The sequence below is a fragment of the Streptomyces sp. NPDC001222 genome, assembly GCF_042896945.1.
GTDB classification, from domain to species: Bacteria; Actinomycetota; Actinomycetes; order Streptomycetales; family Streptomycetaceae; genus Streptomyces; species Streptomyces gibsoniae.
Map to the genome: position 1 here is coordinate 1 of NZ_JBIAXT010000036.1, position 98182 is coordinate 98182.

Consider the following 98182-nt stretch of genomic DNA (forward strand, 5'->3'; position numbering starts at 1 on the left):
CCGGTGGCCGTTCTCATATCCGGACCCTCACTCCGACGCCGGGACAAACACCCGGATCAGGTGGGAACCGGTACACCACTTCCAGGGACGCAACCCATCGCCATGCATCTCAGACCGGAGGCGGGAACCCGTATTTCCGGGCAGCTCGCTTGGCCCGAACGCGCTGCCCCCTCATCTGCATCTGCGCGAACTGCTCGCTCACGCCGTAAGCGGCCGCGACGCGCGTGTTGTCCCAGCCGCCGTAGGCCATTCGCGTGGCTGCCGAGAGCGGCACCAGCAGTTCGCCGGCCATGAAAGTCGCCTGCTTCTCCTGCTCCGCGCTGAATTGGCGTTTATGGTCCTCGCCGAGGATCACATTGCTGAAGGAGTGCTCCAGCAGGTGGTGGCCAAGTTCGTGAGCGATGTTGGAGCGGCGGCGAGCAAGTGAATGGGACTCGTTCTCGACGATCACCCGCGCAGTCCCGAGGGGCACCAGCGCGGCCGACCAGGCCGATGATCTTCGCACCGTGAAGTGACCGAGGACCTCGGCGCCCATGCCGAACTCACGCAGACTGCCAAGGGCGTACACGCTGATGCCGTGCTCCTCGGCGAGCGCGTACGGATCGAGCGGATCCTCCGGCCCCAGACCGAGCCCAGCCCGCTCCTCCTGCGCGACCTCGCGCATCAGCGTCTGCGTCCAGCGCACTCAGCTGCTCCGGGACTCACGTTCGGCGCGGAACCGCCGGGCGGCAGCGCCGATGACCTCCTCGAGGTAGGCGACATCCCCCTCACTGAGGTCGCTGCGCGCCCGCAGCAGCGGCACCAGTGACGCCACGAGCTCCGGCTCCTCATGAGCGGGCTCCCCACCCGGGGTCACGTAGAAGGTCTCCGCCGGCATGCGCAGCCATGTCGTCATGGCTGCGAACGCGGTGACATCGGGCTTCAGTCCGTTGGCCATGCGGGAGACGGTGGACGCGCTCACTCCAAGTTCCTTGGCCAGCTGCCGCCAGGACAGCTCCTTCTCCGTGCGCGCAGCATCCAGAGCCGCGTGCAGGGCCTGCACATTCACGCTCGGGCTCTCGCTCATTGATATCCCTGGCTTCTCGCACTGCTCGACTTGTCGATCACTTCTGCTACAGTGTATCTGCTCGAAACTTCGAGCACTGACCGACATCAGCATGATGTTGGTCGGTACGGACACGCACGCCTGGAGGACTCCGATGTCGACGGACAGCCACGGACCTGGCCTCACGATCATCGTCAACACCCGCCCGCACACGTGGGAGGCGAAGGACATCACCTTCGAGCAGGTCGTCGAGCTCGCCTACCCCGGCCAGCCGCCGAACGAGCAGGACACCTACACGGTCCGCTTCAGCCGCGGCCACGAGGGACACGGCTCGGGCAGCCTGACGGCCGGCCACAGCACGAAGGTGAAGAAGGGAATGGTCTTCGATGTCTACCGCACTTCTCGCTCGTGACCCGGACCTGTCGCGCCTACTCGACGACGGATATGACGTGGTCTTGCAGGCGGGACACCTGATCGTCCGGCACATTCCCTACGTGACCGAGGCACGAGCCGTCGACTACGGATTTCTCGCCTACCCCGTGACCCTGAGCGGTGACCGCCTCGTCTCTGGCACGGACCACCGCATCTGGTTCGCCGGATCGCCACCGTGCAACGAGCACGGCCAAAGACTCCCCATGGCCAACCCGGAAACCCGTGCGATCACCGACGGACTGCGGGCCGACTTCATGCTCTCCAGCAAGCCGGGACCAGCCGGTTACCCCGACGAGTACACGAAAGTCACGGCCTACGCGCGGATCATCGCCGACCAGGCACAAGCGATCGACCCGTCCGTCACGCCCACCCCCGGCGCGGCGTGGCAAGAGATCGACGAAGACTCTCCCTTCGTCTACCGGGACACCGCCACCTCACGGGCCGGCCTCGCGGCCGTCAACCGCCGATACCGTGGCCACCGCATCGTGATCGTCGGTCTCGGAGGCAGCGGAAGTTACATACTCGACCAGGTCGCCAAGACAGAGGTCGACGCGATCATGCTCGTCGACGGCGACACCTTTGACAACCACAACGCATTTCGGGCACCGGGGGCACCGTCCATCGACACCCTGCGCAGCCGCCCGAACAAGGCCGCGTACTTCGCAGCGCTCTACTCCCACATGCACCGCGGCATCACCGCCTGCGAGGAATACCTGGACGAGGACAACCTCGTACTCCTCGACGGTGCGACGTTCGTGTTCATCGCCTCCGACGACGCAGCTAGCAAACCGGCCATCATGGACTGGCTGGAAGCCCGCGACGTGCCCTTCATCGATGTCGGCATGGGAATCGAGGAGATCGACGGTCGGCTCAGCGGACTGCTGCGGGTGACGACAAGCCTGCCTGGGCGTCGGCAGGAGGCCCGTCACCGGGTACCGTCACCAGCACCCGAACGCGATGCCTACGGACGCAACATCCAGACCGCCGACCTCAACGCGCTCAACGGGGTCCTGGCCGTCACCCGGTGGAAGCGCGCCATGGGCATCTACGCAGATGTAACCGATGAGGGCCATTCCACTTACTCGCTGGTCACCAACGAGATCGCCAACGAGGACCTGCCGTGACCGCCTCTGACACCCTTCGGCCAGTATTCGTCGAAGCCTTCCCGGCAGCGATGGACCAGGGAGTGCTGTACATCTCGATCCCGTACCGCACCTGCGGCCACCTGTGCTGCTGCGGCTGCGGGCAGGAGGTCGTCACACCGCTGTCGCCAGCGCAGTGGTCGCTCACCTACGACGGCGACAGCGTGTCCCTCGCCCCCTCAGTCGGCAATTGGGCACTCCCATGCCAGTCGCACTACTGGATCCACAAGAACCAGATCCGCTGGAGCCGACGCTTCTCGGCCACGGAAATCAGCGAAAACCGTGCACGCGACCGCCGTCGGCTCGCCACAGCCGCGAGCGAAGTCGCGCCAGGACCGCTGGCCAGGCTGCGCCACCGACTCAGCCCACGGCGTCGATAGGCCAGCCCCCCCAGGCGTCACCGCCCTACCGTCGGCGTACGGCGACGCGACGGAACCAGGGAAGAGCATTCGCGGACATGCCCGGACACAGAGTCGCTCCGGTACCCGGGCCCTGGAACCTCTCGCGCCCTGTGGATCTCGATGGGCGGTCACCGTCGACAAACATCGAGTGCATAACACGGCAGGCTGGTGAAAAGCCCTGAAAAACGAGTCACCGCTGGCCATCTACAGGGATCGTGACATCACCGCAGGTCAGCTCCTCTCGGTCGACAACTTCTGGTCGGAGTCACCGTGTTCACTCCAGAGGTCCCCTCCTGGCCGCCAAGCTGCCAGGAGGGGACCTGGCAGTCAGGCGATCCGAATCTCGGTGCCAAGCGCCACCGAGATGGCGCGTTGGTGAACGAGGCCCGTGCGCACGAGCCTGGCCTCCGGCGTGAAGCAGTCGACGATGGTCATGTGGTTGGCCGCCGGGCATACTCCGCCGTCGACGATGACGCCGGCCTCCAGGCCAGAGGCGGCCAGGAAGGCATGGACCTGCTCAACGGTGATGGCGGGGCCGGGGTCGTTCGGGCCTGCGTCTCCGGAGATGTTCGCTGTGGTCGCCGCGAGGGGGACTTTCACCGCCGCGGCGAGGTCCCCGAGGATGCCGGGAGCGACCGTGACCAGGGCCGGTGATCCGACTGCCGCGTGCCGGGCTGCGGCATCCGGGTTCTTCCACGGCAGCAGCAGTGCGAGATCGCCGGGCCAGAAGGCCGTCGCGAGGCGCGTTGCCTCCGGACTGAAAGTGAAGACGTCCTCGCACGAGGAGGCAGAAGGGGCAACGTAGGCGAGCGGCTTGCCACTCGGACGGCGCTTGCCGGTGATGATGCTGTCGCACGCCTGCGCGTTGCCGGCGTCGGCGCAGACCATGTACCAGCGCTGGGTCGGGACGACGACGAGTTCTCCGTCCTCGATCGCGCGCGCGGCGGCGGCGAGGTCTTCGGGTCCGATGACGCGCATGGGCTACTCCTTGTCGACTGCGGGCTGCGGAATGGAGGTGAGTGGTGAGTAGTCGAGCCACGGATCGCGGAGGAAAGCTGCGCTCCAACTTCACGCCGGGCGGCAACGGAGAGAACCCTGAGCCTTCCACGGTTCGGAAACATCGGGGCCGCGGGGGGTCACTCTGGGGCTTCTGGGTTTCTCGATTGCGGCCCCTGTCGCGGCACCTGCTACATCTTGCTGTCCTTCCCAGCACGGGCATGCGCGCGATGAGTGACCTCCAAGGCATTTCAAGTCACTTAGCGGAAAGCAACTCCCGGACTTCCTCGGCGCACCCCCACGACAACGTGACGCCGGCACCTCCATGTCCGTAGTTGTGGACGACTACGGCCCCGCCTTCCCCTCGCTCCGCGTCTACCCGGACCATGACCCGGGTCGGCCGGACCCCGATCCGGTGTTCCAGGACGCGTGCCTGAGCGAGGCGGGGTTCGACCTCGGTGCAGCAGGCGAGGATGCCGCCCGCTGCCTGTCGTTGGGCGCGACGTCGCCTTCGCCGTCGATGGCGGTGCCGCCCAGGACGACGGTGTCGCCGTGGGGGTAGAAGCACAGCAGGTCTGGCGACGGGCCGGTGTCGTCGGAGAAGAACTCGGTCAACCCCGGGTTGGTGACGACAACGTGCTGGCCACGAATGGGCCGCAGGTCTCCGGCCAGCCGTCGAACGAAAGGATCGGGCCCCCGTCCAGGTACCGCTTAACGGCGACCAGGGTGGTGTGCGTGAAGGGTTGCGGAAGGTCATCCGGAGGCACCCAGGCGATGGTGTCGTGCTTGTGCGGTTCCGCATTATGAGGAGTACCGCTCCACCGGTCAGTGTGGAAGACCAGGGCCATGAACATCCCTGAGGCCTCCGTTCCCCAGGCCCCATGGACTACGTGGACGAGGCGCAGGTCCGCCTCGGCAGCCACGACGGCCGTCTCCTCCTTCAGCTCCCGTACCGCGGTCGCGGTGATCGGTTCCTGGGGTTCGCCCTTTCCGCTGGGGACGTCCCACTCGCCAGGTGCGAAATCCAAGTGGCTGCTCCGCCGCAGGATGAGGAGTCTGCCGCTGGCAGGATCCGTGACGAGTACAGCAGCGATAAGCCGCGTCGTCATCGGTTCGCTCTTCCATCGGGCCGTCGGCTGATCGGACTCAGTCAATCGCCTTCCTCCAAACGATCTCGCGGCGTGGAAACCCCGCACCTCGACGAGGACCTGATCATGAATGCGTCTGCGCACTGCGGCCGACCTACGGGCCTTCAAGCACTCGACCGACGGTCGCCGGTCCCCCGTTGCCTCCCGCCCCGCTCTGCCGGTGATCCTACTGACTGAGAAGGAGCCCGGAAGGGCGTTCGGCACGGGCGGTCCTGTGGCCCCGTGGCGTGCAGCAGTTTCACTGCGAAGCGGCGCAACATAGCGCGGGATTGCCGGTTAGCCAAACCGGCAATCCTCGGGATCATTAATGGCCCACCGCCAACAACTGCTCGCACGTGGAAAGGCATCACGAAGACGACCACCAGATCGACTGGATAGCCCCTCCCAGCCTCTCGGGTAGCCACACAACTCACGCCCAAGATCCTGGGACCCCTTCAGCTCTCTGCAGCACGCAACCGCCCTATCGCCGTTCCGGGGTAGTGGCACATTCTGGTGGAGGCGAATATCGACATCCATCGACGGCCCGTAGCGTCATTGATCTCAGCTCGTATGGGTGTAACCGCTACCGACCCTTGCCGCTGTGTCATTTTCGCCAGCTGACTCCGCAGTACGGGGACCCAACCGCCGGCTACGCGCAGCCGCTGCTCTCCACAGTTCAAGATCTACCGGCAATGCGTAAGCGAAGCCGCCTGAGCAAGGACGAAAGACTTCGAAATGCATCGAGAAAACATCGAGCTGCCAGGCCCCCGCTACAGCCCTACCCACATACGTGCTACCTGGGAGGGAACGGGGAGCGTGGAGGATGCCTCCAGGGCATTGGGATTCTCGCGAGCGAAGGGCTACGACCTCGTGCGCCGCGGAGAATTCCCCTGCCGCGTGCTACACATCGGCCGTACGACACGTGTCGTCACCGCATCCTTGCTCCGGGTGCTCGAGAGCGGGGAGCCCGAGTGCAACGGTGCCCGAGCCAGCCGCAACACTTCGTCGTAGCTCGCCCGTGCAGAAGCCCCGTCGGGATGCTTCCCGACGGGGCTTGCTCTCAGACGCCCCTATAACGCGGGGGCGCGGGAAACCGGTCTGACCAGGTTGAAGACCTCGCGGGCGACATACCGCTTGAGGCATCGGATGATCTCGCGCCGGGTCTTGCCTTCCTGGGTGCGGCGTTCGTAGTACGCCTGGGTTCGGGGGTCGTGGCGCAGGCGGGTGAACACGATGCGGTGCAGGGCGGCGTTGGCCTGCCGGTCGCCGCCGTGGTTGAGCCGTCGCGTGATGCGCCGCCCGGAGGAGTACTCGATGGGGCTGACTCCGCAAAGGGCAGCAAAGGACGCCTCGGTGTTCAGCCGCTCGGGATTGTCCCCCATGGTGATCAGGAGAGTGACGGCGCTGTCCGGGCCGATGCCCATCGGTACGAGCAGTTGCGGCGCGTGGCGTTCGACGAGCCGGGTCAGGCGTTGGTTCAGCTCGTTGATCTGCCCGGTGAGCTGTTCGATGCGTTCGGCGAGCATGCGTAATGTCATGTGGGTGGCCTGGACCACCGCGTCCTCGTCTCCCCCACCCTCGGGAGAGCCGAGGCGCGCGCAGGTGCGGAACAGCTCGGCATTGCCCAAGCTCGACAACCGTTCCCGCAGGGCGGGGTCGGCGATCACTAGGACGGCCTTGAGCTGGTTGATCGCCTGTGTGCGGGCCTTGACCGCGGAGTCCTTGGCGAGTTTGTAGATCCGGGCGCCTTGCACGGGTCCGTCGCCGGACTTGGCCTGGGCCCGGGTGCGACCGCTGAGCACGGCTCGCGCTGCGGCCTGCGCATCGAGCGGGTCCGACTTGCCGAGCAGACGGCGGGCTGTGCGGTCGGGCCGGTTCACTTCGAACACCTGGATCTGCTGGGTCAGCAGGTAGCGGGACAGGCCCGCGCCGAAGGTACCGGTGCCCTCCACACCGGCCCGGCGCACCGTCCCCCGCCTGCGGGCCCACACGAGCAGCCGCCGGTAGCCGGCCACCGTCGCCGGAAAGGACTCGGTGCCCAGGATCTTGCCCAGCGGGGACACCACGGCGGCGACGTGAACCTCACCGTGCGTGTCCACGCCGAGCACGACTTCTCTCCGCACGGGAGGATCCGTACTGGAGGAGGTGCTGCGCTGTCTGGTCGTCATGGTGGTTCGCCTCCCGCAGGGTGACACGCTGAGTGGATGGCACCGGCCCGCTCGGGCGGTCTGAACCGTGATGGCGCCTGGAACTCGGCAAGGCCCCTATTGGGACACGCCCTGTGGCTCGGTGACAGCAGAAGCCAGCCCGCAACGACGGTCGACAAGCCTGTGACTGGACACTTCGGTCAAAGATCTCAAGAGTCAGACCCCCGTCCGGGACGGCATCGCGCAACCGTCGCATCGATCCCGGCGTATCGGCATCTACCGACCACAGCCGGATGGCTTCGCCCGAACCAATGCCCAACCTGGCCGGAGCAGGCTGAGAATGAGTTGACTCCCCGCCCACTCGCGACCGGCAATGACAGACAGCCGTCTGGGCCGCCTTACGGTCGCCCTCCATCGGCCATCGCACGAACGGCTTCGAGCCCTCATTCTGGTGCACGGTTGTCCGCAAGTCATGGCGCGGGCTGCCAAAGAGGCTGCCTAGCAACTCGGCAAAGGCACCGGCGAGTGCTTGGGAACTCGGTCTACTCGAGTAACGGGGAACAGCAGCACCGCACGAAGGGGCGCCCGCGTGGAAGGCATGGCGCATGTGGGCGCTGCCGGACCCGATGCTCGCGGCCCCCGTCACCGACCCGGCGCCGCCCGATGGGTGGGCCGCCGAGGAGAAGTGGGACGGTTCTCCAGACACCTCGTGATGTCTCATTCGCGTTGGCACCGTTCACCCAGGTCACGACTGGTCCTTCGTGCGTGCGGCTGAGGCTTGCCGGGTGTCTGCGCCGCTGCTGACGTGCCGCTGGGTCTCCTGGGGGCCGTGCCAGTCCAGGCAGACGGCGGTGGCATCGTCTTCGAGCCGGCCGTCGGCGGCGTCCCGGACCGCGGACGTCAGCGCCAGCGCGGTCTCCCTCGGGTGCAGATTCCGGGTGCACCCCAGCAGGGCGGGCAGATCGACCTTCTCTCCGTGACGTTCGAGCATGCCGTCGGTGAACATGAGCAGACGGTCACCGGGCCGCAGGTCGAGGTCCTGCACACGGTACGGGTGGGGAGTCAGCTCAGACAGCCCGAAGGGATGGTCCACCTCGCAGGCAATCGTCTCCACAGCCCCGTCGCGCATGCGCAGCGGCCAGGGATGACCGGCGTTGACGAACCGGGCCCGCCCGGTATGGAGATTGATGCGCAGGAGCTGCCCGGTGGCATGACCGTGGCCGTGTTCGATCAGTGCCTGGTCTGCCCGGTGGGCCTGTTCGCCCAGGCCGGTGCCCGCCCGGCGGGCACCGCGCAGGGCGCCCACCAGGACCGTGGCGGCCAGGGCGGAATCCATGTCGTGGCCCATGGGATCGGTCACCGACACGTGCAAGGTGTCGCGGTCCACGGTGTAGTCGAAGGTGTCGCCGCTGAGGTCCTCGGAGGGCTCCAGGTTCCCGCACAGGGTGAACTGTGCGGCCTCGCACGACAGCGACAGGGGCAGCAGCTGGTACTGGATTTCAGCTGCCAGGGTGGCCGGCTTGGAGCGTTTGCCCCAGGTGTAGAGATCGGTGAAGCGGCCGTTGGCGATCACGATGTAGGCCAGGATGTGGGCGGCTTCCCCGACTGCGTCGAGCACGTCCTCGCCAGGGCCGGTCGGCAGGAGCAGTTCCAGCAGCCCGATCGCATCCCCGCGGTTGGTGACGGGCACGATCACCCGCTGCCCCTCGCCGGTCGCGTCCTGATACAGGCGCTGGGTACGGATCACCTCCTCGTAGACACTGCCGAACAGGGGAACCCGCTCGGCCTGCCGCCCACCCTGAGTGGGAGCGGTGGACAGCCGAGCCACCGCCTTCCCCGTCAGGTCCACGATGAGGAAAGAGACCTTAGTGGCCTCGAAACGCCGCCGCAGGTCCTCCGCGATCACGTCGACGGCGTCCGCCGGCGCCGCTGTCTCCGCTGCTGTCAGCAATCGAGTGAGCCCACTTTGTCCACCGCTCACGACCGCAGTCCCTTCCGCAACCCCCCACCAGCTTGGTAATCACCGCAGTGAGCGTCAATCCGTGAACAGTCACGCTCCGGCGTTCGCCCGCGGACGGGGCCGCCACGGCTGCTCTGTACAAAAGCGGCTCGACAGGCCGATGTCTTATGCGACACGCCAGAGTCTGGAGCTCCATGGTGGGCGGGCTTCGACACGTCCGGAGGAGTAACTCACAGCCGGTCACCCCGTACGGGAGCCGGATCGTCGGCGGCACCGAGGCTTGAGCCGCGACCACCCATGTAGGACTTCCGGACGGGGAGCAGCGCGCTCCCACGGTCGGCGACCTGCCGCTTGCCGAACGACGGTTCGTGGGGCCTGTGCCCGCGCCGCCGCTCATGCCGCGTCGCGCCAGGCGGCGATACCGGTCACCGTGACCGCGACGGTGACCGGCTCCGCGGCACCGTGGGTGGCGAGGTGGGTGACGAGGGCGGCTGTCACCCGGTCGTGGACGTTTCGGGCGATGTCCAGCGCCCGCCGACCCTCCGTCAGGACGCAGCGCACCTCGATGTGCCATCCCGAACCGTCCGGCGCCCGGTCGGCGCGTACGCCGGCCTCAGGTGGCGTGGTGTCCGCCCGGGTGGGCGCGGCGGCTGCCGCGAGGCGCCGGGCGAGGCGGGGCTGCAGGGCGGCCACGCCAGGAACCGCGAGGGCTGCCTCGGCCGCGACGCCGGGGAGCGCGGTGGTGCCGGTGGCGGTCATCATGCGCCACCGCCCGTCGGGAGGCGGGGACCGAGGGTCGGTCCCGGTTCCAGTACGTCGGCCACGGTGATGTCGACGGCTGTCACCGTGAGCCCCAGGTCCTGTCCGGCCGAGTGGAGGACCGATCGGCGTACCTGGTGGACCCGGTCGGGCAGCGGGCGGTCGAGGGCGGCGGCCAGGGTCATGGTCACCCGCACGTCGGTGCCGTTGCCCTCGTGTACGAGCCGGCAGGTCGCGGCCCTGGCACCGGGGACCGTGTCCGCGGCCCGCCTCAGCACCTTGGCCGCGGCGCTCTCGGCGATCCGCAGGTCCCGGTCGGGGTCGGCCAGGGGCAGCAGCCGCCCGAACCGGACCTCTGCCCTGACGACGTCCATGACCCGGTCGGCGAGTGCGTGCAGGCCCGGAGGGTCCTCGTCGCGCAGCGTCCGGGCGGCCGCGTTCACCGTGGCCAGTCCCTCGACCGCCTCTCGGCAGTATGGACAGGACACCGGGTGCGGGTCCGCGGCCGGTGGTGCGTCCCGCGCCTGTTCCCAGACCCGGCTGAGCAGGCGGCCGCAGGGCAGTACCTCATCGCCTGCGATCGGGGGCACGTCGGCGGCGGCCCAGCCGTTGCGGGGCCCGCCGGCTCCGGGCGGTTCGGGAGGCCGCGTGTGCGGGTCGTCTAGCGCCATGAGCCCATCGCCTCCTGCAGGGATCGGCGTGCCCTGAACAGTCTGCCGCGTGCCGTCTGCTCGTCGGTACGCGTCACGTGCGCTATCTCCTTGTAGGGCAGGCCCTGCACCTCCCTCAGGATCCAGCAGACCCGCTGTCCGGCGTCCAGCTCGGCGAGCGCGCGGAACAGGGCGGCCATGGCCGCGTCCTCCTCGGCGGTCCGGGCGGGCTGGCTCCACGCGTCGCCCGCCGCGGGTTCGGCGACGGTGTCCAGGGAAAGAGGCGGCGGCCGTCGGTGGCACATGGTCTGGCAGCGGTTGACGGTGATCCGGTACATCCAGGTGTGGAACTCCGCCCTGTGGCGGTATTCCGGCAGGTGGCGCCAGGCGCTGACGAAGGCGTCCTGAACGGCCTCTTCTGCGTCCTGGGGGTTGCCCAGCATGCAACGGGCCAGGGTCAGGAGGGACCGGCTGTGCCGCTGGACGAGAACGGCGAAGGAGTCCTCGTCCCCCTCGGCCGCCCGTACCGCCAGCAGGCGGTCGGGCAGGTCGCACCCCAGTCGTGGGGAAGCAGTGCGTTCGATCATGACGCTCCCACGCAGGCTCGGAACGATCGTGTACCCCTGATACGAGTTGTGACGCACATCACATGCCAGACGCGTGAGGATTGTGCCGCCCGGTATGTCCAACGTTAGACGGGCACCATTCCGGTGTCCGGCCGACCGATCGAGGCGACCGCCATGACGGACAACATCACCAGCGTCGGCGGGGGCAGCCGGCCCGAAGCGGGCGTGAGCGCGCTCAAGGGCCGCACCGGGGCCGGGGCTCCGGCCGAGACACGGGGCAGGACCACCATCGCGGACGGTGTGGTGGCCAAGATCGCGGGCATGGCCGCCCGCGAGGTACCGGGCATCCACAGCCTGGGCGCGGGGATGGCCCGCGCCTTCGGCACCATGCGCGAACGCGTCCCCGGCGCAGGCGGAGGCGGAGCGGTCACCCGCGGCGTCAAGGTCGAGGTCGGGGAACGGCAGGCCGCGGTGGACCTGGACGTCGTCGTCGAGTACGGCGTCTCCATCGTCGACGTCGCGGGCGGCGTACGCACCAATGTCATCAGCGCCGTGGAGCGGATGACGGGCCTGGAGGTCGTCGAGGTGAACATCGCCGTCGACGACGTCCACCTGCCCGACGACGAGGAGGAACAGACCGGACCGGACGAGGGCCGCGTGAGGTGACCGCTGCCGGGAGCACCGCCGTGTCCTCGGGCACGAGCGGATGATCACGGCGGGAGGGACGCTCGCGAGACGGGTGAGTGCGAGATGAACACAGCAACGACGGGACTCGCGGCCGGTATGGCCCTCGGCTTCGCTGGCTACTTCGGCGGCTTCTGGGCGTTTCTGCTGGTGCTGGTCCTGGGCGCGGCGGGGCTGATCGTCGGCCTCGTCGTACAGGGCGACCTGGACCTCCGGACACGGAGGCAGCGGTGAAGACCCGGCCCGGTTCCCCCGGTGAGGGGTCGGGCCCGCCGGCGCCGGCCGCCGGGCTGCCGCTCCCGGCCGAGCGGGGCGCAACCGTCATCCCGGACAGGGTGGTCGCCCGCATCGCCGCGCAGGCCGCGCGCGCGGCGCAGTCGCGGCGCGCCGCGGTACCGCCCGATCGGGGCGGACCCGCGGCACCCCACGCCTCCGCCGCCGTCCGTACCGGATCGGTGCGCCTGCATCTGACCATGGACCTGCCCTACCCCACCGACATCCCCCGTGTCTGCGAGCGGATCCAGCGGGACGTCGCCGAACGGGTCGCCCAGCTGACCGGGCTGCGAGTGGGAGAGGTCCTCCTCACCGTCCGGCGGCTGGTGACCGCCACCGACCCGAGCCGGGGGCGGGTCCGGTGAGCGGCCGGGCGGCCCGGGTCACCGGGCACGCCGTGCAGGAAGGGCGATCGTGATGACATCCGGTCCACATCCCCCGGGCCGCGGCTCCGCGTCGTCCGGGCACCGTGCCGCAGTGCCGCTGACGAAGGAGCCCGATCCTCCCGAACGCGACGTGTCCCCCTCGGACCTCACAGCCGGTGAGCGCAGAGGAGGGCACCGAACCCGTCGCAAGTGGTCGGCGCGCAGCGTCACGGCGGCGCTCGTCGCCGCGGTAATCCTCGTGGTCGCGGTCGCGACGCTCGTCGACGTCGTCGCCGTACGGGCGGGACGTCCGGCCGCGGCCTGGCGACGGCACCTGGCCTACGAACTGGCGACCCGCCCGGTGGACGACGTGTGGATGCTGACGGGGGCCGCCGTGGCCGCCGCCGTCGGCGTCTGGCTGATCGTCCTGGCCCTCACCCCCGGTCAGCGACGCTGGCTGCCCCTGCGCTCACCCGCCGGCTGCCCGCGATTGCGGGCCTTCGTGGACCGCAACAGCGCCGCCGTCCTGCTGCGCGACGCCGCCATGCGGGTCCCCGGAGTCGGCGCGGCACACGTCCTGGTGGGCCGCCACCGCATCAAAGCCCGCGCGGACGTCCGCTTCCGAGACCCCCGACAGGTGAAGGACGACCTCACCGCCGTCCTCGACGAGGAGCGCGACCGGCTCGCCCTCGCCCGTCCTCCCCGCATCGCCGTACGGGCGCGGCGACGCACCCGCTGACACAAGACCCGCAGCACCGGAGCCCGCCATGACGCCGCGATCCGCCCTCAACCGCACTCTGCTGGCCCTCGCCGGACTGGTCCTCCTCGGCGGCGGACTGCTCATCCTCTTCGCCGGGCTCGACCTCTACCGGCGGCACGATCTGGCCCCACCCGCCGGCTGGCCCCTGACCACCCCGGCCGACGTCCTGCTCGGCTCCGCCGACCGGGCACGCTGGAGCAGCCAGGGCTGGTGGTGGTGGCCCGCGGTCATCGCCGCCCTCGTCCTCACCGCCCTGCTCGCCCTGTGGTGGCTGCTCGCCCAGCGGAGCCGACACCGCCCCGGCTCACTACCCGTCGGCGGCACACCCCCGCAGGAGGGCGTCGAACTGCGCGACCGCGCACTCAGCGAAGCGATCGCGAACGAAGCCGGTGCCCTGCCAGGGGTAGGCCATGCGGGCGTACTCATCACCGGCCGACCGGGCCGCCATCACACCCGCATCAAGCTCACCCTCACCCCCGAGGGCACGCCCGGCGCCACTCTCGGTGCCCTGTGCGAAGGCCCGATCGGCACCGCGCGTCGGTCCACCGGCCTCATCGACATGCCCGCCGAGGTCCGCCTACAGGTCAGCCGCCACGGACCACACCGCGTGGAGTAAGGAGGAGATCGGCCGTTCCCGCCGACGCCCTTGCGGCCCACCGCGGTTCGCGGGCGCGCCGACACCACTCCCCGAAGGAGAGATCATGATCATCCTGGGCGTCATACTGCTCGTCGTCGGCTTCCTCACCGGCCTGTCCATCCTGTGGACCATCGGGATCATCCTGCTGGTCGTCGGAGCCATCCTGTGGATCCTCGGCGCGATGGGACACGCCGTCGCCGGTCGACGCCACTACTGGTAGGCGGGGTCGGTTGCCCTGCAGGGTAGTGATCCATGCTGCGGGCAGGCCGGCAGACGGCGCGGACCCCACCAAGATGTTCGCGGCGGCGGACGACGACGGCGGAGAGGTCGATCCGCCTGAGGCCGCCGCCGGTGCCGGCCAGCCGCCGCGGCTCGGACGCGGGGTGCCCGGTGGCCGTAGTGCCGGTCCTCGCCGCACGAGCACACGGCCGACTCGTTGGGGAGTCGGTGGATCGGCCCCCACGGTCCGGGCGGAAGTTCCCCACCGCGTCGGCCGGTGAGTCTCCGTCGGGAGTTCGTATGCACAGCACCTTCGTGAGGATCCGCCCGAACGTCCCCCGGGACCACGGCGATGACGGGCGGTGAGCGGCAAGGACCCGCGGAAGGCTCCACCCGGTCGGAGCGCTTCGGGGAGGAGTTTCTGGGAGTCCTGCTGGACCAGGGGCACGAGTTGCCGCCGCACGAGCTCGGTCCGCTCGTCGCACGGCAGATCGGCATGCTCGACGGCCGCGAGACCTCGCTCTTCCTGCAGGACTACGGCCAGGTGTGGCTCGTCCCCCTGCCGGGCGACGGGCTGGCGGCCGGGGAACCGCAGCCGATCGACGGCTCCGACGCCGGACGCGCCTTCCGGGAAGCGCGTCCCGTCGAGGTTTCGCAGGCCGACGGTGTGCGGGTCTATATGCCCCTGCTGGACGGTGGCGACCAGGTGGGCGTCCTGGCCGTCACCCTGGACCGTCTCCACGACGACGAGCGACGGCTGTTGCGCAGGCTCGCCTCGCTCGTGGCCGACATGCTGGTGACCAAGCACGGTTACACCGATCTGTTCTTCCGGCTGCGCCGCAGGGAACCGATGAGTGTGGCGGCGGAGATCCAGTGGTCGCTGCTGCCACCGCTGGCGATGTCCACGCCCCGGGTCGAGCTGGCCGGGATGCTGGAACCCGCCTACGACGTGGCCGGCGACAGCTTCGACTACGCCCTCAACGGCGATGTCCTGCATGTGGCCATGGTCGACGCGATGGGCCACGGACTGGACGCCGCCACGATGGCCACGGTGGTCATCGGAGCCTACCGGCATGCCCGGCGCATCAGCGTCGGCCTGTCGGAGATCTATACGTTCATGGACCGGGCCGTCGCCGAGCAGTTCGGCCCCGACCACTTCGTGACCGCTCAGATGATGCGGCTCAACACGGCCACGGGCAGGCTTCAGTGGGTCAACGCCGGACATCCCGCTCCTCTGTTGATCCGTGGACACCGTGTCGTACGACGGCTGCAGGGCCCGACGACGCTGCCCGTCGGTTTCGGCGGTCACGAGCCCCGGATCAGTGAAGTGGCTCTCATCCCCGGCGACCGGATCCTGTGCTTCACCGACGGACTGATAGAGGAGCGCGATGTCGGCGGTGAGGAATTCGGTGAGGAGCAGCTCATCGGGTGGGTGAACCGCCTTGAGCCCACGGCGCAGCAGATCCGGACGGTGGCGCGCTCCCTCTCCCACACGCTGCAACGGGCGCGGGGCGGGATCACGACGGACGATGCGACGCTCCTGCTGATCGAATGGCGCGGGAGCGCCACCGACGACCTCGCCCTCCTGGAGTGAGCCGGCAGCGCACCACCATGGACATGGCCGACGGCACACTACGTTCCTCTCCCGCCGCTCTTTGCGAAAGTCCTACCGGCGGGGGCGGCTCCGCGATGCTCCTTGGAGCGGGTTCACTTCCCCGTGCGGTGCCATGGCGAGAACCGCCACCGCCGGGTACGGCCGGAAGGTCAGGGTCTCCATGCGATCATCGTGGCTCGCGGTGAACAGCTGAATCACGATCACACCGAAGACGATCATCGCGAGCAGCACGCTCACCGTCACGAAGGTGCCCATATCTCCCATGCTCCTGCTGCCGTGGTGGGGGGCCCGTGACCGGTGACCGGTCCGTCAGGAGTGCGTGAGGCGGGGTGGGGGGCGTCGTGTCCGCCTTCGGAGTCCCAGACCGCCTCCCCGAGTGAGTCCGAGTCGGCCGCTGCCTCTGCCGCGGCCCGGAAACGTTCGGCCTCATGGATCAGGCCGGTCGCCGTGAGGCTCCGTGACGGGTCGGTGGCCGCGGCCATGAGCCGGGCCGCGGTGGCCGGGGCTGTCTCCGGTGGGATCACCAGCAGGTCCCAGCGGCCGAAGGTGTAGGACAGCAGCAACAGCTTGTGCGGGTCCTGCCCGGCGTTGGACCAGCCGACGCGCACCATGTGGCCGTGCGCGGGCACTTCACCCGGGATGACCGGCCACAACGTGCGGCTCACCGCTATCCGGGTGATCCGCCCCCACAGCGGGTCGAGACATTCGACGAGCGCCGGGAGCTCCTCCGTCAGGTTGCGCGAACGGGGCCACCAGGCACCGTCGATCAGGGCCGGAGGGGCGCCGGCCCGCGCCAGCGTGAGTCGGAGCGGTGACGAAGAAGGGGCCCGGTCTCCGACTGCGGGTGTGAACGGAATGGTCGCGGTCATGACGCGGACCCAACCCCGGGCCGGTCACGGCCGGCCCGGTTGCCATGAATCGCCGAGAACGACCCGGCGTGGAAGCCGGTGTACGAGATGCTCTCGGTAATCACCAGGATACTCCTCGCCGAGGCCCGGCGGACTGGCGGGGAGTGACGGGCTGAACGGAACAACACACGTCACAGAGCCAGGGGAGTGCTGGGCCGGGGCATGCGGGCCGTCGGGCGTGAGACCGGTCCGGGAGCCGGCATACGAAGGGCCCCGGCGCCCTCGGCCCACTGCCGCCGGTATCGACAGCCGCTTCACCGAATGCGGCGGCGTCTCCACAACCGCCCCGGCGTGTGCGGAGTACCGTGGACAGCACCGAGGGCATTTCGCACACCGGCTTCCACGCCGGGTCGTTCTCGGCGAGAGACGAAACCCGGGTCGCCGCCAAGGCGGCCCGGAGACGGGTCCGCATCATGTCGGCGACCTTGCACCAAGCCCTGCCACACCACGAGCCCGTCGCAGCCCCGGCCGCGCGTCTCGCGCTGAAGACCGACGGCCCGTCGCGCGGCCTCCTGGACGGTGCCTGGTGGCCCCGCTCCCGGGACCTGCTGAGCGAGCTGCCCGCGCTGACCGATGTGCTGGACCCTCTGTGGGGCCGCATCACCCGCATCGCCGTCAACCCGACGTACTGGCCGGTCATCCCGCACGAGATCCCCGTGGGCGGTCATGTCGTCAAGGCCGGATGGTTCACCCCGGAGATCGACCCGCACAAGCTGCTGCTGCTCTCCTACGGCACCGGCCGCTGGGACCTGCTGGTCATCCCGCCCGAGACCGAGACGGAGTCGGCGGCCCGCCTGATGGCGGCCGCGTCCGACTACGACGGCCCACCGCTGACCGCAAGCGCTCTCATCGCCGCGGACGAGACCCGGCACGCCGTCTCCGCCGCCGACCGGCCACTCGAACCGGACGAGGCAGGGAAGCACGAGGAGGACGGCCCCGCCTCAGCGGCCGTTCCGGCACGGACGGATCGCGCCAGTTGCCTGGTCATCGGCATGTGAGACGGCCGCCACGACCGGTGCCTTCACGGGTTTCGGACCTGCCTCACGAGCCGGCGCAGGCACATGCAGGGGTCTCGACCGGCGAGTCTCCGCCCCACGTGGTCCTCGTCCCGAGGAGCAGTACATGCAAGCCCTGATCGTTCTCATCGTCGTGATCGGTCTTCTGGCCGTCCTGGCCCTCGCCCTGTCCGTGAAGGTTGTCAAGCAGTACGAGAAGGGAGTGCTGTTCCGCTTCGGCCGACTCGCCGGAACACGCTCCCCGGGACTGCGGTTCATCATCCCGTTCGTCGACGCCCTGCACCGGGTGTCGCTGCGGGTCGTCACCATGCCGATCCAGTCCCAGGGCATCATCACCCGGGACAACGTGAGCGTGGACGTGTCGGCGGTCGCCTACTTCCGGGTCGTCGACGCCGTGAAGTCGGTCGTCGCCGTGGAGAACGTCAACGCGGCGATCAACCAGATCGCCCAGACCACCCTGCGGAAGGTCGTCGGCCGGCACACGCTCGACGAGACACTGTCGGAGACGGACCGCATCAACCTGGACATCCGCCAGATCCTGGACGTCACCACCGTCGACTGGGGTGTGCAGGTCACGCTGGTCGAGCTCAAGGACATCCAGCTGCCCGACACCATGAAGCGCGCCATGGCCCGCCAGGCCGAGGCCGAGCGGGAGAAGCGAGCGAAGATCATCAACGCGGAGGGCGAGTCCCTGGCCGCAGCCGCGCTCGGCGACGCCTCGGACACCATGATGGCCCACCCCCTGGCGCTTCAACTGCGCAATCTCCAGAGCCTGGTGGAGATCGGTGTCGACCAGAACACCACCGTCGTCTTCCCGGCCCCCCTCATGAGCACGATCGGCGAGCTCGGCTCCTTCCTCGCCCGGGAAACTGCTGCCGCCGCACCCGCCGCGGCAGCGCCACCGGCCGGCACCGGCCGCACCCACACGTCCCTCAGCCCGGCAGGCAGCGCGCCCGGCACCGCGGCGTGAAGCCGACTACGGCCCGAGCGATCCGTGGCACCAGGGAGGATTCGTGACCGTCGCCTGTCGCGCGCATCCTCCGGGCACCGGCTGATGATGGGGGTACGGCCGAACACGCGGAGCTGATCATGACGGGTTGGCGGGTCAGGGACTACACCCAGGACGATCTCGAAGCGGTGATCCGTGTCGACATGCAGAGCGGCACGACCGAGGAGCCGCCGCTCTTCCCGCTCTCGGACGCCGTGACGGCCCTCCAGACCCGCCACCCGGCCGTGGTGGCCACGGCCGACGACGTGCTGATCGGCGCCGCGGTGAGCAGGGTGGAGGGCGAACGGGCATGGATCCTGCGCATCTGCATGGCGCCCGGCTGGCGGCAGCGAGGGCTGGGGAGTGCTCTGATCACCGCCCTTGAGCAACGGCTCTTCGCCGTCGGCGTCCGCGCGGTGCAGGCCGCCCTGCCCGAGGGCGAGACCGGTGCCACCGCCCTGCGCAACTGTGACTTCGGCGCCCGCCCCGGGCTGGTCTTCTTCGAGAAACGCGGACCGGTGACCCCGCAGTCGGCCGGCACGCTGTCCTCGCTCGGAGCGGAGCTGCCCCCAGGGGGGCTGTGGCAGAAGGTCGCGGGCATGCAACGGGAGAAGCAGCTCATCGAGCGGCGCCTGGTCCTGCCGCTGGCCCATCCCGAACTGGCCGCCCAGCACGGAGTGGAACCGCCACGGGCGGTGATGCTGTTCGGCCCGCCCGGGACCGGCAAGAGCACGTTCGCGCACGCGATCGCCAGCCGCCTGGGATGGCCCTTCCTCGAACTGTTCCCCGCCCGTCTGGCCGCCGAGTACGGCCTGGCGACCGGGCTGAACCGGCGCTTCGACGAGATCGCCCGGCTCGACCACGTCCTCGTCTTCATCGACGAGGTCGAGGAGGTCGCCGGCGAACGCGGCGGCGCGGACGCGACCGCTGTCGGCGTCGTCAACGAACTGCTCAAGGCGATCGTCCGGTTCCGAAGCCAGGACGGACGGCTGCTCGTCTGCGCCACGAACAACGTGACCACGCTCGACTCCGCGTTCCTGCGGCACGGCCGCTTCGACTACGTGCTGCCGATCGGCCCTCCCGACCACACCGCCAGGACCGCGCTGTGGGAGAGCTACCTGGCCCGAGCAGGCGCACGGGCCGACAGCGCGGTACTCGCGTCCGCCAGCGAGGGGTTCACCCCCGCCGACATCGCCCACGCGGCGCGCACCGTCTCCCAGGCCCAGTTCGAGCGCACCTTCGACACCGGAACCCGGACCACCCCCACCACCGACGACTACCTGGACACGATCCGCGACACCAAGCCCACGGTCAGCGCTGCCATGGCCCGGGAATTCGCCCAGCAGACGGAGGAGTTCGCCCGCATCTAGCGTCCAGGCCGGGTGGGGAGTCGATCTGCGACGGACGTGTCAGGCCGGCGTAGGTGGCGTGTCGCTGCCCGTTTCGATGAGGATCTGCCTGGCCTCGGTGACGTTTTCGGCCCGTACGGCCCTGGCCATCGCGGCGCGTGCCGCGTCGGGCGACGTGTCCGGAGGGACCAGCAACAGAGAGAAAAGGTCCCCTTCGCCTCGGGTGATGAGGACGGTGTCGTCACCGACCGGGAAGGAGTCGATGTGCACGACCCGGTCGTCGACCATCACCCGGGTCGGCAGTTCGTCCCAGGCGCTGCCGTCCAGACCGACCCGGGTGACAGGCCCGAGATGCTCGGTCAACGCGGAGATCAGCGAGGGAAGCTCGGCACCGATGTCCCGGGACCGCGGCCACCATGCGCCGTCCAGGATTCCCTCGCGTGCGTGGGTGGTCTCCAGTCGCAGCAGGGCCGTTCCGGGTTTCACCGACCGGTGCACGGCGTCCGGCAGGAGCCTGGGGAAGTCGGGGGTGTCTGAGCCTGCCATGGTGTCCGCCCGTCCGCAGAGAGCAGTGCGACCGCACGGCGTGCGACCACGATACGACCCTGCTACCTCACGGTACTCCGCACGACGCTCCCGCGAGCGCTTCGCCGCAGGCGCGGTTGCGGAAACAGGCAACGGCTCCGGCGTATACCCGCCGGAGCCGCCCTTCCGGGTCATTGCACGTGAGCGTGCGCCGACCCGCTTTCCAGGTTACGTCAAAGGGACTAATCCGCCATAAGCAATCCTTGCGAGAGTTCACTTCGGTCCGAGAAGCCGACGCGGCGGTTCAGCCACGCCCTTCCTCTTCCGTCTCCATCTGCCGGATCCCCTGGTGCGTCAGCGTGATCATCGCGGGCGTGTTGCCCCTCTCCCAGTCCACGACGACCCAGCCTTCACCAGCCAGGTACATACAGGCAGCGGCCATGTCCTGCTCAGGGATACCCAGGTCGGTGCGGAGCTTCGCCCCATCGACGCCCAGGAGGCGATTGCCCTCGGCGGCTTGGTACAGAGCCTGCATGATCCTCTCGCGGTACGTCTTCCGGTCTCGCAACATCGCCATGACGCGCCTTCCTCTACCGCCCACGGTCGGGCCGAAGTCGATGTCATCCGCGGTCACCGTCGCGGTGGGGCGCGTCGGAACGGTCGCATCCACCGCCGACCGACGGTGTCTCCGGGTCCGACGCCCGATCCCCGGCAGAACATCGCTGTAGTGGAAGGCAGCGATCCGTTCGGCGTGCTGACCATTGAGCTGGTGGATCAGAACGACTCCGACGGCGATCAGGACGAGCAGCACGCCCGCGGCGATGACGAGCATGGGATCTCACCTCCGCCGACCGGCGGGCGAAGGCCCTGCTGAGCCGATGGGCCGGGGCCGGGACGACGGTCGACCTGCTCCGCCGTCGGCCTCCCAGGCTTCTTCCCTGTTTCGTGCATCGATCCTGTCTGCTGCTTGCTCCCGGGCCGAGGCATCGACGCCGTCGCCGACCATCAACTGCGCGGCGGCATCCGCACCGGTTTCCGGCGGAATCACCAGCACGTCCCGGCGGCCGTCAGCGGAGAAAAGAGTGAGTCTGTGGGGATCCTGCTCCTCGGTGGACCAGCCCACCTGCACGGTGCGCCCGGCGTAGGACACCCAGTGCGGCAGGACGGGCCAGTAGGCCGGGTGCACGGTGACACCCGTGATAAGACCCCAGAGATCGCCCAGTGCGGCCGTCAGGGTGGGCAGCTCACGGGTGAGGGCACGGGAGCGAGGCCACCACATGCCGTCCAGCCCGCCCGGCGCGGGTCTCAGGGACAGCCGGGCCGCCGGCGACGGCGTGCGCCTGCTCGATGTCGTACGGTCAATGGTCACGGCCATGGCGCGGACCTGTCCCCGGGCTCGTGGGTGCGGCCCGGTGCTGTCGATCACCGGAAACGGCACCCGCAGCGGAGCCGGTGCGCGAAAAACTCCCGGTGTCTTCACACTACTCCGCTCACCGGCCCGAAAAGCCCGCCATGACCAGGTAGTTTCCTGCCTTCGGGACCTGGTCGCCGGTGCCGATGCCGGTCAGAGCCAGTCCTTGCGCTTGAACGTCAGATACAGCAATGCGGACAGGAGCACGATGACGGCGGCGGAGGTGATGAAGCCCGACTCGTGGCCGAAACCGGGATAGGGGAGGTTCTGGCCGTAGTAGCCGGTGATCGCGGTGGGAACGGCGATGATCGCGGCCCAGCTCGTCACCTTCTTCATGATCAGATTCATGCTGTTGGCCTGGACCGAGAGGTTCGTCTCCATGACCGAGGCCACCAGGTCCCGCAGTGATTCCGTCCACTCGGTCGCACGCAGCACGTGGTCGTAGACGTCCTGGTAGTACGGGACGAGAGGGTCGGTGATCAGGTGCAGGCCGGGGCGCATGAGCCCGTTGACCACCTCGCGCATCGGAAGCACGACGCGGCGCAGCCGGACGAGCGATTTGCGCAGTGCGAAGACCCGGCGCTGCACGGCTTCGATCTCACGGCGCCCGGCCGCGAAGAGCAGGCCCTCCAGCTCCTCGATGCTGTCGTCCAGTTGCTGGACGGCGGCGAAGTGTCCGTCCACGAGATGGTCGAGCAGGCCGTGCAGCAGGAATCCGACGCCGTGGCCGGCCAGATCCGGGCTCTCGTCCCAGCGGGCGACGACGTCCTCGATGTCGAGGCCGTCGTCCTTGCGGACGGTGATCATGGCCTGGCCGGTGAGGAATACGGCGATCTCGCTGTACGTCAGCTGCGCACCGTCCGGGCTGACGGCCACGGCATAGGCGCTGAGGAACTCGTGGGTGCGATAGCGGTCGAGTTTCGGCCGCTGTCCATGGTGAGCGGCATCCTCCAGAGCCAGTTCGTGGATGCCGAACTCCTGACCGAGCATGGCGAGTTCAGCGTCTCCGGGCCGGTGCAGGTCCAGCCACAGGACTGACGCCGGATCAGCGAGATGCGCAGAGACGTCACTGGCGGGAAAGCCCTCCAGGACCAGAGTGCCGTCGTGATACAGCCGGGTGCGCGTCACCATGGCCCGAGGCTAGTGCCTTACATCCAAATCGTGCCGTTTTGCCCCAACTGCCAGTGCGGCAGGTTTGCCGCCGCGGACCGCCTGATCGAGGCTCCAGGCAGCGACCTGGACAACGGGCTCGGACGACTGAGCCGTTTCATCCCCTCCCCTCGCGGACGAACCGCTGCACACCCTGTGCGACCGACTGTCCGCCTGATGCCACCCGGCAGCACCGACGGCGCTGCTCACGCCACCACAGACAGCACCAGCACGTGGAACAAGCAGGGTGGTCCGGCCGTGTGGGTGTCGCCCTCGGCGCTCCGCCACCCCCACGACCTCAACGTCTCGGCCACCCCGGCGTCCCGGGCTTCCACCCATCTGACTCCGAGCGCGGCGACGTGGTCGGCGAGCAGTCACCGCTGGAGGCGCCGGGCGAGGTTCCGGGCACGGCCTTGGTTCTCCCGACGCACGCGGGAGGGGACGACGATCCCGGAGACGACGAAGAGCCGCCCGGGGCGACGCGGCGGAGCAGGCTTTCCCGAACGTGTCCGTCGAAGCCCGCCCGCCAAGGACCGGCGCCGCCCACGGGAAAGCCGTAGGCGTATCCGGTCAGGACCGTGACCTCCGCGATCAGCAGCGAGAACCCGGGGCGTGGTGCGTCGGCCTCGAGGTGTCGCAGGAAGGCGGCACGCGCCTCGTTCCACGCCCAGGGGCCGCGCCGAAGACCTCCGCGTACAGGTCACCCAGCTCCTGCAGGTGGTCCTCGACCTGGCCTCGCGTCAGCGGGCGGAGGCGTTCTCCCTCGTGGGGCGAGGATCCCCGCTCCCGCACCGGTCCGCCCGGCCTGCGCGTGCGCGACCTGCCCGGTGCCGACCGGGGCACGGGGAGGTCCGAGGTCGTCGGGAGGAGCATGTGCGCGCTCATGGATCGAACCCTGCCCCGGGCGCGGACACCCGGCGTCGCCGATCACCGAGAGCGGCACCGGTGTCGGAGCCGGTGCGCGGCATGCCCTCGGTGTCTCCACCCGTACTCCCGGCCGGTCCCGCCACGGTGGCACGGTGGCGGCCGACGACGGCGACAACCCACTCCGGGCGAGCGCCGGTCTTCCGCGAGGGGTCGGCCGTGGCACGCTCGCTCCCTTGCCCGGCATACCCTTGAAAAGGGGGCTACCGCGGCGACGCGCCGCAGCCCCGGGCCGTCGACGGGCGTCGGGCAGTGGCCTCAGCGGTGGTCGCACCCCCACTTGCCAGGAGGTCCGTATGACACACGAGCCCTTTCCGTCCGAAGGCCACGCCGAGGTCCGCATCGTGGCCGCGACGCCAGAGGTCGCCCGGCGCGTCGCCGAAGTGCTCCGGCGCTGCTTCGCCTCGACCGAGCAGCGCAGCTATCCCGTGGGCCCCGCAGGAGGGACCCGCCTCCACATCACCCTCGACACCGCTCAAGCGGCGGAGCCCGCACTGTCCTGGCTCACGACCAGCGCCTCGACAGAGCAGACACAGCCGCACGCCGACGAGGTGTGACCCGGATCCGAGCGGCCCGGGGATCCGCCGTCGCCTCCGTCCTCGCGCGGCCGTCGAACCGGAGAACGACAGCCATGACGAAACTCCGCGAACGCAAGAACAACCGGAAGGCGGTCCTGCGATCCCTGTACGGGGCCGTCGAGCACAACCGCCCCGAGGTCAACGGTTCGGCGCTGCGCGCCGAGCTGGGCCTGCTCGACGAGGATCTCTCCGCCGCCTGCGCCTATCTGGCCGACGAGGGCCTGATCAGTGTGGACTGGACATCACACCACACCCCCGCCACCGTCGCGCTGACACATGAGGGCATCCGTCTGATGGAGGAGCAGGAGGAGGAACAAAGAGGAGCATGAGGATCGGGCGAAGCCGGAGGAGGCACCGCCGGACGACTGACCCGTCCCCTTCTCGCCCGTCCTCTTCTCCTCATCCAGAGGTAAGCTGACCGCACCGAGAGCTTTTCGCGCAGCGCGACCGGCGGTGCCGTTCCCGGCGAGTGACGAAACGGGCAGTCGTCCGACGACTCCAGAACACCGGCCGAAGGTGCTTCCTCGGCCCATGCGCACACGTATCGCATGCCCACGCCTCGCCTGGCCCTCACCCCGGACGTCAGCCACGGCCCGCTGGACGGGACCTGGTGGCCGCGTTGGGCTGCACTGGAGCTCGAACTTCCCTCGCACGCCGGCTCCTTGGAACCGGACCCGGACACGACGGTACGGGTCACCGTGGACCCCGCCGAATGGCCCGACACCCCGCGCAGCGTCATGGCGCCCGGACGGGTGATCGCCGTGGAGCCGGCCGGCCCCGGAGGCGAGACGCACGTCATCTCCCTGGACTGCGGCTCCGTGGGACGCTGGGTCCTCCTGGTCGTCCCGCCGGATGAGCCGGCCGGAACAGCCGCCCGGCTGCTGGCCGCCGCGGCCGACCCCGAGGACCCGCTCACCGCGGCCCGCATGCTGGCCCTCTCCGAGACCGATCGCCTCGGGGACACGACAGGGGAGGCGGAATGAGGCACGCCGGCCCTGGGGCGCCCACGGCCAGCACCCCCATCCCGCCGTGCCGCCCATTGCCGCCCATCCCTACGCGAGCCGTTGACCGCGCGATGTGGAGCGCCCCCACTCTTCGAGGAATACCCATCGTCCGCGCACACGGCGAGCTGGACAGGCAGACGGTAGCGCCCCTGGCCCGCTCCGGCCGAAGCCCGACCAGCCATGCCCGGCACTTCGCATCCGCGTCGGCGAGAAGCTGGTACCCCCTAGGCCAGGCGGTGGCAGGCATCCCCTCAAAGACCTCCCGGAGGCATTCAACTTTGCAGAAGCGAATGACATGGCCTACTGGTCGCCGAGGTACCCGGGACGCATCTACCGCAGGCGTGTGTCATCACTACGCCCTCGCGTCAAGTGCTCGGTGGAGGAGAGCCCGGGGGGGGGTACCGTGCCACCGCCGGAGCTGCAGCACACCCGCCCGGAAGCCCCCGCCGGCCGCGCCTGTAGGGGCTTGCCTTCGAACGCACCTCTCACCGACGCCCCTATAACGTGGGGGTGCGGGCAATCGGCCTGACCAGGTTGAAGACCTCGCGGGCGGCATACCGCTTGAGGCATCGGATGATCTCACGTCGGGTCTTGCCCTCCTGGGTGCGGCGCTCGTAGTACGCCTGGGTGCGCGGGTCGTGACGTAGTCGGGTGAAGACGATGCGATGCAGGGCAGCGTTGGCCTGCCGGTCGCCGCCGTGGTTGAGCCGGCGCGTGCTCCGCCGGCCGGAGGAGTACTCGATGGGACTGACTCCGCAAAGGGCAGCAAAGGACGCCTCGGTGCTCAGTCGCTCGGGGTTGTCTCCCATGGTGATCAGGAGAGTGACGGCGCTGTCCGGACCGATGCCCACCGGTACGAGTAGCTGTGGGGCGTGGGCTTCGACGAGCCGGGTGAGGCGCTGGTTCAGCTCATCGATCTGCCCGGTGAGCTGCTCGATGCGCTCCGCGAGCATTCTCAGGGTCATGTGGGTGGCCTGGGCCTCTGCGACCAGCTCGGGGTCACCCGGTCGATGGGCGCGGTCGGCACCAGCGCGGACAACGCGGCCTGCGAAAGCTTCCATGCATCCCTGAAACGCGAGACCCTCCAGGGCGCCCACGACTACGGCGACGCCGGCGCCTGCCGCAGGACCGTCTTCTCCTGGCTGACCCGCTACAACACCCGCCGTCGGCACTCGGCCAACGGCCAACGCAGCCCTAACGAATACGAACACCGACACCACACCACTAAACTCACGCTCGCCGCGTGATCAATGGAGCATGTCCACCATCGCGGGGGAAGGCCCGTCAGGCGCGCTCCGCCGCGCGCTCGATCCGGTCGAGCAGTCGGTGGTGTCGGGCTGCGTGGGCAAAGTCGGGGATCTCGGAGGTGCCATCTGTCAGGTCACGCCGGATCTGCGCGTAGGCGGCGCCGATGTTGTATGCGGGGGTGCCGCGCAGCTCCTGGAGTGCGGGGTGGAAGTACCGCTCGGGTACGGTGAGCCGGCTGAGCTTGGCGTCGGATCCGTGCGCCCCTTCGATGGTGAACTCGCCCAACTGAAGGTGTCCGGTGTCGCCGGTGACGACCAGGTCGCCGTCCGTTCCGTTGATCTCCCAGTGGAAGTTGGTGCCGCGCGAGATGCCGCCGCGGTAGTGGACAGAGGCCACGGCGCCGGAGGAGAGCACGCCTCCGAACACCACCTGGTCGGCGACGTCGGGCCGGTAGACCCGGCCGGACTGCGGGTCCTTGACTTCTCGGTGGCGGGTGGCGGTGACAGCGGTGATCTTCTCGACATCGCCGAGCACCATGGTCAGGCCGCTCATGGTGTGCCCGAACGGGATGGTCAGCATGGTTGCGCCGTTGGCGCGATCCAGCAGGTAGGCGCCGTTTTCAGGGAAGACCGCTCCCCAGCCTCCTCCCGAGGCCACCAGGCTCGTCGAGAGCACCTCGCCCACGTAACCGTCGGCGACCAGATCGCGCAGGTAGCGCACTGCTGAGGTTCCCCCGCAGCGCGGGAGTGGCTGACTAGCTGGTCAGGGCAGGTTGACGTGGTTTCAGGTTCACTTGTTCGGTCGCTGCCTGGTCGGCGTAGTGCTTCTCCTCGAACTCGATCGGGCTGAGCCAGCCGAGTCGTTTCTGGATGCGGCGGGTGTTGTAGAAGCCGTCGATGTATTCGAAGAGCGCGAGGTTCGCTTCGGCCCGGGTCGCGAAGACGCGGCCGCGGATGCATTCGGTCTTGATGACCATCCACAGGTTCTCCGCCAGGGCATTGTCGAACGAGTCGCCAACCGAGCCCATGGACGCCTGGATACCGGCCCTGACCAGGCGTGTTGTGAGCTTCACGGACGTGTATTGACAGCCGTGGTCGGCGTGGTGAACGAGCTCGCCGGGGGCGACTTCGCGGCTGGCCAGGGCATACTCCAGCGAGGTGAGGACCAGGTCCGCGTCCGCGCGGGCGGAGGTCTCCCAGGCCACGACCCGGCGGGAGAACGCGTCGCGGATCGCGGACAGCCACAGCGGCCCCTCCCCGGTGGGGATCATGGTCAGGTCGGTGACCCACAGCCGGTTCGGCCCGTTCGCGGTGAAGTCGCGTTGCACCAGGTCAGGGGCCAGATCGGCGTCCGGGTCACGTCGGGTGAAGCCCTTGCCCCGGCGGGGGCTGATCCCGGCCAGGCCAGCCTGCCGCATGAGCCGCTCGACCCGTTTGCGGCCGACATGGACGCCCTCACGCCTGAGGACGGCATGCACACGGGGAGAGCCGTAGATCCCGCCGGAATCCTCGTAGACCTGCCGGATCCTGCCGGTCAGCTCGGCATCCCGGCGGTGCCGTTCGCACGGCTCGGTCTCGGCCTGGCGCCACCGGTAGTAGGTGGAGGAGGGGATGTTCAATTCCCGGAGTACGGGCTCGACCCCCAGATGCGGGTGCTCGTCAACGAGCGCCGTCACCTGGGCCGGGTCGGGTCGAGCTGGGCCGCGAAAAAAGCCGAGGCCGTCCGCAGGACCTCATTCGCCCGCTTGAGCTGGGCATTCTCCTTGCGCAGAGCGGCAAGCTCCTCCCGCTCGGCGGTGGTGAGCATGTCGTCTCTCTCGCCGGCATCGGCCTCGGCCTGCCGGATCCAGTTGCGCAGGGCCTCGTGGTGCACGCCGAGCTCCTCGGCCATGCGGCGGATCACAGGCTTCGGCTCGGCACTCCGGTACATCCGGACCGCACGCTCACGCAACTCCAGCGGGTACTTCCTCGGCGCAGGCATCGTCTGGGCTCCTCTCATGAAACCCATCTGACCCTCTGTCACCTCTTCCCGCATCTCGGGGGAACCTCATGCCGGCGCGGACCGGGCCTGCAGTCCGGTGAACGTGTGCAGCCCGCGCTCGGCAGCGGTGGCCGCCAGTTCCTCGGCCTCGGCCAGTCCGTTGCCCAACGGCCACTCGGAGAACACCATCTTCCCTGCAGCCAGGGCGGATTGGATGATCTCCCGATGGTCCGGCACCTTCACGGTGACCACCACCAGGTCGACCTCGTCGGCCGCCGCCAGTTCGCCAGCCGTCCCGAAGGACCGCGCGACTCCGTACTGCTCCGCGGCCTGCCGCGCGGACTCGGCGCTGCTCGCAGAAAGTGCGCGCAGCTCAAAGCCGTCCAGCTGTTGCAGCGCGGGCAGGTGGGCCTGCGAAGCCCAACCGCGCCTGGCGGAAAGACCGACGATGCCCACGCCTATGGGGGCCTGTTGGGGGGATGACACGGTGGGACTCCTCGGCAGCACGCGAGAGACTGAATTGATGAGTGGTACAGGGTCGGCCACTTACTTGAATTTTCATGTCACATCCTATGCCAGCGACACATGAAGGTTCAAGCGTGGGCGTTCAAAGCGAGCCGATGCGCCCACCCCTGGTCCCCCTGGCAGAACCGCGGCCCGGCGGCTGTCGTCTCTACGGCGGGGGCGCCGAAAGCCGTCAGTGTTGGGGCCGTTGGAGGAGCGGGAGCGTGCCGCGCGGCAGCAGGTAGAGGTCCTTCAGGCGGGCCCTGATCCGGCTGGCTCAGGGTGCCCGCCGATCCGTTCCCGTCGTCGACGGCGACGCGGCCCGGGCCATTTCTTCCGCAGGACGGTCACCCCGACATCACTCACCGCAGGGCCCCGAGTGGTCGCAGTACGGCTGATGGCCGCTCTGCCCGCAGGCGCACAGGATCGTCCTGGTCTCGGCGCGCGTGCCTTCCGCGGTTTCCACGCTCAGCTCACCGCGCACGGTCAGCTGCCCGTGGAGCCGCGGACGATCCGCGCAGACCGGTCCGGGGTTTCCGTCCCGCCGTCCGCGAGTTCGTACTGCAGCGCGCCCGAGGGGCAGCGCCGCACCACCTCGGTCAGGCGGTCGGCCGCGGCACCGTCCGGCTGGATCCACGGGCGCTTCGCCGTGTCGAAGACCTCGGGCAGGCCACGGACGCATTCGGCGGCGTGCAGGCAGCGCCTGGCCTCGAACGTGACCGTGATCGATTGCCCCTCGTACGTCTTCTTCTCGGATCTGCCGCTCATTCGGGCCTCCTTGACCATTGTGTTCGGCTGCTCGGTCGTTCGTTCAGTCACTGACCTTGCTGCGTGACTGGTACAGCAGGTCCTGGTACTCGGGGTGGCGGGCGATCCAGCCCGCGAAGAACGGGCATGTGGCCAGCACGAGGAGCCTCGAGGCGCGTGTGTTATCGAGGGCGGAGCGGACCAGGGCGGACCCGACTCCCCCGCCCGCATACTCCGGCGCCACCTCGGTGTGCAGGAACGCAACGAGTGTCGTCGTACGGATGTACTCCGCGACGCCCGCGACCCTGGCCGCTCCATCGACGCGAGCCTCATAGCGGTTCGCTCCTGGCACGTTGTTCACTTGGACCGTCACATGTCCTCCTCTTGGACTGGCTCCCATTCAGCTCCGCGACAGTCCGGCAACGTGCGCGAAAACTTTCCGGCATTGCCCGCTCTACGCGGCGGACGGCACCGTGCGACTTCATGAGCAACGCAGGCCGGACCCTCGAGCCGGGCCCGGACCGATCAAGCGGACGTCCCGCTCTGGCCGACGACGCCGACCGTGCGCTGACGGCGGTTCCACGTGACGACTGCCGCCAGGACGAGCAGCACCGCTGCCGGTACCGGACTCTCGTCGATCACGAACAAGCAGGTCAGGAATGCGCCCGTCATGACCCCGGTGAGTATCAGACCACCCAGGGCACTCAGTCGGGGAACGAGCAACAGGACGGCCCCGGCCAGCTCCAAGGAGCCGGTGACGTACCGAAGCCATTGCCCGGCACCGACGTCCTGGAAGATTTTGACCATGTCCTGCGCGCCGGCCAACTTCGAAGCCCCCACCATGACGAACACGCCGGCCAGCACGACCCGAAGGACCCACAGGACGATGTTCCGGGCCTTCCCGCCCACCCGAGGCACACTCTGTACAGAACGAGACATGTCTTCTCCCTAACGCGCGAAGTGGTCGGCGCTCACCGTCCGGCGCGAAGCCGACCACACACTTGAACTTTCATGTCACAGCCTAGGGTGCGACTCATGAATATTCAAGCGAGAGTCGATTCGTGCTGCGGGGCCGAGGCGACCCCGGGTGCACCATCTGCGGACCGCGGCCGACGTTCCGGTCGATGGACGGCAACACTGCCGCGCCGATCAGCGTCAACGCGGGCATTCTGGCGTGAGGTTGGCCGCGAAGCTCCACGGAGTCGAGACACCGCCTCCCACCTGAGCGGATGGAGTCCTCGGCAAGGGCAGGGTCAGACGGTGATGTCGGCGGTGATGCCGGCGAACAGGTCGTCCTCAGGGAGCGAGGTGTCGACCAGCGAGCGGGCCAGCTCGTACTCCTCGGTCGGCCAGATCTCGCGCTGGACGTCGAGCGGCACCAGGAACCACGGGCCGTCCGGGTCGATCTGGGTGGCGTGGGCGATCAGCACCCGGTCGCGCACATCGAACCAGTCGGCGCACTGCACCCGGGTGGTGAACTCGCGTTCCCTGCGGCCCTCCTTGTCCCAGTCGGCGATCCACTCGCCGAAGGGGGACTCGCGGCCGTGCTCCATCAGATAGGCGTGGAAGGCGCGGATCCGGGCCATCGACATGCCGTGGTTGTAGTACACCTTCAGCGGCTGCCAGGGCTCACCGGACTCCGGGTAGGCGTCGGGGTCCCCGGCCGCCTCGAACGCGGCCATCGTGATCATGTGGGTCATGATGTGGTCGGGGTGCGGGTAACCGCCGGTCTCGTCGTACGTGGTGATCACGTGCGGGCGGAACTCCCGGATCAGCCGGATCAGCGGCTCGGCCGCCTCCTCCACCGGCACCAGCGCGAAACAGCCCTCGGGCAGCGGAGGCAGCGGATCGCCCTCCGGCAGACCGGAGTCGACGAACCCCAGCCAGACCTGTTTGACGCCCAGAATCTCGCGGGCGGCGTCCATCTCCTTGCGCCGCACCTGCTGGAGGTTGGCCTCGACCTCCGGGTCACCCTGAAGCTTCGGGTTGAGAACGGAGCCGCGCTCTCCCCCGGTACATGTGGCCACCAAGACATCCACGCCCTCGGCGACATACTTCGCCATGCTGGCAGCACCCTTGCTGGACTCGTCATCCGGGTGCGCGTGGACCGCCATCAGCCGCAACTGCTCTGTCAACGCATGTTCCTTCCGCATCGCCCCGCCGCGAGGACCGGAGACCTTCCCGGGGCCCTCCGCACCGAACGGAGGCCCACTGAGCGGCCCGCCCTGCCTTTTTGCGGCGGTGATGTCGTGCGCGTTTCGCTCGACCGTCGCCGTGGCAATCGACTTGAGCCCTCCGCCCGGCATTTGAGCTCACGTCACGTGACCGCGAGCGGCGCCCGGAGCCGGCCGGAGCCCGCTGCCCGTCCAGAAACGGCAGCAGATGACGGCACACGAAGCGGTCGACGCTCGCCGACTGACGCGGGGTCGAACCTTCACTTGAATTTTCATCTCACACCCTAGGCGGCAACTCATGAAGATTCAAGCGTGATGCCGTATCATGAATTTTCATGAGTGATCTTTCTGAGGTGATCGCCCGGCTGGAACGGGTCGAGACCGAGCTTGCCCTGCGCCGCGCGGCGCACCAGTACTGCGTCGCGGGCGACCTGCGCGACCGCGAGCTTTGGCGTGGCGTGTGGACGCCGGACGCTGTCTGGGAGCTAAGCCCCGACATGGTGTTCACCGGTATCGAGGCGATCTGCGAAACCGTCGAACGGCAGTGGCAGATGTTCCCGGCCATGTCGCACGGAACGGTCAATCTCGACGTCGACGTGGAGGCCGCTACCGGCCGCAGCGACGTCATCGTCCACATCCAGCTCCAGGACACCACCTGGGTCACCGGCGGAGCCACCTATCTCGACGAGTACCGCCGCCACGACGGCGCCTGGCGCATTGCGCGGCGGACGGTGACCCGGACGTTCAACGTCGGGCCGATCCCGAACTGGGGGCCGCCAGGGGAGCGGTAGCCAGCCACGGGCCTGTGCGACGGTCACGGCGGCTGTTCGGTCGTTGACGTCGAGCTTGGTAAACACGTGCAGCAGGTGGCTTTTCACGTGGCCTCGCTTACGTTCAGCTCCTGGCTGATGGCGTTGTTGGACAGCCCACGGGCGACGAGCGCGAGCACCTCGGCCTCGCGCTCAGGCCCGGCCGTTGCATGGCGGGGCGGTCACGAATGTCGTACTCGGTCGGGATGATCATCACCGAACGGATTCACCAGGCTGTGCTCAAGGTCCCCGCCCCCGCCTGGGCGCCGGCGATCGAACCGGACGGTGGGATCCGGGACGGAGCCCGGGTCGCCGAACTCACCGGTGACTGCCTGAAAAGCCGGCCCAAGGGGATGCGGCTGATCGTCCCAAGGAACGTCGCCATCCGGGAGCCCAGTTGCGCATCACCGACGCCGACGGCCTGCGGCTCACCGCGTTCGCGACCAACACCGCCGACGGGCCGATCGCCGTACTGGAGCTGCGACACCGCCAGCGCGCTCAGGCCGAGAACCGTTCGGTTACGGGCCCTGCGACGGCCGGTCAGCCGATCAGGAAGGGGTAGTCGGTGTATCCGGTGGCGTCGCCGCCGGAGATGACCTCGGGCCGGAGTTCGTTGAACGGGGAGCCGACGGCGAGGCGGCGCGGCAGGTCCGGGTTGGCGATGAAGAGACGTCCGAATGCGATGGCGTCGGCCCAGCCCGCGCGCAGGATGCGGGCGCTCTTGTCGGGGGTGTAGTTGCCGGCGGCGATGATGACACCGTCGTACGCCTCGCGGAGCTTGATGCGGAAGTCGTCGTCGAGTGCCGGGCCGCCGTCCCAGTCGGGCTCGGCCAGGTGGAGGTAGCCCAGTTCGCGCCGGTTGAGTTCACCGGCGATGTGCAGGCCCATCTCCAGGCCGTCGCTGTCGTCCAGGCCGCGAGCCTTGATCATGGGGGAGATACGCATGCCGACGTGGGCCGGATCCCATGCGTCCACGACGGCGTCGACGACCTCCAGGGGAAAACGGGCGCGATTGCCGAGGCTGCCGCCGTACTGGTCCTCGCGGTGGTTGCTGCTGGTGGACATGAACTGCTGGAGGAGGTAGCCGTTGGCACCGTGGATCTCGACCATGTCGAAGCCGGCGGCGCGGGCGTTGAGGGTCGCACGGTGGTAGTCGTCCGCGACGCGGGGCAGTTCGGCGGTGGCCAGGGCGCGCGGGGTGGGCGCGTCGACGGAGATGAGGTTGCCGTCGGGGCCCTGGATCCTTGTGGTGCCCTCGAACGGCAGGGCACTGGCGGAGACGCCCGCCTCCCCGCCGTGGACGGCGGGGTGGGTGATGCGGCCGACGTGCCACAGCTGGAGGGCGATCCTGCCGCCCGCTTCGTGGACGGCGTCGGTGATGCGGCGCCACCCGGCGACCTGCTCCTCGGAGTAGATGCCCGGGGTGGCGTGATAGCCCTTGCCTTCGGGGCTGATCTGGGTGCCTTCGGTGACGATCAGGCCCGCGCCGGCGCGCTGGGTGTAGTACTCGCGCATGAGGTCGGTGGGGACGTCACCGGGCTGGGCGGCGCGCATGCGGGTCAGGGGCGCCATGAACACGCGGTTGCGGGTGGTGAATGCGGGCAGGGCAAGCCGATGGGTCAAATGGGGCATGGGTATTCCTCCAACCGGCTCGGCCGGCTGTGATCGGTGTTCTCGGGAATGAGTACCGCCGCCCGATGCCGGACGGGCGGGTCTGCCTAGTCGATGCCGTGCGCGGTCAGTAGCACTTCGACCGCCGCGCGCACGGAATCCGGGTAGTGGCCGGTGAGCAGGGTGTAGTCGGCCGCCCCCGTGTGCAGCACGACCAGCTGCTCCGCGAGAACCTCCGGCTCGGACGCACCGGCGCGCTCGGCCTGGCGGCGCACGTAGCTGCGCAGTTGGTCCTTGTGTGAGCGCGCCTGCCGCACCGCGGGGTGCGACGGGTCGCGGAACTCGGTGCCGATGTTCACGAAGAAGCAGCCGGAGAACCCGGGAGCCTCGCCGTGGACGCGTTGCGCCTCGAAGATTCCCAGCAGCCGCTCACGTGGTGTGGCGTCATCGGTCTCGTCGGGGAAGTCCCGCACGGCCATGTCGTGGCACCGGTCAAGGACCTCCGTCAGAAGGTCGCCCTTGGACCGGAACTGCTTGTAGAGCGTCTTCTTCGAGATTCCGAGATCGGCAGCAACGCGGTCCACGCCCACGCCGTGGAACCCCTCACGGTGGAACAGGCCGGTGGCGTGCTCCACCAGGCGGTCCCTGGTGTTTTCACTAGCCATGATGTGAATGTAACATACATGGAAACAGATCTGTTTCCTGAGGGCCGAGCGGGTGGACGACACGATGCCCCCTGCGGGCGCAACCGGCCGATGCCGCCGCGTTCGCGTAACCGAGGCCGTCATGTCGTAGTCGTAGCCCTTGCCGGGCCTTGTACGCGCGGTCCGCGGCGGGAGGCCGATGGGCGGAATGCCACGGGCGATGGACGTGGGGTCCTGCCCATCGAGGGGTGGCGCAGAGGATGCCAATGGTGAGGTGCAGACCGGGCGGTTCGGTGACCCAGCGGCACTCAGCCTCTGTGTTGGATCAACCCCGTAACGGGGCCCTGGGTCACCAGGGCCCCGTTACGGGGTTCAGCCGCGGAGCCGACCGAACAGGCCGCTGGCCGCGTTCGCACTCGGCTACGGCGATGGCAGTCCTCTCACCCGCCTTCCGGCGGGCCAGGGTGTCAGCCCCGGACCGTCTTGAGGGCGCGGGCCCAGGATTCCAGCTGGTCGAACAGGGTGGTCGCGGCGGCGTCGTGCTGCTCCGCCGGCTTGAAGACGGAGAAGTTCTCGAAGTCGGTGAACAGCGAGAAGGACAGCTGCTGACGCACGTGGGCCAGCTGCAGTTCGCTGGCCACGCCCCGCAGGTGCTCGATGGCCCGGGCGCCGCCGAGAGAACCGTAGGAGACAAAAGCGGCGGCCTTGTTGTTCCACTCGCCGTACAGGTAGTCGATCGCGTTCTTGAGTACGCCGGAGGTGGAGTGGTTGTACTCGGGGGTCACGAAGATGTACCCGTCGAACTCGGCGATCTTGGCCGCCCATGCCTGGGTGTGCTCACCCTGGTACTGACCCATGGCCGGCGGGATGGCCTCGTCCAGGTGGGGCAGCGGGTAGTCGGCCAGGTCGACCAGCTCGTACTCGACACCGGCGCGGGCGCCGGAGCGGTCGACCACCCAGTCCGCGACGGCCTTGCCGTTGCGGCCGGGCCGGGTGCTGCCGAGGATGACGGCGATCTTCAGGTCACTCATGTGGTCTTCTCCTTGATGGGCAGCCGAATGCGAGGGCCTACCCCTTCACTTGAACTTTCATGACTCACCTTAGACAGAGACTCATGAATATTCAAATGTGCGACGACTCGTGAAGGTTCATGCCAGATAGACTCCGGGCATGCCTGAACAGCCTTTGCACTCGAACCATCAGCCCCGCTGGCTGACCCCGGCGGAGCGGGAGACGTGGCAGCAATTGGGCATGATGCTGCACAGACTGCCCGCCGCCCTGGGAGCACAGCTGCAGCAGGACGCAGACCTCAGTTACATCGAGTACTACGTCCTTGCCGGATTGTCCGACCAGCCGGAACACCGCATGCGCATGAGCGACCTGGCCGTCCTCGCCAACTCTGAGCAGTCACGCCTCTCCCACATGATCAGCAGGCTGGAACGCCGGGGGTTCGTCCGCCGCGAACCCGACCCCACCAACGGCCGCTACACCCAAGCGATCCTCACCGACGCCGGCCACGCCCATCTCGTCGAGGCCGCCCCGGGACACGTGGCCCGGGTACGCGACCTCGTCTTCGACGTACTCGACTCTGCCGAGCTGGACAACCTGCGCACCGCCGCCAAGAAGATCAGCGAGCGCATCGACCACTGGGAGCAGCGGAAGTAACCCCGCAAGGACACCACCCCGCCTCTCGGCTGCCGCAGCGGGACGCCACGCGTGAGGGACGTCCGGCCAGTCGAGGACTGCGCCTCCGACAAGCGCGACCGGTGCGCGGTGCTCACCGACCAGGGCGTCGAGGATCCTGCGGCGCACCGCGCCGGGCCATGCCCTCCTCGCGCCCTTCCTCAGGGGGTGACCGGTGTCTCAATGGGCAACCACCGGGACCGCCACCTCGACCTCGGCGTCCTCGCCGGCCGGGCGGCGGTTGACCAGAGTCAGGGCAACGATCGTGGCGATCAACAGCACGCCGACGCCGAACCAGAGGGCGTTGGCGTAGCCGTGCACCACACCCTGCAGCTGGACCAGCTGCTGCTGCGGCTTCGTCGCAGCATCGGCGATGTGGTCCTTGACGTACGAGGTCGTCGCGGAGGCGGCGATCGTGTTCAGCAGGGCGGTGCCGATCGCGCCGCCCACCTGCTGGGAGGTGTTGATCATCGCGGAGGCGACACCGGCGTCCCCGGGTTCGATGCCCAGGGTGGGCAGGGACATGGCGGGCGGCAACGCCGTACCCATGCCGAGACCGAGCAGCACCAGCGCCGGCAGGACGGTCGAGGCGTATGACGAGCCGACCTCCAGCCGGGCCAGCAGCAACATGCCGACCGCAGACACCAGAAAGCCTGGCCCCATCAGGAACCGGGCCGGGACGCGGGTCCCCAGACGCGTGCCGATCTGAGTCGAGCCGACCATCATGCCCGCGACCATCGGCAGGAAGGAGAATCCGCTCTCGACCGGCGAGTAGCCCTTCACGACCTGCAGGAAATAGGTCAGGAACAGGAAGCTGCCGAACGTCGCGATGACCGCGATGCCGAGGGAGAGGTAGACGCCGCCGCGGTTGCGGTCCATGACCACGCGCAGCGGCAGCAGCGGGGCCTTGAGCTTGGCTTCGGTGATCACGAAGGCGAGGAGCAGGACCGCCGACGCGACGAACAAAGAGATGGTCGTGGTGTCGCTCCAGCCGTCGGACTCGGCCCGGGTGAAGCCGTAGACCAGCGAGACCAGGCCCAGGGTGGACAGGACGACGCCGGGGATGTCGAGCGGGGAGCGGTTACGGCTGCCCTCGGGCTCACGGACCACGAAGTAGGCACCTGTCGCCGCGGCGATCGCGAACGGGATGTTGACGAAGAACGTCCAGCGCCAGTCCATGTACTCGGTGAGCACGCCGCCGAGAATGAAGCCGACGGCGCTGCCGCCACCGGCGATCGCACCGAAGATGCCGAACGCCTTGGCGCGCTCCTTGCCGTCCGTGAACATCACGGCAAGGAGGGAGAGCGCGGCGGGGGCGAGCACGGCACCGAAGGCGCCCTGGAGAGCGCGGGCGCCGAACATCGCCGCGCCGGTGGTTGCCGCGCCGCCGAGCGCGGAGGCGGCGGCGAAGCCGACCAGGCCCATGACGAACGCTTTCTTACGGCCCCACAAGTCGGATACCCGGCCGCCGAACAGGAGCAGACCGCCGAAGGCCAGAGCGTAGGCCGTGACGACCCACTGCCGGTCGCCGTCGGAGATGCCCAGGTCCTGCTGGGCGGAAGGCAGGGCGATGTTCACGATGGTGGTGTCGAGGACGACCATCAGCTGGGCGAGCGCGATGAAGACGAGCGCTTTCCAGCGGTTGGCGTGCGCGTCACCGGGAGCCTGGAAGGCTGTTCGGGACATGAAGGTTACCCACTTCGGGAAAAGAAGGAGCCGGCTGAAGGTGACTGAGAGCGTGCGGGAGACACGGCTCGCCCACGTCGGCGGCCGACGGTCTCGTCGCGTGTGACGTGCACGAAGCGGTCGACGCCCAGCGGCCGGCGATGGGCCGGCCCCTCACTTGAATTTTCACGTCACACCCTAGACGGCGATTCATGAAGGTTCAACCGCGCACGGGCGGCCTCTTCCGACACCGGCACTCGGGTCCCAGGCCGACCGGCCCCACACCAGCGCCGACGGCTTCCCGTCCGCAGGCCGGTGCGGCGGGAGTCGGCCCGTCGAGTGGGGTTCAGGCGTGGGCGTCCTCGTGGGCGACTCGTCGCACTGTGCGCAGCGTCAACTGGAGACTGTCCATATCGGTCGAGCCGAGAGCGAGGCGGAGCGCCTGCGGCGTGTGCTTCGTGGTGGTGAAGGGCTCCGCCGTGCTGACCGAGATGTGCTGACGCGCGAGGGTGGCGGTCAGGCGATCGGCGCGTGCGTCGTCGGGCAGGGTCAGCCATGTGAAGTAGGACGAGGGGTGGCCGGTGAGGGGGAGGCCGGCCAGTTCTCGTCTGGCGAGTGCTTGGCGGGCCTTGGCGTCCTCTCGTTTCTGCGCTTCCAACTGGTCCACCGTGCCGTCCTCGATCCAGCGGCAGGCGATCGCGGTGGTGAGGGCCGGGGTGTTCCATGTGGTCGCCCTGATCGCGCGTTCGAGCGACGGCACCCTGGACGGCGGGGCGACGACGAAGCCGACGCGGAGGCCGGTGGCGACGCTCTTGGACAGTGTCGAGACGTAGACGGTGATGTCCGGTGCGCTTGCGGCCAGAGGCGGTGGAGGATCCTCGACCAGGTAGGCGTATGCGGCGTCTTCGATGATGAGCGGACCGTGCCGCCGGGCGATCTCGATCAGACGGGTGCGGTCGGTTGCCGGCATGACCCACCCCAGAGGGTTGTGCAGGGTTGGCATGGTGTAGATCGCGCGCACTGGGCGGGTCGCGCACAGCTTCTCGAGGGCATCGAGATCCGGCCCGTCGGCGGTTGTGGGTATGGGCTCCAGGTCAAGATGGAAGGCATTCGCGAGCACCTTGAAACCCGGGTAGGTGAGGGCGTCGACCGCGACGACGTCGCCGGCGCTGAGCGCGGCCATGACGGTGATGGCCAGGCCGTGCTGCGCACCGTTGACGATGAGGATCCGGTCCGCGTCAGGAGTGATCCCTCGACGCCTCAGGTGATGAGCGATCGAGGCTCTGTCCTGGGGACGTCCTCGATGGGGTTGGTAGCGCAGCAGCGAGTCGAGTTCGCCGGACGTGGCCACCTCTCGCAGAGTCTGCCGTAGGAGATCGGCTTGGCCGGGCAGCGACGGATAGTTGAAGTTGAGATCGACCACGTCCGTGGCGACGACGTGCAGATCGATGCCGTGGCCGGCGGGAACCGCGATGTCACGCACGAACGTGCCGCGGCCCGGTTCCCGGCTGACCAAGCCCATCGCTTCCAGCTCGGCGTAGACCCGAGTCGCGGTCACCAGGGCGATGCTTTCGCGAGCGGCGAGCCCTCGGTGTGTCGGCAGCCGCACGCCTGCGGCGAGCCGCCCGGTCCGGATGTCGGATGCGAGCGCGTCGACCAGCTTTTTGTACCGCGAGGCTGCCATGCATCGAATTGTATCCATGACAATTCTTTGACTGTCCTGTTCGCGGGTCCTTACGGTCGAGACCCACTCACCCGGAAGGACGGCCGCCGTGCACATCGCCATCCTCACCTTCGAGGGCTACAACGAGCTCGACTCCCTGATCGCGCTCAACGTCCTCAACCGAGTCGAGAACGACGGCTGGCGCGTCACCATCGCCACCCCCAGCCCCAAGGTGACGTCGAGGAACGGGGTGGTCATCGAGCGGATGTCCACTCTTGAGGAGGCGTGCGCCGCTGACGCGGTCATCGTCGGCAGTGGCATCGCCACCCGCGAGGTCGTCGAAGACCCGGCGATCATGAACGTGCTGCGCGGCCTGGACCCCTCGCGCCAGCTCATCGCCGCGCAGTGCTCGGGCGCGCTCGTGCTGGCCAGGCTCGGCCTGCTCGACGACATCCCCGCCTGCACCGACCTGACCACCAGGCCCTGGGTCGTCGCCGCCGGCGTCGAGGTGCTCAACCAGCCCTTCTACGCCAAGGACAACATCGCCACCGCCGGCGGCTGCCTCGCCTCGCACTACCTCGCCACCTGGATCATCGCCCGCCTGGAGGGCAACGACGCCGCCGAAAGCGCACTGCACTACGTCGCCCCGGTCGGCGAGAAGGAGGAATACATCGAGCGCGCGTGGCGCAACATCACCCCCTACCTGCCCGCTCCCACACCGGCGCTCTTCTGAAACGACCAGACGCAAGCAGTGACCGAGTGGGGGGTCATGCCCCGGCAGCCTGGCTGGTCGTTCGCGGATCACCGTTGTGGTGTAGCCGTGGGCTCCCGACCCAAATCCCGAGACCGCCGCGACCTGGGCGAGGGTGTCGTGCTTGCACAGGTACACCAGGGCGACCAGGGCACGCTGGTGCGGTGGATGCTTGCAGCGGCGCTCGCCCTCGCGGGTGACGATGAGCATGGTGACCCCTCAAGAATCCTGGTGGTCATTCGAGCGCACTCGGCGAACTGGTCGGCCGGCACCACCGCTCCCAGCCGTTCCGACATGACGGGCAGCAAGTCCAGTCCGGGTCGTTGATCGGGAGCCGGGTCAGCGCGAAGGCGAGTCTGCCCTCGCGCACGTCGGCGATCAGAGCCTGGGAGGTGCCGGGCCAGCGCAGCAGTTCGCACCTCTCGCTGACGCGCCCGGCGAGCGTGCGTCGCACTCAGGGCGGCGGCCTTGCCGGGCCGGCTCAGCGAAACTCCGCCACGGCCTTGCCGAGGTCGCGTTCGAGCTCACCGGGCGTGTGGAGGCCCCTGCTCGCCAGGTAGTCCAGTCGCTCACGGGTTTCGGGCAGGCCGACCAGGCCGAGGAACATGGCCGAGTCCGAGCGGACGTTCGCCTGGTCCGGCAACGTGAGGTTGTTGATGGCGCGCTTGGCGGCCTTGACCCCCTCGGGCGGAAAGCCGGCGATGCGCTTGGCCAGGCGCTCGACGAAGCCGTCCAGTTCGGCGTCGGGCATGGCTCGGTTGATCCAGCCGTAGCGTTCGGCGAGTTCGGCGTCGAAGTCGTCGGCGCCGGTGATGACTTCGATGGCGCGTGTCCTGCCGAGCCGCCGGGCCAGATGCTGGACGCCGCCGGCGCCGGGCAGGGCGCCGGTACCGGACTCGAACTGTCCGAAGATCGCGTTCTCGCGCGCGGCGAAGATCATGTCGCACGCCAGGGCGAGTTCGTTTCCGCCGCCGCGGGCCCTGCCGCGCACCTTGGCGATGGTGATCACCGGGACGTGCGCCAGCTTATGGAGGAACATGCCGAGCGAGGCATCTCCAGGGCCGCCGGCCTTCGCGGCCTCTGCGGTGTACTGCGGTACCGCCGTGAGATCCACATGCGCCGAGAAGAACTCGGGCGACGCGCTCTCGACGACGACGACTCGCACATCACCGGGGTCGGTGTACAGCACGTCGACGAGCGATACCAGGTCGCGGACAAGTTCGACACCGAGAAGATTGAGAGGGCCGGCGTCGAGGGTGGCAAACAGGACACCGGCCTCTTGTCGGGTCTGGATCGAGGAGTTGGTGAATCGCATGATCACTCCATTGAGTGCGAAGGGAGGCGGGAAAGGGGCTGCAAGTTCTGCCGGAAACTGACTCCTGGACAGAGAGGGACGCCGTCTCAGATTTCGCAGTCCCTGTTCGCGCGGGCAGAGCCGTCCTCGTCCCGCCGGCGTCGCCCCTCGCCGGCCTCCTGCACTCTGGAAAGTCCCACTTCGAGCCGGTGCTGGACAGCTCCCCGGGCTCATGGATGTCGCGCCGAGGCCGAAGCTGCTCATGCGAGCCTCCCTCACGGTCGGGAGATTTCTCGTCACCGGCCAGCAGGCGGACCGTGACCTCCTGGAGCACCCAGCCGTTGCCGTCCGGGTCGCTGAACGAGGCGTAGGAGCCATAGCTGGTGCGGTCCGGACACCCGGCCCTCGGTCCCGGCGCGGTGGAACACCCCGCCCTCGTCGTGGAACACCTCACTGATCTCCACGCCGCGGCCGGCGAGCTCGTCCCGGGCCGCCTCAATGTCGGAGACGATGAGGTGAAGTCCCTCGGCGGAGCCCGGTGCGGCGGAGGTGAGCCCCGTACCGAAGATAACCGAGCACGGCGAGCCGGGCGGGGTCACCTGGATGACCCGGAAGTCCTCACCACGCGCGACGTTGGCGTCGAGCCGCCACCCCAGGCCCTCATAGAAACTCTTGGCCCGGTCGACATCGGCGACCGGCACCACCACGACCTCGAGCTTCATGTCCATGTTCGACGGCTCCCGCTGTTCGGCGTCCTCGCGGTCTCCGGCCTCGGCACCGGTGTGTGCCTGGTGGTACGTCGGGACGGTCGGTCAGGCGGGCGACGCCCGAGTCGGCCGCGAGGCGATCGTAAGCAGACGCCGGGCCCTGCCGCGTCCGGTGACGCCGGCGTTCCGTCCATCCGACTGGTGCCGTGCCCGCCCTCCCGCCGCTGTCTCCGCCGTCGGCGCGTGCCTGCCGACCTCGCCGTCGGAGAGCGTTCCGCACCATACTGCGTATCACCCTGTCTCGGCTCCCCCAACAACTTGCCCTGCTATAGGAGTCCGTCGGCTCGTAGGACGTACCATCAGCGACGTCGCGATCTCGCGCGGGTTCCCGATGCCGCGTTCGTAGTAGTTACAGGAGTGCGGATCGACGCCCACATGGACATCGCCCCTGACAGTAATGCAGCCATGGCTCCACCACAGACCGCCAGTCATCTGCCGGTGACCAGCTGGTCGATCCGCCGCTCCCGCACTCACATGCCCCGGTCGCGCTGGGAAGGACACGCACCCCTAGTACGGACGCATGAGCGGGTGCGATCGCAAATCAGGCACCCGAGAGAGTCACAGACACAGGGACCGCACGAGTCACCGACCGCATCGTTCGCGCCAGCGCGGTGCAACCCGCTGCCCACGAGCCAGCCGGCGGGCGCGGGAGCCGAACCTTCCGGTAAGTTGAGGACGGAGCCGCTGGCAGGGAATGCGTTGTGACACCGGAGATCGACTACCCGGGGGTATTCGCCGCCCTTCCGAGCCCGTGCCTGGTGCTCGGCACGGACCTGGTGATCGCCGCTGCCAACCGGGCCTTTTGCGAGGTGACCGGACGCAGCCGGGTCGAGTTGCTCGGGCAGTACCTTTTCGATGTCTTCCCGGACAACCCCGCCGACCCGGAGGCCGACGGGGTGGACACGCTGAAAGCCTCACTGCACCGTGTCCTGTTCTCCGGCCAGACCGATCACATGGCGTTGCAGAAGTACGACATCCCGGTCCCCGGCAATCCCGAGGTGTTCAAGGAGCGGTGGTGGACCGCAATCAACGTGCCGGTCCTGGGCCGGGACGGCAAGGTGGCCTGGATCATCCACCGGTCGGAGGACATGACCGACGTCATCCGTGCCCACCGCACGGCGCACCCGCCGTCGGTCAGTCCCGGCCGGGAGGCGGCCATGGAGGCCGAGCTGTACGCGCGGGCGCGGCAGCTGCAGCAGCTGAATGAGGAACTGCGGCAGGCCCACGCCAGTGAACGGCGCGTCGCCGTTGCCCTGCAGGCTGCGCAGTGCGCTGAGCGCCGCCACCCGCAGTGTCCACGGCCCCGCCCGGGCACTGGAGGTCCTGTGCCTGTACGCCCGCTCGGTGGAGGGAGCACTGGCCGCCACCGTCGTCCAGGTCCTCGTCGACTGCCACAGCAATCTGCTCATCTACAGCAGCGCCGGCCACCCCCCGCCCGTCCTGCTGCACGCGGACGGCTCCTGCGAGCTGCTCGACCAGGCCACCGACCCACCCCTGGGCGCCCGCTCCGAACACGTCCCCCGCCCGCAGGCCAATGCCACTTACACCCCCGGCGACATCCTCATCCTCTACACCGACGGCCTGATCGAACGCCGCGACGAGGACATCGAAACCGGCCTGACCCGCCTGACCTCGACACTCGCCACCTGCACCGACTTCGGTGTGGAACACCTCGCCGACGCCCTCCTCGCCGGCCTCGGCCTCACCAGCGGCGCAGGCGACGACATCGCCATCGTCGTCGTCCGACTGTAGCGGACGACCCGACCGTGTTGATGAGGCCACTGCCGTCATCGGTGTGGTTGCGGCCCCGGCGTAGGCCATCGGGTTGGTGCGGTCGCGTGGCGGCCCAAGCGCGGAATGTCGCACCAGGCCCGCTGGCAAAGCGTCGGCGGATCACTCCCTGGGAGTCGGACGAGGGTGAGGGAACGGAGGCCGCTAACGTGACCCGTATCAGCGGCCGTGCCAGACGGGGGCCCGCCTCTCCGTGAACGCCCGCGCGCCTTCCCGCGCGTCCTCGCTGTCGAACACTCCACTCGTGATCTCGTCCTGGCGTCTGAAGGCGTCGCTCTCGTTCAGGCCCTGCGTTTCGCGCAGGACCTCCTTGACGGCCGCCAGCGCCAGCGGTGCGTTCCGCGCGACGCGCCCCGCCAGTTCCAGGGCCCCGTCCAGCGCGCCGCCCGGTGGGGTCAGCACATTGACGAGGCCGTAGTCCTTGCCTTCGGCGGCGGTCAGCGGCTCGCCCGTGAGCAGTACGCGCGAGGCGACGTGGTACGGGAGGCGGCGCGGCAGCCTGACCAGTCCGCCTGCCGCCGCCACGAGACCGCGCGTGACCTCGGGAAGCCCGAACCGGGCGTCGTCGGCGGCGACGATCAGGTCGCAGGCGAGCACCATCTCGAAGCCGCCGCCGAGCGCCCAGCCCTCAACTGCGGCGATCAGCGGTTTGCGTACCGCCATGCCCGTGAGCCCGCCGAATCCCCGGCCGGGAAGCACCGGCAGCTCGCCCTTGGCGAATGCCTTCAGGTCCATGCCCGCGCTGAACACCCCGCCCGCGCCGGTGAGCACGCCGACCGACAGTTCCGGGTCGGCGTCGAGCAGATCGACAGCCGCCGCGAGCTGCACCGCGGCCTCGTGGTCCATGGCGTTCTTCTGCGCGGGGCGGTTGATGGTGATGGTCAGTACGCCGTCGTGGCGTTCGTGGAGCACCAGGTCGGCCGCATCGGATGCCGCGCTCATTGCGGGCCCTCCGTTCCCGTCGTGCCGGGGACAGCTCCCCGGGCGCGCAGCTCGGCGATCTCGGCGGGGCCGAATCCCAGCTCGGCGAGGATCTCGTCGTTGTGCTCGCCCAGGTCCGGCGCACGCTTCGCCGGCACCTTCGGCACCCCTCGCAGGTTGACCGGGCTGCTGATGGTTTCCGTGAGCCCGCTGACTCCCTCCAGCGGCACCACGATGTCGTTCGCGCGCAGCTGCGGGTCCTGCGCGGCCTCCTCCGGGGTCTGAATGAGGCTGTAGGTGACGCGTTCTCGTCCCAGGGCGTCCTTCCAGTGGGCGAAGGGCCGCGCGCGGAACTCGGCGTCGAGCAGCTCGCTCAGCGCGGCGGCGTTCTCGATGACGCCCTCGATGCCGGCGAAACGCGGGTCCTCGAGCAGCTCGGGGCGCCCGAGGGCCCGCGTCAGTCCTGGCCAGTGCGGAGGTGATGCGACCAGCATGAACCACTCGTCGTCCGCGGTCCGGTAGGGGTTGATCAGCGGATTCGCCGGCGCCTTCCGGTCGTGCAGCTCGAAGGGAGTGCCGTCGGCGAGGGCGCCGGCCACCAGGGTTCCGGTGGCCCAGACGCCCGTGGCCAGCAGTGACGTCCCGACGTCGGCCCCCTGTCCAGTTCGCTCGCGGTGGTAGAGGGCCGTGGTGATCGCCGCGTAGATGGCGATCGCCGTCGTGTAGTCGCCGCTGCCCCAGACCGGGACGGTCGGCGGGGCGCCCGCGTCGCGGGTGGAGGCCAGCAGGCCGCTGCGTGACCAGAAGGCGGTCAGGTCGAAGCCCGGCTGCCGGGCGTCGGGACCCGTGTCCCCGAAGCCGGTGAGGTCGGCGTAGACGACCCTCGGGTTCCAGCCCGAGACCTCCTCGTAGCCGAGGTGCAGCTTCTCGCGCGTGCCGTGCGGGAAGTTGGTGATCACTACGTCGGCCCACTCGACGAGCCGCTTGAGGACCTCGACGGCCGCCGGTGTCTTCAGGTCCAGCACCATGCCCCGCTTGTTGCGGTTGGCGAGGTGCCAGCTGTAGTTGGCCGCGGCCTGCGGACTGGGCGGCACGGAACTCAGCCGCCGCTGGGGGTCGCCCGCGCCTGGCGGCTCGATCTTGATGACGTCCGCCCCGAAGTCGGACAGCACGGTGGCCGCGGCCGGTCCCGCGATGAACGAGGACGCGTCGAGCACCTTCAGGCCGGTGAAGACGGATTCGGTGGTCATCGTCATCACTTCACGAAGGCGCTCAGGCCGTCGGTGACGGCGCGTCCGACGATGAGGGTCTGGATCTCGCGCGTGCCCTCGTACGAGTAGATGGCCTCGGCGTCGGCGACGAATCGGCCGATGTTGTAGTCGAGGATGATGCCGTTGCCGGCCAGCAGCTCCCGGGCCCATCCCACGGTCTCCCGCATCCGTACGGTGCAGTAGGCCTTCGCCAGCGACGACTGCTCGTCCCGGTACACCCCGGCATCCTGCAGCTGGGCCAGCCGCGTCACCATCCCGCACGACGCCGTGGCATTGCCGAGCATCTTCACCAGCAGGTCCTGTACCAGCTGGAAGCCTCCGATGGGCCGCCCGAACTGCTCCCGCTGCTTGGCGTACTCCAGGGCGATCTCGTAGGCGCCGAACATGATGCCCACCGCCTGCCACGCCACGCCGCTGCGCGTCCGGCGCAGGATCTCCGCGGTGTCCTTGAACGAATTGGCGTTCTGCAACCGATTGGCCTCCGGAACACGGCAGCCGTCGAGCACGATGTCGGCGTTCTGCACGATCCGCAGCGCCATCTTGTTCTCGATCTTCGTCGCGGTGAACCCCGGGGTGTCCTTCTCCACGACGAAGCCCAGCACGTGACGGGTCTCGACATCGCGGGCCCAGATGACGACCAGGTCGGCGAATGTCGCGTTGCCGATCCACCGCTTCGCGCCGTCGAGGATCCATCCGTCGCCGTCGCGGCGCGCGGTCGTCTGCAGACCGCCGGCCACGTCGGAGCCGCCGTGCGGCTCGGTCAACCCGAAGGCGCCGATCTTCTCGAAACGGCTCATCGCCGGCAGCCACCGGCGCTGCTGTTCCTCGGAGCCGCAGGCAAGGATGGTGCCCATGGCCAGACCCGTGTGCACGCCGAAGAACGTCGCCACCGACGCGTCGGCATGTGCGAGCTCCAATGCCATGAGACCCGCGAAGAGGTTGCTCGGCCTGGATTCCTTCGAGTCCGGGTCGGCCCAGTCCACAAGACCGAGCCGCGCGAAGCCCTCGATCAACTGGAAGGGGAAATCGGCCCGGGCCCAGTAGTCGTCGACGATCGGGTCGACCTGGGTGCGGAGGAACTCACGGACGGACTCGATCTTCTCCCGTTCCGGGCCCGACAGCAGCTCCTCGTAGGCGTAGAAGTCGGCGGGCAGCAGCCCTTTGCCCAGGTACGGACCGGACGGTGTCGGCAAGGTCCGTGGTGCCGCTCATGGCAGTCTCCCTCAAGCGCTGTGGGCCGTGGCCCGGAGATCCACGCCCGTCAGCGCTCTCGGCGCCCGGCGTCTCGGTTCTGAGCCCGATTAAACGTGGATCCGGGGCGGGCCCCCCGGATCCACGCCGCCTGGGGCCGTGGTGTCGCCGCGGACCACCCGCAGGGGTCACGGCCGCGAAGCGCGCGATCAACGACCTCACGCTGCCGCAGCCGGCGAACGTCCGATCTGACTCGGCCACCTTCCTCGGGCTGGTTGCACTGCCCGAAAGCCGTGAGCGCCTGGACTACCGCACGAACCGGGGGCCTCCAGACACCCGGTCAGCTGGAGCGCGACCTCGGCAAGGCCGTGGCGGAGTTTCCCGGTTGATGGCGCCGGCCCGGTGTCGCTACGGCCGCTGCGCGGGGCGGAGCAAGGGTGCGGGCGGGAGAGTCTGCTCGGTCCAGACGGTCTTGCCGTCGAGGGGGGAGTAACGGACGCCCCAGTTCTGTGTGAGCTTGGCGATGATGGACAAGCTGCGGCCTCCCTCATCGACGGTCTTCGCGTGGCGCACTCGTGGCGCGAGGGAATTGCCGTCGCGGACTTCGCTCGTCAGCGTGCGGTCCTTGACGAGCCGCAAGTGCACAGGCGGGGCGCCGTAGCGGATGGCGTGGTGACCAGTTCGCTGACGATCAGTTCGGTGGTGTAGGTGGTTTCCTCATCCACTCCCCAACCGATGAGCTGGTGGTGGGTGTGGGGCGCGCCGTGGCGACGGCTTCGGGGTGGTGGTCGAGAGGCCACGCGGCGACCTGGTCCGCGGGGAGGGGCTGGGTGCGGGCGAGGAGGAGGATCACGTCGCTGTGGCGGGTGTCGTTCCCCAGCCGGTAGAGCACGTCGTCGCACAGTCCTGCAGTGGCCGGTCAGTGTGGGCCAGTACCCGTTGCAGGACATCTGCGGACCGGGACAGCAGGGATGGGGTGCAGAAGGCCAGGACACTGCTGTCGGTGACGGGGACCGTGGCGGCCGCGAGGGGGTCCTTCGGTACTGCCCAGGGGAGGCCCGCTCGGCAGGTGAGGGATTTCGGTGCTCCCGTCGGGACGGGCGATCACCGGTGGGGGGTGACCGGCCAGGGCGATGGTGCAGGGCGAGGGCCGCCGCCGCTGCGCACACTGCGTTCGGACTGGAGCTGGAGAGGTTCGTCAGCCGTCTTCGAACCCCGCACAGCGGTCGGCCGGTGGCGAGGTCTGGGACGTCCTCAAAGAGATCAACGACCATTATTCCGGTGAGCCGCAGCCCAGCAGCGGCTTGGACCTCTCCATCGAGGTGGTCGTCAGCCGTGCTGAAGCCGCCGACGGCGCAATGCTGCGCGTTGTAATCGACCATGGTCGGGATACCGGGGATACGCGGCGATCGTCACCGGCAAAGGATTCGGCACCGCGGTGTCCGGGCGCAGGGTGAGGCCGACCCGCTGTGCAGGAACGGCTGGATGGCGGCCGGCCCGAGTCCGAGGCCGCAGGCGGCAGCCGTTCCTTCGTCGTCCTGGGTGAAGGCGAGCAAGACCTTGCGGCTGGCAGGCTCCGCTTCTACTGTCTCCGACTCTCATTCCCTGACCCGGACGACTGCGGACGGCCACCTGGCGTGCACGAGAGTCAACAGCGGGCGGAAAGCGTGCGCTGCGGCCGGACCGCGCCTAGTCGCCGGATCGCAGCGAGATGTACGGATCGAAATATCCACCTATGGTGGATACAGGGTAAATGGGTGCGGAAGGGTGAACGATGCGCGCCGAGGACGTCGTTCGTGCAACGAGCACGCCGCTGGATGCCCCAGCCTTCCCGAGAGGTCCGTACTGGTTCACGGACCGCGAGTACCTGAGGATCACCTACCGAACGGATCGGGACGCCCTCGAAAGGGTGGTACCTGAGCCGCTGCGGGTGACGGAGCCGCTGGTGTGCTACGAGGTCATGCGAATGCCCAACACGACTGGTCTCGGCGACTACACCGAGTCGGGGCAGCTCGCCGTCGTCGAGTTCGACGGTGTGGCTGGGGAGTACAACCTCTCGATGTACGTCGACAACTTCCCGGCCATCGCCAGTGGACGTGAGATCAGCGCCTACCCGAAGAAGGTCGGCAAGCCTCGGCTGTTCGTGGACAGCGACACCCTCGTCGGCAGCCTTGACTTCGGCTCCCTTCCGGTCGCGCGGGCGACGATGGGCTACAAGCACGCACCGCTCGACGCTGACGAGGCCCGGCAGGGAGTCACGCAGCCGACGTTCATGCTCAAGAAACTGCCGAACTACGACGGTACGCCGCGCATCTGTGAACTCATCCGCTCGCAGATCACCGACATCACCGTCAAGGGCTCCTGGAGCGGCCCGGCTCGGCTGCAGCTCTTCGCCCATGCGCTGGCCCCGCTGGCAGACCTGCCGGTCCTGGAGATCGTCTCCGCCTCTCATGTCCTCACCGACCTCAGGCTCGGCCCGGGCGAGCTCATTCACGACTACCTGGCCTGACCTCGCAACGTCGGCCACCGAAGGGATCGCCATGCCCGAGAACCCCGGTGTTGCCGGAATCCGGAGCGCCGCCGTGGTCGGGGGAGGTGTCATCGGCGCGTCATGGGCGGCACTGTTCCTGGCCCGCGGCCTGTCCGTCACGGTCAGCGACCCGCAGCCCGGCGTCGACGAGGCCGTACGGAGGACCATCGCGGAGGCATCACCGGCGCTGCAGGCGCTAGGGCTGGACACCTCCAAGCTCACCGCGGACCTGTCCTTCGAACCGGATCTCGCCGCCGCCGTCCGTACGGCCGGCGTGGTGCAGGAGAACGGCCCGGAGCGGCTGGAGGTCAAACACGAGATGTGGCGCGTCATCGAGGCCAACGCGCCTGCCGACGCCCTGTTCACCAGTTCCACCTCCGGCATCCCCGCCACCGAGATCGCCACGGTCCTCAAAGCCCCGGAACGACTCGTCATCGGACACCCCTTCAACCCGCCGCATCTGGTCCCGCTGGTCGAAGTGGTACCGGGCGACCGGACGTCGTCGGAGACGATCGAGAGGGCCCGAGCCTTCTACCTCGGCCTGGGCAAGCGTCCCCAGGTGCTACGCAAAGAGGTACCCGGTTTCGTGGCGAACCGGTTGCAGGCGGCGATGTTCCGCGAGTGCGTGCACCTGGTGCGCGAAGGCGTGGTCACCATGCAGGAACTCGACGACATCGTCACGTCGTCCATCGGCCAGCGCTGGGCCGGCACCGGCCCCTTCCGCAGCTTCCACCTCGGCGGTGGCGAGGGCGGCCTCGCCCACTTCATGGACCACCTCGGGGTCGGCATGGAGCGCCGTTGGGCCGCGATGGTCAAGGAGGACGTCGCATTCGACGAATCCACCAAGCAGCTGCTGAACGAGCAGGCCAAGGAATTCGGCGGCACGATCGATGAACTCGCCACCGAACGCGACCGCGCGCAGATTGCCGTCATGCGTGCCCTCGGCGACGGCTGAGCCGACCGGGAAACCGAGACGCCGGCTCGCCCCGGCCACCGGCGAACACCTGAGAATCCGTAAAGCTGGCCCCCCATGAGCGTTGAAGAACTCACCGACCGCATTCAGCACAACATCGACAACCCGCTCACCGACGACGACGGCTTCGACATCCACGAAGCCCTGCGCGCAGTACTCGCCTCAGTGGGCCTGCGCCCCGACGACACCGGCGGAAAGATCACCTTCCTTGGCCGCGACCCGGTCGTCCCGAGCATCATGCGCCTCGGCGCAGTGCCCTCACTGGGCATGACGGCGAAGTCGGTTGCCCTGGCTGCCCTCTGGCGACACCGTGGCGGAGAAGGCCAGGACATCACGATGGACCTGCGCAAGGCCCCGCATCGGCTGTGCCCCTTCTACGACAAGAAGTGGGAGCTGCTCAACGGCTACCCCGGTGGCACCCCGTCAGATCCGACGAACCCCCTGGGCTTCAACTTCTACCAAGCGCGCGACGGCCACTGGGTGATGCCGTTGAACCCCTACCCAAAGATCAAGAACAGCGTCTACAAGCTGCTCCGCGCGTGGCCCGAGCAGCAAGCCGTCGCCGATGCCGTTGCCAAATGGAACGCCGAGGAGCTGGAGCGGGCCGGTGATGAGATCGGTGTGGTGATGCCCATGCTCCGCACCACGGCGGAGTTCCTCCGCGAGCCGGAATGCGAGTACATCGCCCGAGAGCCCCTGGTGAAGATCGAGAGGATCGGCGACAGCGAGCCTGAACCTCTGACCTCTTCGGTGGACCAGCCGCTGTCAGGAGTACGCGCTCTGGGCATGAGCCACATCATCGCCGGCGCAGGCGTCGGCCGGGACCTCGCCCAACACGGCGCGGATGTGCTGAACATCTGGCGGCCCAACGAACTGGAACACGACATCACGTACAACAGCGCGAACGTCGGCGTCCGCTCCGTCACCATCGACCCCTATGGTCCGGAAGGGCGGGCGCAGATCCGCAGGCTGCTGCGCGATGCCGACGTTTTCTACGCCAACCGCCGCCCCGGCTATCTGGAAAAAGTCGGCATGAGCGCCGAGGAGGCGGTGGAGATCCGTCCCGGCATCATCCACCTCAACTTCGCCCTGGTCGGCGGGGCGGGCCCCTGGGCCACACGCGTCGGCTTCGACCAGACGGCCGGCGCGCTCACCGGAATCATGCTCATGGAGGGCGAGGACGGCATCGCCGCCAAGGCGACCAGCACGCCGGCACTGCCATACATCAGCGTCGTCAACGACTACGTCCTGGCCTGGCTGGGCAGCACCGGGGTCATCGCCGCGCTCATGCGCCGCGCCACCGAGGGCGGCAGCTACCGCGTCACCCTCAACCTCACCCGCATCGCCACGTGGATCCTCAGCCTCGGAGTCTTCGACCGCGACTACGCCCACGAGGTCGCGCTCAACCCCGACCCGGAGTCCCCCCACGCCTACCTGGACCCGGAGACCTTCAGCGCCGACACCCCCTGCGGCCACTACCAGGGCGTCACCGACCAGGTGGTCATGTCCAAGACCCCCGGCCACTTCCGGGACATCCTGCTCCCCCGCGGCAGCAGCGCACCGGTCTGGCTCCCGCGCTACAGCTGACCACGCCAGCAGCAAGCCCATGTCAGACGCGCCTGACCCGGACTTTCAGCCTCGGCACGGTCCTGAGGAATCCCGTCGGCGCCCCCTTCTGCCATCGGCCGCGAGCACGCGACCGTCCGGCGGGGATCTGCGGGCGGAAGAGTCTGATTCATGTGCTCGGAGCAACACATCGGGTGCCTGTCGTGTACCCCTCAGCGTCCTGCTGGCCCACGGGCCCGGAACACGCCGAGGCGAGACGACGTCCGCCGGACGACCACACACCGATTTTCACGGAGACAGGGTGTCGTCGTCAGGCGACCGGATTACTGCAGGACGACCCGAAACCTACGTGGCACCCGGAAGAGGCCTTTCGGCCCCTCCGGGGTGCGGTGCCGACGGCGCCGAAGGCAGGGCGCCCCGGATGCGTCGGCGCCGCAAACAGACCTAACGGGCGTTCAGGTGGGCCCGGAAGAAGCGGATGGCGGCGGAGGTGCTTGCGTCGAAGCCGGCGAGGTAGGGATCGAAGTGGCCGCCGGGTATGACGACGAGTTCCTTGGGTTCGAGAGCACGTTCATAGGCGCGGAATGCCAGGTCGGTGGGGGCGACGGTGTCGTGGGTGGCGACCAGCATCATCAGGGGAGTCGGGGAGATCTGGTCGATCCAGTAGCCGGGGTCGTACGACCTGAAGCGGCGGTTGGACTGGACCGTGACGCTGTTCTCCCACAATCCCTCGGGAGCGCTGTGTCCCAGGTAGAAGTCGATGGCGTCGGTGGCGCGGTACGACGCGGTCGTGGAGACGTTGTCGCTGACGAATGCCTGGGTGGCCGGTGGCTCGCCCTGGGCCTGGGCGAGTTCATCGGCGGCGAAGGACTCGTCGAGTTGCCGCGTCAGGTGCGGCGGTACGCGTCGGCGGCTGGTCTCGGAGCCGCTGATGGTAGGGACCTGGGAGTAGACGGCCTTGATCCTCCGGTCGGTGGCTCCAAGGACGAGGGCGTGTCCGCCGGAATAGCTGGATCCCCACAGGCCGATGCGGTCGGCGTCGACGCTGTCGAGCGTCTGGAGGTGCGCGATGACGCGTCGCCAGTCCTCGATCTGCTGATGGGGGTCGATGTCGTGGCGGGGTGTGCCGGTGCTGTCGCCGAAGCCGCGGTGGTCATGGAGCGAGACCGCGAACCCGGCTTCTGCGAGCTCTCGGGCAATGGGCTCGATGTTGTGGTACTTCGTGCCACCGAAGCCGTGCGACATCGTGATGGTGGGGTGGGGTCCGGGTCCGTCCGGCAGGAACAGCCATGCGTGCAGCACGGTTCCGTCGGGCAGATGAATGAGCTCGTCGCTGCGCTCGGCCATGGTGGTTCTCCTTGTCTGGTGGGGTTCTTGTGGGCGCGATGACGGCAGCCCGTCGGTCCCGATGACCCGTTGAGCTACGCCGTGTGGCGGCCCGGTCCTTCGGGCGTCGGTCCGGTCGGACGCGCCGATGCCGTCGACGCAGCACCTCTGTCGGGAACGCCGGTCAATCGTTCGCTGATCGCCGATCGATCACCGGCCGATCACCGGTGCGGGATTGGTCGCCCCGGCCACGAAGGGCTCGACGCGGCCGGTGCGAGACGGTCCCAAGGGTCCTCAACCGGATGGCTGCGGCTGTCGTGACCTGGGTGAATGGCGTGATCGCGACCCTGGCCGCCTTCGAGAAGGCCAGGCAGTCCCTCCCTCAACACTCTGGTTGCACTTTTAAACCGATGATGTCAGCCTAGAACACGTCGTTCGCATATCGCAAACAGGAAATACATGAGGAAGTGGTGACAATGCGGGACTACGAGGCCATCAAGACGAAACTGGACGGCGGTGTACTGTGGGCCACGATCGACAACCCGCCACTCAACCTGATCGACGAGCGGTTCGTCAGGGATCTGATCGCGCTCCTCGACGACACGGAGGCCGACGGCAGCGCGCGGGTGGTGGTGTTCCGGAGCGCCGACCCCGACTTCTTCATCCCGCATGTGGATGTCCGGCGGATCGCCGAGTACACGGCGGTGGCGGCGACCTCCGGCGGCCCGGACGACCTCAGCCTCGGCGCGCTGTACCGCCGGCTCAGCGAGGCACGGCCCGTCACCATCGGGCTCCTCGAGGGCCGGGCGCGCGGCGCGGGTGCGGAACTCCTCTACGCGTGCGACATGCGGTTCGCGTCCCTGGAACGCGCCGTGATCGGCCAGATCGAGGTCGGTACCGGGCTCTTCCCGGGGGCAGGTGCGGTCCAGCAAATCGTGCGTCTCGCCGGACGAGGCCAGGCGATGCAGGTGATCCTCGGGTCCGAAGACCTCGACGGCCGTGAGGCCGAGCGCATCGGATTGGTCAACAAGGCGCTGCCGGATGAGCAGTTGATGCCCTACGTCGAGCGGTTGGCCAAGCGGATCGCGGGATTCCCGGAAGCCGCGGTGCGGCTCGCCAAGCGCCGGATCAACGCGGCCGGCCTCCCCGCCAAGGAAGACGTCCAGGTGGACGCGGGCTTCTTCCAGATCCTGGCACGTGATACATCGAGCGCCGCCCGGCTCGGCACCCTCATGGAGCGCGGAATGCAGGAACGTTCCCGCACCGAACTCGACTTCGGTGCGGTACTCGGCGAGCTGTGAGCAGCCCGGGCCGAAGGGACCCGGTCGCCCCGACCCCGCGCCCGCCCCGAACCGCACGCTCGCTCGCTCGCTTCGGACCGGATCGCCTCGCGGCCGCGGACGCTTGACGCCGTCCACCGGCCCGGGGCGTCACGGCTCGCATCAGGACGGCCGGGGCATCACTGCCCTTCCGGCCCCCCGGCCCGGCCGATCCCTCCCCAAGCGGAACCCCCACACCCCACTCCCGCAGGAGCCCGTCATGCCCGTTTTCAACGCCCACGTTCCAGCCGGCCGCTTCTCGCCGGACCAGAAGCGCGCACTCGCCGATGCGCTCAACCAGTCGCTCGTACAGGCACTCGGAATTCCCGAGGGTGACCGATTCATCATGATCAGTGAGCACGGCGAGAACGAGCTGTACCTCGATCCGACCTTCATGGGGATGCAGCGCAGCGACGACGCCATGATCATCACCCTTCTCCTCGGTGCCCATCGGCCTCTCGAGAACAAGCGGGCCGTGGCCGCAGCCATCAACAGACTGGTGGTCGAGGCCCTGCACATCTCACCCGACGACGTGCTCATCGCGCTGATTCCGGTCCCGAACGAAAGCTTCTCGTTCGGAAGGGGTGAGCTTCAGCTCGCCGAGGACGAGCCGCGCTGGTGACCCTGCGGCCCCGGCGCCCAACGGACGCCGTCGCCGGGCGGCACGTACCAGCGCTCCGCAGCCGCGACACGGGACCGCAGTGCCGAGGTGGCCTCCGGACCAGGCGGGGCCCCCGATCAAGCGGGGTCGGGAAGCGTGCCGGCCTCAGGCGGGGACGCGCCGACCTGGACGTCGTCGGGCCCCAGGGGCCGTCCGTCCTGGGCGTGCAGTGCGAGGGGAGCCACCGGCAGCCCGTCGCGCTTGTCGACGAGACCGAGCCGCTCCTCGCCGGGTTGGAACAGGAACTCTTCGCCCCACTGCCGCAGTGCCACGAGCGGGACCCGCAGGGCCTTGCCCTTCTCGGTGAGCCGGTACTCGCTGTAGGCGCTCCCGTCGGACGCCGGCGCGAGGGTCAGCACCTCACGTTCGACGAGCTTGGCCAGGCGCGCGCTGAGGATGTTCTTGGCGCAGCCGAGGCTGCGCTGGAACTCGCTGAAGCGGGTCATGCCGGCCAGTGCGTCCCGGACGATGAGCAGCGACCACCAGTCGCCGATGTCACTGAGTGAACGAGCGATGGGGCAGGTGGCCCCACTGAGGTCCGTCTTGCGCACGGATGCCACCTCCCGAAAGTGCTAGTTTTATAATTAAACCACACCTTGGTGTGCCTGCCCTGGATCACTTCGAGCGATTGCCGAGAGAACCGTCATGTTCCACGGCCTCAGCGCCTTCCCCCTGACCCCCACCGACGAGCAAGGCATCGACTACACCGCGTACGCATCGCTCGTGGCCCGCCTCGCGGCTGCCGGAGTGGACTCCATCGGGGCGCTCGGCTCCACCGGGGGCTACGCCTACCTCACCCGCGAACAGCGCGCCCGCACCGCGAAAGTCGCGGTCGAGGCCGCCGACAGCGTTCCCGTCACGGTCTCCATCGGCGCGCCGCGCACCTCTCACGTCCTGGCCCTGGCCGAGGACGCCCAGAAAGCCGGCGCGCGGGCGGTGCTGCTCGCACCGGTGACGTACCAGCCGCTCACGGACGACGAGGTGTTCGGACTGTACGAGGACGTCACCCGCGAGCTGTCCGTGCCGCTGTGCGTGTACGACAACCCCCGCACCACACAGGTGCACTTCACCGACGAACTGCACGGCCGCATCTCCCGGCTGCCGAACGTCCGCTCGATCAAGATCCCCGCTGTTCCGGACGACTTCGGTCAGGCCAAGGCCCGGATCGACGCGCTGCGAGCGGCGATCCCGGAGACGGTCACCATCGGCGTGAGCGGCGACTGGGCCGGCGTGCGCGGCCTGAATGCCGGGTGCGACGTCTGGTACTCGGCCGTAGGGGGTCTGTTCCCCCGTACCGCGCTCGCCCTCGCCCGCGCAGCCCTGGCCGGTGACGCGGGCCGGGCCACCGAGTCGTCCGACGCGCTCACACCGTTGTGGGCCCTGCTCCGTCAGCACGGTGGTCTGCGCGTCCTGTCCGCCGCAGCGTCCCACCTCGGCCTGACGTCGGAGCCGAACCTGCCGCGTCCCTTGCGCGGCCTGGACGAGGCCGCGCGCCGGGACGTCACCGCCGTGCTGGACGCCCTCCAGCTCACGACCTGAGCAGGCGCAGCCCATCCGCATCCGGGCTTCAGCAGGGGTGCGGGTGAGGTGATCGGTCGGTGATCCTGGTGTCATGCGTGCCGCCCGCCTGATCCGTATGGCTCTCCTCGTCCAGTCGAGTCCCGGTCTGACCGTCGGTGCCTTTGCCCGGAACCTGGACGTCTCGGAGCGTCCGGTGATCCGTGGCGCCCAGGCTCTGCCGGGAGCCGGCAGGACGAAGCCCGCGCCACCGGGCATTGCCGCGACGTCGCCGCACCGCAAACTACTTCCGGCCGAAGAGGAAGAGGCTGCGGCTTCACGTCCGGTAGTCCGTCGGCACACGGAATACCGGTCCTCGAGTGCCCAACGGACCGACACCGTCGAAGGCTCCACCGAAGACCAGCTTGCGGAGACCGCCCAAGAGATCACGCCCGCCAGCGCAACCTCCGAGCAAAGGCGCGCGTTGCCGAAATCGAAGCGGCACGCCACAGGCCCATCCACCGGGAAGGCGCCACAGAAGAAGCCCGCATCCAGTCCGTCGAGGCTCAGCGCTCGCCTTATCCACCATCGCGCCAGCCATGCCGCCGAGCCAGACCAAAACACAACCACCCGACGGGGGCCTTGTCGCACTGCCAGCTGTCACCGGCGAGTCACAAACCCCGTGGACACCCGCTCGGCACAGGATCTCGAACCTAGACATATGTGCCCGCACAGGACTGGATGGACGGTCCTGGACGGCTTCTACGACATGTGCCATGTGGTACCCAGTGAGGGACCCAAGATCAGGACCGGAGCGTCTTCTGGCCCGTCAAAGCGGTATTGCAGGGTGTTCGGTGGTGTCTCACTCACGCCCCAGACCCTCTCACGTCTCACGGACGCCCCTATAACGCGGGATCGGTAGATGCCGTCCTGACCAGGTTGAAGACCTCTCGGGCGGCATATCGCTTGAGTCCTCTGAGTCAAGTCAGGGGGCTGTGAGGCGTTGGGCAGCGGGGTGGCTGTAGGGGTCGTAAGGGGTGGCGTTTTGCCAGCAAGCCCATATGACACGGAGCCATGCGCGGGCGACGATCCGGGTGGCGTGAGGGTTGCGTTTTCCGCGTGCGCGGGCGTTGGCATAGAGGGTGGCGGCCCACGGCGACTGCATGCGGGAGTTGTGAGCGAAGGCAGTGATGGCCTTGCGGGCGCGTGTGTTGGCGGCCCACCGGAAGTAGACGCCGTGTGTCTTCCCGGATGCCTTGGTCACCGGTGCGGCTCCGCACTCGGCGGCGGCTTGTTCGGCGGACTCGACGCGGTCAAGGACTGGGCCAACCTCGGCGAGCAGCTGCGCAAGGTTGATGGTGCCCACGCCCGGCAGCTCGGCGAGGAGGAGGGCCCGAGGGTGCTTGGCAAGACGGTTTTTGATGGTCGTCTCGAGCTGGGCGATGGTGGCCTGCAGACTGCGCAGAAGCTGGACTTGCGCGGTGATGAGCGCGGTGAGGACGTCCGCGGGGAGGCTGACGGGGGCGATGGGAGCGGAGCGGAGTCGGGCCAGCAGTGCGGATGCCGGCTTGCCGCCGCGGTAGGCATGACGCTTACAGAAGGCGGCCATGCGGGCTTCGCCGAGTCGGGCGGCTGACTGCGGCGTGGGGTAGTCCGTCAGGAAGTCCAGGGCAATGTCGGAGACGAGCGAGCAGAACAGGTTCTTGGGTCCGGGCCAGTGCTGCTCGAGCAGAGCACCGAGCTGGTTGCCGGCGGCCGTGCGTGCACGAACGTGGTCATCGCGCAGGCGCACGAGGGCTTGGAGTTCTCGTAGGCCGCTGTCGACAGGCACGAGGCGGCGCAGGCGGTGGCCGTCGGTGCGTAGATAGTCCGCGAGTTTGTAGCTGTCACCGGGATCGGATTTGGCACCGGAGGCGCCCCATCGAGGTCGGGCGGCGTGAAAGGCAGTTGGGTGGACAGGCACGACCGGGTATCCGGCCTCGAGCAAGCGGTCGACGACCAGCCCACTGGAACGTTCGATAATGACGGGCAGTTCAGCCGGGGCGCCATGGCTGGACAGCCGGGCCAAGGCCGCCGAAAAGTCGTCTTCGCTGTGCTGGAAGGCCCAGTGGTCGATCACGGTTCCGCGGTCGTCAATGACGGTCACGTCGTGGCTGGCGCTGGCCCAGTCCCATCCGACGAACATCAATCCCGTCCCTTCTACCGGAGTTGGTGGTTGACTCCGCAGGTGACGAGACCCGTCTGCCGGTTCCTCATTGTTCGGCCCTCGGTGGGGCATGTCCTTGACGCCGGTCTGGGGCCTCGGCGTGTCAGGGGCGGCAATACTCAAACTGGCCGTCGAGCGCGGCACGGCAACGAGGCCGTCCCCCGACACTCACCGGGGAATCACGGCCCATGGATTGGGCCGCAGCATCGATACTTCCCCAATGAGGCATCGGATGATCTCACGCCGGGTCTTGCCTTCCTGGGTGCGGCGTTCGAAGTACGCCTGGGTGCGCGGGTCGTGGCGCAGCCGGGTGAACACGATGCGGTGCAGGGCCGCGTTCGCCCGGCGGTCGCCGCCGTGGTTGAGCCGGCGCGTGCTCCGCCGACCCGACGAATACTCGACGGGGCTGACTCCGCAAAGGGCAGCAAAGGATGCCTCGGTGTTCAGCCGCTCGGGGTTGTCTCCCATGGTGATCAGCAGGGTGACGGCGCTGTCCGGGCCGATACCCACCGGTACGAGTAGCTGCGGGGCGTGGTGTTCGACGAGCTGGGTCAGGCGTTGGTTCAGCTCATTGATCTGTCCGGTGAGCTGCTCGATGCGCTCGGCGAGCATGCGCAACGTCATGTGGGTGGCCTGGGCCACCGCGTCCTCGTCTCCCCCACCATCGGGTGGGCTGAGGGTCGCGCAGGCGCGGAACAGCTCGGCATTGCCCAAGCTCGACAACCGTTCCCGCAGGGCGGGGTCGGCGATCACTAGGACGGCCTTGAGCTGGTTGATCGCCTGTGTGCGGGCCTTGACTGCGGAGTCCTTGGCGAGTTTGTAGATCCGGGCGCTGTGCACGGGTCCGTCGCCGGATTTGGCCTGGGCCCGGGTGCGACCGCTGAGCACGGCTCGCGCTGCGGCCTGCGCATCGAGCGGGTCCGACTTGCCGAGCAGACGGCGGGCCGTGCGATCGGGCCGGTTCACTTCGAACACCTGGATCTGCTGGGTCAGCAGGTAGCGGGACAGGCCCGCGCCGAAGGTGCCGGTGCCCTCCACGCCGGCCCGGCGCACTGTCCCCTGCTTGCGGGCCCACACGAGCAGCCGACGGTAGCCAACGGCCGTCGCCGGAAAGGACTCTGTGCTCAGGACCTTCCCCAGCGGGGAGACCACGGCGGCGACGTGAACCTCGCCGTGCGTGTCCACGCCCAGGACGACCTCACTCCGATTGGGCGGATCCGTGCTGGAAGAGGTGCTGCGCTCTCTGGTCGTCATGGTGGTTCGTCTCCCGCGTGGTGACGTGCTGGGTGGATGGCACCGGCCCGCTCGGGCGGTCTGAACCGTGATGGCGCCTGGAACTCGGCAAGGCCCCTATTGGGACACGCCCTGTGGCTCGGTGACAGCAGAAGCCATCCCGCAACGACGGTCGACAAGCCTGTGACTGGACACTTCGGTCAAAGATCTCAAGAGTCAGACCCCCGTCCGGGACGGCATCGCGCAACCGTCCCATCGATCCCGGCGCGTCGGCACGTCCCGACCACAGCCGGATGGCTTCGCCCGAACCAATGCCCAACCTGGCCGGAGCAGGCTGAGAAGGAGTTGACTCCCCGCCCACTCGTGACCGGCAATGGCGGACAGCCGTCTGGGCCGCCTTACGGTCGCCCTCCATCGACCATCTCTCGGAGCGTCACGGTCCGGCCTGCCCGCACTTCCACGGACCGCACTGAAAGGAAGGCTCCACTGGACCGGCGATCTCAGGAGTCAGACCCCACCGTAGGACAGCACCAACCTGGTGTTCTCTGTTTATCCGGCTTGCAGCCACGTCAGCCGGCTCCGGGCGTGACTTGAGTGCGCGGACGTGGGTCTCGGCTCCTTCTCCAGCCCCGGGCAACCGGCGAAACCCGCTCGTCGGGGTGAGGGAATGCGCGGAACGTGTTCAGCCGGTCGGCCTTGATGTTGAAGTACCACAGAGGATGTCTGGGGGATCCGCCCAACGAGCCGACCACCGCATAGCGCCCGTCGCACTCGACGCGCATCACCGGCGCCTTGCGGATCTTGCCGGTCTTGGCGCCCCGGGTGGTCATCACCACCACGGGCCACCCCGTGTCCCACAGTGTCGCCCCCTTGGTGCCGCCCGATTCCTCGTACGCCTCCACTTGCTCGCGCACCCACTGCGTCGTGCTGGGTTCATACTCGCCCTCGAGAGGCATGGCATCCGTCCCCTCGTCGTAGGGATGTTCTCGCACCATGCTCCAACGCCAGTGCATGTATCCGGCATTCCGGACAGAGGTGACCTCGCGCCTGAACAAGCCCGACCTGCCGAGGGCGAAGCAGTCGAACTCACGACCTGACTGACTTCGGGACCTACGCGCCCTGCTCTGTGAGTGTGACCTTCCGGCCCGTGCGCGCCGCCTCTCGGATCCGCTCCAGCATGCGGTGTCGCCGGACGGCGTGCCGGAAGTCGGGAACGCCGTCCTCGTCCGGCGCAAGGCTCCCGGTGATCTGGTCGCGCAGAAGGGCGTACTCGTGGGCGACGTTGCAGGCGGCTTCGGCGGATCGCTCGGTCCATTGCGTGAGCGACCGCTGACAGCGGGCGGGAACCGGAAGTTCAGCCAAGGTGCCGTCCTCTCCCCGGGCGCCGTACAGCCGTAGCCCCCCGTACCACCACTGGGCCTGGTCGGCCTTGACGACAAGATCGCCCTCCGTGCCGTTGATCTCCCAGTGAAACGCGGTGGCGCGGGACGTCCCACCGCGGATGTGCATCGCGGCCACGGCCCCCGACTCCAGCACCCCCGTGACGGCGATCTGGTCCTCTGCGGTCTTGGCCGCGACCGCCCCGCTCGTGACGTGGGTGACCTCCGGGCGCAGGTTCTCGATGTGAGCCGACGCCTCGCGGAACTCCCCGAGCACCATGGTCAGCGCGTCGGCCGAGTGCCCGAAGGGGATCGACAGCAGCGTGGCGCCGCTCGTGACGTCCAGCACGTACGCGTAGGTGTCGTCGTAGGTGGCACCCCCGATCCAGCCCGACCCGAGCATGCTGGTCGACAGCACCCGCCCCACGTAGCCGTCGGCGACCAGGTCCCGTAGATACCGAAGCGGCGGGGCCGACCGGGCCTGCAGGCCGACAGCCGTGAGCACACCTTTGCGATGTGCGAGGTCGGCCAGCTCTTCGGCCTGGGCGAGGTTGGCACCGAGCGGCCACTCGCTGAACACCATCTTCCCCGCTTCCAGCGCGGGCCGGATGAGTTCCAGGTGGTGCGGAACCTTCACCGTCACCACCACGAGATCGACTTCCTCACTGCGGGCCAGCTCCTCTGCGCTGCCGAAGGCGAGCGGCACCGCATATTTCTCGCCGGCCGCACGCGCCGACTCGGCGCTGCTGGCGCTCAGCGCCCGCAACTCGTATCCGTCGAGCCCGGCCAGCGCCGGCACATGGGCGGTGGCCGCCCACCCGCCGCTCGCGCTCAGTCCTACGACACCGACGCGGATCGGCTCCCGATGAGGGGAAATGGACGTCATGTGCACCCCAGCGTTCGCAATCGCCTCTCTCGGAAGTGCCTCGCACAACGTGCGGGTTTTTCGAGAGGAGGCCGTTATCCCCATAGAGAAGCGAGCCTGCGCCATTCCTCCCTCGGGAGCTTGTCCCTGTGGGTGCCGGTGAGCACCTGGAGGGCCACGTGGTCCCCGCCTGCCTGGTGGAAGGTGTCGATGCGGTCGCGGATGCGGTTCTCGTCGCCCCAGGCGAAGACCGCGTCGATCAGGCGGTCGCTGCCGCCCTCGGCCAGGTCGGCCTCGGTGAAGCCGTGCCGCAGGAAGTTGTTGGTGTAGTTCGGCAGGGTGAGGTAATTGGCGAGGGTGTCGCGGGCCAGGGCGCGGGCCCTGGCCGGGTCGGTCTCCAGGACCACCTTCAGCTCCGGGGCGAGCAGTGGGCCCTCGCCGAGGATCTCGCGGGCCTGGGCTGTGTGTTCGGGCGTGACGAGATAGGGGATGGCGCCGGCCGCCCGCTCGCCGGACAGCTTCAGCATCTTCGGGCCCAGCGCGGCCAGCACCCTGCTGTCGGCGGCGACGCCGGCCTCGTCCAGCTCGTCGAGGTAGCCGGTCATCGCCGCGTACGGGCGGCTGTAGTCCTTCACCAGCGGTCCGTGGCTCACACCGAGACCCACCAGGTAGCGGCCGGGGTACGCCGATTCCACCTCGGTGAAGCCGGCCGCGGTCGTGGCGGCCTCCTGCTGCCAGATGTTCAGGACGCTGGTGCCGACGACGATGCGGCGCGTCGCCCCGATCAGCGGGGCGGCGTGGTCGGCGGTGCTGTTGTTGCCGAGCCAGATGGCGCCGTACCCGAGTTCCTCCAGTTCGGCCGCGGCCTCGTCCAGTTCGCCGCGCCGGGCCGGGTCCTCCGAGCGCAGTTCGATGCTCCAGGCACCGTACCGGCCGACTCGCTGCTTCAGGGGGACTCTGGTGTCGCTCATCGGGTGTTCTCCCCGGGTGGTGGGCTGTGCCCTGATCATCACGCCCCCAGCCACTGCCGACCGGAGGGCATTCCGGGTCGATTCCCGCCGTTCCCTCAGTTGGCCGAACGGCCATAAGACGTCGAATATTCAGGAGTTCACCACTGCGGTGGGGGGCTCGTGCGTGTCGTCGGGCTGGTCGTCTGCGATCCGTCAACCACGGCATGAGCGCGGCGTCGAGATCCTGCGAGTAGGGGTACACGACTGAGATTCCGCGACCGCCGGTCTGTTCTGGCCTTGGGACATCGGTACAGCCGCTGGCGCTGAGATTGATCTTGGTGGGCTAGCACAGTGATCGGGTGCCGCGCTGGGGTTCCCGGGAAGATCGTTGATCACTGGTGAGGGGTGGCTACCGTCCGCCGGGTGCCGGTGGAATTCTTAACTGATGAGCAGGCTGAGGCGTACGGGAAGTTCGCCGAGGAGCCCACGCGTCCGGGGCACTTGCCAGCCGTGGCCAACCCGGTGGACGACACCTACCGCCGCCAGATGAACCGGCAGCTGACCGTTCAGCAGTTTCGCCACAAGCTGGCCCCGGATGTGTGCCACAGCAAGCGGGGCACCATCCACTAGGCGTACTGGGATGGCATAGAGGACCAGCTCGGCTCGCTCGGCCTGGTCCTGAACGCCACGCTCAAGGAAGGGTTCGCCACCGCTCTGGGTGTCACCGCCATCAACTGCTGCGACCGTGCCGGCCTACGCCGGTTTTTTGATGCCCTAGAAACTGGTCCGGGTTCCGCCGTCGATCGTCACCATCGCGCCGGTGACGTAGGAAGCGGCGGGCGACAGCAGAAATGCTGCGATGCGGCCGAACTCCCCCAGGGTGCCAAGCCGGCGCAGCGGGATACCGGCGGCGGTGCGGTCCGCGTCGCCGGTGATCGACTGGAGTTCGAGGGCCCGGTCGGTCGCGATGTGCGCGGGTACCAGGCCGACCACGCGCACGCCCCGGGGGCCGAGTTCACCGGCGAGGGTCTTCGCGTACCCGGCCAGGGCCGGGCGCAGGGCGTTGGAGACGGCGAGGCCGGGAATCGGCTCGTACACCGAGGTGGAGAGCACGAAACCGATCACCCCGCCCTCGCCCAGCTGCGCGGCGACGGCCCGCGACAACCGCACCGCGCCCAGGAAACCCTCCTCGAAGGAGGCCCGCCACTGTTCGTCGTCGACGGCGTCCGTGGTGCCCGTCGGCGGGCCGCCGACGCTGATGAGCGCGCCGTCCAGCCCTCTGAACGCCTCGCGTGCCGATGCGATCAGCCGGTCCGGCGTTGCGGGGTCGGCGTTGTCGGCGACGACGCCGACCGCCTGCGCCGGGCCGCCGAGCTCCGCCTCCGCCGCGGCCAGCGAGTGCGTGCTGCGCCCGCTGACCACCACCTTCGCACCGCCGGAGGTCAGCTCGCGGGCGGCGGCCAGACCGAGACCGCGGGTGCCGCCGGTGACGATGTAGACACGGTCCTTGAGTCCGAGATCCATCACTGCTCCCGTTACAGCATCGCCTTCTGGGGCTGGGTGGCCACCACGATGACGGTGGTGGTGTCGGCGGTCAGGGCCGCCTTGAACTCGCGTTGCAGGTCCTCGGTGGTGTCGACGTCGACCGCGCGGCAGCCGAAGCCGCGGGCCACACCGGCGATGTCCAGTCCGGGCAGGTCGAGGCCGGGGACGCCCGGCGTCTCCTCCAGCACCGCGAAGGACTTGAGGATCGAGTACTCCTGGTTGCGCATGACGACGTAGACGATGGGCAGCCGGTGCTGCGCCGCCGTCCAGATGGCCTGCACGGAGTACTGGAAGGAACCGTCGCCGATCAGTCCGACGACCGGCCGGGGAACGCCCCGCTGCCGGTCGGCCAGGGCGATCCCGACGGCCGCCGGTGTGCCCCAGCCGATGCCGCCGCTGGCCGTGGCGAAGAAGGAGCCGCTCCGGGTGGTGGGCAGCCACTCGATCTGCTGGGCCATGGTGGAGGTCGACTCGTTGACGATGACGGCGTCGGCCGGCTTGACGCTGCTCAGGGCGGCGTAGACCTCAGGGGGCGTCAGCGGGCTGTTCGGCGCCTCCGGAAGCACCCGGGGGCGCGCCATCGGCTCGGGAGCGGTCCGCGCGGTTCCGTCCGCGACCGCGGCCAGGAGCTGCTCGATCGCTGTCTTGGGGTCGCCGAGCAGGCTGTCGCCCACCCGCGCCGCCGCGGCGACGTCGGGGTTGCCGGTGATCTGGAGGAGCTCCGTGCCGTCGGGCAGGTAGGGGCCCGGGACGTAGGGGTAGTAGCGGAACACCTCGGCGCCGATCACGACGACCAGGTCGTGCCCGGTCAGCCGGTCGCTGATCGTCTTCACCGACATGCCGAGCGGCCCGCGGAACAGGGGGTGGTCCTCGGGGAAGGACGCGCGGTCGAGCAGCGGGGAGCCGTAGACGGCCGCGCGCAGCTTCTCCGCGAGGGCGACCGCCGCGTCCCAGCCGCATGCCTTGTCCACCTCCGGACCGAACACCAGCGCGGGACGGCGGCTGGCGGAGATACGGTCGGCGAAGCTCCGTAGCCGGTCGGGGTCGGGCAGGACCCGGTCGCTGAAGGTCCGCGTGCGCGTGAAGCCGGACAGGGGGCGCTTCCAGTCGTCCATCGGCACGGACAGGTAGACGGGACCGGCGGGCGGCTGCAGGGCCATTGCGTACGCCCGCAGGAACGCCTCCGGGACGTCCTCGGCGCGCGCGGGCTCGTACGACCACTTCACCCAGGGCTTGGGGAGCGTGGTGGCCTCCCGGTTGCCCAGGTAGGGCTCGCCGATCAGCAGTTCCCGGTGCTGCTGGCCGGAGGTGACGATCAGCGGGGTGTTGCCGTGGTAGGCGGCCACCAGGTTGCCGACGGCGTTGCCCAACCCCGCCGAGGAGTGCACGTTGACCAGCGCGGGCCGACCGGTGACCTGGGCGAAGGTGTCAGCCATCGCGATCACGGAAGCCTCCTGCAAGGCCAGTACGTAGGTGAAGTCCTCAGGGAACTCCTGCAGGAAGGGCTGCTCGGTGGAGCCCGGATTTCCGAAGACGGTGGTCAGTCCGAGAGAGCGCAGCAGATCGTAGGTCCCGCTCCGGACAGTGGCTTGCTCAGTCATGGCTACCTACCAGCTTTCGTGCCGGGACCGGTGGGGGGAGGATTCATGACATAGTTCCCCGCGCCGCCCGCCAAGGCTTCCGTCCAATGACTGAAGAGCCTGCTTAAGCGTGTGCCCTCCGCAGGGAACGCGCCGCCCGCGCAGCTCCGGGCCTCCGCCGCAGTTGCGGCCTCAGTCGGATGACCGAAGGCGAAACCCCGTGACCCGACGGAGGGTGGGACGAGCCGTCGCGGATCTCCCGCGCGCGATCCGGCCGACGGCGTCGAACCCGGAGCCGTACACGAAAGACCCGTGGACGGTGATCCCCGGTCCGAAGAGGAGCCGACATGCCCGTCTACACCTGCACCGCCGCCCAGGGGACCCTGACCAGTGGTTCGAAGGCCGCGCTGGCGGCCGAGATCACCAGGATCCACGTGGCGATCAACCATGTGCCACCGGCCTACGTCAACGTGGTCTTCTCCGAGCCACCACCGGACAGCGTCTTCGCCGGCGGCGAACCGGGAGCCCCGTTGATCATCAACGGATGGGTCCGGCGGGGGCATCCGCAGCAGGAGGCCACGCGGCTGGCGCTGGAGCTGTCCTCCGCAGCCGCCCGGATCGCCGGGGTGGCGGAGGACCACGTAATGGTGGTGCTCCAGGACGGACCCGCCCGCTCCGCCGTCGAAGGCGGCCGGGTTCTGCCCGAACCCGGACAGGAGAAGGAGTGGCTGGCACGCCAGGGTGAGACCTGACCTAAGACGGCCGCGCGGGACCGGCCGCAGCCGCTGGGATCCCTGTCCAGCGCACGTCACCGGCGGCCGCAGACGGTCACGGATCAGCTCGGTCCCGCCCTCGTCGGGCCGCCTGCCGAGTGATTTCAGTACCTGGCCGGGCTGCTCCTCTTCCCGCGCGTACGCGAAGCAGTCATTTGACCCAAGCCGGTCGGCGTGTGGGTGCGGAGTATGGATCGGTCCGGCCCGACCCTCGTTCTGTGGAGGTATCCATGCTGAAGGGCTACACCTACCCGCTGTCCCCTCGCGGAGAGGCGAATCTCGCCCCCGCTCCGCCGTGGCACTACGCCGGTGACATCGTCGGCGTCGAGTTCTGGACGGACCCGGCGGCGGCCGCGGCGACCCTCCCGGAGGGGCTGACTCCGGACGCCGGGTCCGACGGGCGCGTGGTGGCGCTCTTCGTCGACTGGCAGTTCTCCGCGGAGAACGACGAGTACCTCGACCCGGTGCGCAGCCAGTACCGCGAGTTCATGCTGCTGGTGGACGCCCGGTTCCGGGACCAGCCGGTGTCCTGGTGCCCGTACATCTACGTCGACAACGACCTCGCCATGGCCCGCGGCTGGGTTCAGGGCTTCCCAAAAAAGCTGGGCTCGGTGGCCCAGACCCGCGTCTTCGCCGCGCCCGGCAAGGCATCGCCGTCCCTCGCGGCGGGCGGGAAGTTCGGCGCGTCCCTGTCGGCTGCCGGGCACGCCCTGGCTGAGGCGCAGGTCACCCTGGAGGAGCCGGCGAGCGATCCCGCGGCCCTGTTCCGGCCCACGGTCAACCTCAGGCACTTCCCGTCGCTGGCCGCCGGCCAGTACGACAAGCCCGCCGTGCACGAACTGGTCATGGCTGACTTCGGCGACCGGCAGCTCGCCGACGTCTGGGTCGGCTCCGGCGACATCAGCCTCTTCCCCGCCCGCGGCGAGGAACTCGCGGACCTGGCGCCCGTGCGCACCGGCACCGGTTTCCGCGCCTCGATGTCCTACACCGTGACGGAGGTGCACCGGCTGGGCGAGTAGCGGGACAGGTCGGGACCGTCCGCCCGGCCGCTGTGGTGGAGGTGATGGCCGCCCGGCAGCAACTCTCCGAACCAGCTGACGATCAAGCTCAGCCAGGCCAAGGGGGTTCGTCCTCTGGGCCGCCCGCACCGTGTCGTCCGGCTGCGGCGAGAACTCCCCGAACTGGCCCGCACGAACGCCGTACACCGCCTGTTCTCCCAGGCTTCACAGCGTGTGGTCGTCCTCCTCGGCCGCGGCCAGTGCTTCCAGCGCCCCACGAAGGGCGGCCCGGGACGTGATGCCCAGCTTGGGGTACAGGCGGTACAGATGGGAGCCGACCGTGCGGTGCGACAGGAACAGCCGCTCGCCGATCTGCTTGTTGCTCAGGCCGGTCGCCGCGAGTTCGGCGATCTGCCGTTCCTGGGCGGTCAGCGGCTCCGGCACCGCGTCGGGCCGGGCGACGGACACGCCGGTCGCGCGCAATTCGGCCGTGGCCCGCTGGGCCATCATCGCGGCGCCGATCCGGTCGAACGTCTCCAGAGCCGCGCTCAGCTGCACCCGCGCCCCGGCCATGTCGTGGGTGCGTCGTAGCCACTGGCCGTACGCGAACTGGATGCGTGCGTAGTCCCAGGGCCAGCGGGCGGCGTCCGGGAGGGCCAGGGCAGCCTCGAACAGCTTCGCGGCGTCCCCGTCGTCCGCTGCGACGGCGGCGGCCCCCGCGGTGATCAGCTCGATGCGGGGCCCGATACGGGGGATGCCGGCTTCCTGGGCGGCGCGGACATGTGCCTGCGCGTCCTCGATACGGCCCGTGCGGACCGCCGCCTCCACGTAGTCCAGGACCATCCACCGGCCCGGAACACCGGGGGTGGGGACTCCCGGCGGGCCGATCCGCGCCGCCTGGACGAGGGCCTCCTCGAAGTCGCCCTGCCCGAGGGCCGCGAGATTGCGCGCCGACCGTGCGTAGCCCTCCGTCACGTCCATGCCGCGCGGTGCGGCCCAGGTCGTGGTCTCCTCGCTGCGGGTACGGGCAAGAGCGGCGTCGCCGCGCAGTGCGGCACCCGAGGCCAGGACGGCCCGGACCTGGTGCTCCCAGAACTGGTAGCCGTAGACCACCGCCAGGTCCAGCCCCTCCTGCGCGAGCCGTTCCGCCTCGTCCCACTGTCCGTGGACGTAGGAGTCCTGGCAGAGCAGCATCAGCGCGGGGATCACCATGCCGATGGCGCCGCCGTCGCGCTCTCGTTCGATCATGCGGTGCAGCAGGTGGCGGTAGTCGGACAGAGCGTCCAGGGCGACGGCGGCGAACCCGAGCGGGACGATCTGCCAAGGGGCCGCGTCGGTGGGCAGTGCGGCGAACGCGTCGGCGAGTCCCTCCCGGATCGCGTCGGACTTGCGGGTGGGATCGACGTATGCGTCGTAGCACAGCCGGAACGTGCTGACCGCCTCCGTCGGGAACCGGGCCATCGCGGTGTCGAGCAGCTTCCACGGTTCGGGCCGCAGGGTGAAGAGGCTGACCAGCAGCAGGGTGTACAGGATCCCGAGGTGGTCCCAGTTGTCGGTCCGGGCGCCGCCGGTGACGTCGTCGAGGGCCCTGGCCAGCAGCCGGTAGGCGGCATCCACGTCGCCCTCGTCATGGGTGAGGAGGTGGGCGGTGGCGGCGAACACCAGACCGGTCGGAGTGTCCGGGGTCTGTCCCGCGTTGGCCAACAGCCGGCTCACCTGGTCCAGTTGGCCGGTCATGGTGGCGAGGAAGGCGGCCTCGACCAGGCGGCGGGACCGGTCGACCGGGTGCGGGCTGAGCTCACCGGCGCGCATCAGTGCCGTGACCGCGGCGGACGCGGCCACCCGCCGCCGGTCCGAGACCAGCGCCCCGACCGGTGCCGACCGGTCGCCGGGGGTGGTACCGCGCCGCCAGGCGGCCAGCGCCGCCTCGTCCAGCGCCCGCGCCACCGCCTCGTCCGGCCCGGTGGCGGCCTCGGCGAGATGCCAGGCGTGGCGCTCGGGATCGTCGTCCAGGGCGGCGGCGAGCGCCTCGTGCGCGGCTCGGCGCTCACAGGGTGGGGCCAGGTTCACGACGGCCGTGGCGATCAGTGGGTGGCAGAACGTGAGACCGCAGCCGGCCGCCGGCGCGCGGACCAGACCGGCTCGCTCGGCCGGTACGAGGTCGTCGATGTCGGCAGATCCCTCCGCGGCGGTACGCAGGACGGTGAGTCCGGCGCCGGAGTCCAGGGCGGCCAGCAGCAGGAGCCTGCGCGTCGGCGCGGGCAGCTCGGCGAACAGTCCGGCGCAGGTGGCCTCCAGCCGTCGTGAGAGCGGCAGCCGGTCGGGCAGCGGGTCCTGGCCTCCGCGCTGCCGGGCGGTCAGCGCGGCGGGCAGCTCCTGGAGCGCGAGCGGGTTGCCATCGGCTTCGGCCAGCAGGCGCCGTCGCACCGCGGGCGCCAGCCCCGGGGCGTGCGCGTCCAGGACGGCCCCGGACTCCTCCGTGCCGAGCGACTCGACCCGGCGCTCGGGCAGCCCGGACCGGCGGAACAGGTCTTCGGTGCCGGTCCTGGAGGCGGCGAGGAAGACGATCGGGGCGTCCGCGATACGCCGTACGACGAAGCCCAGGACAGCCGCGCTGGCCTCGTCGAACCACGCCACGTCGTCCGCGAGCAGCAAAAGTCCACGCTCAGCCGTGGTCAGCTCCAGAAGGGCGAGCACCGCCGTCGACACCACCTGCTCCGGAGCGGGGGTCCGGGACAGGCCGAAGAGCTCGTGGAGGGCATCGCGATGGTGCTCGGCGAGCCGGTCGACGTCATGGCGTACGGGGTAGAGCAGCTGGTGCAGCGCCGAGAACGCGATCCGGGCCTCCGCCTGCACGCCGCACGCGCGCAGGACCCGCATTCCGAGAACCGTGGCCCGGGCCGCCGCCGCGTCCAGGAGAGCCGTCTTGCCCACTCCGGGCTCGCCGTACATCAGAAGTCCCGAGCCGCCCTGGCCGGGAGCGGCGAGCAGGGAGTCGATCAGCTCCAGCTCGCCCGCACGTCCCAGCAGCTGCGCCCCCGCCACGGACGATCGGGGCGTTTCCGGGGCCTGACGGCGCCTCTCGGAGGTGCTCACTGTTTGAATATAGACCCACCAGATTGTTTGAGCGTGCAAACAGTTGCCCACACGGCGAGATGGGCTGAGGACCGGTGAGATGTGCCCCCGATGCCCAGGAGATCCGCCCGGGAAGACTCCGGGCCGACGGCTCGGGGCAGAGCGCGCGGTTCGGGCCGGTGAGGCCGCAGTGCCGAATCGCCGGCGAACCGGCGGGCAGGCCGGGGTTGCGAGCCAAGGGCAGTCGACTCTCACGTCCAAGCCGGCTGTATCAGCCCGGTTCAGCCGGCGTTCGGGGAGCCGCGGAGTGCTCCGGCCAACACGGGGACCAGCCACCGTTCGATCTGCTCCGGGGGCTCATCGGCCAGTTCGGTTCCTATGGGCGCCAACACAAGCCAGTTCAGCAGGCCGGCCGCGCACCTGATGCGGAAGTTCCACTCCCGCTCGTCGACGCCGGGAATCTTCGCCGAGAGGTGCCTGACAACATCCCGGCGGGACTGCTGGAACTTCGCCGTCAGCCGGCCCCAGCCCTCAGGGGGGTCGATCCCGACGCGAGCCACCGTCCGCATGACCGCCAGATCCCGTCCGCCGACCGCCAGCGCACGCATCATCGGCCCGGCGAACGCCGCGGCCACGTCCTCGACACCGGACGCGGTGCCGAGCGAGGCGACCTCGTCGATCTGCGCGTCGAGGTACCGCTCCAGCGCGTTCTCAATCGCCGAGTCGCACAGCGCCTTCAGTGACCCGAAGTGGTAGCTCACCGCGGACACGTTGGCTCCGGCTCGGTCGGTGATCTCGCGAAGGCTCACGCCCTCCTGGCCACGTTGCGCGAGCAACTCCTGCGCGGCGGCCAGCAGGCCGTCCCGTGTCCGCTGGCCGGCCTCACGGCGCTGGTCTGTCCGTTCTGTCACCATGAAGAGAACTCAAACAGCTGCTTGATTTTACTGTCAAGCGCTCATCGCCTCGGGGCGGCTCGTCGGCGACCGTGAAACGCCAGGTCGGCGCCCCCCTCTAGGCGCGCGACAGACATCACCCGGCAAGTAAATCAATCATTCGCTTGACATGTCTGCAGAGCCGTCCATAAAGTCAAGCGAGCGTTTGATTTAAGAGCGCCCGCAGCGGCGCGAACCCGTCTCGACGGATCCCGGATCCGGAGAACCGACACAGAGGACCACGACATGAAGTCGCTCGGATGGAAGACGATCATCGCCACGGCCGCGGTCACAAGCCTGGCCGGTCTCACCCTCGCCGCCGCACCGACACAGGCCGCAAGCCCCGTCCCCGGCAGCACGCACGTCCACACCGCCGGCCACACTCAGGCCCCCGCGGCCCTCAGCCCTCGCGAGCTGTCGGCGCTGCCCCTCACCGACCGCCACCTGACCCGGCACGAGATAGCCAATCTCGCGGTCGTGCTGAACGCGTACCACGTAGCGGAGGGCAACAGCCTGGACCCGGACGCGTTCGTCGACAGCTTCGCCAAGGACGGCGTCTTCAACGACATGGTCGCCGGCGCGGCCTACCGCGGCACAGCTCTCGGTGACGTCCCGCGCTACATGGTCGGCCTCTTCCCCGACGTCCACCGTGAACTCAAGCGCATCACCGTGAACGGCGACACGATCAGCATCGAACTGTCCATCCAAGGCACGTTCGAGGGCCCGCTGCAGTCACCGGCGGGCACCGTCAAGCCGAACGGCGCGAAGGTCGACGTGCCGACCGCCGACTTCTGGTACCTGCGCAACGGCAAGGTCGAGAAGTTCAACTGCTTCGTCGGCTACACGAAGATGTACGCCGACATGGGCGTGAACATCGACTGGGCCTCCGCGGTCAACAAGCACTGAGCCGTACGACATCTGGCACGCGACAACTGATCACCATCGACAGCGAACAGGCCCGGGTCTTTGACCTGGGCCTGTTCCATCGAGGAGTGACGATTGACATCCTCCCCTTCTTAAAAGAAGGGGATTCCAACCCGGGTGGGTTGGGGTTCACGGGCGCTCGAGCGGCCGGTGGCCGTTGTCACCCCTCCGGCACCGGCTGTTCGCCGGGGGCGGGGGATCCCGCCCTGTCTGCGTACGCACTCCTCTTGGACGGACTGCTGCTCGGGACTACTGCGGTACGGCCGTGACCGGCGCCTGGGCGGCCTGCAGGCGCGCCTGGACGCGGGCGGGGTAGACCTTGGTGAAGACGGCGGGGCCGACGAGGCCCATGACATGGGCGGCGATGCCCACCCAGGCAGGGGCATCCACCGCGCCCGCGACGGCAGGCTGACGCCGATGAACGTGAAGCCGGTGCCCCAAGCGCTGGTGATGTGGTTGTTGACGCGGACGAACTCCGGCATGTCCCACACCTCGCGCGGCATCTGGCGCTTGGCGATGCCCAGCGTGAACGGGCGGCGGATCGCCAGCGTCCCCCACGCCGTGGCGGCCAGCCAGGCGAAGGAGAGGACGTCGGTGTGGTGCGACAGGAACGAGTGCGGCCGAGCAACGGCGACGGCACCGACCCACGCGAAGTACGCGATGGTGCCGGCCTCCAGGATCAGCGCGTCCAGGCCGACCCCGCGACGGCGGTCCTGGAGCAGGAGCAGCAGCCCCGAGGCGAACCCGCTGACCGCACCCCAACGCCAGTCGACGAAGCCCGACACGAAGCCGGCGGCGATCCAGGGGATGAACCCGCGCAGATAACCCATTGAGCCTTCCCTGGTGAGCCGAGACGAACGTGGCCGACGCGGACTGGATGCAGTGCGGGCAGGAAAGTTCGAACCCCGACACGTGATGTGCATCACGTGTCGGGGTCCGGGTGGGATTCAGTGGGCGGCGGCCGTGTGCAGGGCCTTGGCGTACAGGGTCTTCCAGAGCCGGCCGACGCCCGGCATCACGCAGAAGACGAGGAGCGCGATGGAGGCCAGGGTGAAGGGGAGCGGGCGCACCCACTGGTTCCAGTTCGCGAACCGGTCGGCGATGGTCAGCGAGTACAGCCGGTCCGAGGAGTAGATGGTGACCAGGAGGGTGAGGAACTCGGCCCAGTGCGGCATCGTCGGCGTGCGGAAGATGTGCTTCATGACGGTCTCCTCTCTCAGCCGAAGTGGCGGACGCGGGCCGCGGTCGCGGGGGCGTAGGGCAACCAGTCGCTGGTCGTTCCGCTGGTGACGAACTCGGCGACGGCGGTCGCGAATTCGAGGCCAAGGGCGCGCTGGGTGTCGCCGACGCCGGCGAGGATCGGGCTTCCGGGGTAGGCGTCGAAGGTGTTGAAGAGGAAGGGCAGTTCGGCGCAGTGGGTGGCGCCCAGGGCGTACGGGTCCTCGGCGGGGGCGTAGTCGAACTGGTAGACGTAGGTGGTGTTGCCACCGGCCGCGTGATGGTCGGCGATCTGAAGCGAGCCGGTGCGGAAGAGGCCGTCGGTCTGCACCGAGGTGAAGATCTGCGCCGGTGTCGCCTGCGGGAGGCGGTCGGCGTGCTGCTGGTAGACGTCCTGGGCGGTCTGTCGGCCGACCTGGGCGGTGAGGACGTCCAGGGCGGTGTCGGTGGTGAGGTTCTGGATGCGGGGGTCGAAGGCGAAGAAGGCCGTCGCCTCGTCGCGGGTGGTGCCGATCAGCAGGGGCTTGCCCTCCAGGGCGCCGTCGGTGAGGGCCTGCTGCCCGGTGCGGGGCATGCCGGGGGCGCCGAGGACCGGGTACATCGGCGGAGCCGCGTTGCCCGGAGCCGCGAGCTGGGCGGACAGGCGGCCGTAGGCGTCCAGCAACTGCTCGGCCGGCAGGGCGCGCAGGGCCCTCGCGGTGTCCGTGCCGGCCGGGATACCCAGCAGGCGCAGGTAGGCGTCGGCGTTCTCGGCGGCCTGGTGCGGATCCTGCGGGTTCAGGCCGAAGGGACCGCTCTGCAGCAGCACCCGGGTGACGGATCCGTTCGTCGCGGGGTCGAGCGCGAGCGACAGGGCCGAGTACGCTCCGGCGGACTGCCCGCCGACGGTGACCGTACGCGGGTCGCCGCCGAAGGAGGCGATGTTGTCCTGCACCCAGCGCAGCACGGCGGCCTGGTCCTGGGGACCGACGTTGGCCGCGCCGATCTCGGGCAGGTAGAGGTAGCCCAGCGGTCCCACCCGGTAGTTGGCGGTGACGACGACGATGTCGCCCAGTGCGGCGAGGCGGCCGCCGTCGTACCAGTCCCAGCCGCCGGAACCGCTGGTGAAGCCGCCGCCGTGCCACCAGACCAGCACCGGGCGGGCGGCGCCGTCCTCCAGCGCCCGGCGCGGAGTGAAGACGTTGACGGTCAGGCTGCCGTCCTCGTTCCAGTCCGGTACGCGCTGCCCCTGCACCTTCTCCAGCCGGGAGGCCGCCTGCGGCACGGACGGGCCCGCCGTGGCCGCGTCCCGCACATCCGTCCAGCCCGGGTGCGGCTGCGGCGCGGCGAACCGCAGCTCTCCGACCGGCGACGCGGCGTACGGAATACCCCGGAAGGAAACCGCCTCGCCCTCCGCGACTCCCCTGACCTTGCCCCGGTCGGTGTCCACCACCGTGTGCTCGATACCTGCGGTCATCGTGCTCACCTGCTTTCTTTCGTTTCGGTTGCTCTGAGACGTTTCTAAGCCGAGGCGAGAATCCGAGCCAGAAACGACCGTCTGAATCGAGGAAGTGAGACGTAAGATCTTGAATCATGGAGAAAGCACGCCATCAGCTCAATGAAACGGACAGCCGGATCGCCGCCGCGATGCTGGCCGCACCACGCGCATCCTGGCGCACGGTCGGCCGCGCCCTGGGCATCTCGGAGCGCACCGTCGTACGCCGAGCGGCACCGCTGTTCCACGACGGGACACTGCGGGCCACCGCCGTACGCAACCCCGTGCACTTCCCCGAGCTGATCCCGCTGGCCCTGCGCATCCGGTGCAAGCCCAACCGGATCAGCGCCATCGCCGCCACCCTGGCCCGCCGTCCCGACACGATCTGGGTGGACGTCCTCGGCGGCGGCGACGAGATCTGCACCATCCTGTTCCTGGACGGCCCGGACGCCCGCAACAACCTGCTGCTGCGCGACCTGCCCGCCACCCCCGCGGTCCAGTCCTGGACCTCGCACGTCCTGCTCCGGGTCTTCCCGGCCGCCTTCGACTGGAGCGGCGGCCTGCTGACGCAGACCGAACTGACCAGCCTGCGGCCCGACATGCCCGCGGCACCCGCCCGCCCCGTCCTCCAGCCCCTCGACCACCAGCTGATCACCGCACTGACCGAGGACGGCCGAGCCCCCTACACCGACCTCGCCCGCCGCGCCGACACCACCGCCCTCACCGCCCGCCGCCGGGTAGAGGCACTGGTGGGCGGCCAGGTCCTCAGGCTCGCGACCGAGGTCGACCTGGCCCGGCTCGGCATCCGCACCGAAGCCCTCCTGTGGATCACCGTCGCACCCGGCGGCCTGGAGGAGACCGGACAACAGCTCAGCCGCCACCCCCAGGTCCGCTTCACCTCCGCCACCACCGGCCACGCCAACCTCCTCGTGGCCGTCGCGGCAACCGACCTCAACGCGCTGTACCACTTCCTCAGCGACACCATCGGCGCCCTCGAACACATCACCACCCTTGAAGTCACCCCCATCCTGACCGGGGTGAAGAGGACCGGCCTGGTCCGCCCCGGCAGCCTCTGAGATCACAAGTTCCGGTCAGGCAGGCCCTCATGACGTTCAGCAGTGGACAACGGACAAGAGCACGCACTGTCCATAACTTCGGCTCCGCCGCCCAGCCCGCTGGCAGCCGGGCGCCAAAAGACGGTTGTGCCGTCTGATTGGGGCGACGCCAGCGTGAACCGTCAGAGGGGACCTTCTACGAAGAGCGAGGCAACATAGCCCCGAATCGCCGGTTAGCCAAACCGGCAATGACGCGGAGTATGGACGGTCACCCCGATCACCTGCGCGTGCGACCTCCGTAGGCCCGGGTCGGGGTGGGAACCTGCCACCAAGACGAAAGACCCCGGAATGCACACAAAGATCGACGAGTCCCTGGACTCTCGCTACAGCCCTGCTCACATCCGCGCCACCTGGGACGGAACGAGCAGCGTGGAGGACGCCTGAAGAGCGCTGGGATTCTCAAGGGCAAACGGGTACAGCCTGATCCGGAGCGGGCAGTTTCCGTGCCGCGTGCTACACATCGGCCGTAAAACGCGTGTCGTCACGGCGTCCCTGCTCCGTGCGCTGGAGAGCGGAGATCCGGAGTACAGCCATGGCCGCATCGGACGCCAGCCAACGTCCTAGGCCAGTTGCAGCGGTGCCCCGCCGGGAGATCGGCGGGGCACCGTCATCACAGGCGCTGTCACAGACGCCCCTATAACGGGGGAACGCCGGGTACCGTTCTGACCAGGTTGAAGACCTCGCGGGCGGCATATCGCTTGAGACATCGGATGATCTCGCGTCGGGTCTTGCCCTCCCGGGTGCGGCGTGCGAAGTACGCCTGGGTGCGCGGGTCGTGGCGCAGTCGGGTGAACACGATGCGGTGCAGGGCCGTGTTCGCCCGGCGGTCGCCGCCGTGGTTGAGCCGGCGCGTGCTCCGCCGACCCGACGAATACTCGACGGGGCTGACTCCGCAAAGGGCAGCAAAGGATGCCTCGGTGTTCAGCCGCTCGGGGTTGTCTCCCATGGTGATCAGCAGGGTGACGGCGCTGTCCGGGCCGATACCCACCGGTACGAGCAGCTGCGGGGCATGGTATTCGACGAGCCGGGTCAGGCGTTGGTTCAGCTCATCGATCTGCCCAGTGAGCTGTTCGATGCGCTCAGCGAGCATTCTCAGGGTCATGTGGGTGGCCTGGGCCACCGCGTTCTCGCCGTCCTCGCCGGCGCCTGGGCCGAGGCGTGCGCAGGTGCGGAACAGCTCGCGGTTGCCCAGCCTGGACAGCCGTTCCCGCAGTGCGGGATCGGCGATGACCAGGACGGCTTTGAGCTGGTTGATCGCCTGGGTACGGGCCTTGACCGCGGAGTCCTTGGCGAGCTTGAACATCCGGGCGCTGTGCACCGGACCGTCGCCGGACTTGGCCCGGGCCCGGGCGCGGCCACTGAGCACGGCCCGCGCGGCGGCCTGAGCGTCAAGCGGATCCGACTTCCCCAGCAGCCGGCGGGCCGAGCGGTCGGGCCGGTTCACTTCGTACACCTCGACCTGCTGCGCCAGCAGGTAGCGGGACAGGCCCGCGCCGAAGGTGCCGGTGCCCTCCACACCGGCACGGCGCACCGTACCCCGCTTGCGGGCCCACACGAGCAGCCGCCGGTAGCCGGCCACCGTCGCCGGAAAGGACTCCGTTCCCAGGATCTTGCCCAGCGGGGACACCACGGCGGCGACGTGCACCTCACCGTGCGTGTCCACGCCCAGTACGACCTCTCTCCGCACGGGAGGATCGGTACTGGAGTATGTGCTGCGCTGGCTGGTCGTCATGGTGGTCCGCCTCCCGCGTGGTGACGTACTGGGTGATTGGCACCGGCCCGCTCGGGCGGTCTGAACCGTGATGGCGCCTGAAGATCGGCAAGGCCCCTATTGGGACACGCCCTGTGGCTCGGTGACAGCAGAAGCCATCCCGCAACGACGGTCGACACGCCTGTGACTGGACACTTCGGTCATAGATCTCATGAGTCAGACCCCGTCCGGGACGGCACTGCGCTACCGTCCCATCGATCCCGGCACAACGTCGTGACTCGATCACTGCCGGATGGCTTCGAACGAACCGGCGCTCAACCTGGCCTGGGCGGGCTGACAATGAGTTGACTCGTCGTCCACTCGTGACCGGCATTGACGGACACCCTTGTGTCCCGCCTTACCAGCTGTCCTTCGTCAACCATGGCACGAACGGCCTCGGACGCGGCTGGGCCACGCCTTTTCCGCGTCGCGTCGGTGCATCCTCACTGAGCCCCAGGCAGGCAAGCTGACCGGTTCTGGTCGAAGTGACTGTCTCTGCCGCCTTGCCGCACCACTCGACCCATCCGGGCGGCTTCGGCTCTGGGCATGAGAGTCCACCTACCGTCGCTACGGCGCAAGGCGGCGGAGTGCCAGGGGTTGTCCAGGCGTCTGGGGCGCCGAGGAGCGGATGCCGAGATTCGGAGCGCCGATGGGCTGGGGATGGATGAAGAGGCGTACGGCGCGGGGGTGGTGTTCGGCGATCAGGGTGACCCGGCCGTGCCTGCGGGGCTTCGTCGGGGCCGGAGCGCCTTCCTGGCTAGCGCCGTCAGGTCACGGGGTTTCGCGTTAGCTTTCGGACGTGGCGCACGACGAGGCAAGGCAGCTGGAGGTCTTCCACCGTCCCGGGGATCCGCTGGCACCGCCGCTGCATATACAAGTGGGCGACGAGGTCGCGATCACCCTGTACGGATCAGCCGCCTATGGGTGGACGCCGGTCGAAGTGGTCACAGGGCCCTTGGCGGTGATCGCGGCGGAAACAACGGACGGAACCGTACGGGCCACGGTCAGGGCTGTGGGTGTCGGTGAGGCGGAGCTGCGATCGACGTCGTCGTTTCGCGGAGATCGGTTCGGGCCGCAGACGCGGCTCTGGCGGCTGCTGGTCCACGTCGAACCGTCGTAGCGCACGACTGTCACGGGACCACGGTGAGGGTCAGTTGCCAGGCCCTCGAGGGCGGACCGTGCGGGTCGGGCGTGTAGGTGTCGGCCGAGCTGAGCGTCGCGGTCCCCGCAGAGGCGGCGCGCGCGGTGGCGGACCGAGTGCCGTCGGATGCGGTGTGGTCGTCGAGCAACGTGACGGTGTTCGGGTTGGAGCTCCTGACCGGTGCCCAGCTGTAGTTGGCCGGCGACTTGAGGGTGAGACGGATCGTCGTGCCGACCTGCAGGCAGGCGGTACGCAGGGGATTGTCGGACGCCGGATACAGGACCGTGACGGTGCCGCTGAGGCACGGTCGGGTGGAGCTGGAGGCTGACGAGCCTGCAGGGGCCGGGGTCCCGTGGGACGACCGGGTCGAGGCGGGGGCCGACGGGCTGTTCTTGGAGGGCGCGGTGGCCCCGGTGCCGGACGCGCAGGCGGCGGCTGAAACAATGAGGGCGAGCACGGCGAGTGAACGAGCGCCGGTGCAGCGGTGTCTCACGATGCCCCCAGGGTGGAGTCGGGAGAGTCCGACGGTGGGACGCGGCTGAGGCTGGATCCGTTCCGTGATCCGGCAGGGACTCGCGCTCCCACTACGGGCGATACAGGGAAATCCCTTGTGCCGACACAGAGGAAACCCTGTGTTTTTACTGTGAGTTGACTGAAGTCTGTAAATTCTCGGTTGCTTCGCGCCACGCAGGCTGCATCTCTCTTGTTGCGTGACATGTCCGGTGCAACCATCCCGGATTGCGAACACGCGCTCCATCGGCGTGAACGTCCTTCTTCTCCCCACATGCCGGGCGATCTCCGGCTGTTCGAAAGGATGTTCCGTGTCCCGATCCAGACGCAGACGCGGCCGGATAGCCGCGCTCACCGCGATCCTGACCGCAGTCCCCGCACTCTGGCTCGCCGCCCCTGCGGCCCAGGCCGACCCCGCACCCCACACCCCCGCGGCCCACCACTCGGCCGACACCGGCCCCGCCGTCCGCCACGACACCTCCCCCACCCTGCGCTCCATGGCCGCCCACGCCCACCACGGCCACCACGGCAAGAAGCAGCAGGACGACGACCCCGGCGAGGCGCGCCTCCCGCACCCGCCCGCGTCCCACATCCCGGACCCGGTCGTGCAGTCCAGCCCCGGCGGGCCGTCCGCCCCTTCGACGGGCACGAACTTCGAGGGCATCGGCGCCGGCAACTACTCGATCACCGGTGTCCCGCCGGACCCGAACGCCGCCGTCGGCTCCAGCCAGATCGTCGAGACCGTGAACACCGCCTACGCGGTGTACTCCAAGAGCGGTGCCACCGTCCTCGCCCCGACCGACACCAGCACCCTGTGGTCCGGCTTCGGCGGATCATGTCAGTCCACCAACGACGGTGACGCGGTGGTCCGCTGGGACACCCTGGCCAGTCGCTGGGTGGTGACACAGTTCGCGAACGTGTCTTCGTCCTCGGGCCCGTACTACGAGTGCGTGGCCGTCTCCACCAGCGCCGACGCGACCGGCAGCTACAACCGCTACTCGTTCCAGTACTCGAACTTCCCGGACTACCCGAAGCTGTCGGTGTGGCCGGACGCGTACTACGTCACCTACAACATGTTCACCGCCTCCGGCAGCTTCCTGAACGCCGAGGCGTGCGCGCTGAACCGGTCGGCCATGCTCACCGGCGCGAGCGCCGCCCAGCAGTGCTTCACCACCTCGTCCTCCTACGGCGGCCTCCTCGGCGCGGACCTGGACGGCTCGACCGCTCCGCCGTCCGGCGAGCCGGAGCTGATGGTGGGCCTGGGCACCACGAGTACGACGCTGGCGTACTGGAAGTTCCACGTCGACTGGACGACGACCTCCAACTCGACCTTCAGCGGCCCGTCGACGCTGACCGTGGCGTCGTACACCACCGCCTGCGGCAGCTCGGGCACCTGCATCCCGCAGACCGGGACCAGCCAGCAGCTCGACTCGCTGTCCGACCGGCTGATGTTCCGCCTGGCCTACCGCAACTTCGGCGACCACGAGTCTCTGGTCGTCAACGACGCCGTAACCGCGGGCAGTTCTGTGGGTGTGCGCTGGTACGAGCTGCGCATGTCCGGCGGCAACCCGACCGTGTACCAGCAGGGGACGTACGCCCCCGACTCCACCTACCGGTGGATGGGCTCGATCGCCGAGGACAAGGTCGGCAACATCGCTCTCGGCTACTCCCAGTCCTCTTCCTCGGTGCACCCGTCGATCCGCTACACCGGTCGTCTGGCCGGCGACACGCTCGGCACGATGACGCAGGGCGAGGTCACGGCGATCACCGGTGGCGGCTCGCAGACCAGCTACAGCCGCTGGGGCGACTACACCTCGATGTCCGTGGACCCGACGGACGACTGCACGTTCTGGTACACGAACGAGTACATCCCGGCCAACGGCAACTTCAACTGGCACACCAGGCTGGCCTCGTTCACGCTGCCCAACTGCGGCTCTACCGCGAGCAACGACTTCTCGATCGGTGTCAGCCCGGCGTCGTCCAGCGTCGCCGCTGGCTCGTCGGCGACCACCACGGTCTCGACCGCTGTCACCTCCGGTTCGGCGCAGTCGGTGAGCCTGTCGGCATCCGGACTGCCGAGCGGGGCGACGGCGAGCTTCAACCCGACCTCGGTGACCGCGGGCGGTTCGTCGACGCTGACGGTGGCCACGTCGTCGTCGACACCAGCGGGCACGTACAACATCACGGTCACCGGCACGGGCGCCTCCGCCACCCACACGGCGACCTACACGCTGACCGTCACCTCTGGCAGCGGTGGCGGTGGGATCACCAACGGAGGCTTCGAGGCCGGCAACCTGTCCGGCTGGACCTCGGCGGGCACCACGTCGGTGGTCAGCTCCGGCGCGCACAGCGGGACGTACGCGGCCCGAGTCGGCAGCACCTCACCCACCAACGGTGACTCCTCCATCGCCCAGACGTTCACGGCACCGTCCGGGACCAGCACGCTCGGCTTCTACTACAACGTGACCTGCCCGGACACGCTCACCTACGACTGGGCCACGGCCACGCTCAAGGACAACACCACCGGCACCACGACCACCGTTCTGGCCAAGACCTGTGTGTCCTCCTCCGGCTGGATCCAGAAGACCGCCTCGGTCACGGCCGGGCACAGCTACACGCTCACGCTCATCAGCCACGACGACAACTACACGGGTGACGCCACCTACACCCGCTACGACGACGTGACCCTGTCCTGACCGGCGTCGGGCCAGAGATCGGTTCCTGAAACGTCGTGCCCGGGGCGGACCAGCGGACCTGCGCCGGCGGTCCGCCTCACCTCGAACGCCCTCGCTTGAGGGCACACCCCCCATCGACGACAAAGGGTCTCCTCATGTCGCGCACTGCTCTCCGTAGATCCGTGGCGACCGCCACCACCGCCCTGCTCTCGTTAGGCGGCCTCCTTCTCGCATCTCACCCGGCCCTGGCCGACGTCTCCAACGGCGGCTTCGAATCCGGCAGCCTGACCGGCTGGACCTCCGCCGGGACCACGTCCGTGGTCGGCTCCGGCGCCCACACGGGTACGTACGCAGCCCGCGTCGGCGGCACCTCACCCACCAACGGCGACTCCTCGATCGCCCAGACCTTCACCGCGCCGACCGGCGCCACCCAGCTGTCGTTCTGGTACAGCGTCACCTGTCCCGACACGGTCACGTACGACTGGGCCACGGCCACCCTGACCGACACCACGACCGGCACCACGACGACCGCACTGGCCAAGACCTGCACCAACGGCCAGGGCTGGAAGCAGGTCACGTCGTCCGTGACCGCCGGGCACAGCTACACCCTCAAACTCGTCAGCCACGACGACAACTACGCGGGCGACGCCACCTACACCCTCTACGACGACGTCGCCTTCACCACCGCCACCCCGCCGCCCGGTCTGACCCAGGTCAGCACGGACCCGTTCACCAACTCCTCCAGTCAGCACGCCACCGAGCTGGAGCCCGACACCTTCGCGTACGGCAACACGATCGTCGCCTCCTCCCAGGTCGGCCGGTTCACCGACGGCGGCTCCTCCGACATCGGCTGGAACACCTCCACCGACGGCGGCACCACCTGGCAGCACGGCATGCTCCCCGGCATCACCACTTACCAGGGCGGTGGCAGCTGGGCCCGCGTGTCCGACCCGGCCGTGTCCTACGACGCCAAGCACGGCACCTGGATGGTCGCCGGACTGGTCATCGACAGCAACGCCAACGGCGCCGGCGTCAGCGTCAGCCGCTCGGCCAACGGCACCAGCTGGCAGAACCCGGTGATCGCGGTCGGCAACGACGGCCAGGGCTACGACAAGGAATGGATCGTCTGCGACAACACGTCCACCAGCCCGTACTACGGCACCTGCTACGTCGAGGCCGACATCACGTCCTCGGGCAACGCGGTGGTGATGAGCCGCTCCACCGACGGCGGCGCGACCTGGTCGGCGCCCGTGGCACCGTCCGGAGGCCCGAGCGGCCTGGGCGGCCAGCCCCTCGTCCAGCCGAACGGCACGGTCGTGGTCCCCTACTCCGCCAACGGCAGCGCGGTGCGCGCCTTCAACTCGACCAACGGCGGCTCCAGCTGGTCCTCCAGCACACTCGTCGCCAACGTCTCCAGCCACGGCGTGGCCGGCAACCTGCGCGACGGTGAGGGCCTGCCGTCCGCCGACATCGACGGCTCGGGCAAGATCTACGTCGCCTGGCAGGACTGCCGCTTCCGCTCCGGCTGCCCGGCCAACGACATCGTCTACGCCACCTCCACCAACGGCACCAGCTGGTCGGCCGTGACCCGGGTCCCCATCGACGCCACCACCAGCGGCGTCGACCACTTCATCCCCGGCATCGGCATCGACCCCGCCACCTCCGGCACGACGGCGAAGATCGGCCTCTACTACTACTTCTACCCGAACGCCAACTGCACCACGTCCACGTGCCAGCTGGAGGTCGGCTACATCTCCTCCGCCAACGGCGGCAGCGCCTGGAGCAGCCCGGCCACGGTCGCCGGCCCCATGTCCCTGTCCCAGATCGCCGGCTCCACACAGGGCAGCATGGTCGGCGACTACATCTCCGCCTCCGTCGTCAGCGGCAAGGCGGTCTCCGTCTTCGCCGTCGGCAAGGCCCCGACCAACGGGCAAGCCTTCGACGAGGCCCTCTACACCGCTGGCCCGCTCACCGTCAGCGGCGGCAGCGCACGCTCCACGACCCACGGCGCGGCGACCGTTCCCTCACCGCACGTCACCAGGCCGCTACCGATCCGGCACTGACCTGAGAGAGCACACGGTGCGCTCCGGCGGGGACGCTGGGGCGCACCTTTGTGTAGAGGTGTAGGAACGATTGGCGCAGGAACCGGGCGCCGGATCAGGACGTCACAGTGGCGTGCGGCGACGTGAGGAGGCAGGTGTGGCGCTGGAGCAGCAAAGACGCAGGCCGGGGCTCGGGGGGCCGTGGCTCGAGGCCGCCGTGGTTGCGGTGGCCTGCCTTCTGACCGCCTGCGGCAGCAGCGGCAGCAGCTCACACTCCGACTCCACGCCACCGCGCCCTTCCGCCGACCCGCACGCCACAACGCCGTCGGCAAGCAGTACGGGGGCCGCAGGTCATCCAGCCCCGCCCTCCACGTCGCCCTCGGCGACAGCTCCCCGGACACCGTCGTCGCCCCCGAGAGGCACGGCCACGCCCCCTGCTACGGCCTCCGCGTCGCCTGGCTGCCTGGCAGGCTCCGCCACGATCACCCACGGCGCCGGGGACGCCTCCGCCCGTAGCCTGTGTGTGCGCTCCGGCACGACGGTGACCGTCGTCCTGGAGCCCCGCGCCCAAGGCCCCTGGCCCCAGCCACGCAGCAGCAACCCGATGCTGGCTCTGGTGACCTCCTCCGCCACCGACGGCAAGGGCGTCACCCGGGTCACGGTGCGGGCCGCGCGCATCGGATCGGCGTCCGTGACCTGGGGTCCCAAGAGCGCGCCGCTCTTCACGCTTCGGCTGAGTGTGGCCGCGTATCCGGTGCAGTGAACGTGAACGCCGGACGGCCGGTGCCCCTGGTTCGGGGGGCACCGGCCGTCGTCGTGCTACGCAGCGTACGGGTGGTGATCAGTCCTTACGGCCCTTGAGGCGCCGTACGTCGAAGGACCAGATGCCGCGTCCGTGCGTGGCGGCGTACAGCTTGCCGTCGGGGCCGAGGCGCAGCTGCATGACGGCCGTGGTGGGCAGGTCGTGACCCAGCACCAGCCACTTGGTGGCACCGGCGGGGCGGTAGAAGGTGGCCAGGTCGGTGCCGAGGGCGAGGCCGCCGTTCGGCAGGAGCTTGACCGTGTCGGCGGGGACGTCGGGCAGGTTGGCGGAGATGTCCGTCCAGCTCGCGCCGCCGTCCTTGGACTCGAAGACGTGGCCCACGCCCGCGCCCGGGCCCTCGGTGAACCGGCGGGAGAAGCCGTTGATCGCCACGTACACGTGCTGGGCGTTGGCTGGATCGATCTCGAAGCCGGAGATGTACCGGTTCGGGATGGTGCCGTCGACCGGGAGGTTGAGCTGGTGCCAGCCGGTGCCGTCGGCGTTGCCGACCGCGATGCCCCGGGTGAAGCCCTGGTTGTTGCAGGGCCCGCACCAGCCGACGTACACCGTGCCACCGGAGGACGCCACTGCCGTGGCCACGTGGCCCTCGCCGAGGTCGTAGGCGTTCGTCCACTCCTTGCCGGAGCGGATCGCGAAGCCCTTGGTGTTCACCCACACGTGCCGGCCACCGGCCACCCAGGTGTTGGTGTCCTTGGCGTCGGCGGCGATCGGTGCGATGAAGCGGGCGCCCGCGCCGCCCTGGTCCTTGTCCGGTGGGGCGACCTCGTACTCGGTGGCCTTGGACGGGTCGGTCGACCAGGAACCGTCGTTGACACCACAGTTCTGCGTGACCCACATGTCCAGGTACACGTACTCGGCGGCGATGTTGCAGCCGTTGGCGGGGTCGGCGATGGTGTCGCCGCCGTCGCCGCCGAAGTTGGATCCCATGACCTTGTCGTGGCCGCGCAGGATCGACTGGCCGTTGTCCTGCAGGCCGCCGGTCACCGAGACGCCCCCGTTGGTGAGGTCCTTGCCGACGCCCACGGAGTAGTACTGGAGGGTGTCGAGGGTGCCGTCGCTCAGGGACTGCCAGTCCTTGGCGTGGCCGCCGGAGTCGACGGCGCCGTTCAGCGGGCGCCGGTAGATGCCGCCGTCATTGCCGACGTACGCCCAGGTCTTGCCCTTGTAGCTGCCGATCGCCACCGCGTGCTGGTCGGAGTGGGTGGTAGGCGAGCAGTCACCGGTCTGCTTGGCCGGGTCGATGCTCCAGCACGGGAAGGGGAAGTTCCAGTACGGGCCGGGCACGGTCCAGCTCTGGCCGCCGTTCTTGGTCTCGAAGACCTCTTCCAGGCCGAGGTAGACGTGGTCGGCGTTGGCCGGATCGACCTGGAGGAACTGGTTGTACCAGGACTGGATGCCGGGCATGTAGCCCGCGCTCTGCAGGGCGGAGCCGGACGCCTTCAGCTTCGTGTAGTCCGCGATCTGCGTCCACGGCCCGAACGGCGAGCCGTCCTTCGACACGTACACGCCCTTGAGCCCGCTGTCCGGGTTGGCGGCCATCTGCGCCGGCGACTGGTCGATGGCGTACAGGCGCGAGCCGTCGGCCGCCGCCGCGAACGTCACGTTGCCGACGTCGGCGCTGCTGGTGGGCAGGTCACCGAGACCGCTCACCGGCTTCCAGCTGCCGTCGTCCGCCTTCGCGTACAGGCCGTTGTACGTGTCGCCGCCGCGCCAGCCGACCGCGAGGAGCACCTTGGAGGGGTCCTTGGGGTCGATGGCGATGTCGTTGGCGATGTTCTTGTACGGCGCGCTGGGGTCGTCCGCCTTCGAACCGCCCGGCAGATAGTCGGGGTTGGGGGCGAACTCGTGCTTCCAGGGGCCGGACAGGGTGGTCGTGGAGTGCGACCACACGCCGGTGCTGGTGGCCGCCCACACCGTGGTGCCGGCGAAGCGCAGCGCGTGGATGACGGTGGACTCCAGCTCGGCCCCGCCCACGCGGTCGCCGGGCTGGAACTGCCCGTGGCGCGGGTCCTTCAGGACGTACACGCCCGTGCCGACGAAGGACGTCGCGCCGGTGTTGGACTCGCCCGTGGCGTACCAGAGCCGGTCGCCGCCGTCGAGAGCGAGGGTGCCGGTCGACAGGGACGGCAGCTTGTCGGAGATCGGCTTCCAGTGTCCGCCGCCGGTCGTGGACCGGAAGACACCGCCGTTCGCGCCGCCCGCGTACACATAGCCCTGGTCGTCGGCCGCGATGCCGGTGATCCGGCCGGTCACATAGCCCGCGCCACCGCTGGAGTTGGAGTTCACATCGCGGTAGCGGGGGTCGTCGGCGTTGTAGGCCCTCTTGGTGACGTGGTCCCAACTGCCGCTCGCGTGCTTCATCGACTGCAGCTGCTGCCAGGCCGCCCCGTAGGCGCCAGGTGCGACCACGCCGGGCGCGGTACGGGCCTCGGTGAACTGGGCGGTCGCCTCGGCGGAGTTCTCCGCCTCGTCGGCCCCGTCGTCATCGCCGCCCTCCGCGGCGAACGCGGACACGCCGTGCCCCGCGTGCACTGCCTTGATGTGCTGCCGGCCGATGGCGGCCTGGTGGCGTGCCTGCCAGGGGCGGGGTTTTGCGTTGTTGGGCGCCGCGTACGACTGGGTGCATACCAGTCCGAACGCGGCGGCCACGACGGTGCAGGTTATGAACCGTCGCTGGTGCTTCGGGGGCAACATGCCCGCTCCTCCCTGCGCCGGGAGCATGGGGGTGTCCCGGGCGCAGAGGGGATCTTGGCGTGACCACAACAGTCACACAAAGGGCTCACAGGAAAAATGGCGCTCTGTTTACCTTGCGCCTCACATGAACCCGAAGTTCCGGAAGCTGCAGCCGCTTTGCGACGCCTCGTCGATCACCGGACGAGCCTGTGCGGCCGGGCTCCCAGCGTTCCTCCGGTTCGCGCTGGGGCTGTGGCCGTGGCCTCGGCAAAGGGTCCGTTGTGTCTGCCGGTGTGGAAGAGCCCGCTGTAGGCGTCGGTGGAGTCCTGCGGCGCGTTGGCGTTGGTCTCGACGAACAGCGGCCGTACAGCGGAGCGGCCGTCGATGGCGAGGCCCTCGTAGTCACCGAGGAAGTGGCCACCGGCGTAGGGGGCCTGGAGCCAGTCGAAGACGCGGGAGATACGGCGCTCGGTGGCACGGCTTTCCGCACCGCGGCGGAAGGTGACCAGCCAGGCGGCAGTGCGCAGGGTCGTGGCGTTGCTCGCGGTGAGGTAGCGCAGGTCGTAGTAGGTGATCGCGACCGTGCCACGGGCGTCCACACTGATCGAGGGCGTGAACGCAGGTGCGGAGGCGACAGTGTTGACCCGCGTCGGTGCCGACCAGGTGCGGCCGCCGTCGGTGGAGTGGATCAGTTCCACGGAGTCGTAACCGCCACTGCTGAAGTCCGAGCCCTCGTAGGCGACGTACAGCTCACCGGTGCGCGGGTCGATGGCCACGTTCGGCAGGTCGCCGCCCGCACGCAGGGCTTTGCTCGCGTCGGTGGGGGCGTTGGGATCGACTTCGGGGACGGACGTGTCCTTGGCGATGGTGACCGGCTTGCTCCACGTGCGGCCTTGGTCGGTCGACTTGACCACGGCGAAATGCAGGTCGGTGGGGGTGAAGGTGCCGGTCGCGTAGTCGATGTCGTACGTCTGCCAGTCGAAGACGTCGTAGAGGGTGTCGGTGCGCGGGTCGACGACGATGACGTTGCCGATGGTCTGCGAGTGCGGGACGACCGAGGTCTCCACGAACGGGCGTGCCTTGGTCCAGTGCCGGCCGCCGTCACGGGTGATGGAGATGTAGGCGGGTCCGTCGTAGACCTTGGCCGAGTCGTCCTCGTCGATGCGGTCCCAGACCTGGTAGGCGACGCCGGGGTGGACGGGGTCGGCGGTGACGGCGTTCTTGTCGTCGGAGAACTGGGCCTGTGTGTCGTCGATCAGGCGGGTGGTGTGCTTCCAGGTGCGTCCGCCGTCGTACGACGTCGAGGCGGCCACTCCGTTCCGTGCGTCGGTGGTGTCGAACACCAGACCGCTGGCGTAGACGGTGCCGTCGGGCCCCGTGCTCACCCAGCCATCAGAGGCTCGCTGATAGCTGAGGCCGCCCGGCGCGCAGTGCGAGAACGGCAGCGGGGTCTCGGTGAAATGCCGCCCGTCGTGCGTGTACGTGGCGGTCAGGCCCCGGGCTCCGCCGTTGGACCAGCGGTCCTGCTGGAAGATCCCGACCGCGTTGCGCGGATCGCGCGGGGAGACGGTGACGTACGGCTCGTCCTCGGCGGACAGGTAGTTGGTGCCGGTCCCGTCGCCGCTGATGTCGCAGGCGGCGTAAGGGTCGGTGGGTGAGACCAGATGGACTGGCTGGCGGCCACCCGAGGCCGCAGAACTGCCCACTGCGGCGACGAGCAGAAACGCAGCAGCGGTGGCTACGAAAGACGCTCTTGTACGTGTGCGCATGGCGATTCCCCCAACTCCCCGAATGACGGTCTGCCTTGGGCTGTGCTGGCGCAGGTACGGATCCCGGGGTTGCCGGGACATGAGTCGCCTGGGGAGCCTAGCCCCGCGCTGTGTGACCGGAGTTGGAGGAAGTAGTCAAGGACACGTCAATAATCGTTTACCGGTGTCGGTCAGCCGTTGGCCTGCCGGGAGCGGCCGAGGACGGGCAGGACGGCCGCCAGAGCAAGGGCAATGGCGCCGGACACTAGCAGCGGGACATGCCCGTCGGAGCCCCAGGCAAGCCCGGCCCACAGCCCGGCCAGGAGGACGGCGGCGCCGGTGATCCCCTGATAGAGGCCCTGGGCCGTGCCCTGCTGGCGGTCGGGGACGAGGCTGGAGACCCAGGCTTTGCCGACCCCGTCGGTGCAGGCGGCGAATCCGCCGTACAGAGGCAGGACGACGAAGACCAGCCAGGGCGCATGGATGAGACCGAGGCCCAGATATCCGACGGCGAAGAAGACCAGGCCCGCCGCGAACACCAGCGGGCGTGGCAGCCGGTCGGAGAGGGCTCCGGCAGGGTAGGACAGGGCGGCGTAGGCGAGGTTGTAGACCGCGTACGCGCCGACGACCCCGGCCGTGGACAGGCCCAGCTCGTGGGCGCGCAGCAGGAGCAGCGCGTCGGGAAAATTGATCAGATTGAAGGCGAACAGTACGGCCAGGACACGCCAGTAGGGGCGGGGCAGGGACCGCCACCGGGCTCGTATGGCCTTCGTAGAAGCACCACCTGTCCGGCCCGGATCACGGACGACGGCGACCAGGGCCACCGAGGCGACGGCCGGGATCACCGCGACCCAGAACAACGGTCGCAGGCGGTGGTCGAGGCCCTCGTACAGCGCGAGACCCGCCAGCGGGCCGACCACGGCGCCAGCGGTGTCGGCCGCCCGATGCAGCCCGAACACCCTGCCGCGCTGCCCCTGCGGAACACCGTCGACGAGCAGAGCATCGCGCGGTGCGCCCCGCACCCCCTTGCCCAGCCGGTCGACCACCCGCGCCACCAGCACCAACGGCCACACGGTGGCAAGGGCGATGAGCAGCTTCCCCAGGGCGGCCAGCCCGTATCCGGCTCCGATCAGCGGCCGACGGGCGAATCGGTCGGCCAGGCGCCCCGAGGCGACCTTGGTGACCGACGCGGCGCCCTCGGCAAGGCCCTCGATCGCGCCGACCACGGCGGGCGGGGCGCCGAGCACGGTGGTCAGGAAGATCGGCAGGATCGGATAGAGGAGCTCACTGGCGGCGTCCTGGAGGAAGGACACCCCGCACAGCACTTTCACGTTGTGGGTCAGCCACGCCGGACGTGCTGCCGATGAACGCGTTGGCGTTGGGGTCCCGTTCACGGGTGCAAGATCTCCAGGAACCGGCCGAGCGCCGAGGTGGCGTCGGCCAGCGCGAGTGCCGTCGCGGTGACCAGGGACGCGGCCAGCAGCGCGGCGCTTCGGCGGCTTTCCGGGCGAGCGCTCTGCAGGGCACGGACCCGCTCGGTCACCTGGTGGCGCAGGTAGGCCAGCGCCGTGGCGGGTCCCCGGCCGGTGCCGGCGAGGGCGGCTCGGGCCAGCGAACGGGCCGCGAGCGGCCGGCTGGCCACCGCGTGGGCGGCGTCCTCGTCGGCCCAACGCTCCAGTGCGAAGCCGAGTTCGCCGCGCAGACGCCTCAGGATGGGGTTGAGCGCAGAGGCCATCTCGCCCAGGGCCGCGTAATGGTGGTGTCGGTGAGCCAGGTGGGCATGCTCGTGTGCCAGCAGCACCGCCCGTTCGTCGACAGGCAGCGCACGAAGCATGCCGGAGGTGACCACGATCCGCCGGGGCCGGCCGGGCAGGGCGTAGGCGTCCGGCTGGTCGTCGGCCAGCACGATCAGGTCTCCGGCCGCAGGCAGGCGCCGCAGACCGGCCAGTGCCCGCATCTCACGGCGGCGCCGCCACACAGTGCGCGCAAGCCTGGACAGGCCGCAGGACAGCAGAGCGGCAGCCAGCACCCCGAGCGTGCGCGGCACCGGGTCGGCGGCGGCGAGCGCGGCGGGGTCGGGACGTGTATAGGCGATGACCTCGCCGATGCGGCCCAGGCCACCGGCCGCCAGGACCAGCAGACTCCAGACCGTGGACAGCGCCGCCACCGCCGAGATGGCCGCCAGCATGCGGGCCGCGGCAGCCGGTGCGAGCTGCCGGGTCAGACGAGGGCCGACGGCAGCCAGCACGGCGGGCGCCAGAAGCAGGAGGTACACGGTCAGGTACACGAACGTCGTCGCCTTTCCGGACCCGCTCAGTCGGTGGAGTCGAGCAGGGCGCGCAGGGCGGTCTGCTGGTCGGCGTCCAGGGTGTCCACGAAGTGCTGGAGCACCTCGGCGCGGTGGCCGGTGCGGCGCAGGGCGGCGTTCATCTCCTGGGCGGCCACCTCGGCCGCGGCCCGGCTGGGTGTATAGGCGTACGCGCGGCCCACGGGCTCTCGATCCACCAGGCCCTTTGCGCGGAGGCGGCCGAGTACGGTCAGCACGGTCTTGTAGACCAGACCGTCGCCGAGCTGCTGGTGAACCTCAGCGGCGGTCATCGGCCCGTCGCCGGCCCACAGCGCGGCCATGATCTCCGCCTCCAGCGCCCCGGCCGGACGCCGGGCACCCGCCTCCACAGCGTCGGCCCGATCGCGTGGGCTCGGCATGGTCAGCTCCCTTTCCTTCCCGTCCGCCGCCGTCCGTCGTTCCGAGGGCGAAGACACTCCTTTGTCGCACATCCCGTAAGACTCAGGCTAGTCTCACAGCGTGTAAGACTTCGCGGAGCCGTGCTGCTTCGGCGGAGCAGTTCGTCGCGCACAGCGCCACCCGTGCAAGGAGAACGACCTTGGCTTCGACCGCAACGACCCGGTGGCCGGCGCGGGCCACCATACTGGCCCTGCCCCTCGCCCTGTCACTGGCCGCGATGCCCGCCGCCCACGCCGACACCCTCGCCGAGGACCCCTACACCCCCTACGACCAGGGCGTACGGCACGTCGCCACCCTCGCCGGCTACCTCTCCTACGGGCTGATGGCGCTGGCGGTGTGCTTCGGCATCCTGACCACCACCGGATGGGCCCGCCGCAGCGTGCGACGAGAGACCCTCTACGGCGGGCACATGATGCTCGCGGTGATCTGCCTGGCCTTCGGCTGCATCCACGGCATCGCCTACGCTTTCCAGACCGGCCAGCACTTCTCGTACGTCAACGTGGTCATCCCGTTCGTCAACGGCGGCGAGCCGGAGGTCGCCTTCGGCATCATCGGTCTGGAGCTCGGCCTCGCGGTCGCCGTCTCGATCTGGGTCCAGCGCAAGCTGGGCTACCGCCGCTGGCACCTGGTGCACTACCTCGCCTATCCCGCCTTCGGCCTGTCGCTGCTGCACACCATCACCGCCTCCGCCGAGGTCCAGGCGCTCGGCCTGCTCGGCATCTTCGTGCTCGGCATCGCCGCCGCTCCCATCCTGCTGTTCGTGCTGCGGCTGCTGCCGGCCACCACCGCGGTCGCCACCCGCATCGCCCCGCAGGAGGTGTGACGCCGGTGTCCGCATCCCACACCGCGGTCAACGCCTTCGGCCCGCACGTCACCGTCCCCACCGCAGCCCCTGCCGCTGCGGCGCCGGCGGTGAAGGTCAGCGTCGACAACAACCACTGCGAGCTGTACGGCATCTGCCAGCAGGAAGCGCCACAGGTCTTCGACCTCGGCCCCGACGGCCGTCTGCGCTACGACACCGCCCCCGACGCCTCCCACACCCCGGCGGTGCGTCAGGCCGCCCGCTGCTGCCCCATGCAGGCCATCACCCTCACCACCCGGGAGAAGCAGTGACGAGCGCGGCCACCAACCGCATCGCCGTCGTCGGCACCGGCCTCGCCGGCCTGTCCGCCGCCGAACGCCTCCGCGAACTCGGCTGGCGCGGCGAGATCACCATGATCGGCGAGGAACCCCACCGCCCCTACAACCGCACCCCGCTTTCCAAGCAGCTCCTCACGGGCGATCGCCAGCCCCCGGACCTGGCCCTGGTCACCCACACCGAACTGGACGCCTCCTGGCGCCTGGGCACCCGCGCCCTCGGCCTGGACATCGACCGGCGGGAACTACTCCTGCCAGGCGGCGAACAGCTCCCCTTCGACGGCCTGATCATCGCCTCCGGCATAGAGGCCCGCCACCTGCCCGGCACCCCACTGCACTCCGAGCGGGTGTGGATGCTGCGCACCCTGGCCGACGCCCGCAACATCGACGCAGCTCTCGCCCGCGCCCGGCACGTGGCGGTGATCGGCGGCGGCTTCATCGGCTGCGAAATCGCCTGCACCGCCCGCACCCGCGCCCTCGACGTCACGATCATCGACGTCAGCCCCACCCTGCTCCACCGCTCCCTGGGCCCCGCCCTCGGCGCGGTCGTCGTTGATCTGCACCGCGACCACGGCGTCCGCCTCCACCTCGGCGTCGGCGTTTCCGGCTGGTCCCAGGACAGCAGCGGCGTGACCGTGATGCTGGAGGACGGCGAGACCGTACGCGCCGACGCGGCCGTGGTCGGCGTGGGCACCATGCCTCGCACCGACTGGCTCTGGCACACCGGCCTCGACGTCACCGACGGCGTTCTCTGCGCACCCACGACCCATGTGGTAGGAGCAGACGGCTATGCGATCGACGGCATCGTCGCCGCGGGAGATGTGGCCCGCTGGCCCAACCTCCGCTTCGACGACACCCCGCGTCGCGTCGAGCACTGGATCAACGCCATCGAAATGGGCCGCCACGCCGCCGACGCTCTCCTCCAAGGCCCCCAGGACGCCGCTCCCTTCACCCCAGTGCCCCGCTTCTGGTCCCACCAGCACGGCGTACGCATCCAGTCCGCCGGCATGCCCGGGCTCGGCACCGACATGACGATCCTCGACGGCGATCCCGCCAAGCGGCGCATGGTGGCGGGATACACCCGCCCCGGCCCCGACGGCGCCCCCGTCCTGGTCGGTGCGGTTGCCTTGGACTCCCCCCGCACCCTGAGCGACTACCACGACCGGATCGGCCATCCCCTGGCCTCCATACCAAGGGACCACCGAGCTGCTTGAGGCGTCCTGCCGGGACACGGTCGCGCGAGCCGAGTGGCAGGGAACTCAGCGGCATCCATAACCGCCCCTTCAGGCAGCAAACTCCGTTGCGCACTCCTCGATCCAACGGGCGAGAACACTCAAGGTCGCCAGGTGCTCCAGTGCCTCCTGCTCGGTCCGGGACACCTCGTCCTCGTGGGCGGCGACATTACGAATGGCCAGGAAGGTGCTCGGCGGCGAGGTACTTGGCGACTTCTTGCCGGGCGCGCCACGTCGGTGTGTTCCCGTCTCCGGGGAAGCGCAGGCGCGGCTTCCCCGGAGCCGGGTCCTTCAGGTCGAAGGTCTGGAGGCAAAGGTCGGTCGCCCCAATGTCGTGACGGTTCAGCTTTTGCTGGAGGCGGCGGTTCACGGACCGGGCCGCAGCAAGAACCGCGTCCTGCCGGGCCTCCGCAGCCCACAGCGGTGCTGCCGGCAGGCCCTGCTCTGCCTCGCCGGGCGCCGACCCGACGTCCTCTTCGCGATGCTCAACGACGGCGCCTTCTACTCACCCCGGCCGGCGGCCTCAGTAACTTGACCCGCGGCTCAGCGAGGAGAACGACTCGATCAGTCGCGACATCGAAGCCGAGCACCGGATGGCCATAGTCGCCCTCCGAATCCATCAACACCGGCTGGCCCAACCGGCGTCCGATCTCCCGGCGGAACCGCAGATCACATCAAGTCGCGCGTGGCCCTGCAAATCCCGCAGGTCGACGTCGAAGTCGACTTCATCGTCGGCATGAAGACGAAAGACCGCCAACACATCGGCAGTCGGCCAGACCCTCAGGTCCGGGCACCCGGCATCCGCCGGGCGGGACAGCACGGCCTCCGCCCGGGGCACCGGAAGCACCGCCTCCCCTTCGGAGTACTGGCACTTCCAGCCCCTCTCCGCGACAAGATCGAGAACCGCCTGCCAGCCCTCCAACGAAGCATCCGGGCCACGCTCGTCCGGCAGCGACCCCATCAAGTCCGGGGCGAAGTAACATCTCACGTCACCCCACAGCAGATCCACCACCCCGCTATGCTGCCCGGCACCCCGGCCCAACGCACCCCCGCTTCCCTCGGCCAAAGACATGGGGGCACCCGCCGGCCCCCGCCGGTGTTCCGTCGCGGCGGACGCTGCGACGGAAGGGAGTGTCTAATCAACGGCGGATCCGATGATCAAGGAGACGCCTGATGAGCGAGGCCATCACCGAGCACGGGACCGTGGAAGAGCCGGTCGTCG

General features: G+C 69.2%; 96 protein-coding genes and 9 pseudogenes. 41 read left to right on the forward strand and 64 right to left on the reverse strand.

Going from position 1 to position 98182, the window contains the following annotated elements; all coding sequences use genetic code 11:
* Positions 1-109 precede the first annotated feature (109 nt).
* Both ACFY2Z_RS34075 and ACFY2Z_RS34080 read right to left on the reverse strand, forming a co-directional pair.
* The gene (locus ACFY2Z_RS34075; RefSeq protein WP_390747914.1) at positions 110-685 is read right to left on the reverse strand and encodes an ImmA/IrrE family metallo-endopeptidase; all 576 of its coding nucleotides are present in this window, start codon (positions 683-685) and stop codon (positions 110-112) included.
* Positions 686-1066: a helix-turn-helix domain-containing protein gene (locus ACFY2Z_RS34080; protein ID WP_390747915.1), complete on the reverse strand. Its 381-nt coding sequence runs from the start codon at positions 1064-1066 to the stop codon at positions 686-688.
* Positions 1067-1199: 133 nt separating this feature from the next.
* Here ACFY2Z_RS34080 and ACFY2Z_RS34085 point away from each other — a divergent pair, with 133 nt between their 5' ends.
* Genes ACFY2Z_RS34085 through ACFY2Z_RS34095 form a run of 3 tightly spaced genes read left to right on the forward strand, consistent with a single transcriptional unit; the run spans position 1200 to position 2999 of the window.
* Positions 1200-1457, forward strand: a complete 258-nt coding sequence (locus ACFY2Z_RS34085; RefSeq protein ID WP_390747916.1) for a multiubiquitin domain-containing protein — start codon at positions 1200-1202, stop codon at positions 1455-1457.
* Positions 1432-2601: a ThiF family adenylyltransferase gene (locus ACFY2Z_RS34090; protein WP_390747917.1), complete on the forward strand. Its 1170-nt coding sequence runs from the start codon at positions 1432-1434 to the stop codon at positions 2599-2601. The genes ACFY2Z_RS34085 and ACFY2Z_RS34090 overlap by 26 nt, the downstream gene beginning before the upstream one ends.
* On the forward strand, positions 2598-2999 hold the full coding sequence (locus ACFY2Z_RS34095; protein WP_390747918.1) for a DUF6527 family protein: 402 nt from the start codon (positions 2598-2600) through the stop codon (positions 2997-2999). The genes ACFY2Z_RS34090 and ACFY2Z_RS34095 overlap by 4 nt, the downstream gene beginning before the upstream one ends.
* Before the next feature lie 348 nt (positions 3000-3347).
* Here ACFY2Z_RS34095 and ACFY2Z_RS34100 read toward each other — a convergent pair whose 3' ends face one another.
* The 3 genes and pseudogenes from ACFY2Z_RS34100 to ACFY2Z_RS34110 all read right to left on the reverse strand — a co-directional run bounded on the left by ACFY2Z_RS34100 (position 3348) and on the right by ACFY2Z_RS34110 (position 5125).
* Positions 3348-3998: an L-threonylcarbamoyladenylate synthase gene (locus ACFY2Z_RS34100; protein WP_390747919.1), complete on the reverse strand. Its 651-nt coding sequence runs from the start codon at positions 3996-3998 to the stop codon at positions 3348-3350.
* A gap of 274 nt (positions 3999-4272) precedes the next feature.
* Positions 4273-4679: pseudogene (locus tag ACFY2Z_RS34105) on the reverse strand (FAD-dependent oxidoreductase); the annotation flags it as partial.
* On the reverse strand, positions 4628-5125 hold the full coding sequence (locus tag ACFY2Z_RS34110; protein WP_390747972.1) for an NUDIX domain-containing protein: 498 nt from the start codon (positions 5123-5125) through the stop codon (positions 4628-4630). The pseudogene ACFY2Z_RS34105 and the gene ACFY2Z_RS34110, both read right to left, overlap by 52 nt.
* 753 nt (positions 5126-5878) lie before the next feature.
* Between ACFY2Z_RS34110 and ACFY2Z_RS34115 the strand changes: the two genes are divergently transcribed.
* On the forward strand, positions 5879-6154 hold the full coding sequence (locus ACFY2Z_RS34115) for a helix-turn-helix domain-containing protein (protein ID WP_390747920.1): 276 nt from the start codon (positions 5879-5881) through the stop codon (positions 6152-6154).
* 59 nt (positions 6155-6213) lie between these two features.
* Here ACFY2Z_RS34115 and ACFY2Z_RS34120 read toward each other — a convergent pair whose 3' ends face one another.
* The 5 genes from ACFY2Z_RS34120 to ACFY2Z_RS34140 all read right to left on the reverse strand — a co-directional run bounded on the left by ACFY2Z_RS34120 (position 6214) and on the right by ACFY2Z_RS34140 (position 11246).
* Entirely contained in the window at positions 6214-7311 is a 1098-nt protein-coding gene (locus ACFY2Z_RS34120) for an IS110 family transposase (RefSeq protein WP_388995473.1), read from the reverse strand.
* A 724-nt stretch (positions 7312-8035) separates the two neighbouring features.
* Positions 8036-9241, reverse strand: a complete 1206-nt coding sequence (locus ACFY2Z_RS34125) for a PP2C family protein-serine/threonine phosphatase (protein ID WP_069777868.1) — start codon at positions 9239-9241, stop codon at positions 8036-8038.
* Positions 9242-9643: 402 nt separating this feature from the next.
* Positions 9644-10012 (reverse strand): hypothetical protein, encoded by a 369-nt coding sequence (locus ACFY2Z_RS34130; RefSeq protein ID WP_351092570.1) that lies wholly within the window; start codon positions 10010-10012, stop codon positions 9644-9646.
* Complete coding sequence (locus tag ACFY2Z_RS34135) at positions 10009-10680, reverse strand: hypothetical protein (protein ID WP_310769926.1); 672 nt, start codon at positions 10678-10680, stop codon at positions 10009-10011. Before ACFY2Z_RS34135 ends, ACFY2Z_RS34130 begins: the two co-directional genes overlap by 4 nt.
* A complete protein-coding gene (locus ACFY2Z_RS34140) occupies positions 10671-11246 on the reverse strand; it encodes a sigma-70 family RNA polymerase sigma factor (protein WP_352249778.1) in 576 nt (191 codons plus the stop codon). Before ACFY2Z_RS34140 ends, ACFY2Z_RS34135 begins: the two co-directional genes overlap by 10 nt.
* A 153-nt stretch (positions 11247-11399) precedes the next feature.
* Between ACFY2Z_RS34140 and ACFY2Z_RS34145 the strand changes: the two genes are divergently transcribed.
* From ACFY2Z_RS34145 to ACFY2Z_RS34175, 7 genes are all read left to right on the forward strand, one after another.
* A complete protein-coding gene (locus ACFY2Z_RS34145; RefSeq protein ID WP_200418063.1) occupies positions 11400-11891 on the forward strand; it encodes an Asp23/Gls24 family envelope stress response protein in 492 nt (163 codons plus the stop codon).
* Positions 11892-11975: 84 nt separating this feature from the next.
* Complete coding sequence (locus ACFY2Z_RS34150; protein ID WP_030645371.1) at positions 11976-12143, forward strand: hypothetical protein; 168 nt, start codon at positions 11976-11978, stop codon at positions 12141-12143.
* A complete protein-coding gene (locus ACFY2Z_RS34155) occupies positions 12140-12547 on the forward strand; it encodes an Asp23/Gls24 family envelope stress response protein (protein ID WP_352357883.1) in 408 nt (135 codons plus the stop codon). Before ACFY2Z_RS34150 ends, ACFY2Z_RS34155 begins: the two co-directional genes overlap by 4 nt.
* Positions 12548-12659: 112 nt before the next feature.
* Positions 12660-13286 (forward strand): DUF6286 domain-containing protein, encoded by a 627-nt coding sequence (locus tag ACFY2Z_RS34160; protein WP_390747921.1) that lies wholly within the window; start codon positions 12660-12662, stop codon positions 13284-13286.
* Positions 13287-13314: 28 nt separating this feature from the next.
* Entirely contained in the window at positions 13315-13923 is a 609-nt protein-coding gene (locus ACFY2Z_RS34165) for an alkaline shock response membrane anchor protein AmaP (RefSeq protein ID WP_390747922.1), read from the forward strand.
* A gap of 85 nt (positions 13924-14008) precedes the next feature.
* Positions 14009-14164 carry a DUF6131 family protein gene (locus ACFY2Z_RS34170; RefSeq protein ID WP_099054839.1) on the forward strand — a complete coding sequence of 52 codons (156 nt, stop codon included), beginning with the start codon at positions 14009-14011 and terminating at the stop codon, positions 14162-14164.
* Between the two features lie 351 nt (positions 14165-14515).
* Positions 14516-15757, forward strand: a complete 1242-nt coding sequence (locus ACFY2Z_RS34175; protein ID WP_390747923.1) for a PP2C family protein-serine/threonine phosphatase — start codon at positions 14516-14518, stop codon at positions 15755-15757.
* Positions 15758-15829: 72 nt separating this feature from the next.
* On the opposite strand, the gene ACFY2Z_RS34180 is transcribed toward ACFY2Z_RS34175, so the two are convergent.
* A complete protein-coding gene (locus tag ACFY2Z_RS34180; protein ID WP_388995455.1) occupies positions 15830-16033 on the reverse strand; it encodes a hypothetical protein in 204 nt (67 codons plus the stop codon).
* Positions 16018-16647 (reverse strand): DUF5994 family protein, encoded by a 630-nt coding sequence (locus ACFY2Z_RS34185; protein ID WP_352357893.1) that lies wholly within the window; start codon positions 16645-16647, stop codon positions 16018-16020. Before ACFY2Z_RS34185 ends, ACFY2Z_RS34180 begins: the two co-directional genes overlap by 16 nt.
* A gap of 344 nt (positions 16648-16991) precedes the next feature.
* Here ACFY2Z_RS34185 and ACFY2Z_RS34190 point away from each other — a divergent pair, with 344 nt between their 5' ends.
* The 3 genes from ACFY2Z_RS34190 (at position 16992) to ACFY2Z_RS34200 (ending at position 20060) form a co-directional block, all read left to right on the forward strand.
* Positions 16992-17684: a DUF5994 family protein gene (locus ACFY2Z_RS34190; RefSeq protein ID WP_388995452.1), complete on the forward strand. Its 693-nt coding sequence runs from the start codon at positions 16992-16994 to the stop codon at positions 17682-17684.
* A 124-nt stretch (positions 17685-17808) separates the two neighbouring features.
* Positions 17809-18672 (forward strand): slipin family protein, encoded by an 864-nt coding sequence (locus tag ACFY2Z_RS34195; protein WP_350834317.1) that lies wholly within the window; start codon positions 17809-17811, stop codon positions 18670-18672.
* Between the two features lie 119 nt (positions 18673-18791).
* Positions 18792-20060, forward strand: a complete 1269-nt coding sequence (locus tag ACFY2Z_RS34200) for a bifunctional GNAT family N-acetyltransferase/ATP-binding protein (RefSeq protein ID WP_352357897.1) — start codon at positions 18792-18794, stop codon at positions 20058-20060.
* 39 nt (positions 20061-20099) lie between these two features.
* Here the strand turns inward: ACFY2Z_RS34200 and ACFY2Z_RS34205 are convergent, their stop codons facing one another.
* The 4 genes from ACFY2Z_RS34205 to ACFY2Z_RS34220 form a co-directional block, all read right to left on the reverse strand.
* Entirely contained in the window at positions 20100-20585 is a 486-nt protein-coding gene (locus ACFY2Z_RS34205; RefSeq protein ID WP_069777876.1) for a DUF5994 family protein, read from the reverse strand.
* Between the two features lie 283 nt (positions 20586-20868).
* Complete coding sequence (locus ACFY2Z_RS34210) at positions 20869-21141, reverse strand: hypothetical protein (RefSeq protein WP_067247669.1); 273 nt, start codon at positions 21139-21141, stop codon at positions 20869-20871.
* Positions 21142-21402: 261 nt separating this feature from the next.
* Positions 21403-21939 carry a DUF5994 family protein gene (locus ACFY2Z_RS34215; RefSeq protein WP_352357901.1) on the reverse strand — a complete coding sequence of 179 codons (537 nt, stop codon included), beginning with the start codon at positions 21937-21939 and terminating at the stop codon, positions 21403-21405.
* A gap of 189 nt (positions 21940-22128) precedes the next feature.
* Complete coding sequence (locus tag ACFY2Z_RS34220) at positions 22129-23106, reverse strand: magnesium transporter CorA family protein (RefSeq protein ID WP_390747924.1); 978 nt, start codon at positions 23104-23106, stop codon at positions 22129-22131.
* A gap of 1238 nt (positions 23107-24344) precedes the next feature.
* Here ACFY2Z_RS34220 and ACFY2Z_RS34225 point away from each other — a divergent pair.
* From ACFY2Z_RS34225 to ACFY2Z_RS34235, 3 genes are all read left to right on the forward strand, one after another.
* Positions 24345-24605 (forward strand): hypothetical protein, encoded by a 261-nt coding sequence (locus tag ACFY2Z_RS34225; RefSeq protein WP_330337017.1) that lies wholly within the window; start codon positions 24345-24347, stop codon positions 24603-24605.
* 74 nt (positions 24606-24679) lie between these two features.
* Positions 24680-24955, forward strand: a complete 276-nt coding sequence (locus ACFY2Z_RS34230) for a hypothetical protein (RefSeq protein WP_352357905.1) — start codon at positions 24680-24682, stop codon at positions 24953-24955.
* 219 nt (positions 24956-25174) lie between these two features.
* Positions 25175-25609, forward strand: coding sequence for a DUF5994 family protein (locus tag ACFY2Z_RS34235; RefSeq protein WP_352357907.1), 435 nt, complete (start codon positions 25175-25177; stop codon positions 25607-25609).
* Positions 25610-26127: 518 nt separating this feature from the next.
* On the opposite strand, the gene ACFY2Z_RS34240 is transcribed toward ACFY2Z_RS34235, so the two are convergent.
* Entirely contained in the window at positions 26128-26595 is a 468-nt protein-coding gene (locus ACFY2Z_RS34240; protein ID WP_352357909.1) for a transposase, read from the reverse strand.
* 15 nt (positions 26596-26610) lie between these two features.
* Between ACFY2Z_RS34240 and ACFY2Z_RS34245 the strand changes: the two are divergent.
* A pseudogene (locus ACFY2Z_RS34245) lies at positions 26611-26877 on the forward strand (integrase core domain-containing protein); the annotation flags it as partial.
* Between the two features lie 37 nt (positions 26878-26914).
* Here the strand turns inward: ACFY2Z_RS34245 and ACFY2Z_RS34250 are convergent.
* The 8 genes and pseudogenes from ACFY2Z_RS34250 to mca form a co-directional block, all read right to left on the reverse strand.
* Complete coding sequence (locus tag ACFY2Z_RS34250) at positions 26915-27598, reverse strand: hypothetical protein (protein WP_390747925.1); 684 nt, start codon at positions 27596-27598, stop codon at positions 26915-26917.
* Between the two features lie 34 nt (positions 27599-27632).
* Complete coding sequence (locus ACFY2Z_RS34255) at positions 27633-28553, reverse strand: IS3 family transposase (RefSeq protein ID WP_358720793.1); 921 nt, start codon at positions 28551-28553, stop codon at positions 27633-27635.
* Positions 28550-28858 (reverse strand): transposase, encoded by a 309-nt coding sequence (locus tag ACFY2Z_RS34260; protein WP_358720795.1) that lies wholly within the window; start codon positions 28856-28858, stop codon positions 28550-28552. The genes ACFY2Z_RS34255 and ACFY2Z_RS34260 overlap by 4 nt, the downstream gene beginning before the upstream one ends.
* Positions 28859-28927: 69 nt before the next feature.
* Positions 28928-29365: pseudogene (locus ACFY2Z_RS34265) on the reverse strand (Gfo/Idh/MocA family oxidoreductase); the annotation flags it as partial.
* 355 nt (positions 29366-29720) lie between these two features.
* A pseudogene (locus ACFY2Z_RS34270) lies at positions 29721-30130 on the reverse strand ((4Fe-4S)-binding protein).
* Positions 30131-30173: 43 nt separating this feature from the next.
* Positions 30174-30482, reverse strand: coding sequence for a GNAT family N-acetyltransferase (locus ACFY2Z_RS34275; protein WP_390747926.1), 309 nt, complete (start codon positions 30480-30482; stop codon positions 30174-30176).
* Positions 30483-30634: 152 nt separating this feature from the next.
* Positions 30635-31018, reverse strand: coding sequence for a DoxX family protein (locus ACFY2Z_RS34280; RefSeq protein WP_352357915.1), 384 nt, complete (start codon positions 31016-31018; stop codon positions 30635-30637).
* Between the two features lie 344 nt (positions 31019-31362).
* Complete coding sequence (gene mca, locus ACFY2Z_RS34285; RefSeq protein ID WP_390747927.1) at positions 31363-32244, reverse strand: mycothiol conjugate amidase Mca; 882 nt, start codon at positions 32242-32244, stop codon at positions 31363-31365.
* A gap of 374 nt (positions 32245-32618) precedes the next feature.
* On the opposite strand from mca, the gene ACFY2Z_RS34290 reads away from it, so the two are divergent.
* The gene (locus ACFY2Z_RS34290; protein ID WP_352357919.1) at positions 32619-33074 is read left to right on the forward strand and encodes a nuclear transport factor 2 family protein; all 456 of its coding nucleotides are present in this window, start codon (positions 32619-32621) and stop codon (positions 33072-33074) included.
* A gap of 83 nt (positions 33075-33157) precedes the next feature.
* On the opposite strand, the gene ACFY2Z_RS34295 is transcribed toward ACFY2Z_RS34290, so the two are convergent.
* The gene (locus tag ACFY2Z_RS34295; RefSeq protein ID WP_388968229.1) at positions 33158-33232 is read right to left on the reverse strand and encodes a LuxR C-terminal-related transcriptional regulator; all 75 of its coding nucleotides are present in this window, start codon (positions 33230-33232) and stop codon (positions 33158-33160) included.
* 30 nt (positions 33233-33262) lie between these two features.
* Here ACFY2Z_RS34295 and ACFY2Z_RS34300 point away from each other — a divergent pair.
* Positions 33263-33627, forward strand: a pseudogene (locus tag ACFY2Z_RS34300) (IS1380 family transposase); the annotation flags it as partial.
* A 5-nt stretch (positions 33628-33632) separates the two neighbouring features.
* On the opposite strand, the gene ACFY2Z_RS34305 reads toward ACFY2Z_RS34300, so the two are convergent.
* From ACFY2Z_RS34305 to ACFY2Z_RS34315, 3 genes are all read right to left on the reverse strand, one after another.
* On the reverse strand, positions 33633-34724 hold the full coding sequence (locus ACFY2Z_RS34305) for an alkene reductase (RefSeq protein ID WP_390747928.1): 1092 nt from the start codon (positions 34722-34724) through the stop codon (positions 33633-33635).
* 86 nt (positions 34725-34810) lie between these two features.
* Positions 34811-35368, reverse strand: a complete 558-nt coding sequence (locus tag ACFY2Z_RS34310; RefSeq protein ID WP_352357923.1) for a TetR/AcrR family transcriptional regulator — start codon at positions 35366-35368, stop codon at positions 34811-34813.
* A gap of 446 nt (positions 35369-35814) precedes the next feature.
* Positions 35815-36378: an NAD(P)H-dependent oxidoreductase gene (locus ACFY2Z_RS34315; RefSeq protein ID WP_352357925.1), complete on the reverse strand. Its 564-nt coding sequence runs from the start codon at positions 36376-36378 to the stop codon at positions 35815-35817.
* Between the two features lie 139 nt (positions 36379-36517).
* On the opposite strand from ACFY2Z_RS34315, the gene ACFY2Z_RS34320 reads away from it, so the two are divergent.
* Positions 36518-37012 carry a MarR family winged helix-turn-helix transcriptional regulator gene (locus tag ACFY2Z_RS34320; RefSeq protein WP_390747929.1) on the forward strand — a complete coding sequence of 165 codons (495 nt, stop codon included), beginning with the start codon at positions 36518-36520 and terminating at the stop codon, positions 37010-37012.
* 198 nt (positions 37013-37210) lie between these two features.
* Here ACFY2Z_RS34320 and ACFY2Z_RS34325 read toward each other — a convergent pair whose 3' ends face one another.
* Both ACFY2Z_RS34325 and ACFY2Z_RS34330 read right to left on the reverse strand, forming a co-directional pair.
* Positions 37211-38716: an MFS transporter gene (locus ACFY2Z_RS34325; RefSeq protein ID WP_390747930.1), complete on the reverse strand. Its 1506-nt coding sequence runs from the start codon at positions 38714-38716 to the stop codon at positions 37211-37213.
* Between the two features lie 325 nt (positions 38717-39041).
* A complete protein-coding gene (locus ACFY2Z_RS34330) occupies positions 39042-40481 on the reverse strand; it encodes a PLP-dependent aminotransferase family protein (protein WP_390747931.1) in 1440 nt (479 codons plus the stop codon).
* Here ACFY2Z_RS34330 and ACFY2Z_RS34335 point away from each other — a divergent pair.
* The gene (locus tag ACFY2Z_RS34335) at positions 40468-41091 is read left to right on the forward strand and encodes a DJ-1/PfpI family protein (RefSeq protein ID WP_390747932.1); all 624 of its coding nucleotides are present in this window, start codon (positions 40468-40470) and stop codon (positions 41089-41091) included. The genes ACFY2Z_RS34330 and ACFY2Z_RS34335 overlap by 14 nt on opposite strands.
* Positions 41092-41130: 39 nt before the next feature.
* Here ACFY2Z_RS34335 and ACFY2Z_RS34340 read toward each other — a convergent pair.
* From ACFY2Z_RS34340 to ACFY2Z_RS34355, 4 genes and pseudogenes are all read right to left on the reverse strand, one after another.
* Positions 41131-41319 (reverse strand): annotated as a pseudogene (locus ACFY2Z_RS34340) (IS5/IS1182 family transposase); the annotation flags it as partial.
* 25 nt (positions 41320-41344) lie between these two features.
* Complete coding sequence (locus tag ACFY2Z_RS34345) at positions 41345-41563, reverse strand: hypothetical protein (RefSeq protein WP_390747933.1); 219 nt, start codon at positions 41561-41563, stop codon at positions 41345-41347.
* Between the two features lie 27 nt (positions 41564-41590).
* A complete protein-coding gene (locus ACFY2Z_RS34350; RefSeq protein WP_390747934.1) occupies positions 41591-42424 on the reverse strand; it encodes an enoyl-CoA hydratase/isomerase family protein in 834 nt (277 codons plus the stop codon).
* 289 nt (positions 42425-42713) lie between these two features.
* Positions 42714-43131, reverse strand: a pseudogene (locus tag ACFY2Z_RS34355) (VOC family protein); the annotation flags it as partial.
* Between the two features lie 740 nt (positions 43132-43871).
* On the opposite strand from ACFY2Z_RS34355, the pseudogene ACFY2Z_RS34360 reads away from it, so the two are divergent.
* A pseudogene (locus ACFY2Z_RS34360) lies at positions 43872-44922 on the forward strand (SpoIIE family protein phosphatase).
* A gap of 198 nt (positions 44923-45120) precedes the next feature.
* Here ACFY2Z_RS34360 and ACFY2Z_RS34365 read toward each other — a convergent pair.
* The 5 genes from ACFY2Z_RS34365 to ACFY2Z_RS34385 form a co-directional block, all read right to left on the reverse strand.
* Complete coding sequence (locus tag ACFY2Z_RS34365; RefSeq protein WP_352357941.1) at positions 45121-45903, reverse strand: crotonase/enoyl-CoA hydratase family protein; 783 nt, start codon at positions 45901-45903, stop codon at positions 45121-45123.
* Complete coding sequence (locus ACFY2Z_RS34370) at positions 45900-47132, reverse strand: CaiB/BaiF CoA transferase family protein (RefSeq protein WP_390747935.1); 1233 nt, start codon at positions 47130-47132, stop codon at positions 45900-45902. Before ACFY2Z_RS34370 ends, ACFY2Z_RS34365 begins: the two co-directional genes overlap by 4 nt.
* Positions 47133-47137: 5 nt before the next feature.
* Positions 47138-48346, reverse strand: coding sequence for an acyl-CoA dehydrogenase family protein (locus ACFY2Z_RS34375; protein WP_390747936.1), 1209 nt, complete (start codon positions 48344-48346; stop codon positions 47138-47140).
* 406 nt (positions 48347-48752) lie between these two features.
* Positions 48753-48878 (reverse strand): hypothetical protein, encoded by a 126-nt coding sequence (locus ACFY2Z_RS34380; protein WP_352357947.1) that lies wholly within the window; start codon positions 48876-48878, stop codon positions 48753-48755.
* Positions 48879-49263: 385 nt separating this feature from the next.
* Positions 49264-49479 carry a SpoIIE family protein phosphatase gene (locus ACFY2Z_RS34385; protein WP_390747973.1) on the reverse strand — a complete coding sequence of 72 codons (216 nt, stop codon included), beginning with the start codon at positions 49477-49479 and terminating at the stop codon, positions 49264-49266.
* 639 nt (positions 49480-50118) lie between these two features.
* On the opposite strand from ACFY2Z_RS34385, the gene ACFY2Z_RS34390 reads away from it, so the two are divergent.
* The 3 genes from ACFY2Z_RS34390 (at position 50119) to ACFY2Z_RS34400 (ending at position 53434) form a co-directional block, all read left to right on the forward strand.
* Positions 50119-50853: an acetoacetate decarboxylase gene (locus ACFY2Z_RS34390; RefSeq protein ID WP_390747937.1), complete on the forward strand. Its 735-nt coding sequence runs from the start codon at positions 50119-50121 to the stop codon at positions 50851-50853.
* Between the two features lie 31 nt (positions 50854-50884).
* Positions 50885-51829, forward strand: a complete 945-nt coding sequence (locus ACFY2Z_RS34395; RefSeq protein ID WP_390747938.1) for a 3-hydroxyacyl-CoA dehydrogenase NAD-binding domain-containing protein — start codon at positions 50885-50887, stop codon at positions 51827-51829.
* A gap of 75 nt (positions 51830-51904) precedes the next feature.
* Entirely contained in the window at positions 51905-53434 is a 1530-nt protein-coding gene (locus ACFY2Z_RS34400; RefSeq protein ID WP_390747939.1) for a CoA transferase, read from the forward strand.
* Between the two features lie 423 nt (positions 53435-53857).
* Here the strand turns inward: ACFY2Z_RS34400 and ACFY2Z_RS34405 are convergent, their stop codons facing one another.
* Positions 53858-54760: an alpha/beta hydrolase gene (locus ACFY2Z_RS34405; protein ID WP_390747940.1), complete on the reverse strand. Its 903-nt coding sequence runs from the start codon at positions 54758-54760 to the stop codon at positions 53858-53860.
* 455 nt (positions 54761-55215) lie between these two features.
* Between ACFY2Z_RS34405 and ACFY2Z_RS34410 the strand changes: the two genes are divergently transcribed.
* Positions 55216-56040: an enoyl-CoA hydratase/isomerase family protein gene (locus tag ACFY2Z_RS34410; protein ID WP_390747941.1), complete on the forward strand. Its 825-nt coding sequence runs from the start codon at positions 55216-55218 to the stop codon at positions 56038-56040.
* A 238-nt stretch (positions 56041-56278) separates the two neighbouring features.
* Positions 56279-56680, forward strand: coding sequence for a tautomerase family protein (locus tag ACFY2Z_RS34415; protein WP_390747942.1), 402 nt, complete (start codon positions 56279-56281; stop codon positions 56678-56680).
* A 116-nt stretch (positions 56681-56796) separates the two neighbouring features.
* On the opposite strand, the gene ACFY2Z_RS34420 is transcribed toward ACFY2Z_RS34415, so the two are convergent.
* Positions 56797-57270: a winged helix-turn-helix transcriptional regulator gene (locus ACFY2Z_RS34420; protein ID WP_390747943.1), complete on the reverse strand. Its 474-nt coding sequence runs from the start codon at positions 57268-57270 to the stop codon at positions 56797-56799.
* 94 nt (positions 57271-57364) lie between these two features.
* Here ACFY2Z_RS34420 and ACFY2Z_RS34425 point away from each other — a divergent pair, with 94 nt between their 5' ends.
* Positions 57365-58258, forward strand: a complete 894-nt coding sequence (locus ACFY2Z_RS34425; RefSeq protein ID WP_390747944.1) for a dihydrodipicolinate synthase family protein — start codon at positions 57365-57367, stop codon at positions 58256-58258.
* A gap of 943 nt (positions 58259-59201) precedes the next feature.
* Here the strand turns inward: ACFY2Z_RS34425 and ACFY2Z_RS34430 are convergent.
* The 5 genes from ACFY2Z_RS34430 to ACFY2Z_RS34450 all read right to left on the reverse strand — a co-directional run bounded on the left by ACFY2Z_RS34430 (position 59202) and on the right by ACFY2Z_RS34450 (position 64870).
* Positions 59202-60401 (reverse strand): IS110 family transposase, encoded by a 1200-nt coding sequence (locus ACFY2Z_RS34430; protein WP_390747945.1) that lies wholly within the window; start codon positions 60399-60401, stop codon positions 59202-59204.
* Positions 60402-60590: 189 nt separating this feature from the next.
* Positions 60591-61676, reverse strand: coding sequence for an IS110 family transposase (locus tag ACFY2Z_RS34435; RefSeq protein WP_390747946.1), 1086 nt, complete (start codon positions 61674-61676; stop codon positions 60591-60593).
* Between the two features lie 548 nt (positions 61677-62224).
* On the reverse strand, positions 62225-62611 hold the full coding sequence (locus tag ACFY2Z_RS34440; protein WP_390747947.1) for a nitroreductase/quinone reductase family protein: 387 nt from the start codon (positions 62609-62611) through the stop codon (positions 62225-62227).
* Positions 62612-62765: 154 nt separating this feature from the next.
* The gene (locus ACFY2Z_RS34445; RefSeq protein WP_390747948.1) at positions 62766-63920 is read right to left on the reverse strand and encodes a Gfo/Idh/MocA family oxidoreductase; all 1155 of its coding nucleotides are present in this window, start codon (positions 63918-63920) and stop codon (positions 62766-62768) included.
* Between the two features lie 74 nt (positions 63921-63994).
* Positions 63995-64870 (reverse strand): LLM class F420-dependent oxidoreductase, encoded by an 876-nt coding sequence (locus tag ACFY2Z_RS34450; protein ID WP_390747949.1) that lies wholly within the window; start codon positions 64868-64870, stop codon positions 63995-63997.
* 408 nt (positions 64871-65278) lie between these two features.
* On the opposite strand from ACFY2Z_RS34450, the gene ACFY2Z_RS34455 reads away from it, so the two are divergent.
* Positions 65279-65479 (forward strand): hypothetical protein, encoded by a 201-nt coding sequence (locus ACFY2Z_RS34455; protein ID WP_390747974.1) that lies wholly within the window; start codon positions 65279-65281, stop codon positions 65477-65479.
* A gap of 144 nt (positions 65480-65623) precedes the next feature.
* Here ACFY2Z_RS34455 and ACFY2Z_RS34460 read toward each other — a convergent pair whose 3' ends face one another.
* Together ACFY2Z_RS34460 and mdlC are read right to left on the reverse strand one after the other, a co-directional pair.
* A complete protein-coding gene (locus ACFY2Z_RS34460) occupies positions 65624-66373 on the reverse strand; it encodes an SDR family NAD(P)-dependent oxidoreductase (protein WP_390747950.1) in 750 nt (249 codons plus the stop codon).
* Positions 66374-66384: 11 nt separating this feature from the next.
* The gene (mdlC, locus tag ACFY2Z_RS34465; protein WP_390747951.1) at positions 66385-67995 is read right to left on the reverse strand and encodes a benzoylformate decarboxylase; all 1611 of its coding nucleotides are present in this window, start codon (positions 67993-67995) and stop codon (positions 66385-66387) included.
* Positions 67996-68321: 326 nt separating this feature from the next.
* Between mdlC and ACFY2Z_RS34470 the strand changes: the two genes are divergently transcribed.
* Both ACFY2Z_RS34470 and ACFY2Z_RS34475 read left to right on the forward strand, forming a co-directional pair.
* Positions 68322-68726 (forward strand): tautomerase family protein, encoded by a 405-nt coding sequence (locus ACFY2Z_RS34470; RefSeq protein ID WP_329509370.1) that lies wholly within the window; start codon positions 68322-68324, stop codon positions 68724-68726.
* Between the two features lie 251 nt (positions 68727-68977).
* A complete protein-coding gene (locus tag ACFY2Z_RS34475) occupies positions 68978-69766 on the forward strand; it encodes an acetoacetate decarboxylase family protein (protein ID WP_390747952.1) in 789 nt (262 codons plus the stop codon).
* A 204-nt stretch (positions 69767-69970) separates the two neighbouring features.
* On the opposite strand, the gene ACFY2Z_RS34480 is transcribed toward ACFY2Z_RS34475, so the two are convergent.
* Together ACFY2Z_RS34480 and ACFY2Z_RS34485 are read right to left on the reverse strand one after the other, a co-directional pair.
* Positions 69971-72841, reverse strand: a complete 2871-nt coding sequence (locus tag ACFY2Z_RS34480; protein WP_390747953.1) for an AAA family ATPase — start codon at positions 72839-72841, stop codon at positions 69971-69973.
* 260 nt (positions 72842-73101) lie between these two features.
* Positions 73102-73734: a TetR/AcrR family transcriptional regulator gene (locus ACFY2Z_RS34485; protein WP_329509373.1), complete on the reverse strand. Its 633-nt coding sequence runs from the start codon at positions 73732-73734 to the stop codon at positions 73102-73104.
* A gap of 264 nt (positions 73735-73998) precedes the next feature.
* Here ACFY2Z_RS34485 and ACFY2Z_RS34490 point away from each other — a divergent pair, with 264 nt between their 5' ends.
* Entirely contained in the window at positions 73999-74658 is a 660-nt protein-coding gene (locus ACFY2Z_RS34490) for a nuclear transport factor 2 family protein (protein ID WP_329509374.1), read from the forward strand.
* A gap of 110 nt (positions 74659-74768) precedes the next feature.
* On the opposite strand, the gene ACFY2Z_RS34495 is transcribed toward ACFY2Z_RS34490, so the two are convergent.
* From ACFY2Z_RS34495 to ACFY2Z_RS34505, 3 genes are all read right to left on the reverse strand, one after another.
* A complete protein-coding gene (locus ACFY2Z_RS34495) occupies positions 74769-75506 on the reverse strand; it encodes a hypothetical protein (RefSeq protein ID WP_390747954.1) in 738 nt (245 codons plus the stop codon).
* A 117-nt stretch (positions 75507-75623) separates the two neighbouring features.
* Positions 75624-75878, reverse strand: coding sequence for a hypothetical protein (locus ACFY2Z_RS34500; RefSeq protein ID WP_390747955.1), 255 nt, complete (start codon positions 75876-75878; stop codon positions 75624-75626).
* Between the two features lie 14 nt (positions 75879-75892).
* Positions 75893-77350: a carboxylesterase/lipase family protein gene (locus ACFY2Z_RS34505; protein ID WP_390747956.1), complete on the reverse strand. Its 1458-nt coding sequence runs from the start codon at positions 77348-77350 to the stop codon at positions 75893-75895.
* Between the two features lie 116 nt (positions 77351-77466).
* On the opposite strand from ACFY2Z_RS34505, the gene ACFY2Z_RS34510 reads away from it, so the two are divergent.
* Positions 77467-78444, forward strand: coding sequence for an AsnC family transcriptional regulator (locus tag ACFY2Z_RS34510; protein ID WP_390747957.1), 978 nt, complete (start codon positions 77467-77469; stop codon positions 78442-78444).
* Positions 78445-79117: 673 nt separating this feature from the next.
* Here the strand turns inward: ACFY2Z_RS34510 and ACFY2Z_RS34515 are convergent.
* Entirely contained in the window at positions 79118-80215 is a 1098-nt protein-coding gene (locus tag ACFY2Z_RS34515) for an IS110 family transposase (RefSeq protein WP_390747958.1), read from the reverse strand.
* Positions 80216-81032: 817 nt separating this feature from the next.
* Here ACFY2Z_RS34515 and ACFY2Z_RS34520 point away from each other — a divergent pair.
* Positions 81033-81353, forward strand: coding sequence for a hypothetical protein (locus ACFY2Z_RS34520; protein WP_390747959.1), 321 nt, complete (start codon positions 81033-81035; stop codon positions 81351-81353).
* A 10-nt stretch (positions 81354-81363) separates the two neighbouring features.
* Here the strand turns inward: ACFY2Z_RS34520 and ACFY2Z_RS34525 are convergent, their stop codons facing one another.
* Positions 81364-81867: a hypothetical protein gene (locus ACFY2Z_RS34525; RefSeq protein WP_390747960.1), complete on the reverse strand. Its 504-nt coding sequence runs from the start codon at positions 81865-81867 to the stop codon at positions 81364-81366.
* Between the two features lie 328 nt (positions 81868-82195).
* On the opposite strand from ACFY2Z_RS34525, the gene ACFY2Z_RS34530 reads away from it, so the two are divergent.
* The 3 genes from ACFY2Z_RS34530 (at position 82196) to ACFY2Z_RS34540 (ending at position 87364) form a co-directional block, all read left to right on the forward strand.
* Entirely contained in the window at positions 82196-84580 is a 2385-nt protein-coding gene (locus ACFY2Z_RS34530; RefSeq protein WP_390747961.1) for a hypothetical protein, read from the forward strand.
* Positions 84581-84741: 161 nt separating this feature from the next.
* A complete protein-coding gene (locus ACFY2Z_RS34535; protein ID WP_390747962.1) occupies positions 84742-86622 on the forward strand; it encodes a hypothetical protein in 1881 nt (626 codons plus the stop codon).
* Positions 86623-87124: 502 nt separating this feature from the next.
* Positions 87125-87364, forward strand: coding sequence for a hypothetical protein (locus ACFY2Z_RS34540; protein WP_390747963.1), 240 nt, complete (start codon positions 87125-87127; stop codon positions 87362-87364).
* A gap of 78 nt (positions 87365-87442) precedes the next feature.
* Here the strand turns inward: ACFY2Z_RS34540 and ACFY2Z_RS34545 are convergent, their stop codons facing one another.
* From ACFY2Z_RS34545 to ACFY2Z_RS34565, 5 genes are all read right to left on the reverse strand, one after another.
* Positions 87443-90118: a glycosyl hydrolase gene (locus ACFY2Z_RS34545; RefSeq protein WP_390747964.1), complete on the reverse strand. Its 2676-nt coding sequence runs from the start codon at positions 90116-90118 to the stop codon at positions 87443-87445.
* A gap of 173 nt (positions 90119-90291) precedes the next feature.
* The gene (locus ACFY2Z_RS34550; protein ID WP_390747965.1) at positions 90292-91866 is read right to left on the reverse strand and encodes a neuraminidase (sialidase); all 1575 of its coding nucleotides are present in this window, start codon (positions 91864-91866) and stop codon (positions 90292-90294) included.
* Between the two features lie 170 nt (positions 91867-92036).
* A complete protein-coding gene (locus ACFY2Z_RS34555; RefSeq protein WP_390747966.1) occupies positions 92037-93158 on the reverse strand; it encodes an MFS transporter in 1122 nt (373 codons plus the stop codon).
* Positions 93159-93235: 77 nt separating this feature from the next.
* Positions 93236-94132 (reverse strand): M48 family metalloprotease, encoded by an 897-nt coding sequence (locus tag ACFY2Z_RS34560; protein WP_390747967.1) that lies wholly within the window; start codon positions 94130-94132, stop codon positions 93236-93238.
* A 26-nt stretch (positions 94133-94158) separates the two neighbouring features.
* Positions 94159-94551, reverse strand: a complete 393-nt coding sequence (locus ACFY2Z_RS34565; protein WP_263214202.1) for a BlaI/MecI/CopY family transcriptional regulator — start codon at positions 94549-94551, stop codon at positions 94159-94161.
* Between the two features lie 179 nt (positions 94552-94730).
* On the opposite strand from ACFY2Z_RS34565, the gene ACFY2Z_RS34570 reads away from it, so the two are divergent.
* Genes ACFY2Z_RS34570 through ACFY2Z_RS34580 form a run of 3 tightly spaced genes read left to right on the forward strand, consistent with a single transcriptional unit; the run spans position 94731 to position 96942 of the window.
* The gene (locus ACFY2Z_RS34570; RefSeq protein WP_390747968.1) at positions 94731-95414 is read left to right on the forward strand and encodes a ferric reductase-like transmembrane domain-containing protein; all 684 of its coding nucleotides are present in this window, start codon (positions 94731-94733) and stop codon (positions 95412-95414) included.
* A gap of 5 nt (positions 95415-95419) precedes the next feature.
* A complete protein-coding gene (locus ACFY2Z_RS34575) occupies positions 95420-95704 on the forward strand; it encodes a ferredoxin (RefSeq protein ID WP_311695697.1) in 285 nt (94 codons plus the stop codon).
* Positions 95701-96942, forward strand: a complete 1242-nt coding sequence (locus ACFY2Z_RS34580; protein ID WP_390747969.1) for an NAD(P)/FAD-dependent oxidoreductase — start codon at positions 95701-95703, stop codon at positions 96940-96942. The genes ACFY2Z_RS34575 and ACFY2Z_RS34580 overlap by 4 nt, the downstream gene beginning before the upstream one ends.
* Before the next feature lie 69 nt (positions 96943-97011).
* On the opposite strand, the gene ACFY2Z_RS34585 is transcribed toward ACFY2Z_RS34580, so the two are convergent.
* The 3 genes and pseudogenes from ACFY2Z_RS34585 to ACFY2Z_RS34595 all read right to left on the reverse strand — a co-directional run bounded on the left by ACFY2Z_RS34585 (position 97012) and on the right by ACFY2Z_RS34595 (position 97972).
* Entirely contained in the window at positions 97012-97107 is a 96-nt protein-coding gene (locus ACFY2Z_RS34585) for a hypothetical protein (RefSeq protein WP_390747970.1), read from the reverse strand.
* A gap of 22 nt (positions 97108-97129) precedes the next feature.
* Entirely contained in the window at positions 97130-97330 is a 201-nt protein-coding gene (locus ACFY2Z_RS34590) for a hypothetical protein (protein ID WP_390747971.1), read from the reverse strand.
* A 115-nt stretch (positions 97331-97445) separates the two neighbouring features.
* Positions 97446-97972, reverse strand: a pseudogene (locus ACFY2Z_RS34595) (hypothetical protein).
* Between the last annotated feature and the right edge of the window lie 210 nt (positions 97973-98182).

What these genes read in the sequence shown, in the direction of transcription:
- ACFY2Z_RS34080 (WP_390747915.1), bottom strand. Translation starts at nt 1,066, where the DNA reads ATGAGCGAGAGCCCGAGCGTGAATGTGCAGGCCCTGCACGCGGCTCTG.
- ACFY2Z_RS34085 (WP_390747916.1), top strand. Translation starts at nt 1,200, where the DNA reads ATGTCGACGGACAGCCACGGACCTGGCCTCACGATCATCGTCAACACC.
- ACFY2Z_RS34090 (WP_390747917.1), top strand. Translation starts at nt 1,432, where the DNA reads ATGTCTACCGCACTTCTCGCTCGTGACCCGGACCTGTCGCGCCTACTC.
- ACFY2Z_RS34100 (WP_390747919.1), bottom strand. Translation starts at nt 3,998, where the DNA reads ATGCGCGTCATCGGACCCGAAGACCTCGCCGCCGCCGCGCGCGCGATC.
- ACFY2Z_RS34110 (WP_390747972.1), bottom strand. Translation starts at nt 5,125, where the DNA reads ATGACGACGCGGCTTATCGCTGCTGTACTCGTCACGGATCCTGCCAGC.
- ACFY2Z_RS34115 (WP_390747920.1), top strand. Translation starts at nt 5,879, where the DNA reads ATGCATCGAGAAAACATCGAGCTGCCAGGCCCCCGCTACAGCCCTACC.
- ACFY2Z_RS34120 (WP_388995473.1), bottom strand. Translation starts at nt 7,311, where the DNA reads ATGACGACCAGACAGCGCAGCACCTCCTCCAGTACGGATCCTCCCGTG.
- ACFY2Z_RS34130 (WP_351092570.1), bottom strand. Translation starts at nt 10,012, where the DNA reads ATGATGACCGCCACCGGCACCACCGCGCTCCCCGGCGTCGCGGCCGAG.
- ACFY2Z_RS34135 (WP_310769926.1), bottom strand. Translation starts at nt 10,680, where the DNA reads ATGGCGCTAGACGACCCGCACACGCGGCCTCCCGAACCGCCCGGAGCC.
- ACFY2Z_RS34140 (WP_352249778.1), bottom strand. Translation starts at nt 11,246, where the DNA reads ATGATCGAACGCACTGCTTCCCCACGACTGGGGTGCGACCTGCCCGAC.
- ACFY2Z_RS34145 (WP_200418063.1), top strand. Translation starts at nt 11,400, where the DNA reads ATGACGGACAACATCACCAGCGTCGGCGGGGGCAGCCGGCCCGAAGCG.
- ACFY2Z_RS34150 (WP_030645371.1), top strand. Translation starts at nt 11,976, where the DNA reads ATGAACACAGCAACGACGGGACTCGCGGCCGGTATGGCCCTCGGCTTC.
- ACFY2Z_RS34165 (WP_390747922.1), top strand. Translation starts at nt 13,315, where the DNA reads ATGACGCCGCGATCCGCCCTCAACCGCACTCTGCTGGCCCTCGCCGGA.
- ACFY2Z_RS34170 (WP_099054839.1), top strand. Translation starts at nt 14,009, where the DNA reads ATGATCATCCTGGGCGTCATACTGCTCGTCGTCGGCTTCCTCACCGGC.
- ACFY2Z_RS34175 (WP_390747923.1), top strand. Translation starts at nt 14,516, where the DNA reads ATGACGGGCGGTGAGCGGCAAGGACCCGCGGAAGGCTCCACCCGGTCG.
- ACFY2Z_RS34180 (WP_388995455.1), bottom strand. Translation starts at nt 16,033, where the DNA reads ATGGGCACCTTCGTGACGGTGAGCGTGCTGCTCGCGATGATCGTCTTC.
- ACFY2Z_RS34185 (WP_352357893.1), bottom strand. Translation starts at nt 16,647, where the DNA reads ATGACCGCGACCATTCCGTTCACACCCGCAGTCGGAGACCGGGCCCCT.
- ACFY2Z_RS34195 (WP_350834317.1), top strand. Translation starts at nt 17,809, where the DNA reads ATGCAAGCCCTGATCGTTCTCATCGTCGTGATCGGTCTTCTGGCCGTC.
- ACFY2Z_RS34200 (WP_352357897.1), top strand. Translation starts at nt 18,792, where the DNA reads ATGACGGGTTGGCGGGTCAGGGACTACACCCAGGACGATCTCGAAGCG.
- ACFY2Z_RS34205 (WP_069777876.1), bottom strand. Translation starts at nt 20,585, where the DNA reads ATGGCAGGCTCAGACACCCCCGACTTCCCCAGGCTCCTGCCGGACGCC.
- ACFY2Z_RS34210 (WP_067247669.1), bottom strand. Translation starts at nt 21,141, where the DNA reads ATGGCGATGTTGCGAGACCGGAAGACGTACCGCGAGAGGATCATGCAG.
- ACFY2Z_RS34215 (WP_352357901.1), bottom strand. Translation starts at nt 21,939, where the DNA reads ATGGCCGTGACCATTGACCGTACGACATCGAGCAGGCGCACGCCGTCG.
- ACFY2Z_RS34220 (WP_390747924.1), bottom strand. Translation starts at nt 23,106, where the DNA reads ATGGTGACGCGCACCCGGCTGTATCACGACGGCACTCTGGTCCTGGAG.
- ACFY2Z_RS34225 (WP_330337017.1), top strand. Translation starts at nt 24,345, where the DNA reads ATGACACACGAGCCCTTTCCGTCCGAAGGCCACGCCGAGGTCCGCATC.
- ACFY2Z_RS34230 (WP_352357905.1), top strand. Translation starts at nt 24,680, where the DNA reads ATGACGAAACTCCGCGAACGCAAGAACAACCGGAAGGCGGTCCTGCGA.
- ACFY2Z_RS34235 (WP_352357907.1), top strand. Translation starts at nt 25,175, where the DNA reads ATGCCCACGCCTCGCCTGGCCCTCACCCCGGACGTCAGCCACGGCCCG.
- ACFY2Z_RS34240 (WP_352357909.1), bottom strand. Translation starts at nt 26,595, where the DNA reads ATGACCCTGAGAATGCTCGCGGAGCGCATCGAGCAGCTCACCGGGCAG.
- ACFY2Z_RS34260 (WP_358720795.1), bottom strand. Translation starts at nt 28,858, where the DNA reads ATGCCTGCGCCGAGGAAGTACCCGCTGGAGTTGCGTGAGCGTGCGGTC.
- ACFY2Z_RS34290 (WP_352357919.1), top strand. Translation starts at nt 32,619, where the DNA reads ATGAGTGATCTTTCTGAGGTGATCGCCCGGCTGGAACGGGTCGAGACC.
- ACFY2Z_RS34305 (WP_390747928.1), bottom strand. Translation starts at nt 34,724, where the DNA reads ATGCCCCATTTGACCCATCGGCTTGCCCTGCCCGCATTCACCACCCGC.
- ACFY2Z_RS34310 (WP_352357923.1), bottom strand. Translation starts at nt 35,368, where the DNA reads ATGGCTAGTGAAAACACCAGGGACCGCCTGGTGGAGCACGCCACCGGC.
- ACFY2Z_RS34315 (WP_352357925.1), bottom strand. Translation starts at nt 36,378, where the DNA reads ATGAGTGACCTGAAGATCGCCGTCATCCTCGGCAGCACCCGGCCCGGC.
- ACFY2Z_RS34320 (WP_390747929.1), top strand. Translation starts at nt 36,518, where the DNA reads ATGCCTGAACAGCCTTTGCACTCGAACCATCAGCCCCGCTGGCTGACC.
- ACFY2Z_RS34325 (WP_390747930.1), bottom strand. Translation starts at nt 38,716, where the DNA reads ATGTCCCGAACAGCCTTCCAGGCTCCCGGTGACGCGCACGCCAACCGC.
- ACFY2Z_RS34330 (WP_390747931.1), bottom strand. Translation starts at nt 40,481, where the DNA reads ATGGCGATGTGCACGGCGGCCGTCCTTCCGGGTGAGTGGGTCTCGACC.
- ACFY2Z_RS34350 (WP_390747934.1), bottom strand. Translation starts at nt 42,424, where the DNA reads ATGCGATTCACCAACTCCTCGATCCAGACCCGACAAGAGGCCGGTGTC.
- ACFY2Z_RS34365 (WP_352357941.1), bottom strand. Translation starts at nt 45,903, where the DNA reads ATGAGCGCGGCATCCGATGCGGCCGACCTGGTGCTCCACGAACGCCAC.
- ACFY2Z_RS34370 (WP_390747935.1), bottom strand. Translation starts at nt 47,132, where the DNA reads ATGACCACCGAATCCGTCTTCACCGGCCTGAAGGTGCTCGACGCGTCC.
- ACFY2Z_RS34390 (WP_390747937.1), top strand. Translation starts at nt 50,119, where the DNA reads ATGCGCGCCGAGGACGTCGTTCGTGCAACGAGCACGCCGCTGGATGCC.
- ACFY2Z_RS34395 (WP_390747938.1), top strand. Translation starts at nt 50,885, where the DNA reads ATGCCCGAGAACCCCGGTGTTGCCGGAATCCGGAGCGCCGCCGTGGTC.
- ACFY2Z_RS34400 (WP_390747939.1), top strand. Translation starts at nt 51,905, where the DNA reads ATGAGCGTTGAAGAACTCACCGACCGCATTCAGCACAACATCGACAAC.
- ACFY2Z_RS34405 (WP_390747940.1), bottom strand. Translation starts at nt 54,760, where the DNA reads ATGGCCGAGCGCAGCGACGAGCTCATTCATCTGCCCGACGGAACCGTG.
- ACFY2Z_RS34410 (WP_390747941.1), top strand. Translation starts at nt 55,216, where the DNA reads ATGCGGGACTACGAGGCCATCAAGACGAAACTGGACGGCGGTGTACTG.
- ACFY2Z_RS34415 (WP_390747942.1), top strand. Translation starts at nt 56,279, where the DNA reads ATGCCCGTTTTCAACGCCCACGTTCCAGCCGGCCGCTTCTCGCCGGAC.
- ACFY2Z_RS34425 (WP_390747944.1), top strand. Translation starts at nt 57,365, where the DNA reads ATGTTCCACGGCCTCAGCGCCTTCCCCCTGACCCCCACCGACGAGCAA.
- ACFY2Z_RS34430 (WP_390747945.1), bottom strand. Translation starts at nt 60,401, where the DNA reads ATGTTCGTCGGATGGGACTGGGCCAGCGCCAGCCACGACGTGACCGTC.
- ACFY2Z_RS34435 (WP_390747946.1), bottom strand. Translation starts at nt 61,676, where the DNA reads ATGACGACCAGAGAGCGCAGCACCTCTTCCAGCACGGATCCGCCCAAT.
- ACFY2Z_RS34440 (WP_390747947.1), bottom strand. Translation starts at nt 62,611, where the DNA reads ATGCCTCTCGAGGGCGAGTATGAACCCAGCACGACGCAGTGGGTGCGC.
- ACFY2Z_RS34445 (WP_390747948.1), bottom strand. Translation starts at nt 63,920, where the DNA reads ATGACGTCCATTTCCCCTCATCGGGAGCCGATCCGCGTCGGTGTCGTA.
- ACFY2Z_RS34450 (WP_390747949.1), bottom strand. Translation starts at nt 64,870, where the DNA reads ATGAGCGACACCAGAGTCCCCCTGAAGCAGCGAGTCGGCCGGTACGGT.
- ACFY2Z_RS34460 (WP_390747950.1), bottom strand. Translation starts at nt 66,373, where the DNA reads ATGGATCTCGGACTCAAGGACCGTGTCTACATCGTCACCGGCGGCACC.
- mdlC (WP_390747951.1), bottom strand. Translation starts at nt 67,995, where the DNA reads ATGACTGAGCAAGCCACTGTCCGGAGCGGGACCTACGATCTGCTGCGC.
- ACFY2Z_RS34470 (WP_329509370.1), top strand. Translation starts at nt 68,322, where the DNA reads ATGCCCGTCTACACCTGCACCGCCGCCCAGGGGACCCTGACCAGTGGT.
- ACFY2Z_RS34475 (WP_390747952.1), top strand. Translation starts at nt 68,978, where the DNA reads ATGCTGAAGGGCTACACCTACCCGCTGTCCCCTCGCGGAGAGGCGAAT.
- ACFY2Z_RS34485 (WP_329509373.1), bottom strand. Translation starts at nt 73,734, where the DNA reads ATGGTGACAGAACGGACAGACCAGCGCCGTGAGGCCGGCCAGCGGACA.
- ACFY2Z_RS34490 (WP_329509374.1), top strand. Translation starts at nt 73,999, where the DNA reads ATGAAGTCGCTCGGATGGAAGACGATCATCGCCACGGCCGCGGTCACA.
- ACFY2Z_RS34495 (WP_390747954.1), bottom strand. Translation starts at nt 75,506, where the DNA reads ATGGGTTATCTGCGCGGGTTCATCCCCTGGATCGCCGCCGGCTTCGTG.
- ACFY2Z_RS34500 (WP_390747955.1), bottom strand. Translation starts at nt 75,878, where the DNA reads ATGAAGCACATCTTCCGCACGCCGACGATGCCGCACTGGGCCGAGTTC.
- ACFY2Z_RS34505 (WP_390747956.1), bottom strand. Translation starts at nt 77,350, where the DNA reads ATGACCGCAGGTATCGAGCACACGGTGGTGGACACCGACCGGGGCAAG.
- ACFY2Z_RS34510 (WP_390747957.1), top strand. Translation starts at nt 77,467, where the DNA reads ATGGAGAAAGCACGCCATCAGCTCAATGAAACGGACAGCCGGATCGCC.
- ACFY2Z_RS34515 (WP_390747958.1), bottom strand. Translation starts at nt 80,215, where the DNA reads ATGACGACCAGCCAGCGCAGCACATACTCCAGTACCGATCCTCCCGTG.
- ACFY2Z_RS34545 (WP_390747964.1), bottom strand. Translation starts at nt 90,118, where the DNA reads ATGTTGCCCCCGAAGCACCAGCGACGGTTCATAACCTGCACCGTCGTG.
- ACFY2Z_RS34550 (WP_390747965.1), bottom strand. Translation starts at nt 91,866, where the DNA reads ATGCGCACACGTACAAGAGCGTCTTTCGTAGCCACCGCTGCTGCGTTT.
- ACFY2Z_RS34565 (WP_263214202.1), bottom strand. Translation starts at nt 94,551, where the DNA reads ATGCCGAGCCCACGCGATCGGGCCGACGCTGTGGAGGCGGGTGCCCGG.